Annotated in this window: 93 protein-coding genes, 4 tRNA genes and 2 pseudogenes (2 of these 99 only partly in view); 55 read left to right on the forward strand and 44 right to left on the reverse strand. The window is 37.5% G+C overall.

What is annotated here, in order from left to right; genetic code table 11:
• The 13 genes and pseudogenes from CRO54_RS00785 to CRO54_RS00845 all read left to right on the forward strand — a co-directional run.
• Positions 1 to 3,368: the 3' portion of a SusC/RagA family TonB-linked outer membrane protein gene (locus tag CRO54_RS00785; protein WP_097127574.1), read on the forward strand. The gene continues 235 nt to the left of window position 1, outside the view; only the last 3,368 of its 3,603 coding nucleotides appear in the window; the start codon falls outside the window, past its left edge; the stop codon is at positions 3,366 to 3,368.
• Between the two features lie 11 nt (positions 3,369 to 3,379).
• A complete protein-coding gene (locus CRO54_RS00790; RefSeq protein WP_097127577.1) occupies positions 3,380 to 4,777 on the forward strand; it encodes a RagB/SusD family nutrient uptake outer membrane protein in 1,398 nt (465 codons plus the stop codon).
• Between the two features lie 18 nt (positions 4,778 to 4,795).
• Entirely contained in the window at positions 4,796 to 6,718 is a 1,923-nt protein-coding gene (locus CRO54_RS00795; RefSeq protein WP_097127579.1) for a TlpA family protein disulfide reductase, read from the forward strand.
• Positions 6,718 to 7,794, forward strand: coding sequence for an alpha/beta hydrolase (locus tag CRO54_RS00800; RefSeq protein ID WP_097127582.1), 1,077 nt, complete (start codon positions 6,718 to 6,720; stop codon positions 7,792 to 7,794). Before CRO54_RS00795 ends, CRO54_RS00800 begins: the two co-directional genes overlap by 1 nt.
• A 141-nt stretch (positions 7,795 to 7,935) precedes the next feature.
• Positions 7,936 to 8,388 (forward strand): VOC family protein, encoded by a 453-nt coding sequence (locus CRO54_RS00805; RefSeq protein WP_097129810.1) that lies wholly within the window; start codon positions 7,936 to 7,938, stop codon positions 8,386 to 8,388.
• Positions 8,389 to 8,512: 124 nt separating this feature from the next.
• The gene (locus CRO54_RS00810; RefSeq protein ID WP_097127584.1) at positions 8,513 to 9,046 is read left to right on the forward strand and encodes an NADPH-dependent FMN reductase; all 534 of its coding nucleotides are present in this window, start codon (positions 8,513 to 8,515) and stop codon (positions 9,044 to 9,046) included.
• Between the two features lie 153 nt (positions 9,047 to 9,199).
• Entirely contained in the window at positions 9,200 to 13,288 is a 4,089-nt protein-coding gene (locus tag CRO54_RS00815) for a hybrid sensor histidine kinase/response regulator transcription factor (RefSeq protein WP_097127587.1), read from the forward strand.
• A gap of 115 nt (positions 13,289 to 13,403) precedes the next feature.
• Complete coding sequence (locus tag CRO54_RS00820; protein WP_097127589.1) at positions 13,404 to 15,500, forward strand: polysaccharide lyase 8 family protein; 2,097 nt, start codon at positions 13,404 to 13,406, stop codon at positions 15,498 to 15,500.
• A gap of 104 nt (positions 15,501 to 15,604) precedes the next feature.
• Positions 15,605 to 15,949: pseudogene (locus CRO54_RS00825) on the forward strand (T6SS effector amidase Tae4 family protein); the annotation flags it as partial.
• A 7-nt stretch (positions 15,950 to 15,956) separates the two neighbouring features.
• Positions 15,957 to 16,364 (forward strand): hypothetical protein, encoded by a 408-nt coding sequence (locus CRO54_RS00830; RefSeq protein WP_097127594.1) that lies wholly within the window; start codon positions 15,957 to 15,959, stop codon positions 16,362 to 16,364.
• Between the two features lie 201 nt (positions 16,365 to 16,565).
• Entirely contained in the window at positions 16,566 to 17,084 is a 519-nt protein-coding gene (locus CRO54_RS00835) for a hypothetical protein (protein WP_097127597.1), read from the forward strand.
• 364 nt (positions 17,085 to 17,448) lie between these two features.
• Positions 17,449 to 18,864: a T9SS type A sorting domain-containing protein gene (locus CRO54_RS00840; RefSeq protein WP_097127599.1), complete on the forward strand. Its 1,416-nt coding sequence runs from the start codon at positions 17,449 to 17,451 to the stop codon at positions 18,862 to 18,864.
• A gap of 224 nt (positions 18,865 to 19,088) precedes the next feature.
• Positions 19,089 to 20,576: a T9SS type A sorting domain-containing protein gene (locus CRO54_RS00845; RefSeq protein ID WP_097127601.1), complete on the forward strand. Its 1,488-nt coding sequence runs from the start codon at positions 19,089 to 19,091 to the stop codon at positions 20,574 to 20,576.
• Positions 20,577 to 20,654: 78 nt separating this feature from the next.
• Here the strand turns inward: CRO54_RS00845 and CRO54_RS00850 are convergent, their stop codons facing one another.
• A complete protein-coding gene (locus CRO54_RS00850; RefSeq protein WP_097127603.1) occupies positions 20,655 to 21,857 on the reverse strand; it encodes a right-handed parallel beta-helix repeat-containing protein in 1,203 nt (400 codons plus the stop codon).
• Positions 21,858 to 22,203: 346 nt separating this feature from the next.
• Here CRO54_RS00850 and CRO54_RS00855 point away from each other — a divergent pair, with 346 nt between their 5' ends.
• From CRO54_RS00855 to CRO54_RS00880, 6 genes are all read left to right on the forward strand, one after another.
• Positions 22,204 to 25,338: a SusC/RagA family TonB-linked outer membrane protein gene (locus CRO54_RS00855; protein ID WP_097127605.1), complete on the forward strand. Its 3,135-nt coding sequence runs from the start codon at positions 22,204 to 22,206 to the stop codon at positions 25,336 to 25,338.
• A 10-nt stretch (positions 25,339 to 25,348) separates the two neighbouring features.
• Positions 25,349 to 26,977, forward strand: a complete 1,629-nt coding sequence (locus tag CRO54_RS00860) for a RagB/SusD family nutrient uptake outer membrane protein (protein WP_097127608.1) — start codon at positions 25,349 to 25,351, stop codon at positions 26,975 to 26,977.
• 14 nt (positions 26,978 to 26,991) lie between these two features.
• Positions 26,992 to 27,918: a DUF5017 domain-containing protein gene (locus CRO54_RS00865; RefSeq protein WP_097129812.1), complete on the forward strand. Its 927-nt coding sequence runs from the start codon at positions 26,992 to 26,994 to the stop codon at positions 27,916 to 27,918.
• A gap of 106 nt (positions 27,919 to 28,024) precedes the next feature.
• Positions 28,025 to 29,290: a glycoside hydrolase family 88 protein gene (locus CRO54_RS00870; protein WP_240774981.1), complete on the forward strand. Its 1,266-nt coding sequence runs from the start codon at positions 28,025 to 28,027 to the stop codon at positions 29,288 to 29,290.
• 14 nt (positions 29,291 to 29,304) lie between these two features.
• A complete protein-coding gene (locus CRO54_RS00875) occupies positions 29,305 to 31,686 on the forward strand; it encodes a glycoside hydrolase family 3 N-terminal domain-containing protein (RefSeq protein ID WP_097127611.1) in 2,382 nt (793 codons plus the stop codon).
• A 61-nt stretch (positions 31,687 to 31,747) separates the two neighbouring features.
• Entirely contained in the window at positions 31,748 to 33,391 is a 1,644-nt protein-coding gene (locus CRO54_RS00880) for a beta-N-acetylhexosaminidase (RefSeq protein ID WP_097127614.1), read from the forward strand.
• Between the two features lie 200 nt (positions 33,392 to 33,591).
• On the opposite strand, the gene CRO54_RS00885 is transcribed toward CRO54_RS00880, so the two are convergent.
• Entirely contained in the window at positions 33,592 to 34,377 is a 786-nt protein-coding gene (locus tag CRO54_RS00885) for an HAD-IIA family hydrolase (protein ID WP_097127616.1), read from the reverse strand.
• A 40-nt stretch (positions 34,378 to 34,417) separates the two neighbouring features.
• Entirely contained in the window at positions 34,418 to 34,714 is a 297-nt protein-coding gene (locus tag CRO54_RS00890) for a Dabb family protein (RefSeq protein WP_097127619.1), read from the reverse strand.
• A gap of 204 nt (positions 34,715 to 34,918) precedes the next feature.
• Between CRO54_RS00890 and CRO54_RS00895 the strand changes: the two genes are divergently transcribed.
• The 8 genes from CRO54_RS00895 to CRO54_RS00930 all read left to right on the forward strand — a co-directional run bounded on the left by CRO54_RS00895 (position 34,919) and on the right by CRO54_RS00930 (position 44,311).
• On the forward strand, positions 34,919 to 35,317 hold the full coding sequence (locus tag CRO54_RS00895; protein ID WP_097127621.1) for an HYC_CC_PP family protein: 399 nt from the start codon (positions 34,919 to 34,921) through the stop codon (positions 35,315 to 35,317).
• A 236-nt stretch (positions 35,318 to 35,553) separates the two neighbouring features.
• Entirely contained in the window at positions 35,554 to 35,904 is a 351-nt protein-coding gene (locus CRO54_RS00900) for a heavy-metal-associated domain-containing protein (protein ID WP_097127624.1), read from the forward strand.
• A gap of 130 nt (positions 35,905 to 36,034) precedes the next feature.
• Entirely contained in the window at positions 36,035 to 37,327 is a 1,293-nt protein-coding gene (locus CRO54_RS00905; RefSeq protein ID WP_097127626.1) for an efflux RND transporter permease subunit, read from the forward strand.
• 239 nt (positions 37,328 to 37,566) lie between these two features.
• On the forward strand, positions 37,567 to 39,504 hold the full coding sequence (locus CRO54_RS00910) for an efflux RND transporter permease subunit (protein WP_097127628.1): 1,938 nt from the start codon (positions 37,567 to 37,569) through the stop codon (positions 39,502 to 39,504).
• A 247-nt stretch (positions 39,505 to 39,751) separates the two neighbouring features.
• A complete protein-coding gene (locus tag CRO54_RS00915; RefSeq protein WP_244904277.1) occupies positions 39,752 to 40,990 on the forward strand; it encodes a TolC family protein in 1,239 nt (412 codons plus the stop codon).
• Entirely contained in the window at positions 40,968 to 42,335 is a 1,368-nt protein-coding gene (locus CRO54_RS00920; protein ID WP_240774983.1) for an efflux RND transporter periplasmic adaptor subunit, read from the forward strand. Before CRO54_RS00915 ends, CRO54_RS00920 begins: the two co-directional genes overlap by 23 nt.
• Positions 42,336 to 42,426: 91 nt before the next feature.
• Complete coding sequence (locus CRO54_RS00925) at positions 42,427 to 43,647, forward strand: efflux RND transporter periplasmic adaptor subunit (protein ID WP_097127633.1); 1,221 nt, start codon at positions 42,427 to 42,429, stop codon at positions 43,645 to 43,647.
• A 130-nt stretch (positions 43,648 to 43,777) separates the two neighbouring features.
• Complete coding sequence (locus tag CRO54_RS00930) at positions 43,778 to 44,311, forward strand: DUF3347 domain-containing protein (RefSeq protein ID WP_097127636.1); 534 nt, start codon at positions 43,778 to 43,780, stop codon at positions 44,309 to 44,311.
• A 123-nt stretch (positions 44,312 to 44,434) separates the two neighbouring features.
• Here the strand turns inward: CRO54_RS00930 and CRO54_RS00935 are convergent, their stop codons facing one another.
• Positions 44,435 to 45,262, reverse strand: coding sequence for a carboxylesterase family protein (locus CRO54_RS00935; protein WP_097127640.1), 828 nt, complete (start codon positions 45,260 to 45,262; stop codon positions 44,435 to 44,437).
• Positions 45,263 to 45,338: 76 nt separating this feature from the next.
• Between CRO54_RS00935 and CRO54_RS00940 the strand changes: the two genes are divergently transcribed.
• Both CRO54_RS00940 and CRO54_RS00945 read left to right on the forward strand, forming a co-directional pair.
• Positions 45,339 to 45,629 (forward strand): hypothetical protein, encoded by a 291-nt coding sequence (locus tag CRO54_RS00940; protein WP_097127643.1) that lies wholly within the window; start codon positions 45,339 to 45,341, stop codon positions 45,627 to 45,629.
• A 13-nt stretch (positions 45,630 to 45,642) separates the two neighbouring features.
• Positions 45,643 to 46,404: a DUF2931 family protein gene (locus CRO54_RS00945; RefSeq protein ID WP_097127646.1), complete on the forward strand. Its 762-nt coding sequence runs from the start codon at positions 45,643 to 45,645 to the stop codon at positions 46,402 to 46,404.
• A 69-nt stretch (positions 46,405 to 46,473) separates the two neighbouring features.
• Here the strand turns inward: CRO54_RS00945 and CRO54_RS00950 are convergent, their stop codons facing one another.
• Positions 46,474 to 47,442: a GlxA family transcriptional regulator gene (locus CRO54_RS00950; RefSeq protein WP_097127649.1), complete on the reverse strand. Its 969-nt coding sequence runs from the start codon at positions 47,440 to 47,442 to the stop codon at positions 46,474 to 46,476.
• A gap of 198 nt (positions 47,443 to 47,640) precedes the next feature.
• On the opposite strand from CRO54_RS00950, the gene CRO54_RS00955 reads away from it, so the two are divergent.
• The 13 genes from CRO54_RS00955 to CRO54_RS01010 all read left to right on the forward strand — a co-directional run bounded on the left by CRO54_RS00955 (position 47,641) and on the right by CRO54_RS01010 (position 57,352).
• Positions 47,641 to 48,141 (forward strand): DinB family protein, encoded by a 501-nt coding sequence (locus tag CRO54_RS00955; protein WP_097127651.1) that lies wholly within the window; start codon positions 47,641 to 47,643, stop codon positions 48,139 to 48,141.
• Between the two features lie 167 nt (positions 48,142 to 48,308).
• Positions 48,309 to 48,809 (forward strand): VOC family protein, encoded by a 501-nt coding sequence (locus tag CRO54_RS00960; RefSeq protein WP_244904278.1) that lies wholly within the window; start codon positions 48,309 to 48,311, stop codon positions 48,807 to 48,809.
• Positions 48,790 to 49,179, forward strand: coding sequence for a DoxX family protein (locus tag CRO54_RS00965; RefSeq protein ID WP_097127657.1), 390 nt, complete (start codon positions 48,790 to 48,792; stop codon positions 49,177 to 49,179). The genes CRO54_RS00960 and CRO54_RS00965 overlap by 20 nt, the downstream gene beginning before the upstream one ends.
• A 2-nt stretch (positions 49,180 to 49,181) precedes the next feature.
• Positions 49,182 to 49,586, forward strand: coding sequence for a VOC family protein (locus tag CRO54_RS00970; protein WP_097127660.1), 405 nt, complete (start codon positions 49,182 to 49,184; stop codon positions 49,584 to 49,586).
• A gap of 10 nt (positions 49,587 to 49,596) precedes the next feature.
• Positions 49,597 to 50,301 (forward strand): hypothetical protein, encoded by a 705-nt coding sequence (locus tag CRO54_RS00975; RefSeq protein ID WP_097127663.1) that lies wholly within the window; start codon positions 49,597 to 49,599, stop codon positions 50,299 to 50,301.
• Positions 50,302 to 50,322: 21 nt separating this feature from the next.
• Positions 50,323 to 50,625 carry a hypothetical protein gene (locus CRO54_RS00980; RefSeq protein WP_097127666.1) on the forward strand — a complete coding sequence of 101 codons (303 nt, stop codon included), beginning with the start codon at positions 50,323 to 50,325 and terminating at the stop codon, positions 50,623 to 50,625.
• A 73-nt stretch (positions 50,626 to 50,698) separates the two neighbouring features.
• Positions 50,699 to 51,133 (forward strand): DUF2147 domain-containing protein, encoded by a 435-nt coding sequence (locus CRO54_RS00985; RefSeq protein ID WP_097127668.1) that lies wholly within the window; start codon positions 50,699 to 50,701, stop codon positions 51,131 to 51,133.
• Positions 51,133 to 52,029 carry a WD40/YVTN/BNR-like repeat-containing protein gene (locus CRO54_RS00990; RefSeq protein WP_240774984.1) on the forward strand — a complete coding sequence of 299 codons (897 nt, stop codon included), beginning with the start codon at positions 51,133 to 51,135 and terminating at the stop codon, positions 52,027 to 52,029. The genes CRO54_RS00985 and CRO54_RS00990 overlap by 1 nt, the downstream gene beginning before the upstream one ends.
• A complete protein-coding gene (locus tag CRO54_RS21565; RefSeq protein WP_276329154.1) occupies positions 52,022 to 52,153 on the forward strand; it encodes a beta propeller repeat protein in 132 nt (43 codons plus the stop codon). The genes CRO54_RS00990 and CRO54_RS21565 overlap by 8 nt, the downstream gene beginning before the upstream one ends.
• A 160-nt stretch (positions 52,154 to 52,313) precedes the next feature.
• Positions 52,314 to 52,688, forward strand: a complete 375-nt coding sequence (locus CRO54_RS00995) for a response regulator transcription factor (RefSeq protein ID WP_097127671.1) — start codon at positions 52,314 to 52,316, stop codon at positions 52,686 to 52,688.
• Between the two features lie 17 nt (positions 52,689 to 52,705).
• Positions 52,706 to 53,851: a HEAT repeat domain-containing protein gene (locus CRO54_RS01000; protein WP_097127673.1), complete on the forward strand. Its 1,146-nt coding sequence runs from the start codon at positions 52,706 to 52,708 to the stop codon at positions 53,849 to 53,851.
• On the forward strand, positions 53,851 to 55,305 hold the full coding sequence (locus CRO54_RS01005) for a glycosyltransferase family 2 protein (protein WP_097127675.1): 1,455 nt from the start codon (positions 53,851 to 53,853) through the stop codon (positions 55,303 to 55,305). Before CRO54_RS01000 ends, CRO54_RS01005 begins: the two co-directional genes overlap by 1 nt.
• A 4-nt stretch (positions 55,306 to 55,309) precedes the next feature.
• Positions 55,310 to 57,352, forward strand: coding sequence for an LTA synthase family protein (locus tag CRO54_RS01010; protein WP_097127678.1), 2,043 nt, complete (start codon positions 55,310 to 55,312; stop codon positions 57,350 to 57,352).
• A 343-nt stretch (positions 57,353 to 57,695) separates the two neighbouring features.
• Here the strand turns inward: CRO54_RS01010 and CRO54_RS01015 are convergent, their stop codons facing one another.
• Complete coding sequence (locus CRO54_RS01015; RefSeq protein WP_097127681.1) at positions 57,696 to 58,868, reverse strand: hypothetical protein; 1,173 nt, start codon at positions 58,866 to 58,868, stop codon at positions 57,696 to 57,698.
• A 1-nt stretch (position 58,869) separates the two neighbouring features.
• Complete coding sequence (locus tag CRO54_RS01020) at positions 58,870 to 60,153, reverse strand: YaiO family outer membrane beta-barrel protein (protein ID WP_097127684.1); 1,284 nt, start codon at positions 60,151 to 60,153, stop codon at positions 58,870 to 58,872.
• Positions 60,154 to 60,381: 228 nt separating this feature from the next.
• Between CRO54_RS01020 and CRO54_RS01025 the strand changes: the two genes are divergently transcribed.
• On the forward strand, positions 60,382 to 61,053 hold the full coding sequence (locus CRO54_RS01025) for a helix-turn-helix domain-containing protein (protein ID WP_205943928.1): 672 nt from the start codon (positions 60,382 to 60,384) through the stop codon (positions 61,051 to 61,053).
• Here the strand turns inward: CRO54_RS01025 and CRO54_RS01030 are convergent.
• The 14 genes from CRO54_RS01030 to CRO54_RS01095 form a co-directional block, all read right to left on the reverse strand.
• On the reverse strand, positions 61,050 to 62,177 hold the full coding sequence (locus CRO54_RS01030; protein ID WP_097127686.1) for a serine hydrolase domain-containing protein: 1,128 nt from the start codon (positions 62,175 to 62,177) through the stop codon (positions 61,050 to 61,052). The genes CRO54_RS01025 and CRO54_RS01030 overlap by 4 nt on opposite strands.
• A gap of 15 nt (positions 62,178 to 62,192) precedes the next feature.
• Positions 62,193 to 62,783 carry a Crp/Fnr family transcriptional regulator gene (locus CRO54_RS01035; protein ID WP_097127688.1) on the reverse strand — a complete coding sequence of 197 codons (591 nt, stop codon included), beginning with the start codon at positions 62,781 to 62,783 and terminating at the stop codon, positions 62,193 to 62,195.
• 177 nt (positions 62,784 to 62,960) lie between these two features.
• A complete protein-coding gene (locus CRO54_RS01040) occupies positions 62,961 to 63,716 on the reverse strand; it encodes a type 1 glutamine amidotransferase domain-containing protein (protein WP_097127690.1) in 756 nt (251 codons plus the stop codon).
• Entirely contained in the window at positions 63,713 to 64,339 is a 627-nt protein-coding gene (locus tag CRO54_RS01045; protein WP_097127692.1) for an NAD(P)H-dependent oxidoreductase, read from the reverse strand. Before CRO54_RS01045 ends, CRO54_RS01040 begins: the two co-directional genes overlap by 4 nt.
• Positions 64,340 to 64,542: 203 nt before the next feature.
• A complete protein-coding gene (locus CRO54_RS01050; RefSeq protein ID WP_338065613.1) occupies positions 64,543 to 67,710 on the reverse strand; it encodes an error-prone DNA polymerase in 3,168 nt (1,055 codons plus the stop codon).
• 387 nt (positions 67,711 to 68,097) lie between these two features.
• Positions 68,098 to 69,591, reverse strand: coding sequence for a Y-family DNA polymerase (locus CRO54_RS01055; RefSeq protein WP_097127694.1), 1,494 nt, complete (start codon positions 69,589 to 69,591; stop codon positions 68,098 to 68,100).
• A complete protein-coding gene (locus CRO54_RS01060) occupies positions 69,588 to 70,322 on the reverse strand; it encodes an ImuA family protein (protein WP_097127697.1) in 735 nt (244 codons plus the stop codon). The genes CRO54_RS01055 and CRO54_RS01060 overlap by 4 nt, the downstream gene beginning before the upstream one ends.
• A gap of 634 nt (positions 70,323 to 70,956) precedes the next feature.
• On the reverse strand, positions 70,957 to 72,678 hold the full coding sequence (locus CRO54_RS01065; RefSeq protein WP_097127700.1) for a DUF4091 domain-containing protein: 1,722 nt from the start codon (positions 72,676 to 72,678) through the stop codon (positions 70,957 to 70,959).
• A gap of 8 nt (positions 72,679 to 72,686) precedes the next feature.
• On the reverse strand, positions 72,687 to 73,652 hold the full coding sequence (locus CRO54_RS01070) for a cadherin repeat domain-containing protein (protein ID WP_097127703.1): 966 nt from the start codon (positions 73,650 to 73,652) through the stop codon (positions 72,687 to 72,689).
• Between the two features lie 48 nt (positions 73,653 to 73,700).
• Positions 73,701 to 75,161: a RagB/SusD family nutrient uptake outer membrane protein gene (locus CRO54_RS01075; RefSeq protein ID WP_097127706.1), complete on the reverse strand. Its 1,461-nt coding sequence runs from the start codon at positions 75,159 to 75,161 to the stop codon at positions 73,701 to 73,703.
• Between the two features lies 1 nt (position 75,162).
• Positions 75,163 to 78,138 (reverse strand): SusC/RagA family TonB-linked outer membrane protein, encoded by a 2,976-nt coding sequence (locus tag CRO54_RS01080; protein WP_171047795.1) that lies wholly within the window; start codon positions 78,136 to 78,138, stop codon positions 75,163 to 75,165.
• Between the two features lie 539 nt (positions 78,139 to 78,677).
• Positions 78,678 to 80,426: a DUF4091 domain-containing protein gene (locus tag CRO54_RS01085; RefSeq protein ID WP_097127712.1), complete on the reverse strand. Its 1,749-nt coding sequence runs from the start codon at positions 80,424 to 80,426 to the stop codon at positions 78,678 to 78,680.
• 129 nt (positions 80,427 to 80,555) lie between these two features.
• Positions 80,556 to 81,200 (reverse strand): carbohydrate-binding family 9-like protein, encoded by a 645-nt coding sequence (locus CRO54_RS01090; RefSeq protein WP_097127714.1) that lies wholly within the window; start codon positions 81,198 to 81,200, stop codon positions 80,556 to 80,558.
• A 6-nt stretch (positions 81,201 to 81,206) separates the two neighbouring features.
• Complete coding sequence (locus tag CRO54_RS01095) at positions 81,207 to 82,337, reverse strand: phosphotransferase enzyme family protein (RefSeq protein WP_097127717.1); 1,131 nt, start codon at positions 82,335 to 82,337, stop codon at positions 81,207 to 81,209.
• A 228-nt stretch (positions 82,338 to 82,565) separates the two neighbouring features.
• Between CRO54_RS01095 and CRO54_RS01100 the strand changes: the two genes are divergently transcribed.
• Positions 82,566 to 83,630, forward strand: coding sequence for a substrate-binding domain-containing protein (locus CRO54_RS01100; RefSeq protein ID WP_097127719.1), 1,065 nt, complete (start codon positions 82,566 to 82,568; stop codon positions 83,628 to 83,630).
• 23 nt (positions 83,631 to 83,653) lie between these two features.
• Here the strand turns inward: CRO54_RS01100 and CRO54_RS01105 are convergent, their stop codons facing one another.
• From CRO54_RS01105 to CRO54_RS01160, 12 genes are all read right to left on the reverse strand, one after another.
• Positions 83,654 to 84,307 (reverse strand): Imm19 family immunity protein, encoded by a 654-nt coding sequence (locus CRO54_RS01105; RefSeq protein ID WP_097127721.1) that lies wholly within the window; start codon positions 84,305 to 84,307, stop codon positions 83,654 to 83,656.
• Between the two features lie 4 nt (positions 84,308 to 84,311).
• Positions 84,312 to 84,803, reverse strand: coding sequence for a DUF6985 domain-containing protein (locus CRO54_RS01110; RefSeq protein ID WP_097127723.1), 492 nt, complete (start codon positions 84,801 to 84,803; stop codon positions 84,312 to 84,314).
• Positions 84,804 to 84,810: 7 nt separating this feature from the next.
• Complete coding sequence (locus CRO54_RS01115; protein ID WP_097127726.1) at positions 84,811 to 85,455, reverse strand: suppressor of fused domain protein; 645 nt, start codon at positions 85,453 to 85,455, stop codon at positions 84,811 to 84,813.
• 15 nt (positions 85,456 to 85,470) lie between these two features.
• The gene (locus CRO54_RS01120; protein WP_097127728.1) at positions 85,471 to 86,067 is read right to left on the reverse strand and encodes a hypothetical protein; all 597 of its coding nucleotides are present in this window, start codon (positions 86,065 to 86,067) and stop codon (positions 85,471 to 85,473) included.
• Positions 86,068 to 86,205: 138 nt separating this feature from the next.
• Complete coding sequence (locus tag CRO54_RS01125) at positions 86,206 to 86,931, reverse strand: AAA family ATPase (protein ID WP_097127730.1); 726 nt, start codon at positions 86,929 to 86,931, stop codon at positions 86,206 to 86,208.
• Between the two features lie 5 nt (positions 86,932 to 86,936).
• Positions 86,937 to 87,470, reverse strand: a complete 534-nt coding sequence (locus CRO54_RS01130) for a GNAT family N-acetyltransferase (RefSeq protein WP_097127732.1) — start codon at positions 87,468 to 87,470, stop codon at positions 86,937 to 86,939.
• Positions 87,471 to 87,794: 324 nt separating this feature from the next.
• Positions 87,795 to 87,867: transfer RNA gene (locus CRO54_RS01135), tRNA-Gly, on the reverse strand.
• A gap of 169 nt (positions 87,868 to 88,036) precedes the next feature.
• Positions 88,037 to 88,291: a GIY-YIG nuclease family protein gene (locus CRO54_RS01140; protein WP_097127734.1), complete on the reverse strand. Its 255-nt coding sequence runs from the start codon at positions 88,289 to 88,291 to the stop codon at positions 88,037 to 88,039.
• Between the two features lie 91 nt (positions 88,292 to 88,382).
• A tRNA-Gly gene (locus CRO54_RS01145) sits at positions 88,383 to 88,455 on the reverse strand.
• Positions 88,456 to 88,559: 104 nt separating this feature from the next.
• A tRNA-Leu gene (locus tag CRO54_RS01150) sits at positions 88,560 to 88,644 on the reverse strand.
• A gap of 47 nt (positions 88,645 to 88,691) precedes the next feature.
• A tRNA-Gly gene (locus tag CRO54_RS01155) sits at positions 88,692 to 88,764 on the reverse strand.
• Positions 88,765 to 88,984: 220 nt separating this feature from the next.
• Positions 88,985 to 89,464, reverse strand: coding sequence for a regulatory protein RecX (locus tag CRO54_RS01160; protein ID WP_097129822.1), 480 nt, complete (start codon positions 89,462 to 89,464; stop codon positions 88,985 to 88,987).
• A gap of 172 nt (positions 89,465 to 89,636) precedes the next feature.
• Between CRO54_RS01160 and CRO54_RS01165 the strand changes: the two genes are divergently transcribed.
• Positions 89,637 to 92,087, forward strand: coding sequence for a bifunctional UDP-N-acetylmuramoyl-tripeptide:D-alanyl-D-alanine ligase/alanine racemase (locus tag CRO54_RS01165; RefSeq protein WP_097127736.1), 2,451 nt, complete (start codon positions 89,637 to 89,639; stop codon positions 92,085 to 92,087).
• A 109-nt stretch (positions 92,088 to 92,196) separates the two neighbouring features.
• Positions 92,197 to 92,787 (forward strand): DUF502 domain-containing protein, encoded by a 591-nt coding sequence (locus CRO54_RS01170; RefSeq protein ID WP_097127738.1) that lies wholly within the window; start codon positions 92,197 to 92,199, stop codon positions 92,785 to 92,787.
• On the opposite strand, the gene CRO54_RS01175 is transcribed toward CRO54_RS01170, so the two are convergent.
• The 3 genes from CRO54_RS01175 to CRO54_RS01185 form a co-directional block, all read right to left on the reverse strand.
• Positions 92,784 to 93,278: a hypothetical protein gene (locus CRO54_RS01175; protein ID WP_097127741.1), complete on the reverse strand. Its 495-nt coding sequence runs from the start codon at positions 93,276 to 93,278 to the stop codon at positions 92,784 to 92,786. The genes CRO54_RS01170 and CRO54_RS01175 overlap by 4 nt on opposite strands.
• Positions 93,279 to 93,530: 252 nt before the next feature.
• A complete protein-coding gene (locus CRO54_RS01180) occupies positions 93,531 to 94,238 on the reverse strand; it encodes an LOG family protein (protein ID WP_097127744.1) in 708 nt (235 codons plus the stop codon).
• 15 nt (positions 94,239 to 94,253) lie between these two features.
• Entirely contained in the window at positions 94,254 to 95,762 is a 1,509-nt protein-coding gene (locus CRO54_RS01185; protein ID WP_097127746.1) for a sodium:solute symporter, read from the reverse strand.
• Between the two features lie 209 nt (positions 95,763 to 95,971).
• On the opposite strand from CRO54_RS01185, the gene recR reads away from it, so the two are divergent.
• The 7 genes from recR (at position 95,972) to trpA (ending at position 103,408) form a co-directional block, all read left to right on the forward strand.
• Positions 95,972 to 96,589, forward strand: coding sequence for a recombination mediator RecR (gene recR, locus CRO54_RS01190; protein ID WP_097127749.1), 618 nt, complete (start codon positions 95,972 to 95,974; stop codon positions 96,587 to 96,589).
• Between the two features lie 3 nt (positions 96,590 to 96,592).
• On the forward strand, positions 96,593 to 97,408 hold the full coding sequence (locus tag CRO54_RS01195; RefSeq protein ID WP_097127752.1) for an SDR family oxidoreductase: 816 nt from the start codon (positions 96,593 to 96,595) through the stop codon (positions 97,406 to 97,408).
• Positions 97,408 to 99,390, forward strand: a complete 1,983-nt coding sequence (locus tag CRO54_RS01200) for a tetratricopeptide repeat-containing sensor histidine kinase (RefSeq protein ID WP_097127754.1) — start codon at positions 97,408 to 97,410, stop codon at positions 99,388 to 99,390. Before CRO54_RS01195 ends, CRO54_RS01200 begins: the two co-directional genes overlap by 1 nt.
• A 243-nt stretch (positions 99,391 to 99,633) precedes the next feature.
• A complete protein-coding gene (gene trpD / locus CRO54_RS01205) occupies positions 99,634 to 100,623 on the forward strand; it encodes an anthranilate phosphoribosyltransferase (protein WP_097127756.1) in 990 nt (329 codons plus the stop codon).
• A gap of 86 nt (positions 100,624 to 100,709) precedes the next feature.
• Positions 100,710 to 101,348: a phosphoribosylanthranilate isomerase gene (locus CRO54_RS01210; protein WP_205943929.1), complete on the forward strand. Its 639-nt coding sequence runs from the start codon at positions 100,710 to 100,712 to the stop codon at positions 101,346 to 101,348.
• Between the two features lie 23 nt (positions 101,349 to 101,371).
• Entirely contained in the window at positions 101,372 to 102,553 is a 1,182-nt protein-coding gene (trpB, locus tag CRO54_RS01215) for a tryptophan synthase subunit beta (protein WP_097127759.1), read from the forward strand.
• A gap of 84 nt (positions 102,554 to 102,637) precedes the next feature.
• Positions 102,638 to 103,408, forward strand: coding sequence for a tryptophan synthase subunit alpha (gene trpA / locus CRO54_RS01220; protein WP_097127762.1), 771 nt, complete (start codon positions 102,638 to 102,640; stop codon positions 103,406 to 103,408).
• Between the two features lie 265 nt (positions 103,409 to 103,673).
• On the opposite strand, the gene CRO54_RS21400 is transcribed toward trpA, so the two are convergent.
• The 7 genes and pseudogenes from CRO54_RS21400 to CRO54_RS01250 form a co-directional block, all read right to left on the reverse strand.
• Entirely contained in the window at positions 103,674 to 104,090 is a 417-nt protein-coding gene (locus tag CRO54_RS21400) for a HEAT repeat domain-containing protein (protein ID WP_240774985.1), read from the reverse strand.
• Positions 104,091 to 104,138: 48 nt separating this feature from the next.
• The gene (locus CRO54_RS21405; RefSeq protein WP_240774986.1) at positions 104,139 to 104,387 is read right to left on the reverse strand and encodes a hypothetical protein; all 249 of its coding nucleotides are present in this window, start codon (positions 104,385 to 104,387) and stop codon (positions 104,139 to 104,141) included.
• Positions 104,388 to 104,397: 10 nt separating this feature from the next.
• Positions 104,398 to 104,925, reverse strand: a complete 528-nt coding sequence (locus tag CRO54_RS01230) for a hypothetical protein (protein ID WP_138765722.1) — start codon at positions 104,923 to 104,925, stop codon at positions 104,398 to 104,400.
• A gap of 10 nt (positions 104,926 to 104,935) precedes the next feature.
• On the reverse strand, positions 104,936 to 105,481 hold the full coding sequence (locus CRO54_RS01235; RefSeq protein ID WP_097127766.1) for a GNAT family N-acetyltransferase: 546 nt from the start codon (positions 105,479 to 105,481) through the stop codon (positions 104,936 to 104,938).
• Positions 105,482 to 105,556: 75 nt separating this feature from the next.
• Positions 105,557 to 106,740: pseudogene (gene nhaA / locus CRO54_RS01240) on the reverse strand (Na+/H+ antiporter NhaA).
• Positions 106,741 to 106,819: 79 nt separating this feature from the next.
• Positions 106,820 to 110,140 (reverse strand): T9SS type A sorting domain-containing protein, encoded by a 3,321-nt coding sequence (locus CRO54_RS01245; RefSeq protein ID WP_097127768.1) that lies wholly within the window; start codon positions 110,138 to 110,140, stop codon positions 106,820 to 106,822.
• A gap of 97 nt (positions 110,141 to 110,237) precedes the next feature.
• On the reverse strand, positions 110,238 to 110,858 hold the full coding sequence (locus CRO54_RS01250) for an L-threonylcarbamoyladenylate synthase (RefSeq protein WP_097127771.1): 621 nt from the start codon (positions 110,856 to 110,858) through the stop codon (positions 110,238 to 110,240).
• 156 nt (positions 110,859 to 111,014) lie between these two features.
• On the opposite strand from CRO54_RS01250, the gene CRO54_RS01255 reads away from it, so the two are divergent.
• On the forward strand, positions 111,015 to 112,655 hold the full coding sequence (locus tag CRO54_RS01255) for an FMN-binding glutamate synthase family protein (protein ID WP_097127773.1): 1,641 nt from the start codon (positions 111,015 to 111,017) through the stop codon (positions 112,653 to 112,655).
• 124 nt (positions 112,656 to 112,779) lie between these two features.
• On the opposite strand, the gene asnS is transcribed toward CRO54_RS01255, so the two are convergent.
• Positions 112,780 to 114,216 carry an asparagine--tRNA ligase gene (asnS, locus tag CRO54_RS01260; RefSeq protein WP_097127775.1) on the reverse strand — a complete coding sequence of 479 codons (1,437 nt, stop codon included), beginning with the start codon at positions 114,214 to 114,216 and terminating at the stop codon, positions 112,780 to 112,782.
• Between the two features lie 415 nt (positions 114,217 to 114,631).
• Between asnS and CRO54_RS01265 the strand changes: the two genes are divergently transcribed.
• Positions 114,632 to 115,343, forward strand: partial view of a sensor histidine kinase gene (locus tag CRO54_RS01265; RefSeq protein WP_144371934.1) — the 5' portion only. It continues 359 nt past the right edge of the window; 712 of the gene's 1,071 nt are visible here — the first part of the coding sequence; its start codon is at positions 114,632 to 114,634; its stop codon lies beyond the right edge, outside the window.

Raw genomic sequence — 115,343 nt, forward strand, 5'->3', positions numbered from 1 at the left:
TACTTTATCCAAATAATTTACTGTTTTTATATGTAAGTGAGCGAAACTACACTATTGTTACGAGAGATACTAAAACCGATGTAACGGTTACTATTGAACGCGGTGTCACTCCAGCAGATGACAGAGCAAATGAAACATTTATTACGGGTAAAGTGGTAGATGAAAGTGGTGGCCCGATGCCTGGTGCTACGATAAAAACCAATTCATCTAACCAAACTTACATTACCAATTCAAATGGTGATTTCTCAATGTTTGTAACTCCAAATACCACTGAAGTAAGTGTTTTTTATATTGGTTACGAGCCATCGTTTCAAAAAATAAATCCTAATACCAAAAACTTGAGAATGGTGTTGAAGCCATCATCAAATCAATTGGAAGAGGTAAGTGTGGTCTCTACAGGTTATCAGAAAATTTCTAAAGAAAGAGCCACAGGTTCGGCAACGGTAGTTACCGCGAAAGAGATTGAAAAAGTGCCAGTTCCGAATTTGCTTTATCGTTTGGAAACTATGGTTCCGGGAGTTAAAATCACCTTAAACTCTGGCGATAACAGCTTCGTATATGGCAATACGATGTCTTCTATCAATGGAGGAACACGTACTAGGGGTACCAGTGATTATAATATGTCTATCCGTGGCAGGAGTTCATTACCAGGTCCGCAGTCGGCAGAAAGTTTTCCTTTGATCGTAATTGATGGAGCTATCTCTGAAAATGATATTTCTACCATCAATCCGGACGACGTTGAAAGTGTAACCTTTCTAAAAGATGCTGCTGCAGCTTCTATTTGGGGTGTGCGTGCAGGAAATGGGGTAATGGTAATCAATACCAAAAGAGGAAAGAACAATCAAGTGCCAGCAATTAATTTTTCGATGAATGCAGCTGTTTCTAATCATCCTAATTTAAAAGATTTACCATTGATGAATGCTGCACAAACTATTGCTTTTGAGCAGGAAATTGTAAATAAAAACTTAATTACTGCACCAAGTAATGCTACACCTCTAGGACAACCAGTTGCAGCTGTCACCGATTTGACTTTTAAATTAAGGGCGGGTACCATTACGCAGAGCGATTACAATGCTGCAATTGCACGTTATTCTACGATGGACAACCGTGCACAGGTAGAAGATTATTTGTTGCAACGTTCCAATAATCAGGTGTATAACTTTTCGATAAGTGGCGGTAACAACTATTCAAATTATTTCTATTCGGCTTCTTATGCTAACGAAAAACCTTATGCTGTTGGAAACAGTGGTAAAAGATTAACTGTTACCTTAAACAATACCTTTAAATTATTTAAGGTTGCAACCTTATCAACCAATGTTAAAGGGGCATTCCTGAACTACAAGAATAATGGGATGGCACTAAACGCTTTGTATGCGCCGTCAGCTACAACTTTTATGCCTTATGATCAATTGGTGGATGATAACGGAAACCGAGTTTCTTACTCAAGAAGATACTATTCGGGTTGGTTAAATACGTTGTATCCGAAAGGATTTTTAAATTGGGGTTATAATGCGTTGGATGAAATTGAAAATGCGGATAATACCCAGAAAGACAATAATTACAGTGTAAACCTCAACTTAAGCGTACCCATTTTTAAGGGATTAACCGCTAATGCTTATTATGCCAATGAATTTGGTTTTAGTAATGCTCGCAGGTATTATAACGAACAAAGCTTTTTCTATCGTGATTTTGTAAATGGTTATACGCCAAATCCTACAACTGGCACCGCAGTGAATAGTATCGGCTTATCAAAAGGTGCGGGTATTTTAAACACACAGAATACGACATCAAATAATTATACCGTTAGAGGACAATTAAATTACGACAATACATTTGGTACAGATCATCAGGTAACTGCTATTGCCGGTAGCGAAATTAGAGAGACCAACGCCGGACAATCTACTGGAACCTTATATGGCTATAATATGGGTACTGGTGGATCAAGGCCAGTAGATTTTTTCACACCTTATGCAACTGTTACGGGTTTTTCATCTTCTTTAGGTGGATCTTATCCTACCTTGCAAAATAAAAAAAGAAGGTTTTTGTCTTATTATAGCAATGCAGCTTATACCTATAAATCGAAATATACACTTTCTGGAAGTGTAAGATATGATGATTATAATAACTTCGGTTTAGATCGTAGTTTTAGAGCCACACCATTGTACTCTTTCGGAGCTAAATGGGATGCGCACAAAGAAAGTTTCTTGAAGAATATCTCATGGATATCGAATTTGAGCTTACGTGCTACTTATGGTGTAAATGGAAATATCTCAACTCAATTGTTTCCATTTACTTGGATATCGGTATCACCTGCAGATCTTATTACGGGCTTGCCGAATGCAAGTATTATTGCACCAGCTAATCCTGAGTTAAGGTGGGAAAAAACATATGTACGAAACTTGGCATTAGATTTTGGATTTCTAAATAACAGAATATCAGGATCTGTGGATGTATATCACAAAGATGGAAAAGACCTTTATTATAACTTTCCTATTAACGGAACTTATGGTGTAACCACTTTAACTAGAAACTCTACCACTATGACTGGAAAAGGAGTTGATTTAGCATTAAGCGGCGTGCTTTATACAACCAAAGACTGGGAAGTAAGCTCAAGGATAAATTACGCTTACAATACAAATAATGTGAATGATACACGTTTTATAGTTACTTCTGGTTTTTATGCCAACCCAGCTTATGGTTCGGTGCTTGCTGGTTATCCAAGCGACAAAATGTTTGTTTATCGTAACGCAGGTTTAGATGCTGCAGGCTTAACATTGGTGTATGACGAGAAGGGAAATAAAGTATCCGCTAACCAAAATGTAACCAATATAGCCGCTTTAAAATATGCTGGACGAAGTGCGCCAAGTCATTTTGGAAGTTTTGTACAAAGTGTGAGGTATAAAGATTTCACTTTTACCGCTATAGCGAGCTACCAGTTTGGAAGTGTTTTCTTGAAACCTACAGCAAGCAGCTATTCTAGTTCTAGGTTAGGTGTAAGGTACGATTTGCATGAAGATGTAGCCAAAAGATGGCAAAAGGCTGGCGATGAAGCCACGACTAATGTACCAGGAATGGCTGGCACTTTCGCACCTACCAGTTTACTGCGGTACCAACAATCAGATATCAATGTTTTAAAAGGTGATTATGTACGTTTAAGAGAGCTTTCTTTAAGCTATAGAATTCCAACGCAGAAAATTACAGATAAAATAAAAGGCGCAACTTTTGGGTTTAATGTACGCAACCTAGGTTTAATTTGGACTGCAAACAAAGAGGGCTTAGATCCTGATGTGTTGCCAAATCTTTCGAGTAATACGCTAGGCTTACCAGCAACTGTGTCCTATAATTTTTCGCTTAACCTAAACTTTTAAAATCAAAAATCATGAAAATCAACTATAAAGCTATCGTTTTTGCAGCAGCTGCATTGGTTTTTGCAGGTTGCCAAAAATTTGTAGACATCAAGACACAAGGTAATTTGGTGCCCAATCAAACCATCAACTATCGTTATCTATTGAACAATACTTCAGGTTTCGAAACCAATCCAGGTCTTTTTGATATGGCTTCGGATGATATTAACCTTACCGATGCAACACAGACGACTTCTCTGTCTGGTAATGCATTTTATTATTGGTATGCGGCAAGTTATACTTGGCAACCTGTTTTTTACGTTGCTGGAAGCACTAATGAGAATGATTTGAATTGGAATGCTTCTTATAATGTAATTCTAAATTGTAATACCATCATTAACGAATTGCCAGGTAGCGACGGTACAGCACAAGAAAAAGCGGCACTGATAGCAGAAGCAAAAGTACACCGTGCAGATGCTTATTTAACTTTGGTAAATGCTTACGCAAAACCTTACCATATGGCAACTGCCAGTACCGATTTGGGCTTGCCCTTGTTAACTGCGCAAACCGTGAGTCAGAGTTTAAAACGTGCTTCTGTTCAGCAGATTTATAATCAGATTATTGACGATTTGACATCTTCTATTGCCGCTCTGCCGAATACGCAGCAGTACAATACATTGCCGAGTAAAGCATCAGCCTATGCTGAGTTAGCACGTTGTTACTTGTATATGAATAATTATGCTGAGGCTAATAGATATGCGGATTTAGCCCTTTCTTTAAGAAACACCTTGAACGATTTGGGAGCCATTACCGCGATCACCTCTACCAATTATCCTCGCCGCATCGTAGATCCTGAAGTGATCTTGTCAAAATTACCTAACGGAGGCACTTTGGCTTGGGCACCAACCGCCTTTAAGTTAAGCGATGAGTTATTGGCTTTATTGGGGACTGTTGATCAGCGTTATAATTTGTTTACAGTTCCTGGGGCTACCATAGGAACTGGTTATACTGGTAGATTTTTTTATAAAGAGCGTTCAATAGGCGAAACTAGAAATGTTGGCCCATCGGTACCAGAAATGATGTTGATTAAAGCCGAATATTATGCTAGGAATAATGATGTTACTAATGCCATGCTATGGATAAACCGTTTACGTGAAAAACGTTTCAAGCCTACAGACTATGTGCCTATGACCGCCTCTTCGCCTGCCGATGCATTAGCGAAAGTGATCGAAGAGAGACGCAGGGAGTTTTTTGGCAGAATGTTGCGTTGGTGGGACATGCGCCGCCTTAAGAGTGAGCCTGCTTTCCAAAGGACTTATACCAGAACATTTAATGGAACTACTTATACTTTAGCACCAAACAGCGATCGTTATGTGTTTCCAATTGCGCAGTCGCTAATTAATTTTAATCCAGAGTTAGAACCGAATCCTTAAAATAACACACACACACAAATGAAAAAGTTAATGATCATTGCAAGTGCCATTTCGGTACTTGCAATACATACAGGCCGAGCACAGGAAGTTTTTTCGATAAACCCCAAAGCGGCAGTTCCTGGAACTACAGTCAAGGTGGCTTACAATCCTACGAAGACTGTTCTGGCGAAAGAGAAAAATGTAAATGCAGAAGTTTATCAATTCCGTAATTATAAATGGAAAAAGGAAGAAGTTAAGCTGGTAAAAAAAGATAGTTTGTGGACCGTCGACTATCTGCTGCCTGCTGATGCAGCATTTGTAGCTTTCAAGTTTAAAAGCGGTAAGCTCACTGATATAGGTAACGCATACGGATGGATACTATCCGATAAAGACGGCAAGAACATTCCTGGTGGCTATGCTGGATGGGCTTTTTTAAGGAATGGCACGGTACCTGAGTTTTTTCCAGACTATACCGATAATAAAGCCATGATTGGCGATGAAGTGGTGGATTATTGGATGAAGCAACAAGTAAAACAATATCCTTCCACTAGAAGATACATTGTTTATCCATGGTTGAAGGTGTTGAATAACATGGGTTCAGAAGATGCTCAGGAGCAAGCGCAGAAAAGTATCCAGTATTTAAAAAATCTACAGGATTTTACCGAAGCTGATTTGGTTAATATCAAAAGAATATATAGCGAAATATTGAATGATAAAGCAGCAGCTGATTCAATGTCGCGAGTAATTTCTTCGATAGATTCTGCTGCTATTAAAAAGGCAAATCCAGAAAAGTTAGCTGCATATAAGGCTTTATCAACTGAAAGAGATTATAAAAAAGTACTTGCTCGAAATATTGAATTTCTGGAACGTTATCCTTCCGAGAAAGCTGATAGAGCTTTTGATAAACAAAATTGGATAGAATATTCGAGAATTTATAGTTCCATAACCATTATTGCTTCTATTGAAAAAGATACGGTAACCTATAAAAAGTATGTGGCTAAAGCACCTTTTTCTACTTTATCTACCATCTTTTACAAATGTGTGGACGTGCCTTATGTTTCTCAAAAATCTATGAATGCTGAACAGGTGTATGTATATGCTCGTCCAGTAGTAGATCGTTTTTTTCAATTTAATGATGAAAAACCAGAAGGCTTTATGGATGTGTATTTTGGCTTTACGCCAGTTTACGCAGATATTTTAATGCGTTTAGGTAAATATGAAACCGCATTGAACCTAGCCGTTTCCGCTCAACAAAAATACCAGTTTGAAAAAGCCACATTAAATGAGCTACAAGTGCTTTTACTAGAGAAATTAGGTAAAACCGAAGAGTTACAAAAGGCATTGGAAAATAGTATGCGTAAAAATCAGATGAGTCCAATTATGTTGGAGATGCTGAAAAAGAACTATGTAGCTCGCACTAAATTGGATCAGGGCTACGACGCTTATTTGGCTACTTTAAAAGACGTAAAACTTGATGCTGCTTTAGAGGCTAAAGTAAAGAAATCGATGATTAAAAAGTCTGTTCCAGATTTTAAAGTGAAAAGCAATAGAGATGGTAGAATGGTATCACTAAGTGATTTAAAGGGAAAAGTGGTCGTGTTCGATTTTTGGGCATCTTGGTGTGCGCCTTGTAAAGCTGCATTTCCAGGAATGAATATGGCGGTAGAAAAGTACAAAAATGATAAAGATGTAGTTTTCTATTTCGTAGATACACAAGAAAAGATGAAGGATTACGAAGCTTACGTAATCAAATATCTGAAAGATAATAAATACGATTTTAATGTGCTTTTTGATGCCGATGCTAAATTCTCAAAGAGTTATGGCGTGGGGGCTATCCCTCATAAAATGGTATTGGATAAAAATGGCATGCTACGCTTTTCTGAAGTGGGTTACATGGGTAGTCCATCAGAATTGGTAGATGAAATTAGCATGATGGTTGAACTGGCACGTAAGGGAGATTAATGAAAAAGCTTTTATCTAGTGTATTTAGTCTAGTGCTTTTATCAGCATTTGCTTTTGCGCAACAAACTTTTAAGGTAGATAGCACTATCATCATCAAAAATGATAGTCTGCAAATAGGTGCATCATTGTATATGCCAGTTAAAAGCGGCAAAGTTACAGCAATGGTCATGGTTTCTGGCACTAATCCTCAAGATCGAAATGGTATGATGGCAGGTTATCCATTCTTTAAACAGATTGCCACTTTTTTAGCAACCAAAGGTTACGCCGTTTTATTAATGGACGACAGGGGAGTTGGAAAATCTACAGGTAATTACCCATATGCAACCACCGAAGATTTTGCCAATGATGCCTTGGTTGCCATTAAATATTTAAGAACACAGTTTCAAATTAATCAGGACAAAATAGGTTTAATTGGTCATAGCGAAGGTGGCGCTGCAAGTGCCATCGCGGCAGCCAAGTCTAGCGATGTAAAGTTTATCATTAGTCTTGCTGGCTTGGCCACCAATGGTTTTGAATCGCTCATCCAGCAGAATGAAGATCTCGTCAATCATTCCCAACTTTCTCAAGCGGATAAAAACAGGTCTAACCAAATTAATAGGTTAATGTTTGAGACCGCATTAAAATATGCAGATTCTGTAAATATGAGAGCGAAGCTGGATGAAACCTATCTTGAATGGAAAAAAGTAGACGATTCATTATTTAAGCTTTCTGGCGTACAGTGGGATCATTTTCGGTTTCCAATCTATAGCTATGTAAACCATGCTGTTGGTAAATGGTATCGTTATTTCGTAAAGTACGATGCGCAAGTTGTAATGAAGCAAATCAAAGTTCCAGTTTTGGCCATCAACGGTGATAAGGATCTGATGGTAGCAGGTGTGCCAAATTTAGCCAACTGGAAAAATTACATAGCTGTTGGCGGAAATAAAAAGGTAACCACGAAGTTGATACCCAGTGTGAACCATTTATTGCAAAAATGTGAAAGCTGTAAGCCAGATGAATATGCGAAGATCAAGACCGGAGTAGATGGGGAAGTTTTAACTACCATGGCTAGCTGGCTAATCACCGTTATTAAATAGTTTAATTTTTAGGTAAAGTTAATGATAGAAGTGGGTACGACGGATGTCGCCCACTTTTTTTAGTTATGTGGTAAAAATGCTGCAAAACTTTAGCGGCGCAGATTGTACCTTAGTATGCTAAACTTAATTAAATATCTAATTATGTCGAATAATCAACTATTGGGAATGGATAATGTAGGGATTGTTGTGGAGTCTCTAGATGATGCAATTTCCTTCTTTTCTGAGATAGGATTAACGTTGCAAGGTAGGGGAATGGTAGCGGGGGCATGGGCTGGATGTGTAACAGGGCTAGGAGAACAAAGTGTAGAAATTGCCATGATGGTTACACCCGATGGGCATAGTAAGATTGAACTTTCAAAGTTTCTTAACCCTACACCAATATCCGACCATCGCACATCCCCTGTAAATAGTCTTGGTTATTTAAGGGTGATGTTCACTGTTAAAGATATTGACGAATTGGTGGCTAGACTTTGTAAGCGAGGCGCTGAACTGGTAGGCGATATCGTTCAATACCAAGATTCTTATCGGTTATGCTATATCCGAGGTGTTGAAGGTATTTTGGTAGGGCTTGCAGAGGAATTGGATAGTAAATAAAAGTAGATTTCTTAACCTACATCAACGCAAACAAGATTTTGTAAACATACATTTGCATACACTTTCAAGTTAGCATATCGGATATCGGAAGCTTTTAGAAAGTTTCAAATAATAAAAATAAATAATGAAAATATTAGCTTTTGGTGCATCATATAGCAGCACTTCAATTAACAAAACATTTGCCGAATATGCTACTGGATTTTTTCCAGCTGCGGAAATAGAAATTCTAGATTTAAGATCTTTTCCACTGCCTTTGTTTACCACAGATTTAGAAAAAGAGATTGGCAAACCACAGGCGGCTATAGAATTTGTGGAAAAGCTAGCAACAGCCGACCTACTGATTATTTCCTTAGCTGAGCATAATGGGAGCTATACTACCGCTTTCAAAAACTTATTTGATTGGGCTTCGCGTTTAAAGGTGAAAATGTTTGAAAACAAAAAAATGTTATTGCTTTCTGCTGCGCCAGGTCCAAGGGGAGGCATTTCAGCGTTGCAATCAGCAATTACACGTTTTCCAATTCACGGTGCAGAGGTATTGGGCAGTTTCAGTCTACCTAAGTTTGGAGATAATTTTGCATTTGGAGAGGGCATTACAGACGAAAGTTTAAAAGTAGAGTTTATGCAGGTAATAGATAATGCTAAACAGCTGTTAGCATAGTTGCTTTAAAGGGAGCTTGTTCCCTAATTGCAATTATCAATAAAGCCTGTGTAAGCAGATTTTTTAGAGCTTATAGGTTTAAACGTATTGGTATAAAGCCACGTTTTCTTATTATTGTATTCAAATATAAATTTAAGATTGGGGTTAATACAAATGCGGAAAAGTTGCATTCTGTTTTTCTTGTTATTGATAGGTAGTGTCGGCGCATTTTCCCAATTGTCGTTCGACCACCTTTCTGTATCCAATGGTTTGTCACAAAGTACCGTTCTTTCCATTAACAAAGATGACCGAGGGTACATGTGGTTTGGTACTAGAGATGGTATCAATCGCTATGACGGCCGCACCATAAAAATCTACCGACACGACGATAAAAAAAGTACTTCCATTAGTGCTGACGATTATATTCATGTAATTACTAAGAGTAAAAATGGCAGCCTTTGGATAGGGACACAAAATGGGCTCAACCTTTACCAGCCAGAACAAGATGGCTTTAAACAGTTTTATCATAATGATAAAGACGCATCAACTATTAGTAGTAATGCAGTAATAGCCATTTGCGAAGCTAGAGATGGGAAGGTTTGGTTTGGCACCAATAAAGGTTTAAGCATGCTAGCCAATGCGAGTTCGCATCGTTTCCGTAATTTTTACATGAAAGACGGTCTAGCAGGAAATGAGATTTACAGTATTTTTGAGGACAGTAGAAAAAATATTTGGGTAGGCACCGCCACAGGCTTATCTTGCCTAAAACCTATTGGAAATGGTAATTATAAATTCACTAACTTTTTTAATAAACCAGCGGAAAATGGTTTAAGTGGCAATTCTATCAAATCCATTGTAGAAGATAAGCAAGGTCGTATCTGGATTGGCACCGAACATGACGGAATCAGTATTTACAATCCTACGTTAAATACGTTTTCTCATCTCAAACAAATAGCAAAAGGACTTAGCAATAACTTTATCCGAAAAATCATCATCAGTAAAGATGGGCGATTTTGGATTGCTACCATGAATGGCTTAAATATCTATGATCCAAAAACGAACACCTTCACTGTTTATAAGCACGACGCCGATAACCGTAAAAGTATTAGCGATAATTCCATTAAAGACATCTATGAAGATGAACAGGGCTCTATTTGGATTGGAACTAATTTTGGCGGTATCAATGTAGCTCACAAGAATACAGTTCCGTTTCAGGTTTACAAGCACAGTAAATACAGAAATAGCATTAGTAACAACATTATTAGTGTAGTTGCAGGCTTAGATCAAACACATGTGCTAAGTGGTACAGAAGGTTCTGGACTCGATTTTATAGCTACGAAAACAGGCTTTGTCCGTAATTTTTCACATAGTGCTTCTAACCCATCCAGTATTGGGTCTAACAACGTAAAAGCTATTTTTAGAGATCATAAAAAGAATTTGTGGATTGGTTTATATGAAGGTGGTTTAGAGCTGTTTGACCTTCAAAGTGGTACCTTTAAACATTTCAAACCTAACCCAAACGATAGTACAAGTGTAAGTCACGGTTACGTTAGCAGCATTGCTCAAGATCAACAAGGTCGTTTGTGGGTTGGTACTTCCTCAAAAGGAATTAACCTCTATAATTACGATAAGCAAAATTTTACTAGGGTAAACACAACTTCAAAGGGACTAAAGATAAGTAATGACTATATCAGGACCATGCTGGGCGATTCGAAAGGAAATTTGTGGGTAGGAACAGCTGTTGGTTTAAGCATATTACGGAAAGGCAGCAAACAATTTGAGCAATTTCGTAAGCATACAGATGGTTTAATTTCAGATTATATCAACTGTATTGTGGAAGACCGCTTGGGAAATATTTGGGTTGGTTCGCATAGGGGAGGCTTCGCTAAATATAATGTGAAGACAAAGAAATTTTTAACCTATACGGCTAAAGATGGATTAACAAGCGACAACGTAATGGGGATGGCCCAAGATGATGAGGGTAATCTTTGGATCAGTACAGATAGGGGCTTGTCTAAATTTGACACTCATCAGCGTAATTTCAAAAATTATTATGTGAGCGATGGTTTGCCAACCAACGAGTTCAGTTATAATGCAGCTTATACCGCAGCTGATGGAACATTATATTTTGGAAGTTACAATGGCTTAGTGTCGTTTAAACCCAAGTCTATTTCTGTCAATAAAACTGCGCCAACCATTTTATTTACTGCTTTACGCTTATTCAATAAAGAAGTGTCTGTGGGTGGCCCCGACGAGCTTTTGGAAAAAGATATTTCTTTCGCTCCAGCCATCACTTTTAGTGCTAATCAAAATATTTTTACAGTAGATTTTGTTGCTTCAAATTATATTAAGCCCGAACGCAACAAATATGCTTATAAACTAGAAGGATTTGAGGATAACTGGAATGAGGTTTCTATTCCGTCTGCAACTTATACCAATCTGCCTGCTGGAACTTATCATTTATTAGTGAAAGGAAGTAATAATGATGGTTTTTGGGGAGAAACTCCAGCTAAGTTAGAGATAAAAATATTACCTCCGTTATGGAAAACTTGGTGGGCATATACTTTGTACGCCATCGTTATTGCACTGGCTTGGTACTATATCAATAAGTTTTTAAGGAGGCAAGAAAGGTTAGAAACTGAACTGTATTACGAACATCTCAATTCGCAGCAGCAACAAGAGTTTCATCAGAATAAATTGGAGTTTTTTACACGGATTTCCCATGAAATTCGCACGCCATTAACCTTAATATCGGCACCGATAGAGAAACTAATCCATTTAACTAAAGATAATAAGGCTATTCATGCGCCGCTAAATGGCATTAAAAATAATACCGACAGGTTACTTCGACTAATTAAGGAACTCTTAGATTTTAGAAAAATAGAAACAGGAAATCTGGAATTAAAAGTTGTGGAGGTGGATTTGGTGGCATTTTGCGAATCTATTTTCGAGGTATTCAAAAATCAGGAAACTAACGAGCATTTAAATTTTGAATTTGAATATCCCCAAGAGAAATTGAATGCTTTTATAGATCCAGCTCAAATGGAGAAGGTGCTATTTAATCTGTTTTCCAATGCGTTGAAACATACGCCTGCAAATGGTACTATCAAATTAAGTATAGAAGAATATGCCAATGAAATTCAGATAAGGGTTTATGATACGGGAAAAGGTATTTCACCAGAGCATTTATCGCATATTTTTTCTAATTTTTACCAAATAAAGGGACAAGATGCTCAGCAAACTGGATGGGGGATAGGCTTGGCATTAGTGAAACATATTTTAGATCTCCATAAGGCGCAAATTACCGTTCAAAGTAAATTAGCTACCGATGGACAAAATGGTTATAGCGAGTTCTGTATTTTACTATTAAAAGGAAATACACATTTTACAGCACAAGAGCTTACAGTTGATACAGAAAATGTAACACCTAGTCTAGTTTTTACTGATTTACCATTAACGAAAGAAAATGTGGATGAACCGGTATCGGACGAGCATCAACATGGTTTGCAGCATATTTTAGTCATTGAAGACAATGATGAACTGAGAGAGTTTATTATTCAGTCGCTACAACATCATTACAAAATAACTGGTTGTGTAAACGGTTTAGAAGGTTGGGAATATGCCATAGAAAACCTGCCTGATTTGATTATAAGTGATGTAACCATGCCAATTATGGATGGAAACGAGCTTTGTAGACGGATTAAGGGCGAAGAAAAAACCAATCATATTCCTGTGGTAATGCTAACAGCAATGGCTTCTCACCATCATCAGGTAGAAGGATTGGAAGCTGGCGCAGACGTTTATATCACTAAACCTTTTAGTATACAGGTGTTAGAATTAAACATTAGAAATCTGCTGCTTTCGAAAGAAGTTTTAAGAGCAAAATATCATAAACAGTTGTTGCTAACGCCAACTAAAGTAGAAGGTCAAACCCCAGAGGAGAAGTTTTTAGCAAAACTGATGCACATTGTTGAAGATAAAATGGAAGATCCTGAATTCAATGTGTCGGCCTTGATTACCGAAATTGGCATGAGTCAAACGGTATTATACAAAAAAATCAAAGCAATTACTGATCTTTCCATAGCCGATTTTATTAAAACCGTTAGGTTAAAAAGGGCGGCGCAACTTTTAAAAGATGGACACACGACCATCGCCGAAGTAGCTTATGCCGTAGGTTTTAACGATAGGAAATATTTCAGTAAGGAATTTAAGAAACAGTTTGGTGTGGTGCCATCAGATTATGCAGATACATCAAAAGAGTAACAAATAACTAAAATTTACTCCTTTTTAGATTGATTTGCCCTCCTAAGTTCTAGAGGTTTTTTGGAATATTTGAAATTAGAAACGAACATCTTCCTCGGAGATTTATAAACCGTACATGAGAAAATCAATATATCTAGTTGCCTATTGTCTTTTTTTGTTCCCAATATTGGCCAATGCACAAGCAACTTACCCTTTTGGCACGATCCTTAAAAAGTTATATGCTGATCAGGGTAAAAATGCCAATAACGTAGTTAAACCCGCTCAATCGGTTTTAGAAACTATCCAGCCGGATGGAACTTGGGTAGATATTAATTACGAGGATAAATCTACAACGAATTGGCTACCAATTACACACATTAGTAGGGTAACAGATTTAGTATTTGCTTACACTACCGAGGGTAGTGCTTATCGTAAAAATGACAAAGTTTACAACGCTATTGTAAATGCTTTAAAAGTTTGGTATGAAAAAGATCCTAAAAGTACCAATTGGTGGCATAATGAAATAAGTGTACCCCAAAAGTTAGGCTTGTTATTGGTGATCATGACCGCTGCGGAAAAGCAATTGCCAGACGAGTTGCAAGATCAATTGATAGAGCGTATGAAGCGTGGTAACATGGTAGAAAAAACTGGTGCCAACAAAACCGATATCGCCATGCATTATTTTTATAGGTCTTTATTAACAGAAGACAGTAAGTTATTGGGAGAGTCGTTGGCTGAAATTTTTAGACCTGTGAGTTTGGTAGATGGGGAAGAAGGCTTGCAGTATGATTTTTCTTATTTGCAACATGGGCCGCAGTTGTACATTGGAGGTTATGGAAATGTATTTTTAGGCGGAGTTATTAAAATAGCGGGTTATGTGCCTGGCACTCCTTATGCGCTCAGTAAAGAAAAATTAGCTTTGTTATCCGAGTTCTATCAAAACACTTATTTGAAGACGTTTAGATCTAGATATGTAGATTTTAATGTAGAAGGTCGGGGAGTTTCCAGACCTAAAAATTTAAGAAAGCCTTCGGAGAAATACCGCTTAAACGCGATGAAGGAAATTGACGCAAGTAATGCTGATCAATGGGAAAACGAGCGTTTGAGGGTAGATAGTTTAACCGGATTTACTATAGCTCCGTACCATAAACACTTTTGGAAGGGAGATTATACGGTACATATACGTCCAGAATACAACTTTAATGTACGGATTGCCAGTAAGCGCACCAAAAGAGCAGAAGCTGGTAACAATGAGAATTTGTATGGTAGATACTTATCAGACGGAGCCACTAACCTACAGTTGAGCGGGCCTGAGTATTATAACATTATGCCAGTTTGGGAATGGGATAAAATTCCTGGGGTTACCGCTGCGGATCGTGCAGAAGATTTAAAGATGAACGTCAATTGGGGCGAAACAGGTCATAATGAATTTGCTGGTGGCGTTTCTGATGGTATGTATGGCGCAACTGCCTATCAACTCGATTATGATGGCGTTAGTGCAAAAAAAGCTTGGTTTTTCTTCGATAAGGAGGTTGTGGCAATGGGTACCGACATCCGGACAGATAGTGTGCTGTCTATTGCTACTACGGTAAATCAGTCGTGGTTGGAAGGGAGCGTAATTAGCTCTTTTGGGACCATCAAAAAAGGCGATGTAGTGAAACAAAATGCTGCACCATCAAGTTGGGTACAGCATAATGGTGTGGCTTACTATTTCCCTAAACAAACTAACTTAGTGGTTAGCACGCAAACACAAAATGGCAACTGGAACAAAATCAACCAAACTTATGGTAAAGAAAATATTGCTGGAGATGTATTTAAACTGTGGATAGATCATGGTACAAAACCGGACACGGCCAGCTATCAATACATTGTGCTACCAGCTATAAAAAACATCAAAAGCTTCGATCCTAAAACCATTGAGCTGATCAGCAATACGCCACAAAATCAATCGATTTATCACCAACAGTTAAAGATATTACAGGCCGTTTTCTACAGTCCTTCGTCAATTACATCCAGCAGTTACGAAATTTCAGTGGATAAACCTTGCGTACTGATGCTAAAAGAAGGAAAGGGAAATGAGCGGTTACTTTATATCGCTGATCCCTTGCAGCAGGAAAGTACAATTAGTATAAAACTTAAAAATGTAAAGACAGGGAAGTCTGTTGATTTAGCAGTAAAACTACCTGAAGGACCATATAGGGGATCTTCAAAAAAGTTGATTGAGAAGCTTTAAGGATTGACTTACCCCACTTTGAGCAATTCGATATTCATACATTGAAGCTAGGATAGACCTTATGTTTATCAACTACTCACTATAAATCACTTTTTAGCTCTTCTGGACTAGAAATCCCAGAGTTAGTGTACGATAATCGTAAAAAAACAGAAAAGGGAGGGGATGGTAAAAATTATATTCTATCTGCTACAACATTTAATAGATATATGAGGGATAAATTTGGGCCTCCTACATATACACTAACTAACCAAGAAATTGGAAACGATAAGACTAAAATAGCGCAATTTCTTAAAGGTAAAACAGGCATATATACTGTTATAAATCAATATCCGGGAACAGCGGGCTATTCAGGACATATTGACTTCATAATAAATGGGGCTTGTATAAATGGAAGTAATGCTTTTCCTAAAGGAGGCGTTGAAAAAATAGAAATTTGGGAACTTAATTAAAAATATGATGAAACATTATTTATATCTTTTGCTCTTATTATCGTCTCTTACTGCATGTAATATTCAACAACAGCAGATTCGTAAAGATTGGATTATATTATATAAGGAATATGCAACATATAAAAGTGTTTGCGAAATAACTGATAACAATCTTGAAAAAATATTATGGACGAAAAAAGATATTTCTTTTAGCATTCATAGAGAAATACTTGGAAGTTATGCTGATGAAGCAGATTCGATTGGCAGGAAATATGCAAGGAATATTAAGCCATTGGATGTAGAAACTGAACATGATTTGTATGGAATGAAGCCATTATTTTCAGAATGCTTGAAATTATATACAAGTAATTATTTAGATAGTCTAGCAAACTCAGCCTATAAGGATTACAAATATTTAAATAAAAAAATCAAATGATATTGTTCTTTCTATAATGCTTTTAATAGCATTGTGTTATTGAGTTTTAGCTTTGGGTAGTTATGCCCAAAGCTAATTTATCTAAGGAAAATGAAGTTAATTTTATATTTAGCAACGGGTAGTATGCCCTCAATTGGCTTAGGTGTTCGCGTTGCCATCACTTAAGTCTAAATGTTCTCTTTTTAATAATAGCCTTAGTTGATGAAACACATTAGTTGTTTGGTTTTCCTTATTCTTATTTTGATAAGCTGTAATCGAAATGAAGAGAAGAAATATCAAGCATTTAAAGATTTTTTGAAATACTACCAAGCTAATGTGCTTAAGAAAGGGAAAAGTTTAGTCATCTTGAAAGAGCCTACAGAGAGAAGGAAGTACGATGAAATATGGAATACAATTACCATCGACAGTTTACTGCCCAAACAGTTTGCTCCCTTAGCCATCAAAGAGTGGGATAGCAGCTATTTTAAAGATTCAAGGTTTGTCTCTTCTGAAGAGACCACTCGGTTTCGTTATGATTTAAACCTCCAAAGAAAATTTTATGATGAGCATCAAGGTTTTTATACACTCTCTCAACCTTACGTTAGTAAAGCAGGCGATTACATTTTAATTGCGATGTATTACATCTGTGGAGATAGATGTGGTTATGGTAAATTGCAGCTGTTTAAAGCACATCAAAAAACTTGGGTTTTGGTTAAAACATATTCAACAAGTATATCATGACATTAATAGTTTAACCAATTTCTATCCCTGTTTTAGTTGATTTATATCTTTCTCGACTGCTTTGCAACTATTTTGTTACCCTAATAAAACTATTTTTTATCCCTCAGAGGATAGCATTAATTTTCAACTTTGTATCAGTTCTTTAAAATATAAAACGCATAAAAATATTAATTGCATTTCATCTACCTAATGAAAACAATAGCATTCGGCTATATCGATGCAAGAGAAAATACCTATTAATATAGGGCCTAGTACCTGGTAAGATATAGTCGATGCTAATATTTCTAAAGATTAGATTCGATAAAACTTTAAAGCATTTCAATGAAAAGAAAAAAATAAACTATAAACATTTATCCTACAAATTATGAAAAAACATCTACTCTTGATTTTACTAGTAACATTTGCTGGTCTAGTGAAAGCCCAAACTCCAACTAGTACAGTTCCTGTTAAATTAGATTCTACTGGAATTTTCAACTATGCTTATGGTACGCTCGAATCGGATACTCGATTTAGGGAATCTGGTAAAACAACTCCTGCAACATACTTTCCTTTTACCAACGGTAAATATGTAGCACGTGCTTTATTTTCGGCACCTGCTACCCCAACCGGCTTGTTTACCTTAGAAGCAGGTAAGGTAAAGATGTCTAATCCAGCGGCGGGTATAACAAAATCAGCTTTCTTTAATATCGTTGGCGCTAGACCAATAGTAAGAATTAGCTTCGATTTAGACTTAACATCATATACAGCTTTGGCTCCGTTTATCATTGCTTTTGGTAACGATGACGGAGGAACTGCTGGTGCTTCCAAAATGATTAATGCAGAATCTGCTTTTCAAAATCAAGCGGGAGATGTTTTTGGTTCTTTAAGGTTGGCAAATACTGGAGGTTTATTTATTACGCAGTATCGTAATGCAGATGGTACTACATTTTCTTCATTGCCCGAAAGTCAATCTCTGATAAGACCAAACGTATCACAACATATAGATATTTTTATCAATTCTAGTTCTTCTAATAATGTACCTTACACCTTAAATGCTACCCAGCGGTTAATGGCAGCAAATACTTACGAAGTATTTGTAAATGGTGTAAAGTATGGGAATTCTTTTCCTAAAAACGGAACCCTATATAACTTTACTAATTTAGATGCCCTTTGTTTTGAATTTGCAGATAATGCTACGCAACAACAAGTTGGCGTTTCTAACCTAGAAGTTTCATTCTTTAATGTTACCGTTTTGCCAGTGAATTTAATTGATTTTACAGGTAAAAAAGCAACTAATGGTATTGAGTTAAATTGGGCTACGGCATCTGAGCAAAATAATGATTACTTCGAAATTTTACGTTCTGCGAATGGACAACCTTACCAATCTATAGGGACTTTTAAAGGAAAAGAACAATCTGGTGTTGCTAGCCTATACCAATTTCTAGATAGAAACCCAGTTTCTGGAACCAATTACTACCAACTGAAACAAGTAGATAAAGACGGAACGCCAACCTTGTTTACTGAAAAAATGGTTGCCGTTACTTACGATTTAATCAATAAAGGCTTATCAGTGTACAAAAGTCAAGATGTAGTTAAAGTTGATGCTTATGCAACTCAATCGCAAGCTGGAAAACTAGTACTTATTGATTTGCAAGGAAGAAAATTGGCAGAAAGAAAAGTGCAGTTGAACGATGGGAAAAACTTTTTATCTATTGATGCACCATCATTAGCCTCTGGCTTATATATCGTTAAACTAGAAGCTGGCAGAGACAGTCAATCTGCTAAGTTTATAGTGAGATAATCGCATTTATCTATCTGCGCATGCTCATATTTGGTTTAAAGCCATAGCGTAAATGCTATGGCTTTTTTATGTAGTTATGGTTGGAAATAACTGATTTATAACCTCTCTAAGGTGGTGAATTAATTTGTGAAAACGATTATGTATTCCTTTTTAGGTTGATTTTTACCCCTTGTTTAGGTCCTTAAATTATCATTTTTGATTTATTATTCACCAAATAAAATCATATGAAAAGAAAACTACTATTATGTTTAGGTTTAGTGTTGAGCGCTGGACTTTTAAAAGCGCAATGGCGCAATCAGGGTGCCAGCTGGATTTATAATTTTAGCAGCGGCACCAATAATACCGTATCTGCTACTGCGAGCAATTCGACTTACCTTTCTACCGATCCTTCTCCGGTTTTACCTGCGCCACCTTCTGGAACCAGCATGATTTTTTTTAGCGGAGGAACTGCTGCATCTGCAACTATTGACGCTACAGGTAATAAGTTAGATTTTGTACCTTCTGTTACAGGCAACATAGGCAAGTTCGGAGTATACAGCATTGCCGATGCTACAGCAATAGCTTATTCAAAATTTACTTTAACTTTCGGACGTGTAGCCGCAACGGCACCAGCAACAAATACAACCTACGTTTGGTCTATAGGAAATAGGGGCGCTACTTCTAATCTATACAGTAACCCAACTGCAGTTTATCAGGCATCGGGTTCTGCTCAATCTTTATTTACTGCTTTAAGATGGTTATATAATTCATCGGGTAGTAACACTTACGTGATGAGCTATAGAGTTGGAAGTACAGGCACTTCACAAAATTATGTTACGCTATCAGGTGGTACTTTTTTAGAAAGCACACCTTATGATTTTGAGGTTTATACCAATAATACTTCTAACGAGCAATTGTATACCAGAAACGCAACTACCTATACGGTACAACCTAGAAGCTTTCATGTATGGGCTACTAATACATTAACAAATACAACCACTAGGCCATATATTGGTAGTTCTGTTTACGATTTGCCTAGAGCTGTAGAAACAGTAACTGCTACTGGAGATCAGTCAATTACAGATGATAAGACACTTAATTCATTTTTAATTCAAGGTACAGCTAACACTGGAGGTAACGCCAAATTGAATATTTCTGGATTGGAACAGGCTTATACACTATCTGCGCTACCTGTAAACTTCATCTCTTTTACAGGTAAAAAAAGCAATAACGGAATTACCTTAAGTTGGGCAACTGCTTCCGAACAAAATAATAGTCATTTTGATATTCTACGTTCGTCTGATGGGATATCTTATAAGAGCATTGGTACAATTAAAGGAAATGGAAATAGCAGTGAGAAAAGTCAGTATACGTTAACAGATACTCGCCCAGTTGCTGGAATGAACTACTATATTTTGAAACAGGTAGATTTTGATGGAACTTCTGCAGTATTTAATGAGAAAGTTGCTGTAAATTATAAATTGGATCTGCAAAATAGTTTCTCCGTAAATGCTAAAGAGAATGTGCTGAATGTTTCTGTTGGTGTAGAAAATGCTACGGTAGCCGATTTTTATATTTACGATACCAATGGAAGAAAATTGACTGCAACAAAATTGAAGCTGAATTCTGGTAGTCACACCTACGCTATAGATGCAACTAACTTAGCTAAGGGGGTTCTGATCGCTAAAATAATTACTAATGACGGAACTCAAAGCGTTAAATTTTTAAGGTAGTTATCGCGATTAAATAAGAAAGGTTGCTAGAAGATCAATTTTCTAGCAACCTTTTTTTGTTTATAATAGTTAGTATTATTAAAAATTTCCAGATTGGTTAATACCCGTTTTAAGGTTGATGATTCCGTAATCATTATTGTAAACACCTCCATTAGCAGCATTAAAATCATTGATATTTAAATTTGTACCATTAAAACTGATGGTGCCATTTGGAACGATATTTCCTTCAATCCTAATAGAATATTCGGTATGTGTTGTATTATCGCGATAATAGCCAATGCCGTGGTAGATATCATTTACAGGCGAAGCAACATTGATTTTATTATTCAACACCTTCACATAATCTAAATAGGGGAAAGCTGGAGTGTTGCTGTATTCGTAAAGTAAAATCCCCGAATCATTCAACGTATTATTAGAAATAATTAGGTTTTGACCGTTACGGGCTTTAATGGCACCACCATCGGCATTTGGTGGCCATCCGATAATGGTGTTCTTGTTGATCGTTATCCCGTTGAAACTATGTGCGTAGATGCCGTGGTCGGTTTGTAGAAGGTCTGAGTTAAGGACGATGTTACGATTGATTGTATTACCTTCAATAAGGGAGTTGGTTTGGCTGTTGTCGTTAATTGCCGTTACAAAATAGCCAGTGGCAGCGCCGTCGCCAAAAGTGCAATTAATGATTTTACTGTTAGAGGTACCGCTTTTGATCCAAATTCCTCTGCCACTATGGTTTACCCTCCTAGAAAATACGCAATTGGTAATTAATGGCAAATCTGTATCAGTAAGCTGTATGTAGGCATCAGAGTAATCACTTTCATCGGTTCCTGCTTTTCTCACGCCGTAATCAAAAATACAGTCCTTAAATGTTGTTTTGGAAGAACCATTAATAACGAACCTTAAATTCCAAAAAGTAATACCAGAAAAAGTGCTGTTGCTGATATCGCTTGCATAGCTAAGTGATAGGAGCTGCGCTGTGCTACTGGTGGCGTCAAATATTGGATTGGCAGTGGTTTTTTTAATCATGGTCACACCAGTTTTAATATTAATTTTACCAGTAATACTATAAGTGCCGGCTTCTACCCATACCGTATCTCCGGCAGTTGCCGAAGCTAATACTTGATTAATTTGTACCAAAGTCATACCGCTGCTTACGGTAAAATTAGAAGCGGTACGAGTTTGGCTCGATTTTTTTTCGTTTGTGATTTTTTCGGTAGACGAATTTTTCTTGCAGCTTACTAGAGCTAGGCTCATCATAGCTACCATTAATATTTTCTTGCTCATTTTTCAGTTTAAAGGTTAGAATTTAAGAAATAGCTTGTCGGTTTAAATTTATGGATGAAGAGGAATCGAGGAGGGGTATAAATTAGCTTTAAAAGGGTGTGTTTTTCACTTGCCAGAAAGCGGAAGCTGTTTTTGTTTAGCAAGTTAAGATTTCGAAAATATTGTACATTATATACCGAAATAGTTTACCTCATAATCAATATAAATTAATTATTACCCTTATTTTAACTGATGGTTACCCCTCTTTTGTGCTTGGCTTATTCCTAAATTTGAGAAGATTATTTGAGCGGAATAGTATGAATGCTCGAATCATTAATCTAACCAAATAACATAAACTAAAAACAATATGAGGAAGATTTTAATTTTTCTTTTGTCGATGCTGACCAGTATTCAAATTTTTGCACAGTCTACCAAACAAGTAACAGGTACTGTAAAAGATTTTGAAACCGGAGAAACGCTGATTGGAGCAAGCGTGACTGTAAAGGGAAAAACATTAGGAGCCGTAACCGATGTCAACGGAAAATTCACCATTAAAATAACTGACAGTGATGAGGTGCTGATATTTAAGTATATCAGTTACACTTCGCAGGAAGTATCTATCAAAGGTAAGTCGAGCGTAGAGGTAAGGCTTAGACCTGATAACGTTTCTTTGAATGAAATTGTAGTGGTTGGCTACGGCGAAGTTCAGCGTAAGGATTTAACAGGTGCTGTTGGCTCTGTGAAAATAGAAGACTTACAAAAAGCTCCTGTAGGTTCTGCGGTAGAAGCCTTAGCAGGTAGGGTAGCAGGTGTACAGGTATCCTCAGAAAGTGGCAAGCCTGGCGCTGGAGTAAATATTGTAGTGCGTGGCGCAAATTCTATTACCCAAGATAACTCTCCTTTATATGTAATTGATGGTTTCCCAATGGAGGATGCTAATGCTAGTATTTTAAATCCGGCAGAAATTGAATCTATAGAAGTGTTGAAAGATGCGTCTTCAACGGCTATCTATGGTGCTAGGGGTGCAAATGGAGTAATCATGATTACTACTAAAAGAGGGAAAGAAGGTGCGCCAACAATTAATTACAATGCTTATGCTGGCGTACAAAAAATCATCAATAAAATAGGATTGATGGATGCTTACGAGTACGTTAAATTGCATGCAGAAAGAGATCCCGTTGGTATTTTAACCAATTACTTAAGAGACGGTAGAACGCTTGATTATTATCGTGATGTAGAGCAAATAGATTGGCAAGATAGGCTTTTCCAATCTGCACCTATGCAAAACCATTCTATTTCTGTGATGGGTGGTAGCAAGAATACAAAATATTCAGTTTCAGGGAACCTTTTTGATCAAGATGGGATATTGATCAATTCTGGATTTAACCGCAAACAGTTCAAATTTACCTTAGATCAAACCTTTAATGATAAATTTAAAGTAGGTACATCTGTAATTTATACTGGGTCGAAATTATACGGTGCTAATCCTGCAACTCCTGATCAATCTTATTCTGCGATGAATTACTTGATGTACAGTGTTTGGGGATACAGGCCAACTTCATTTAGTGGAGTAGAATTAGAGGATTTATTAACCGATCCCGATTTGAGTGCCGATGATGGTAGAAATGATTTCCGGATTAACCCTATTCTTTCTGCAAAGAATGAGCTGCGTCAAACTTTCGAAAATCGCTTGGTAGCAAATGGTTTTGCTGAGTACTCATTTTCTAAAAGCCTAAAATTTAAAGTTACAGGAGGAATCAATAACGGAGCTTACAGGCAGGAAACTTTTAATAATTCGCAAACAAGATATGGATATTTTGCCAGCACCGATAAGGTAAATGGGGCAATTATGTATACCAACAGTAATACTTGGCAAAACGAAAATTTATTAACCTACACCAAAAAGTTTGGTAAACATAACTTAAACGCCGTTGGTGGATTGATTTTTCAGGAGAATAACTATAAGAGATATGGCTTACGAGCTACTCAAATGCCAAATGAAGTGCTTGGTTTAGCAGGTTTAAGTCAAGGAATATCGCAACCGGTAACTTCATTGAATAGCGAATGGTCTTTAATGTCGTACTTAGGGCGTGTTAACTATAATTATAAGTACAAATATTACATTACCGCTTCTTTTAGAGCAGATGGGTCTTCTAAATTTAGAGACGGCAACAGATGGGGGTACTTTCCTTCTACAGCACTTTCTTGGAGAATCATCAATGAAGATTTCATGAAGAAATATAAGTTCATCTCTGATGCTAAATTAAGAGCTGGGTACGGTGTAACTGGTAACAACAGGGTTTCTGATTTTGCTACCTATACCCAAATGAATTTCGATAACACTGGCCCTACCTACAACGGTTATTATTCTTTCAACAACAGTTTAACCCAAGGTGTATTTTTAAGTTCGTTGGCTAATCCAGATTTGAAATGGGAAACTACAGGACAAACCAATATAGGCTTAGATCTAGGTTTCTTCAAACAACGCATAAGTCTTACGGCAGATTACTATAAAAAGATAACTACTAACTTGTTGCTAAATGCACAATTGCCTTATTCTACGGGATATGCTAATGCATTTAAAAACATTGGAAAAACCTCTAACGAAGGATTTGAGTTAAGTATCACTACGGAAAATATCAAAACGGACAAATTCAACTGGACTAGTTCATTTAATATCGCTTTCAACAAAAACAAAGTATTGGAATTAACCGAAAATCAGGAAAGCTTGATTAGCACGGTGCCATGGGATCAAAATTATAGAGAATTGCCTGGCTATATCGTTAAAAAAGGCCAGCCATTAGGACAGATTTACGGTTTTATTTGGGATGGTGTTTATCAATACGCTGATTTTGACCAATTGCCAAGCGGTGCTTATCAGCTTAAAAGTGGAATAACTACTAACGGTAATACTAGGACCTTAATTCAGCCAGGAGATATTAAATACAGAGATTTGAATGGCGACGGTGTAGTGAATGATTTGGATCGTACCGTAATTGGTAGAAGTTATCCAATTCATCAGGGTGGTTTTAGTAACAGTTTTAGATACAAAAACTTCGATCTAAGTGTCTTCCTTCAATGGTCTTACGGTAATGATGTGCTAAATGCGAATCGCCTACTGTTTGAGGCAGGCAACAAACCATATTTAAATCAGTATGCTACTTTCTCAGACAGATGGACACCTACGAATACCAATACCGATATGTTTAGGGTAAATGGGCAGGGACCTACAGCTTATTCGAGCAGAATCGTAGAAGATGGTTCGTATCTAAGATTAAAAACAGTTGATTTTGGTTACAGATTGCCTTCTGAATTATTGAAGCGCATCAAGTTGAAATCTGCTAGGGTTTATGTTTCGGCGCAGAACTTATTTACCATTACCAACTACTCGGGCTATGATCCAGAAGTCGCGGTGTATTATTCGCCTTTAACACCAGGATTTGATTATTCATCTTATCCTCGTCCTAAAACATTTGTGTTTGGTTTAAACGTATCATTATAAGAGGGCAGTCATGAAAAAATATATAAATACAATTCAAACTATAAAAAAAGCCAATCTTTCTCCTAAGGGATGGAAGAAGAACATGGTATTTGTGGCTACTTGCATCATAATCATTGCAGCAAGCGGATGCAAGAAATTCTTAGATAAATCACCAACTTTTATTGTAAAGGAAAACTATTATAATAACGAAAATGATGTGAATAATGGTTTAGCAGGAGTTTACGATGTGCTTGGTAAAGAAGAGATTTACGGAGGTAATTACCAGTTGCTACTTTCTGTCGCAGACGATGGTTTCTACTCTAGGAGTGCTTACACATTTGGTCCGGCAGTCTATAATTTCGATGCTGCAGATGCTACCGTAGCTAATTTTTGGAGATACTTGTATGAAGGCATTGAGCGTGCAAATGTATTCTTAGCAAGCGTGGATAAAGTAAATATGCCGCAAGCTGCGAAGGATGCGGCTAAGGGAGAGGTGAAATTTTTAAGAGCTTACTATTATTTTCTTTTGGTAGATAATTTTGGAAATGTGCCTTTGAAAACCACGCCAACAGCTTCGGTGAATGACGTGAATATCAAAGCTGCACCACAAAGGGAGATTTATAATTTCATCACGAAAGAAATGGAAGAAGCGGAAGGTTTGGTTAAAACAGCAACATCCATAGGTTTTGGTGGTAAAGTATCTAAGTCTACAGTTAGAGGTATTTTAGCCAGAGTTTATTTGAAAATGGCTGGTGCGCCATTGAAAGACCAAAGCAAATTTGCCGACGTATTAAAATGGACAAGGAAGATTATTTATCCAGATGCTGGAGCAAATGAACACCGATTGCTGCCAAGCTATCAACAGATTTTTACCAATTATGCCGGAGATAAGTACGATATAGGGGAGAGCATTTGGGAAGTGGAATTATATGGCAACAGAGGTGGAGATTTCGAATCGGGACGTATAGGCAATACCATCGGTTTGCAATGCAATGATGATGCTTATGGTTACAGCTATGGCTTAGTGAACACAACCAAAAAATTATTTGATAGCTACGAAAATCAAGATGTTAGGAAAAATTGGGCCATAGCGCCATATCAATATACCTACAGCACGGTAAATACTTTAATTACGGTTACCGATTCTCTGAATTGGACTTCTGCACAGATTTATAACAGAAACGTAGGGAAATTTCGTAGAGCTTACGAAAAGTTAAAGCCTAAAAATAGAAACTACACACCGCAAAACTTCCCCTTATTACGCTATGCAGATGTTTTATTGATGTTTGCCGAAGCAGAAAATGAAGTAAATGGGCCAAGTTCTCTGGCAAAGCAAGCATTAAAAGAAGTGAGATTGAGGGCGAATGCTACAGATATCACTGCTTCAATTTCGTCTTATGACGATTTAAAAACCGCAGTGAGGAGGGAACGTTTCCTAGAACTTTCTTTCGAGAGTTTAAGGAAATTCGATTTAGTAAGGTGGGACATTTTTGTATCAGAAATGAACCAATTAGGAACCGCAATACAGGCCGATGCAGGTGCTACTTGGAGTTTCGGTGCATTGGCAGGTAAAAGCGTAACTAGCAGGAATAATTTGTTGCCAATTCCTGTACTGGAGCTTTCATTAAATAAAGGATTATCTCAAAATACAGGATGGTAAATATAAATAACATGATGAAGAAAATATCTCTACTTTCATTACTGCTCATTGGTTTATTTGGCTGTAACAAAAAAGAAGTAATTGTGCTAGATTTTGACGTGAAACCTGAAAAATCGAGCTACAAAGTTGGTGAAGCAGTAAATTTTATAATTACTGGTAATCCAGATCAAGTCTTATTCTTTTCTGGAGCAGAAGGTCATAAATATGCTTATAAAGATAGAACACAGGCACAAAGTGACCAAATTACATTAGAATTTGCGACCAACAGACGCTACGGTTTAGATGCACAACAACCTCAATCATTTAGGATTTTGGCTTCGCAAACCTTTGGTGGTACCTACACTTCTGCTGGGGTAAATCCTGCCGACTGGATAGATATTACTTCGGCATTTACCTTGTCTGGTACACAATCTACTGATGTAGCTTATGTATCTTCTGGTGTAGTAAACCTCACTTCTTTAACCAGTTTGGGCTTAACGCTAGATAAAGCGAAGCCGATTTATTTTGCTTTTAAGTACACTGGCGTAACAGGAACTACTCAGCCGCGTTGGTGGGTTAACAAATTTGATATTAAAACCATCACTACAGATGCTCAGGTATTGCCAGTGGCAAGCATTGCAACAGCTGGTTGGACATCAGTGAAAGTACTCGCTACTTCGCCAGTAAGTTGGATTTTCGGTACCGATAACATTTTGAAGTTTCAAGGTGGTGGAGCTACAGTTGGGAGCAATCAGGTATGGGCTATTTCTGCAGGGCTTTCGCTTACCAAAGTGCAGCCAGATACAGGTGTAGCGTTGAAAAATATGAGTACTAGGATGGATGCTTATCAGCATACTTACACTATAGCTGGTACATATACGGCAACTTTTATCGCCTCAAACGTGAATATTTATGGAGAAAGCAAAACAATGAAAGAAGTTCAAGTAAATATTGTGCCTTAGTCAACCTATTGGATTGCTAATGTAAATCCTAACCAATTTTTTATTACTGATTACAAGATTTGGTAGTTTCTGAAGCTGCCGAAAGGAGACCTTTTTATCCTAAAAAATGAATAAACAAATGAATTCGAGCTTTAAAAAAACAAATCTCACTGTCCTTGCAAGCCTGTTTTTTGCTACTTCTGTTGCAAATGCGCAGATGATTAAGAAAGATTTTGAAGTGGCAGATCAGCAGTATAAAATTATGTTGGAAACACAACATGATTTAACTAGCTTTCCTAGAAGTACAGACGAAAATGGTAAGGTGAAAGGGGTGGGTGTATTCGATTGGACCGGAGGTTTCTTTCCAGGGGTAATGTGGTATATCTACGAATACACTAAAAATCCAGCTTGGCTAGCCTCAGCTACAAAATGGACTACAGCCTTGGAAAAAGGGAAGGATTTGAACCAACATCATGACATCGGATTTGTGATGTACTGTTCTTATGGCAATGCAGTAAGGTTAGAAAAAGATCCAAAAAAACGGGAAGAGTACAATAACATATTGATTCATTCTGCTAAAACGGCACTAACTCGTTTCGATCCTAAAGTTGGGCTAATCAAATCATGGAATACAAAAGCTTCTTGGGATGGAAAAACCACATGGCAATATCCGGTAATTATTGATAACATGATGAATTTGGAAATGTTATGCTATGTGTCAAAAATCACGGGAGATCCTATTTATAAAAATGTTGCCATCAGCCATGCTTTAAAAACGATGGAAAACCATTTCAGAAAAGATTTTAGCACTTACCATGTCGTAGATTATGATCCGAAAACTGGAAAGGTTTTACATCAGCAAACTAATCAAGGCTATTCGGATGATTCTACTTGGTCTAGAGGGCAAGGCTGGGCAATTTATGCCTACACGATGATGTATCGTGAAACGGGCGACAAACGTTTTTTAGCAACTGCAAAAAAAGCAGCTGACTTTTACCTAAAACACCCTAACTTACCCAAAGATAAAATCCCTTATTGGGACTTTAACGTGGGGCAAAAAGGTTACCAAGCAGATTGGAAAACAGAAGGTAGAATCAATTTAAAAGCTATTCCTAGAGATGCTTCTGCTGGTGCATTGGTGGCTTCTGGCTTGTTAGAACTAAGTAATTACGTAGGTAAAAAGCAAAAGCAGTTTTATTTCAAGAATGCAGAAACTATGCTTAAATCATTATCTAGTGAAAAATATTTGGCTAAGGTTGGTACCAACGCAGGCTTTATCTTAAAAGAATCTGTAGGTAGTTTTCCTCACAATTTTGAAGTAGGTACGCCATTGGTATATGCCGATTATTATTTCTTGGAAGCATTATTAAGATATCAGAAAGCAGTAAATTAGATCATTAAGTTTTTATGAATTACAGAAAAATAGCAGTATTACTAGCAACCATATTTATTGGTTCATCGTGTTTAGCCCAGCATAAGAAAATTTATAAAAAAGACTGGATCGACCTAAACAAGAATGGCAAAAAAGATGTGTACGAAGATCCGTCACGTAGCACAAAGGAGCGTGTAGACGATTTATTGTCGCAGATGAACCTGAATGAAAAGACAGCTCAAATGGCGACTTTATATGGTTGGAAACGGATTTTGAAAGATTCACTACCTATGCCATCGTGGAAAAATGAAGTATGGAAAGATGGAATCGCTAATATCGACGAGCATTTGAATGGCTTCATCAACTGGGGTATAGTAGAGAACAAACTTGATTTAGTAACCGATGTGAAACGCCACGTTTGGGCGATGAATGAGACCCAACGTTTTTTCATCGAACAAACTCGCTTGGGTATTCCTGTAGATTTTTCTAACGAAGGGATTAGAGGCATCGAAGCTTATCAAGCAACTGGTTTTCCAACGCAGTTAAATATGGGCATGACTTGGAACCGTTCGTTGGTACGTGCCATGGGTCAAATTACCGGAAAGGAAGCTAGAGCACTAGGATATACTAACGTTTATGCGCCAATTTTGGATGTTGCCCGCGATCAACGTTGGGGAAGATTGGAAGAAGTATACGGTGAAGATCCATATTTGACCGCTCGCTTGGGCGTAGAAATGGCCAAAGGAATTCAGGAAATGGGAGCAGCTTCTACACCTAAACATTTTGCAGTTTACAGTGCAAATAAAGGAGCTAGAGAAGGTTTGGCCCGTACCGACCCGCAGGTTTCGCCACGTGAGGTAGAAGATGTACTGCTTTATCCTTTTAAAAAGGTAATTAAAGAAGCTGATATCATGGGCATCATGAGTTCATATAACGATTACAATGGTATTCCGGTTACGGGAAGTAGCTATTGGTTAATTGACCGCTTACGTACAGAAATGGGTTTTAAAGGTTATGTGGTAAGTGATAGCGATGCCTTAGAATATCTTTACAACAAGCATCACGTAGCTGCAAATTTGAAAGAAGCAGTTTACCAAGCTTTTACTGCTGGTTTAAATGTGAGAACTACGTTTAGAAGACCAGATAGCATCATTTACTACTTAAGAGATTTGGTGAACGAAAAAAGAATTCCGATAGAAACGATTAACAGTAGAGTGGCAGATGTACTTAGCGTTAAATTCAGGTTGGGTTTGTTTGATAGTCCGTATGTGAAAGACGCCGAAGCAAGTAAGCAATTGGTGAACAGTGCAGCCAACCAACAAGTTGCTTTACAGGCTTCCCAAGAAAGTATTGTTTTATTGAAGAACGTTAAAAATGCACTTCCATTAGCTAAAAGCGGACTTAAAGTAGCGGTTGTTGGGCCAAATGCTACCGATGCAGATTACGCACATTCTCACTACGGCCCGTTAATGTCGCCAAGTGTAAATGTACTAGAAGGTATTAAACAGAAAATAGGTGCTCAAAATGTTACTTATGCTAAAGGCTCAGAATTGATAGATAAAAACTGGCCAAATAGTGAAATCTTCCCAGAAGAACCTAACGCAGAAGAAATAGCTTTAATTAATGAAGCGGTAGAAACTGCAAAGAAAGCCGATGTAGTTGTATTGGCCATAGGCGGAAATACGAAAACAGCTGGCGAAAATAAAAGTCGTACATCATTAGATTTACCTGGACATCAATTAGCTTTAGTTAAAGCTATCCATCAAACTGGCAAACCTTATGTGGTGGTGTTAATTGGTTCACAGCCTGTATCTATCAACTATGTTGATTTGCATGCACCAGCAATTATTTACGCAGGTTATCCTGGCGTAAAAGGAGGTTTGGCGGTGGCCGATGTGCTTTTTGGAGATTATAATCCAGGCGGTAAATTGACTTTGACTTTTCCTAAATCTGTTGGGCAATTGCCACTAAATTTTCCAACTAAACCTAACGCACAAACGGATGAAGGCGAAACGGCTAGAGTTAAAGGTTTGCTATATCCTTTTGGTCATGGTTTAAGCTATACTACCTTCAGTTACGAAAACTTGGTGGTGAATAATAAGCTTAATGAAAATGGACAAGTGGAGGTTTCTTTGGATGTTAAAAATACAGGAACTAAAGATGGTGACGAAGTGGTACAGTTATACATCCGTGATGTGTTGAGTTCGGTAACTACTTACGAAAAATTACTTAAAGGATTTGAGCGTGTTAAATTGAAAGCGGGCGAAACTAAGAAAGTAAACTTTACGCTTGTACCAGATGATTTAATGCTTTGGAACAGAGAAATGAAGCAAGTGGTAGAGCCTGGAGATTTTAAAGTGATGCTGGGTTCGTCATCAGAAGATATTAGACAAACGGCCATTTTTACAGTGAAGTAACCTTTTCGTCATTGCGAGCCTGCGAAGCAATCTTTGGTTCAATTGGCGATAAAACATAAATATGAAAACTATCATACTAATATTTACAATTCTATTTGCTGGTTTAACTACTAGGGCGCAAGACATCGCCATTATTCCCAAGCCACTGAAAGCGGTTAAAAACTCATCTGCATTTGCACTTAATCAGCAAACACAGATAGTCGCTAATAAAGAAGCGTTGAAAATTGCAGAATATCTGCAAACTGAGCTACTGAAATATCAGGGAATCGCTTTGCGCAGCGCTGATAAAGCGACAGCTAATTATATCGACCTGCAAATTAAACCGAATGCTAAACAAGCTTTGGAGGCTTATCAGTTATCGATTGGAGAGAAGAAGATAGAAATCAAGGCTGCAAATCCACAAGGTTTGTTTGCTGGAGTAACATCGTTACTGCAGCTCATTAGGCAACAGCCGTCAGTAAATCATCAAATTGCTATCCCATCTTGGAATATTGAAGATCAGCCGAGATATGCTTGGCGAGGAGTGATGTTAGACGAATCGAGACATTTTTTCGGGAAGGAGAAAGTGAAGCAGATTTTGGATTGGATGGCATTTTACAAGCTCAATAAGTTCCATTGGCATTTAACAGATCAGCCCGGATGGCGTATCGAAATCAAAAAATATCCTAAACTAACTGTAATTGGGGGCGTAGGAAGTTTTACTGATTCTTTGGCAAAGGCACAATATTATACACAAGAAGAGATTAAAGAAATTGTTCGTTATGCCGCAGAGCGATTTATAGACGTAATTCCGGAAATTGATATGCCTGGTCATGCTACTGCAGCGAATAAAGCCTATCCCGAGTTTAGCGGCGGTGGCTCTCCAAAATATCCAGAGTTTACTTTTAATCCTGGCAAAGAAGGTACCTATCAATATCTCACTGATATTCTTCGAGAAGTTGATGCGCTTTTTCCATCACAGATGATCCATATTGGCGCTGATGAGGTACATTTTGGAAACCAACATTGGAATAAAGATGAGGCTGTACAAGCTTTGATGAAGAAAAATAACTTTAAGGATTTGCCGGCAGTTGAAGCTTATTTCGTAAAACGAATAGCAGACAGTATCAAAGCTTTAAATAACGAAGTTTTAGCTTGGGATGAAATCGTAAGTGGTAATTTGTCGTCTGATCAAACCACTGTTTTTTGGTGGCGACACGATAAACCGGAAATTCTTAAACAAGCTTTGGAGAAGGGATTTAAAGTAGTTTTATGCCCTCGTTCGCCGCTATATTTTGATTTTGTGCAAGATTCTGCTCACGTTGTAGGACGTAAATGGGCAGGTAAATTCGTTCCGTTAAAAAGCGTTTATGATTTTCCTTCGAAAGAAATTACTGATTTGCCTAATGCTAATTCTTTGATTAGAGGAATACAAGCCAACATTTGGACAGAGGTTATTGTAGATGAACAGCAATTGGATTTTAAATTGTTTCCTCGTATAGCAGCTTTAGCAGAAGCAGCATGGACAAACACGGAAACTAAGAATGTAAGTGAATTCAATAACAGGTTGAAAAAACACTTTGAATTTTATACCGCCGACGGGCTTTATTTCTTCAATCCGTTTAACACTAAAGCGTCGCCAGAGTTGCTTACACCGGCTCAAAGAAAAGGTTTGCTGCCAGATAACGAAGCTCAAACTGCACAAGAAAAAGGAACGATTAAGTGATATTAAGATACAGTTCGAAATTATAAACTAAATTAGCACGGTGGCGGGGACGCCACCGTGAGCATTGTCCCTTATTGGCGTCCCGCCAATAAGAGTGCAATAAAAAGTCCCCGATAAGTGTCCAGCTTTTTGCGGGCACTGCACATTTTATTGGGGGCTTTTCATTTTAATTGGTCTTTTAAATCAATAAAGCCATTTGTTTATTTTTTTGTATTCCACCAAGTTAAAGGGAATTTGATTTCGTCTACCGAACTTGTTATCATATCTGGTTTAAAAGCATAATGTCCTAGCGTTTCCTTTTTGGCAATTCCAGATAACACCAAAATGGTTTTATATCCCATCTGTACACCACCTTGAATGTCAGTTTCCATAGTGTCTCCAATCACGGTGGTTTCGCTGGTTTCTAATCCCAAAAATTTACGTGCAGATCTCATCATTACGGGACTCGGTTTACCAGTAACAAAGGCTTTTATTCCAGTAGCTTCTTCAATCATGGCTGTTGTTGCCGCAATTCCAAGGTTATTCCAGCCAGGTTTTTTTGGAGAAGGATCTCTATTGGTGGTGATAAATTTAGCTCCTGCCAAAATCATGTCTACCGCCCTTTGTACCATTTCTAGTGTAAAATTTCTACCTTCTCCAAGTACCACATATTCTGGATCGGTATTTACCAAGGTAATGCCATGCTCATGTAGACTGCTAAGTAAGCCTCCTTCTCCAAGTACATAGGCCGTTCCATTAGGACTTTGGTCTGAAAGAAATTTTGCAGTGGCCATCGCACTAGTATAAACATGACTTTTATCTACTTTTATGCCTAATCCTTTTAGTTTTCTTATTACCTCCAAACTTGTTCGCTGACTGTTGTTGGTCATAAACGTAAAGGGAATACCATCGTCGGTCAGCTTTTTGATAAACTTATCAGCGCCAAATATCAATTCCTCACCGCTATAGATTACGCCATCCATATCAATTAAAAGTCCTTGTCTCATGTTGTTTCTTTACTTAAAGTATTAATATGGTTAATTGATTTTATTGTGCATCATAAATCACCACCTTTTCAAAGAATACTCTAAATTCTTCTAAAAAGGCTTTATGAATTGCATGAACTTGGTACACATCGTGTGCTGCCAAATCTTCAAAAAATAAGATTAAGCTGAAAGTATAAGTCGTATCAACCACTGCACGCTCAATTGGTGCTGGTGTACCTACGTGAAAGCTTTTTACAACTTCAATGTTTTCTAAACTTTTTAATCCTCCTAAGAAAGCTTCTTTTTGAGCTTCAGTGGTATCGGCTTTTAACCAAAATAATACGTGGTGTGCAATCATTGTTTTTTTTTAAGCGAAGATATGCAATTTGGTTAATTGTTTAAACCGGTTATTTGGTTAACTGAAACTTTGTATGTCGGTATAATACTGAACAATTAACCAATTTAAACAAATAATCGATTAACCAAAATTTGTCAATTCTATAACAAACTCAAAAAATTATATAAAACACATTTCAAATTTTTTCTTCATCTTTGTGTCGCAATGAAGAAATTCTTTTTAACACTTATGGCATTTTTCTATCTGGCAGTAGCCAGTGGGGCTGGAGTGAATCTTCATTACTGCATGGGCGAACTCGTAGATTGGAGTTTAACCGATAGCGAAAAGCATGCTTGCGATTTCTGCGGCATGGAAAAAAAGAAATCTTCCGAAAAATCTTGCTGTAAAGATGTACAACATCAAGCTAAGGTAGACCAAGCTCAAAAGGCAAATGCACAGATTTACAAGTTCGAGCAGTCGGCTTTTGTAATTCCTCAGGTAAAGCCTTTAGAAAGCTATTTGTTGCCAGTTACCAAGATTATTTCACAAGAGGCCAGAAGCAATGCGCCTCCTTTAGGGCAACGAACCCCTATTTTTATCAAAAACTGTACTTACAGAATATAATACCCTTTTTCTTTCGAAAACGTAATGCCTTTCATTATGTCGTCATTCCCGCGTAGGCGGGAAACTTAAAGCGTACGCATTAGGATTCCCAATCGAGTTGGGAATGACGATAAAACAACGTTTCGAACAAATTCAACAGGCTTTTTAGCCAAAAAATCCAAATCTTATTTATTTAATCCGTTGCTAGCTAAGCCCGCCTTTGTGTGAGCTCTTGCTATCAACAAAACTTAGAAATTATGAACTCATTAAAAATGATTGCTGTTGTGGTATTCACTATGTTAGGTACTGCTGCTTTTGCGCAAACAAAAACCGACAAAATTAAAGTATTAGGTAACTGTGGTATGTGTAAAAAACGTATCGAAACTGGTTTGAAAGATGCCGCAATTACTAGCGCAACATGGGATAAAGACAATAAGTTTTTAACCGTAAGTTATGATAGTACAAAAATCAGCAACGAAAAAATTCAACAAAAAATAGCTGCTTTAGGTCATGATACTGATAAAGCAAAAGCTAAAAATGAGGTTTACGATAAGTTGCCAGGTTGTTGCAAATACGACCGTACAGGTAAAACGGTAAAGGCGCATTAACCCCTCTCTGCCTTCGGCATCTCTCCCCTAAAAGGGAGAGAATTGAATGGTGCTGTCCCCCTCTTGGAGGGGGTAGGGGGAGGATTTTAATTATAACAAGCCATAAAAGAAAGAGGGTAATAATTTTCAAATGGTACATCAAATTATTGACTGGTCTATGCGCAACCGATTTATCGTGTTGGTGCTGGCCATTGGGATATTTGTTTGGGGCATCTTTGCGGTAAAGAAAAATCCGATAGATGCTATTCCAGACTTGTCCGAAAACCAAGTAATTGTGTTCACAGAGTGGATGGGACGTTCGCCTCAATTGATAGAAGATCAGATTACCTATCCGTTGGTGACCAATTTACAGGGTATTCCTAAAATTAAATATGTGCGTGGTTCTTCCATGTTCGGGATGAGCTTTATCTATGTCATTTTTGAGGATGACGTAGATGTATACTGGGCTAGGGAACGAGTATTAGAACGTATCAGTACAATTTCAAAAACATTACCAGATGGTGCTGCGCCACAGCTTGGTCCCGATGGAACAGGTGTGGGTCACGTATTGTGGTACACTTTAGATGCGCCAGATGTAGATTTGGGTGAGCAGCGAGCCATACAAGATTGGTATGTGAAATTTGCTTTGCAGACTGTGCCAGGTGTAAGTGAAATTGCTTCGTTTGGTGGTTTCCAAAAGCAGTATCAAATTGCAATAGACCCGAATAAGTTGTTGTTCTACAAATTGACGGTGCCACAGGTGATTTCGGCGGTGAGAAGTAACAACAACGAAGCCGGTGGACGGAAGTTCGAAATGAGTGACATTGGTTACATCATCAAAACTTCGGGTTACCTAAAATCGATAGACGAAATCGCTAACATTCCTATTAAAAACCAAAATGGTACACCTATTCGAATTGCAGATGTGGCTACGGTACAAATGACTGGCGAAACTCGTTTAGGAATTTTTGACCAAGATGGTGAAGGCGAACGTGTAGGTGGAATTGTAGTGATGCGCTATGGTGAAAATGCTGCAGAGGTGATTGATAAGGTAAAAGCCAAAATGACTGAAGTATCGAAAGGCTTACCCAAAGGAGTGAAGTTCGATATTGTTTACGACCGTGGCGAATTGATTAAGGAATCGGTAGATTCTATTAAGCATACTTTGATTGAGGAGATGATTGTGGTATCGCTCATCGTGATTATTTTCTTGTTCCACTGGCGCAGTGCAGTAAGTATCATTATCCAAATTCCAATTACCATTGCGGCAAGTTTTATTCTGTTAAATGCTTTTGGAATTAGTTCTAATATCATGTCGTTAACGGGTATTGCTTTAGCTATTGGCGTAATTGTCGATAATGGAATTATCATGAGCGAGAATGCTTATAAACATTTGTCGGAGCGGTATGAGCAGGTAGTTGGGAATAAAGAGAAGCCACAGTAGAGACGCAAAATTTTGCGTCTCTACTGCGGCGAGGATTTTGGGAATTTTCCGAAGTAAATTGGAATAAAGTGAAATAAACCCGATAGCAGTGAATCCCGATTTTTCATCGGGAGTAACGGATAGTGGGGCTGCAGCAAGCGATGAAATGCAAGAATTGCTTTTCAAAAAAAAGTTGGAAGTATTAAGGTAGGCGTTTGGATTTCACTCGTAACTCACAACATATAACTAATAAAACCTAAATGAAAAATTGGTTAAGAAATAAATTTCGCAAAGAGCCTGAATGGATCAGCGAAGAAGAACGACTGGCGATTATCACGAAGTCGAGCAAGCAAGTATCTAGAGGGGTGTTTTTTGCTACGGTAATCATTATCACGTCGTTTTTGCCAGTGTTTATGTTAACTGGTCAGGAAGGAAAACTGTTCCATCCGTTGGCGTACACCAAAACATTCATCATGATTGTGGATGCCTTGTTGGTGATCACTTTGGCTCCGGTGCTGATTTCCTTTTTTATGAAAGGAAAATTTAAGCCAGATAGTGCCAATCCGGTGAACAGATTTTTGGAAAAAGTATACGAGCCTATCATTAGGAAAGTGCTAAAATGGCGTAAGACAACTATCGCTATTAACGTGGTGGCGTTATTGATTACCATTCCCTTATTAAAAAATTTAGGGACGGAGTTTATTCCTCCATTGGATGAACAGAGTATTTTGTTTATGCCCGTAACCTTGCCAGACGTTTCTAATGCAGAGGCGAAAAGAATTTTACAGGTACAGGATAAAATCATCAAATCAGTACCAGAGGTTGATAAGGTGTTAGGTAAAGCCGGTAGGGCAAATACAGCAACGGATAATTCGCCTATTAGTATGATAGAAACCATCATCACGCTGAAACCAAAAAGAGAATGGCGTGAGGGGATTACTAAAAAGGATATCATTACCGAACTAGATGCAAAGTTGCAAATTCCAGGGGTAGTGAACGGTTGGACACAACCCATCATCAACCGAATTAATATGTTGGCTACGGGTATTCGTACCGATGTAGGCATTAAAGTTTTCGGACAAAACTTGGATACCATTGCTGCGGTTTCGGAGAAAGTGAAAGCGGCTTTGGAAGGCACTGCTGGGGTGAGCGATTTATTTGTAGAGCCTATTACAGGTGGAAAATATTTGGCTGTAAACATCAAAAGAGAAGAATTATCTCGCTACGGTTTAAATATTGATGATGTAAACCAAGTGGTAGAAACGGCGCTAGGTGGTGCCAGCATTGGCAATACCATTGAAGGTCGTCAGCGTTTTTCTATCAGTGTGCGTTTGGCGCAAGAATATCGTAATAGTGTGGAGCAAATCCAGCGTATTCCATTGCAATCGCCAAGTTTTGGAGAAATTCCTTTATCTAGCGTAGCTGACGTAAAGTTTGAGGATGGTCCGCCGATGATCAGTTCTGACAATGCGATTTTACGTGGGGCAGTGATGTTCAACGTCCGTGACAGAGATTTGGGCAGTACGGTAAAAGAGGCGATGGAGCAACTGAACAAGGAAGATGGCATTTTACCAGAGGGATATTTCTTGGAGTGGAGCGGTCAGTACGAGAATTTAATTAGAGGTCAGCAAACGTTGATGTGGATTGCTCCAGTGGTTTTGGTGATTATTTTCTTCTCACTTTATTTCGCTTTTCATTCGATTAGAGAAGCTTTTCTAAGTTTAATTACAGTGCCATTTGCTTTAATTGGTGGTGCTTACATGATTTACTTCTGGGGCGTAAACCTTTCGGTTGGCGTGGCTGTGGGTTTTATTGCTTTGTTTGGTATTGCGGTAGAAACAGGCATTGTGATGGTGATTTACTTGAACGATGCGATGCAACAATTGATTAAGCTCAAAGGAAATTCTAGGGAAACAATTACTCGAGATGATTTAAGAGAATATGTGATTTATGGAGCAGCAAAACGTTTACGCCCAAAACTGATGACGGTTTGTGTGTCCTTGTTTGGTTTGGTACCTGTGTTGTGGGCTACTGGTGTAGGAGTTGATGTAATGCAGCCTATCGTGTTACCTATGATAGGTGGTGTCTTGACTTCTTCTACACATATTTTATTGGTGACACCACTCATCTTTTTAATGTCTAAAGAATACGAATTGAAAAAATACGGAAAATTGGAGGTGCACGATGTACAACATTAATTCACACGCTGTTCTCGCCCCTTTGGGGAGAGATGTCCGAAGGGCAGAGAGGTATAGTAACATTGAAAGTAATTCCTCCCTCTTTAATTCTCCCTCCAAAGGGAGATACATGACGCTTATCGGCGATTGCATATCACCCTCTTTGAGGGGGCAGGGGGAGGAAATGGGCACTCCGTCATTGCGAGAGTTTACTCCGACAAATCGGAGAGGAACGACGAAGCAATCTATTATTTCTAATAAGATGTTTATGATAATCTTCGCTTTCTCTACAGTTCTATTGCCTTTTTTTGCTGTAGCCCAAACGCCAGTTCTTTCTCTCGATACCATCCTAAATCGTATTGACCAAAACAACCTACAGCTTAAATCTTATGGGTTAAAAGCGGAGAGTTATCAATACAACGCCAAAGCGGCTACTGCTTGGATGGCGCCAATGGTTGGTGTAGGAACCTTCATGACACCTTATCCTGGGCAAATGATTATGGACGGTAGAGATAAAGGTTCGTTGATGTTTCAGGTGGAACAGGATATTCCTAATTACGGAAAACTGAATGCACAAAAGAAGTTCATTGAATCTAAAGCGAAGGTAGAACGGGCAACTAGAGAAGTGACGTTGAACGATTTTAAAACACAGGCGAAAAAGCTTTATTACAGTTGGCTAGTTGCCCAGCAGAAATTGAAAGTGCTTGAGAAAAGCACCCAAATTATGCAAACCATGAAGAAGATTGAGGAAATCAGATATCCGTTTAATCAATCGAAATTGGGGAGTGTTTATCAAACTTCAGCAAAGCTGGAAGAAACAGAAAACATGAAGCGTATGCAGGAGGGAGAAATTGGTAGAGCAAAGGCTTGGTTAAACAGCATGATGAACCGACAAGGCAATACCGAGTTTAAAATCGATAGTAATTACGTTCCCCAATTTGTAGCGGCGACGGCTTTAGATACAGCTAGTTTGGCAGTGGCTCGAAAAGATATTGCCAAGATGGATTATAATATCCAATCGATGCAACTGAACGTTGAGGCTATGAAAAAACAAAGCCGACCAGATTTTAGAGTTCGTTTCGACCATATGTCGCCTTTGGGCAGCGGAATGCCAAAAGCCTTTAGCGTAATGGGAATGGTCAGTATCCCGATTGCACCGTGGGCATCAAAAATGTATAAATCTGAAGTGAAGGGAATGCAATATGAAGTAGAAGCGATGCAGATGGAGAAAGCTGCGATGTTGCAAGAAACGCAAGGAATGTTATACGGAATGCAGTATCAGATTAAAACGATGCAACAACAAATAGCGGCAATGGAACAAAAAATCATTCCAACTTTACAGAAAACATTGGACGTGAACGTGTTGGGTTATCGTGAAAATAAAATGCAGCTGCCAGAGGTAATTGCTTCGTGGGAAGCGTTGAATATGATGCAGAACAATGTGCTGGATGAAAAATTGAAACTTTACTTAATGATCGCAGATTATGAAAAGGAATTGTATAGGTAAAGCCCCTCTCTGCCCGTTGGGCATCTCTCCCCAAGGGGGAGAGAAAAGCAGCCGCCGTCATTTCGACTGGAACGCAGTGGAATGGAGAAATCTTTTAGATAGGGTTTCAAAGTTCAAAGATTTCTCGGCTACGCTCGAAATGACGAAGGTGGGAATGGGGCTGCAAAGTGTGCTGTTGTTATTAATCGTGCTAATCCTCGCATCCTGCCAAACCAAACCAAAACAAGATCATCATGATATTGGAAAGGTAGAAGTAGATGCTAGTTTGAAAGCTTTGATTGCGCCGTCTAACGAACAGGTAGTGGCCAAAGCAACAGTAGTTAAAGCGAGTTACGAAACTAAAATCTTTACTGCCGAAGTGCAGGGGATGGTGAACTATGATACTCGTAGTGAGACAAGCATAGCTAGCAGAGTCGGTGGACGTTTGGAAAAGCTTTACATCAAATACAATTATCAGCCTGTAAAAAAAGGGCAGTTGTTGTTTGAAATCTACGCTCCAGATTTGGCTGCGGCACAACAAGAACTGATTTATCTTTCGCAGAGTGCTGGTGACGAACGTTTGTTAGAACAAGCTAAACAACGTTTGCTGTTGTTGGGAATGAGTCATCAGACCATCCAACAGGTGTTGCAAACTAAAAAAGTGAATTACCGTATTCCGGTTTACAGTCCTGCAGATGGTTATATTTTGGAGAAACAGTTAGCCAATAACAATGCTGCTGCTGCGAGTGCACCAAGTAGTGAGAGTGGAAGTGATGGGATGTCGGGAATGAGTGGTGGAGGTGGTACAGCTTCAAGTGCAGCGCCAACACCACAAGTTGAAAATTCGCCAGTGATGCTGAGAGAAGGCCAATATGTAAATGTGGGACAAAGTATCTTCACGATTTATAGAGCCGACCAATTACTGGCAGAGTTCGCACTCAAACCCACTTTAGGGACTTTAATTAAGAAAGGTAGTAAACTGGCATTTTATAAAACGACCGATAAGGAAAATACTTTTCAGACGTCGAGTGTAGGTTTAATACAACCAATGATTAAAGCAGAGGAGAATTTTACAGTGGCGAGAATTTACCTTAACAAGGGGAGTTTCAAAGCAGGTGAAATTCTAACGGCAAAGATTCCAATGTTGGTACCTCAAAGTTACTGGTTGCCCGAATCGGCAGTCTTGAGCATAGGCGCACAAAGCACGGCTTTCAAAAAAGAGAATGGTGTGTTTGTGAGTGTAAACTTAATTACTGGCTTGCGTATGAACGGATTGATACAGGTAAAAGAAAATATCCATAATATGGAATTTGCTAAAAATGCAGCGTATTTAGTAGATAGTGAGAGTTTTATAAAAGCGAAATAAAAACATTAAGGAATTAAGAAACATTAGGTTCTTCTTAACTAATCTTAATTCCTTAATGTTAAAACTTGTATTCAAGCATAAATAAATACAAATGAAAGGAATTAAATATATCATCTCCATCTTTATTCTCTTCAGCTTAATTGTTGGAGTTGTAGCATGTAGTGGAGAGAAAAAAACTGAGGAAAAATCGGCTGAAGCGAAACAGCAAACCTTCACATGTCCCATGCATCCTCAGGTAATTAAACATGAAATGGGAACCTGTCCAATTTGTGCCATGGATTTGGTGCCTTTTGAGAAAAACAGTGACGATAAAAGTATCAAGTTGGATGCGCAACGACAATTGCTTGCCAACATCAAAACCATTCGCATTGGCGATGGAGAAAACGGAGATATTTCAAACCAAAGTGTCCTAAATGGTAGATTGGTGATAGACCCGCAACAAAGCAATTACATCTCGGCAAAAGTAGCTGGCAGGATAGAAGAATTATTTGTAAGAGAAACTGGCGTTGTGATTAGCAAAGGTCAGCCATTATACAAATTGTACTCAGAACAACTGGCCACCTTACAACAAGAATATTTGATGGCCTTAGCGCAACAGAAACAATTTGCGGGTGATAAATTGGAGCAACAATTGGTTTCGTCTGCTAAACAAAAGCTATTGTTATACGGACAAACCGAAGCCCAATTACAGAAGTTGAACAAAACTCAACAGAAAAATCCTTACGTAACCGTATTTGCTACACAAGGAGGCACGGTTGCTGAGTTAAGTATAACTCAAGGCCAGTATGTTGCGGAAGGTAGCCCCATTATGCGATTGGAAGGTTACGGAAAATTATGGGTAGAGGTAGATGTTTATCCAAATGAAATGCAGCAAATTAAGCAAGGTCAAGCTTTAAAAGTGGTGGTGGACGGTTGGGAAGACCAAGCGCAAACAATGAAAGTAGATTTCATTAATCCATCGTTACAAGCCGGTACGCAACTCACACAAATCAGAGGGAGCATTGCTAATCCTAATGGACAATGGCAAGCCGGTTTGCAAGTGAAGGTAATGTTGACTTCGCAGGCAGTTAGCGGCGAAATGAATTTACCTATAGATGCGGTAATTCGTGATGGCAAAGGTCAGCATGTGTGGATTAAAACTGGAAAGGACAGTTTTGAACCCATGTCGGTAAGTACTGGAAAAGCAAATGGAAATAGTATCAATATAACTTCAGGTATTGCCACGGGCGATGAGGTAGTGGTAACTGGAGCTTATTTGCTTTATAGTGAGTACGTGTTAAAAAGGGGCAAGCATCCTTTGGATAAATCATAATTAACTTTTAGACTTACGAAGTTTTCGAAACTTCGTAAGTCTTAGCATTTATTGTCACATTGAGCTTGTCGAAATGTTTAAGGGCTTCGACGAGCTCAGCCTGACAAGACCATTTAGATTTTAAAAAACAATGAAAAAAAACATCATATTATTAGCTGCATTGGCAATGTTACTCGTTGCTTGCAGCAATCAAAAAACTGAAGAAAAAAAGGACACAACAGTTGCCAAAGAGCAGACGAAGGTGACGGCTGTAAATCCAGTTTCTCTTAAAAATGATCAATTAAACGCTGTCTATCAACAGTATCTTTTGTTGAGCAGCGCCTTAATTAATTCTGATTTAGCTACAGCTAAAGAGGCGAGTATGGCATTAGAACTAGGTGCAAAAGCCTTAGCTGGCGGAGAAAAACTAGCTGGTTTTGCAGCGAAGATTACTGCCGCATCAGATATTGAAGTGCAAAGAGCGCTATTCTCTAGCTTAAGTAATGAGATGATTGCCAAAGTAAAAGCTACCGGTTTACAATCAGGAGAAGTTTATGTAGAATACTGTCCAATGGCGATGAACGATAAAGGTGCTTCGTGGTTAAGTAACCAAAAGGAAGTTAGAAATCCTTATTATGGAGAAAGCATGTTGGATTGTGGGGAGATTAAGGAGACTTTGAAATAAGGCGTTCGTCATTTCGAAGAAGGAACGACTGAGAAATCTAGCTCATATTATTTAATTAGATGCTAGATTTCTCCTATCGTCGAAATGACGAGAAGTTTTGAGACCATAGGTTTTAGACAATATCTACCTTCTCCATTTAAACAGCCACTTTGCCAATTCATCTGTACCCAACAAAGGGAAATTAATGGTATTGTGATCTAGGTTTTCGTAAATAGTAAATCGAGCTTTTTTGTTCCCTTTTAGCTGTGCAAAAAGCTTATTACTGCCATTAAATGGATTTTCATCATCTTTTCTGCCGTGAATTAACCAAATAGGTTTATTCTTGATATTTGGTAGATTCGAAACATCTGGAACTCCTGCAACAGAAATCGTTGCAGCAAACCAATCGGGCTTTTGGCTAAGTAAATGCTGCGCTGTCGAGCCACCCATCGAGTAACCAATCAAATAAATTCGCTCTTTATCAATTTGAGGATTTTTCATCAAGGTTTCCACCAATAAAATTAAAACTTTTAGATTTTGTTGAGGTGTAGCGGTAACTGCACCGAAAGCTTCGTTTGTGGCATATTGTGTTGGTCTGTCTTCAAATTGAGGAGCCAAAACAAACGAAGGGAATTTTGTTCTAAATTCGTCTTGCAGCCAAGTTCTGGTTAAGGGTTCTAATTGCTTTTCATTATCATTGCCTAACCTTGTTGAGTTGTGTAAGGCGATAACCAGCGGATATTTAGCACCAGTTTTAATTTTCTTTGGAGATAACAATCTGTAAGGAAGTTTAAGGCTATTTACTTCATAATTCAGCTTTGCAAATGAACTAACATCAATTTTATTTAGTTCATTTCTTTTCGCTAAAAATGCTGTACTATCGAAAGAAATGGTTTTAATTTCAGGAAGTTGCGCTTGTAAATTGTTGACTTCAATCCATAATATGCAGAAAACAAAGAGGTGTTTTTTCATGAAGCGAATATCGCTGCTAAAATTTAAATGAACAAAACAGCGTTTATATTTGTATAATTAGTTAAAGCTCTTAACCATGCAACAAGAAGAACTTAAAGAAAAAAACAGTAACCTCTCGGTACTGTTAATCGTCGTTAATGTTATTTTAATAATGATTTTCTTCAATCTCACGCCAAGTTCAGGAGATGAGTCTATGATGGGAATATATTTTGCTGGAGTCGCTTTTGTCGTTCTGCTAGGTATTTACGCTTTCAGTTATGGCTACCGTGCGGCCAAATGGTTTTTTGGAATTTCATTTATGATTTTGTTAATCTTCACCGGTCTTCTCTGGTACGCATTTCAGTTAGGTAAGGCTTTTCAACATTAATTTAACGCAAAAAATGAAACTCAATCTAGTTAATAAGATTTACATCGGCATTGCCATAGTTTTGGTATTAGGTATAGCTTGGCGGGTTCTAAGTTATAAAGCTTGGGATCGTCATTATTTTTTTGCTAGCGTAAGTGCGCCTTATACTCATCCTATTTATTTGAGGGATATTTATTTCATTTATCCTGATGAGGATGAGTTTGGCGACGGTTTTTATTATACGAGAGATGAAGTGAATAGTTTCAATAGTAGCTGGGGAACAGAGTATTATTCGCCAAGAGTAAACAACCCCATGCAGTTTCCTAAGCAACTGGCCTTGCAATATGTTTCTTATAGAGATAAGAAATTTTATAAAGATACCTTAGACTTACCCCGACAGACAATTGAAAATATTTTTAAGGAAGCGAAGGCTAAAAATCAATTGCTTCAAATTTCTACCAACACGGGGATGCAGGAAAGACAAGGTTTAAAATTTGTAGTGGGTATTGCAAATGATGGAGATTTGATAGTTTGGTTACGTGGAATGTTTTTCGAAAAAGTACTGTTAAAAACTAAGCTAAAACCGAAACAGCTTTCTCCAGAGGATTTATATCATGGCAAGAAGATGGGCAAAGAGGAGTATTATCGAACAGTTTTCGAATATATGCCTGATACGATCAAAAACTTAATCAATAGTGGTGTTGATGCAAACGCTAAATACATTGATAGCCCAACCCATTATATCGAAAAGAATAAGGAGTATTGGGAGCAACAGCTGAAAGACTCAAAAAGATAGTCGTTATTCTTTGCACCTTATTCTTTCGGTCTTTACCAACGTTCTGATTTTATTGTCTTTCGGACTGTTTTACCTCACCTGAAACTTCTCTCTATACTGAGTAGGTGTCATACCCACACTCTTCTTAAATACCTTTCTAAAAGCTTTCGGGTCATTGTAGCCAGAGCTGTAAATAATTTCGTTCATCTGTTGATTGGTTTTTTCCAACAGCTTTTTGGCAGCTTCAATTCTGGTTTGTTGTAGATATTCGATGGGAGTGATACCGGTAATCTGCTTAAACCTACGTACGATATTTCTGCGGCTAGATGGAATATCTTTAATCAGTTCTTCGATGGTAGCCGCATCGTGGTAATTAGCTTCAATCTTGCTCTGCGCAATCGCTACCAATTCATCAGTGTGGTCTTTAGAAGGTTGAAAAGTGCTGAAATAAGATTGGTTTTCTCGATCCATATCAATGGCAAAAACCTTCGCAATGCGAATAGCCATCTCTCTACCGCAATACTCGTGAACCAAGTGCAATAATAAATGGAAAGATGAAGTCGCACCGCCGCTAGTGTATAAACGGTCGTCTTGCGTTACCGTTTTATCTACCTTTAATTTCACCTGCGGAAAAGCATTTGCAAAGCCATTACTGGCGTCTACATGCGTGGTAGCAATTTTTCCATTCAACAAACCACTTGCCCCCAGTAAAAAAGCACCTGTACAAAAACTACCCAAGCAAGTGCCCTTTTGATATTGCGCTACCAAGTACGGAATGCAGTTCATGTTAGCCATCAATGTTGCCTGCATATCTTCTGATGTAAATGCCGGAATAAGGATAATCTGCATGGAAGAGGCGTCCTTTAACGAAGTAAGTTGATAGCCTAAAGCTTCTTTGCTTTGAGCAATAGCCTCTTCGCTAGCTAATAAAACAATTTCAAAGGGCTTTGGCTGCTTTTCTGCTATCGCAAATTTGTTCACTGTTTCAAATACTTCAAGCGCCGCAGCAACACTTAGTAACTTATAATCTTTGCTTAAGAACAATCCTATTTTTTTCATGTTTATATCTTGGGTTGATTAAAAGTAGTAAATGTCTCGAATGCCCCCAAATTTTGACCGTAATGATAATTGGAAAATTTACAATACTCAGGTAATTTAGGATAATAAAAATTGAATGCTACCGAGCTCTCATGATTAATAATTGTATTAGGCGAAAGCTAATGATGACGACCAATCACCCTTTAAAAAAATTAAACGATGGAAATTAAACCTGTAAGTGACAGAATGTATGGTTTTTTGGTGTTGTATGATATGCATACCAAATTTTACCACAACGTACTCGAAGGCATTAGCGACGAGGACGCAAACAAACGTTTAGATACCAAAGCTAATCATATTGCTTGGTTAGCTGGTAGTTTGTTGCAAGAACGTTTTGAACTGGCTAATTTATTAGGTGTAGATCTAAAGGCTGGTGCCGATGAGCTATTTAAGCACCATCAAGGAATTAAGGAAGACGTAAAATATCCGACCATTAGTACTTACGAAGACCAATGGAATACCATTTCGCCTATTTTGAGAGAAAAATTAGCCAACGTTACCGATGATGAATTGGATAAAATACTAAGTTTTCCGGTAGAACAAATGACGTTTCCTTTATTTGAGATGGTGAGTTTCAATACTTATCGCGAAGCAAATTGCATTGGTCAAATTGCACTTTGGCGTAGGTTGTTAGGATACGATGGTATGAAGTACATGTAAGATTGTTGGTCAATCTAGTCTACACCCCAGTCGTTGGTCATGCTCTACGAGAGAGATAGCCGATGACTGGGGTATTTTTTTATCCAAAGTTATTCATCGTATTTAATCAACTTGTCCTAAACCACCCTAAAAGTTGACCTGTTCGGCAATCTCAAAAACTAAAGTTGATGCCTAAATTTGACTTAATCAATCAAAACAATAAGACTATGGTAATCAATCCTTATTTAAACTTTAACGGTAATACCGAAGAAGTTTTCAATTTCTACAAATCTATTTTTGGTGGAGATTTTCCGTTTGTAATGCGCTTTAACGAAATACCTCAAGATGCCGCAGACAGCGAAGGTTGTGCAGGTGATGGTGTGCCAGAAAATGAAGGTAACGGTATCGCTCATATTGCACTTCCAATAGGTAACACCATGTTAATGGGTACAGATGTTCCTTCGAATATGCCGCCAATAACCGCAGGAACTAATGTCTCGCTTTGTATCAGTGTAGATAGTCGTGCAGATGCAGATAGAATTTTTGCAGCGCTAAGCGAAGGCGGAACGGTACAAATGCCAATGCAAGATATGTTTTGGGGAGATTATTATGGAATGTTGGTAGACAAGTTTCAAATTCAATGGATGGTAAGTTACAACGAAGCACAGGATGGAAAAGCCGCTCAATAATCAGCCTAAAAAATCCATTAAGGTAGCTTACTGGGTTTCAACCGGACTACTTGCCTTGTTTATCTTGCCTGGTGTATTTTTTATGGATAGTCCAGAAGCGAAACAAGGTACCGAACATTTGGACATTCCCCAATGGCTGGCAATAGAAATAGGTATCGGTCACTTTATTGGCGGACTAATCATAGTTCTGCCATTTATTGGAAAACGCCTCAAAGAATGGGCTTATGTTGGCTGCGGTATCAAGTATATTTCGGCAATAATTGGCCATTTGGCAGTAGATGGTTTGGTGCCGATGTCATTCTCGCCGCTGGTAGTATTCACCTTGTTGTTAATTTCTTATATCACGTATCATCATTTACAAAAAAAATAAAAATGGCTAAGCAAATATTCGTAAATATCCCAGTTAAGGACTTAAATGTAGCGATAAAATTTTATACGCATTTAGGTTTCACTTTTAACCAACAATTTACAGATGAAAATGCAACCTGCATGATTATTTCAGAAAATATTATGGTGATGTTGCTAAGGGAAGAGTTTTTTAAGAAATTCACTCCTAAACCAATTGCTAATGCGAAGGAAAGTACAGAAGTGCTGATCTGTATTTCTGCCGATAGTAGGGAAGAAGTTGACCAGTATGTGAACTTAGCAATAGAAGCAGGCGGAAAAGCATTGATGCCAAAACAAGACCACGGCTGGATGTATGGTCACGGTTTCGAAGATTTGGATGGCCACATGTGGGAAATAAGTTTCATGGATATGAGCGCCTTGCCTCAGTAAGCTTTAACAGATGCCAAAAGAATTGCTTGACCCAGCTGCTGTCTTATTTATTATGATAACGATAGTACTACTGCTCTTCTTGGTGTTCGCTGTAAAAAGGAATAGACCGACAACAGTGATGATCGCTATTGTCGGTTCCTTATTTTGGTTGTTCCTCCAATCTTTTCTTAGCATTACAGGTGTTTATCGTAATGATACTGATGCTATCCCTCCCAAAATAGTGAGTTTTGGCATTTTTCCGATGCTGTTTTTAATTGTAATTCTATTTATTTCAAAGAAAGGTAGGTGGTGGATAGACGCTCTTCCGTTAAAAGCATTAACCTATTTGCATGTAATCAGAATTCCTGTGGAAGTTGGTTTGTATCTGTTGTACTTAAATAAATTAGTACCGCAGTTAATGACTTTCGAAGGAAGAAATTTTGATATTTTGGCGGGAGTTACTGCACCCATTGTTGCCCATTTCTTTGTCGCTAGAAAATCTAATCCTAAAATAATTTTAGTTTGGAATTTCGTTTGTCTGGCTTTGCTATTGAATGTGGTGATTATCGCATTTTTATCAGCTCCTTCTCCACTTCAAAAATTAGCATTTGAGCAGCCAAACGTAGCTATATTGCATTTTCCATTTGTATGGCTGCCCACATTTATTGTTCCAGTTGTTTTGTTTGCACATTTAGTGACTCTAAGAAAGTTATTAGTGCGAAAATTAGTATATTGAATAAATGTTTCTTTGGTCAATATGATTGAAGTTTTTAGAACAGATGTAACTTGTCCAATTAAAGCATCGGAGATTGTAGATGTTATAAGTAGTCACGTAGCCGCCATCGAAGTCAACTTTGATTTGGAAGATTGCGACCATATATTTCGTATTAGCACAAAAGGTAATGATGCTGATTTAGCATTGTTGGTCATTAAGCAGTTTGAAATGATGGGACATTTTGCTGCCCTTTTAGACGATAAACCTTTGCAAACTATTTCTTCAAAAGTCTTTGCGCCAATTCACCAAAAACGAGGAATAAATGTATTTCTAAGCTTTATTTAGACTGTTAATTTTATTTTCCTAAAACTTTTCTCTCTTAAAATACTTAACTTTATATAGATAAAATTATAAGGTTATGTTAAAGAAAGCTTCATTATTTATAGTGCTTTTTGTACTCTCTGTACAAGTGTTTGCGCAAAAGAAAGACGATATTTTAGGTAAATGGCTTAATCCTTCAGGCGAAGGCCAAATAGAAATATATAAGCGTGGCGACAAGTTTTTTGGCAAATTAGCTTGGATAAAAGAGCCAAACGATGCAAATGGAAAGCCTAAAACAGACGAAAAAAATCCAACGGAGAGTTTAAGAAATAGACCGGTTCTAGGTCTCGAAATTCTTAAAAATTTCATTTTTGATGATGGTAAATGGATTGACGGAACTATTTATGACCCAAAATCTGGGAAAACATATAGCTGTAAATTAACCTTAAAAGAAGCCAATCAATTAAGTGTTCGTGGTTTTATTGGCGTTTCTTTAATTGGCAGAACCGAAGTGTTTAAACGGGTTAAGTAATGAACCTCGCAGCTAAAATGCAGCTTTCTTTAATGTTACTGCCATTTCTAACTATGGCGCAAACTTACGAGCTAAAGCCTTTGGTGACCGATGCTAAAACGAGTATGCGTGGCCTTTCGGTAGTTAATAAAGAAGTGATTTGGGTAAGTGGTAGCAAAGGTTACGTAGGGAAATCTGTTAACGGCGGTAAAACTTGGGAATGGATACAGCCCAAAGGTTTCGAAACCCTCGATTTTAGAGATATCCATGCTTTTGATGCAAAAAAGGCAATCATCGTAAATGCCGGTTCTCCAGCGTACATCCTATCTACGGTAGACGGCGGTAAAACTTGGCGAGAAAACTATAAAAACACCGATAGTGCCATTTTTTTAGATGGGATGGATTTTTGGGACAAAGAAAATGGAATGATTTTCGGTGACCCCATCCATCAAAAAATGCAATTGCTTAAAACCGATGACGGCGGTTTAACTTGGCAAAATATAACTGATAATTTAACCAAAGAACTTAAAGTAGGCGAAGCTGGCTTTGCGGCCAGTGGCACTACCATTAAAACCTCCAGCAATGGAAAAGTTTGGATTGCCACCGGCGGTTCTGTGTCTAACATTTATTTCTCGCCAAATTATGGCAAAACATGGAAGATTTATCCATGTCCAATTGTACAAGGCGAAAGCAGTACTGGCGTTTTTTCTTTAGATTTTTATGATGCCAACAACGGAATTGTGGTTGGTGGCAATTATTTGAAGGATAAAGACAATGGTAACAATGTATTGTACACAAAAAATGGAGGTAAAAGCTGGAGAAAAGCTGAGAAGCCAGTTTTTGGTTACCGTTCTGGTGTTACTTACGTTACCAATGATATTTGTGTTGCTACGGGTACTTCTGGTACCGATGTCTAAAGATGGGGGCAAAACTTGGCAAAATGTTTCTTCATTAAGCTTTAATGCTGTAAAATCGGTTGGTAATACAGCTATTCTCGTAGGTGGCAACGGACAAATCTATCAACTAGCAATTGCCCATTAAATTAATTTCTACACTGTGGGGAAAAAAATACTCCTAAAAGGAGTGTTTAAGATTATATTTGTATAATCAAATCACTATTTCTGCGCTCTGACAACAACTTTCGGTTGTATTCTTATAAGTGGTAAGAAAATTGTAATAGTATTAATCTAATAGGAGAAAGATGTCAAAAATATTAATTGCCGAAGACGAAGTATTAATGCTTAAAGCTTTAGAGTTTAAGCTTAAAAAAGATGGTTATCAGGTAGATGTTGCATCTGATGGTAGACAAGCGATGGATAAGGTGAAGAGTGAAACCTATGATTTGATATTGACGGATATTATGATGCCTTTTGTTGGTGGAATGGAAATTCTCAGTTACATCAAGAACGACCCACTTAAAAAGAGTACGCCTGTTTTATTAATATCTGCCGTTGGCTTGGAGAATGTTGTGCTAGAGGGATTTAGTTTAGGTGCAGATGATTTTATTTACAAGCCATTTAACTTAAATGAACTTTCTGTTCGCATAAAAAGATACATTAAACAGAACGTTTTTTAGTAGAAGGATTCTAAAGAATGAACTTTTTCGAAACTATTTTTAAATACATCGGGGATACCTATACCGACAGGCTATCTTATTTTCCCACGAATATCAGGGTTTCTTTGCTGATTATACTTTTCTGCATTGTGGCTATGGTAGAGCTTTATATCTATATCCTTTTTAAGCGAGCCAGCAAAAACAGAGAAGAAAAGCAAATTAAATATTGGAAGGAACATATTGATAATATGTTGGCTAATGTGGTAATCTACGATGAAAGTGATGATACGGATGAGATTATCGCTCATTTCTATCCGAAGATAAAGAAGATGCCACTTCGAAATCCAATCGTTAACAATATTTTAACTACCGAAATTTTAACCTATCATAAAAACTTTACGGGTAAAGTTCCTGAAGTGCTTGCTGTACTTTTTCATAAACTAGATTTAGATAAAAAATCTCGAAAAAAAATCAATAATAAAAACTGGGAAACCAAGATTGAGGGTATAAGAGAGGCCAACGAAATGGAAATTACGGATATGGCCGAGGAAATCGTGAAATATACGGATGACGAAAATGGACTTCTACGTATGGAAGCTCAGGCAGCCTATATCAAACTTTCGCCAAGTAACCCTTTTCACTTTTTAGATAGGGCACAAGAACGTATTTTGGATTGGCACCAGGTAGTTTTATTCGAAATCATCACCAAAAATAAAAAACTAGCCATTCCTTCTTTCTCTAAGTGGTTGCGTTCTCCGAATGATACGGTTGTAATGCTCTGTTTGAAACTGATAGACCATTTTATGCAGTTTGACGCAGCAGAAGAAGTGCAAAGGTTGTTAAAGCATCACAATCCTAAAATCGTTAAAAAGTCAATCAATATTATTGGTAAACTGGAATTGGAAGATGCTGAAAAACATATGTTCGGCGTTTATTTTGACCACCCCGACGAGATAAAACTGGAAATATTAAATTCCATTGGTAAAATTTCATCGGGCAATTATGCAGAATTTCTATCATCAAGAATTTACTCTGCAGATACGAAAATCAAAATGGAAGCGATGTATGCAATTAAAAACGATCCTGATGATGGCGAAAATAAGTTGAAAGAAATTTTCAAGCAAACTACAGCAGAGAACCGAACATTAATTAAACACGTATTAGATAATCGTATTAAACCATAATGAAAGAGTTTTTAGCAACCTTCGAGATCCTTTTCAATAACGCGATTTTTTATTACGCTATGGTGGTAATGGCGTCTTACGTAATGCTTACCCTACTTTCTGCCATTGAAATGAATGGCTACATGAAAAAAAATAGCTATCTGAATTATCGCGAAATATTGGTTTCGCCTTTGGCCCCGTCGGTATCTGTTTTGGCCCCGGCCTACAATGAAGAAGCTACTATTATAGATAACATTAGATCTTTGTTATCGCTACATTACGGTAATTACGAGGTAATCATTATTAACGATGGCAGTACAGATAGTACCTTCCGACGTATGTTTGATTATTATCAGCTAGAGAAAGTAGATTTTGCGGTTGATTATCAGATTGGTTGTAATGACGTAAGGGGTGTTTATAAATCGAAACTACCATCTTTTTCTAAATTAACCGTGGTTGATAAATTGAACGGCGGTAAATCTGATGCGTTAAATGCTGGTATTAATGTTGCTGCAAAAGATTTGCTACTATGTATAGATGTGGATTGCATTGTACAGGAAGACGCTATTTTGAAGCTTGCAAAACCTTACCTCGAAGAAAAATATCAAGTTATTGCAACTGGTGGCGTAGTACGTATTGCTAACTCTTGTAAAGTAGAAGATGGAAAGTTGGTGGAGGTGAACATGCCTAAAAATCTTTGGCCCCGTTTTCAAGTTTTGGAATATATACGTGCTTTTTTAATGGGACGTATGGCCTGGAGTAGGTTGAATGGCCTTTTAATTATTTCTGGGGCAATGGGTTTGTTCGATAAGAGCGTGGTAATTAAAGTAGGAGGATATGATCACAACACCGTTGGCGAAGACATGGAGCTGGTAGTGAGAATGAGGCGCTATATGTATGAGCAAGACCGCAGGTTTAAAGTGGTTTACATTCCAGATCCATTGTGTTGGACAGAAGCGCCTGCAGATTTATCTATTTTAGGTCGCCAACGTAACCGATGGACAAGAGGAAACTTAGAGACTTTATGGGCGCACAAAGATTTATTTTTTAATCCTAGATATGGCATATTGGGTATGCTGAGCTATCCTTATTGGTTGTTTTTTGAATGGTTGGCACCGATAATGGAGTTTTTAGGTCTTAGCGTTTTCATCATCCTTGTGATCATGGGTAACGTTAATTTGGAGTTCTCGCTTATCTTAATGTCAATGGTTTACTTCTTTTCGGTAACATTATCTACAGTGGCCATTCTTTTCGAAGAAATGTCTTACCAGCAATATACAAAAGGTACCGATTTGATAAAGCTACTATTAGCTGCTTTCCTAGAGCCAATTTTGTACCACCCACTAACCATATTTTGGGCAGTACAGGGAAATATTCAAAAACTTTTGGGTAAAAATTCTTGGGGAGCTATGACTCGTAAGGGTTTTAAAGAAAATAAAATTCCAATCAAAACCGAACAAACTACAACTACATAATATAATGGAGAATACTTTTTTTGAGGCACCAGAATATCCTGTTTTAGATAGATTTAAGAATAGTGTAATCATGTTTATGAAATACGCTATTGCTTTGCTGGCTACCGTTCTTTTTATCAAAATATTAGAATATACTTATGTTGCTGTAAAAGGGCAAATGCCGAGCGATTTGGCAAATGTATTTTTAAAATCGTTATTGTTTGATATCGTTTTTGTGCTTAAATGTTTGCCAATACTGTATTTGCCTTTTGTACTTTTCTTTTTTTCGTTGAAGGTAAAGAAACATATTTATGTGGCAACAGGTATTATTTTTAGCATCTACATCCTCATTTATTTGCTATTGCTAAAGTATTTCTTTACCGCTTTAGTTCCATTAGGTTCTGATTTATATGGCTATTCGTTTGCCGATATTAAACAGACGGTTTCGGCGGGTTTAAGTATAGATTTTTTAAGCGTAGTTATTTTTATACTGCCTTTTGTTTTTCTTTGGTTTGGACTTTTGCTTGTACAGAAAATAAAATATTTTACCTACAGAATAGGTCTCCTTGTATTTGCAGGTTCTCTTTTGTTGATTTGGCTTAATGTTTCTTCATTGCCATCGCAAGCAGATTTTAGTAAAGATTACGATTATAATGTTGCCGTTAATAAACAAGCTTATTTCTTCGAAAATAGTTATACTTATTTCTTTGATGATGAGCCTCTTGTAGATATCTATGCTTCTAACTATTTTGAGGAAGGCATGGATGGCGATAATGCATTGAGGCCACAAATGAAGTATGTAGATAACGATTATCCGTTTTTAAGAGAAGACAATACTGCTGATGTTTTGGGTAATTTCTTTAATGTAAATAGTGCGCAACGCCCCAATATTGTGTTTGTTCAGGTAGAGGGTTTGGGTAGGGCTTTTAGTGGTCCAAATGCTTATTTAGGTAGCTTTACACCATTTTTGGATGAGCTAAGAGGGAAAAGCTTGTATTTCGAAAATTTCTTGGCATCACAAGGAAGAACTTTTGCTTCGTTACCTTCTATTTTAGGTTCATTGCCATTTTTCAATAGAGGATACAATGATTTGGGGGCTAATATGCCTAAGGCATTTACTACGTTTAGTTTGTTAAAAAGAAATGGCTATCAATCATCGTTTATTATGAGTACTGACCCTAGTTTCGACAATGAAAATCTATTCATTAAGGAGCAAGGTGTAGATCAGTTAATTTCAAAAGCTAATTTCAAAGAATTTCCAGCACCTCATAACTCTTATTGGGGATATCCAGACTTGGATTTGATGAAAAAAGCGATCGGTTTTTATGCCAAACAACCAACTAACAAGCCTTTTATAAGCTATATACAAACTATTTCTATGCACACGCCTTACAAAGTGCCAGAAATGGACAAGTATTATGCGCTAGTAGAAGAGCAGATGAAGAAACTCGGTTTTAATGACGCTCAAAAGGAAGAACATAGAACTTACAAAGATCAATATGCTACTATTTTATACACTGATGATGCCATCAAGCATTTAATTCAGGAGTTTCAAAAACTGCCTTCGTACAGCAATACTATTTTTGTAATTACTGGCGATCACAGGTTGCCGGAAATACCAATGTCTACCAAAATAGATAGATATCATGTGCCTTTGATCATTTATTCGCCAATGTTAAAACGTAGTGCTAGTATCCGTTCTATTTCTAGTCATTTGGATATTGCTCCTTCTATGGTTAAGTTTCTGCAAGTAAATTACAAGTTAAATGCTCCTAGTTTGGTAACCTGGGTAGGTTCAGGCTTGGATACGGTTAGGCAGTTTAGAAATATCCACCGTTACCCATTAAAACAAACTGTTAGCGATTTAACAGACTATATTTCTGGAGAATATTTCTTAAATGGACAGACACTTTTTAGTGTTGGCGATAATTTTGCACTGGAAGCTGTTCAAGAAGATACGAAGAGAAGTCAGTTGATGGGAGAATTTAATCAATACAAATCTCAAAACAACCAGGTGTCAAAGAGTTTGAAATTAATACCTGATAGCTTGTACAGGAAATTTAAGTAGTAAGCTGAGTTCGAATAATTAATTTATTGATTTTCAGAAATAAATATGGCATTCAGTATGAGACTGATCCTGAAATAAATTTACAAGTAGCTTTCCGCTTCGCTACAGGTCAGCATCAGTTTTTAAGGCTTTTTACAGGTATTTGGCTGTCAATCAATTGAATGTTTATTAAACTGTGTAGGGATTATAGAACAACTCTATTTATGATTAATTAGCTGTTCCATCATTGCATGGAATCATAACAGCGACTCAGCATTGATAAAAAATAGAAAAGCAGTTCATTATTAGATGAACTGCTTTTTCGTATAACTAAGTTTTGGAGTCGATTTATTACTATAATCAGTTATTTTTTATCTTCCTTTTTCATATCTTCATAATACTCATGAAGAATGCTGTTGACCATTGGTCTGTAGAATTCCCAGAAGAAACTCACTCGTTCTGCAGCAATATCATCATTGTAAAATAAGCTTCTGAAATAACTGATGCCTTTAAAATAAGAACCACCTTGTGAAATAGGGTTATCGGCAAAGTCACCACAGAAATAGTAGAACTTATAATCTTTTCTGTAATGCTCTATAATTGCCGGAAATTGGGAAGGAATGTGGTTTTTAGCTAATACTTTGGAGCCTTCGCTATTCACTTTTAAATCATAAAAGGAAACGATTTTATTTGACCTCGACGTTTGTATAATATCAAACCAAAAGGGATATTTCATGCTCTTAGGAATATTATACTTCTCTCTTTCCTCTTTTTTGGTGAGGATATAAGGCACCTCAGCATTTAAGTGAGTTACGTATTCTAGTACTACAATCTTATCACTTTTGTGTACAAATGCAATCCCAGATTTTTTAAATGGCCATTTATTATTGTTTTGAGCCATGTAGTTTTCTACTAGCCATTTAGGAAGCTCTTTGTTTTGTACTGTATCGAACGAATCGAAATATTTGCCTACCCAGCCAGTCCATTTCAGATTAAAAGTTTGTTCAAACTCCCTTGCTATGGGCTCTGGAGTGGGGGTTGCAAAGGTATTAAATTCAGTAACGATTAATTTTTTCTTCTGCTTCATCTTTTTTAGAAACAGCATGTCTTGGGTAGATAAGCCTCCGTACAATAAACGTTGCCTTTCGGTAATATTTCTTCCCAAATACCACTCTTTAGAATAAATTCCGTAAGTATCGGTTACATAAACCATATCAGAGTTTCTACTTAGCTTTTCTAAGTTTTCATTAGAAACTTTCTCAAGGCCCTTTAAATCATATTTTTTGTTCTTATTAGGGAAAAAACCAAAATAATCTCTGCCAACCTTGTAAAGGTCTGTAGAAGTTTTTGAATATTTGTTGTTGCGCAATACCCAAGTTAGGGATGCGTGTTCTTGCCCTGATTTAAATAGAACGGTTTTATCTATAATAGCAATAACATACTTTGTTTTTGGCCAAATTAGCCAGGCTAAGAACATCCAAAGCGGTAAGGCAATTACAAAATAAAATAGTATGGTACTTAAAATTCCTCTCCTCATCTTAAAACCTTCTGATTAAAGAAATACCCAATCCAATTTGATTTCCCCACTCGTTAGTACGATATTCTTCATAAAACCATAAACCAGTTGCAGCAACAGTGAAATTGCTAAATAAATCTCTGGAGTAGTTTAGACCAAACTTATAGCTGTTTAAATTTCCTTCACCTATAATGTTTCTAGCTCTATCATCTGGAGAAATTCCTGCACCTATTTGAGCGCCAATAAAGTTAAATCTATCTGAAAAATAATATCTAGCGCTAAAGGTATAGGAATGAGAAAATACATCTACATCTGGAGATATATAGGTTTTTAGGTTGAAATACCAATTACCAGTATATTTTCCTAAGGCTAACACATAAATGTAAGTTTTGCTCGGATTGAAATCTAAATATCTAAAACCTGTCTCGGCATCGAAGCTTTTTGGTAAACTGTAATATAATGATACTCCGCCTCTAAATCTTGGAAAAATACTCGACCTCGAATAAGCAGCACCTACGTAAGCGTAGATTCCTTTGGTGATAGAAGGGTAGGCTTCAACTTCTCCCTGTAAACCATCAGTTCTAAAACGATTGCTGTAAATCAACCTCCCCGTAACCGAACCCAAACTAGTATTTCTGGTATAATCTATTGAAGTGTAATGCCAAGGGTCATCAAAGCGTTTGTCGAAATGAACGTACTCGTAACTTAAATCTATAAGATTTTTGGTGTTTTGCTTTCTCAATAAATCGTAATAGCTTTTAACTGTATCTTGGTCTTGCGTAGGATTCTCCTTGTTGTAGTCTTTCAAAACAGCTAAAGCTTGTTTGTTATCTTTTAAAGCGTTTAATGCCTTGGCTTTTTTTATCAGTAATTCAGAAGAATTTGGGTCTTGTAATAAACCTTGATTTGCATGGTCTAATGCTCTGGAGTAATTTCCATTCCAATATTCTGTATCGAAAATCGCCGAATAAGCTTCCATATTTTTCGGCTCTTTGGCAATTACTTGGTTAAACTGAAATCTAGCGCTATCCAAATTGTCATTCCAGGTATAAACCCTGCCTAAAAACAAACGTATGTCTGCATAATCGGGACTTTTGTCTAATGCAAGCTTTAAAGTGCTAATAATTTTCGGATAGTTAGCTTTCTCTTTCGGTATATTCCTGGCTTGTGTAAAAAGTTCGTCGGATGTTAAATTGGTTAGGTCTTGTGCCAAAACATACCCGGTAAATAAAATTTGCAAACTTAAAGTGATTGATAAAAATCTAATCATGGCCTTTTTCATATCACTAGTTAATTCAATTAGCATACCAACAGATTAAAACACGTGAATTGTTTAGAAAAATAAGTTGTAATCACGTGTGAATGTATTCTTGAAAGCTCTAAATTAAAAAGAGTATTGGTATCAACAAAATGCGAATTTGAGCTTTAGGAAAAAAAATCCACAATTTGGGATGATATATGCCAATAATTATATTTACAAGCTTTTGTTTTTGAAATGCTTAATAGTATAATCACAAACGCTAATTTTACATCTATGGAAAATTTAACGCCTTCAAAACTAGAAGAGAAACTCAAATCCCTGAGGCTTTCTGCCGATGATTTGCCAATTCCCATCATTGTGCACCACGTACCCGATTTCAGTGTGGTTTATATGAATAAAGTAGGATTGGATATTTTGGGTGTAGACTTGACGGAGTTACAGACTATAGACCCGAAAGAATACGTAGCTCGTTACTTTAATGAAGAGGATGATGCAGAATCCTCAGCGAAGATTCATCGTAGGGTTACGGATGTAGCTTCAAGTCCGTCTTCATATTTTCAGCAAGTAAAATCAAAGGATGGCGAATGGAGCCTTTATGCGAGTAACACCAAGGTGTTTTTGAAAGATGAACAAGGAAATGCTACACATGTGATAACGACGGCTAGTCCTTTGGCGCCAGAGCATCATATTACCATTAAAATTAATAGATTGATGGATGATGTACGGTTTTTAAGAAAAAATGCGATGGTGTTTGGCAAGCTTTCGGTGAGAGAGGTAGAAGTATTGAAATTGATGGCGCTAGGTTTAAGCTCCTTAGAAATTGCGGATAAGCTTTTTATTGCAATGGCAACCGTAGATACACACAGAAGGAATATCAGGCAAAAGTTAGCACTCAAAAATAATTACGATGCGGTGAAATTTGCGCATGCCTTTAATTTGGTTTAATTTTTAATCAAGTTTTGGTATAGAATATTTAAGGTTTCTCTTGTAATTACTCTAAAATCTTTTTCCATTTTGCCATTTGCTCCATTGGTAATCATTACAAAGCCAAATTTCTTTTTCGGGTCGAAAAACATAGCGCTATATAAACCATAAGCCGAACCGGTATGTCCCGTTAATTCCACGCTATCAATCATATTGTTGGTGTTCAATAAAGCTAGCCCATAATTTTCATCAGCACTAAGAGCTGTTTGCATTTGCTTGGCGCTTTTTTTTGAAATGATCTTTACCCCACCAACTTTTCCATAGTTCATGTGCATCATCATATATTTTGCTAAATCTGTAGCCGAGATTTTCATTCCGCCAGTTGGCGATAGAATTGGAGTGCTGCAGCCTAATTTGTAAGTGCTTAATTCTTCTCTGCGAGGTGCATAAGCGGCAGTAGCTAATTTGAAACTCTGATTTTCATATTCGTATAAAGGAACAAAACGCTGATTGTCGAGCGAGTCGATGCAATAACCACCATATAAGTTGAGCGGGGAAAGGACGTGCTGTTTTACATAGCTATCGTAGCGTTGTCCGGTGATTCGTTCTATCACTGCGCCAATCATATTAAAATTGAGGTTGCAGTATAAATAACCTGTACTCGGCTTCTTGTCGGTATAACATTTAGCCCAATTTTCATTTTTTGCGGGATTGATCACATCCAAGTTGAAATATCCTTCACTATCGTTAATGCTAGAGGTATGCGAAAGTACCATTCTCAGCGTAATTACTGTTTCTGGGTATTTGGGATTTCTGATTTTAAAGCCTACTAAATCACCAAAATCATCGTCTAAAGAAAGTTTTTTAGCGTCTACCAATTGCATGATAGAGGTAGCTGCAAAAGATTTTGAGATAGAGGCAATCCTAAAAATATCTGTATTGCTCAATGAGGTATTGTTCTCTATACTTTTCTTTCCAAAAGAATGGTTATAAATCAGTTGATTGTTCTTAACTACGGCAACAGCTAGTCCTACTGCATCCAGCTTTTTCATTATTTCGGTTATTTCAACTTCTGTTTTTTCAAACTGAGCGAAACTATTAAAGAAGAAAAATAAACCAAGGAAAGTAAGTATTAGTTTTTTCATGACAACAGAGTTGATTTACTCTAAATATAAAAAATATCTTTTGTGTAATCTGCTTAAGGTCTCTCTAGATACGCCCAAATAGTGTGCAATCATGGTTTTTGAAGCTCTTTGGAATAGCTGTGGATATTGGTTAAGCAACAGTTCGTACTTTTCTTTCGAGGAATTTTTCATCATAGAAAGCACTCGCTTTTGTAAAGATACGTAGCCACCAAAAGATTTTTGCCCATAAAAACGGTACATTTTAGGTAGTGTTTCACAAAGTTGGATTTTGTCTTTCAGGCTTAACTCAAGCACGATGCAATTTTCTAAAGCCTGCACACACATCTCCCCGCTGTTTTGTTGCGCATAAGCTGGATAATCAGAAATCCACCAATTCTCCATCGCAAATTGAATAATGTGCTCTTTCCCTTTTTCATCAAACAGAAACGTTTTCAAAAGTCCTTCAATTACTAAAAATTCTGAAGTAACTTTCTGACCAGCTTTGATGAGATACTCTTTTTTTGCTACTTCCTTTGGTTTAAAATAGCTAAGTACTAATTCAAATTCATCATCGCTAAGCGTAACAATTTGCTCAATATGTTGACGTAAAAAAGAAGCATATTCCATTTGGTAAAAATACGAAATGAAATATGCTTTTTAACTCTTTTGGTTTTCGTCATTGTAAGCTCGACTGGCAATCGTAATGCTTTAAAAGTTAAATAGGTATGTTGTGGTGCTTTACGATTCCCGTTTTCACGGGAATGACGTGAGATGAAAGAATTTGTATAAGGGAGGAAAGGTCTCCTATTGTGTCAATACTTTCTTAATCGCTTCGCCAACTGCTTTTGCCGATTGTGGATTTTGGCCAGTAATTAACCTACCATCTACAGTAACATGGTTTTGCCAAGGGGCAGATTTTTCATAAACGCCACCACGGTCTTTCATTTGGTTTTCCAATAGAAAAGGTACTACCTGCGTTAGTTTCACGAGTTCTTCTTCCTCGTTAGAAAATCCATTCACTTTCTTATCAGCAATCAAATATTTTCCATCACTTAATTTGATGTTAAGTAAACCCGCTGGACCGTGGCAAACTGCCGACACGATTCCGTTATTTTCATATATTTTAGTTGCGATGTTCGCTAGTTCTGTGTTGTTAGGCAAATCCCACATGGCACCATGTCCGCCAGCGTAAAAAATGGCAACATAATCCTGAGGTTTAACTTCGTTAGGTGTTAAGCTATTGGTTATCTTTTGGTGGTAATGCTTGTCTTCCCAGAATTTCTTGTTAATTGGGTCGCTTAAATCAAATCCATCTACTGGCGGGTTGCCTCCTTTTGGACTTACAAAGTCGATTTCATAGTCAGCCTCTACTAAAACTTCCCAAGGATGGGATACTTCGCCTAAAAAGTAGCCAGTTTTTTCACCAGAGTCGCCTTTCTTGTCGTGGCTAGTTACCACAAATAATATTTTCTTTTTCATTTTCTTGCTTTGTTGTGCATTTGCTGAATTAAAACCAGTAATTGCAATTAATAATATCAAATTGGATAAGATTGTTTTCATGATGCTTGTGTGCTTGCTAATGTTTCGTTAAAAACTTGTTCTAAATGATTTTTATAGTTTTTTTCATAGTTTTCGATACGCTCGGGTGTCGCATTCTTTTCTAAATCGTGGAAGTGAAAACCATCTAATTTCTTCATTCCGGTAAATGCATTCATTCTATGGAAACCAAACATCACACCATCATCTACACTGGTTTCATTGAAAAACTCATTTGGTAAAGTAAAAGCTGTTTCTGGCGCATTCCAAGTGGTAGTGAGCATGTAGTTTCTGCCGTGTAAAGAGCCTCCCGTGCCGTAGTTAATTGCTGGAGTTTCCAGTTTGCGACCATCACTATAATAAACTCCTTTTCTATGTCCAGCAGTAAAAACGGTATCTAAATACTGCTTAAATTTATAAGGTAGCCCAAACCACCAAACAGGAGTGTGATAAACCACTACATCAGCCCAAACAAACTTTTCCACTTCCTCGTTTAGGTCGTAATCTTCGTTGATGTCTGTATATTTTAATTCAAATCCGTTGTCGATGGTGAAAAACTCCTTGTCCCAATTGCTGATGGTTTTGTTGAATTTACCTCCAGAATGGGCAAAATGTTGTCCGCCGTTAATTACAAATATCTTTTTCATTGTCAATAATCTTTCTACAAAATTCCGAAACAATGAGAGATTACACCTGTGATTTGGGTCACAAAAACCTACGTAAATATCTTGCTTACTTTCGTAGCTCGTCATTCCAGATTTATTCTGGAATCGTAAAATGATTAGTATAGGCTATTTCTTTAGGATCCTCGTCTACACGAGGATGACGTTCTTAGTAAAGTATTGTGGGGCTATTTAAAATTCCTTCCATCATGAAAAGCTTTTTCACCCATGGTAGGAGGGATGTTCCTAGTTTTGGCACCGTGAAGTTGTTGCAATAATCCATTGTAGTTATAACAACGTTGCATCACGATGTGTACCACTTGTCCTTCACGCTGCACCTTGCCTTCCACCATCAATAATTTAGAGCCTAAAATCTCCTTTCGGAAAGTATTGAAAAGCTTTTGATAAACTACCAAATTGGAAACTCCAGTTTCATCTTCAATGGTGATGAAACAAATTCCGCTAGCAGTTCCTGGTCGTTGCCTTACTAAAATCAGTCCTGCTACTTTTACGCTTGCACCATCACTTAATTCATTGGCTGTTTTGGTGCTGGCAATGTGCATCAAGCTTAACTCATGACGAATAAAACTCACGGGGTGTGCTTTAAGGGAAAGTCCAGTATGGGCATAATCGTGTATTACGTGCTCTGATTTTGGCATTAGAGGTAGTGTAATCTGCGTCTCGTGCTGACTGTTATCAGCTTTGCCTTCAAATAAAGCTATGGGTCTATCGTGCAATGCACTGATTTGCCAAAGTGCAGCTCTTCTATCCATGTTCATGCTTCTGAAAGCATCGGCATCGGCTAATTTTTCTAGTGTGCTTTGGGCAATGCCAATATCTCGTAAACTGCTTAGGCTGTTATAACCTGATTGGCGATGCTTAACGATGATGTTCATCTCTTCTTCGGATAAACCTTTTGCTTGTCTAAAACCTAATCTAACCGCAAAGAAATCACCAACTTTATTTTCTAAAGTGTTGTCCCATTCGGAGTGGTTGATGTCTACAGGTAAAACGGTTACACCATGATTTTGCGCATCAATCACAATTTGTGCAGGCTGGTAAAATCCCATAGGCAGGCTATTAAGCAATGCAACTGCAAAAACATCAGGATAAAAACATTTGATATAACTAGAAATATAAACCAATAAAGCAAAGCTAGCGGCATGACTTTCGGGGAATCCATAACCACCAAAACCTTCTATTTGTTTAAAAAGGCGGAGGGCAAACTCTGGTTCATAGCCTTTTTTAGCCATGCCTTCCAGTAGCTTTTTTTTGAAATCGGTAACTTTTCCAACAGCTTTAAAAGTGGCCATGCTTCTTCGTAGTTCATCAGCTTCTGTAGGGGTAAATCCGGCCGCAACAATGGCAACTTCCATGGCTTGTTCTTGGAAAAGCGGTACGCCAAAGGTTTTTTTTAGTATTCCTTTGAGTTCCTCAGATGCATAATCTACTTCTTCTTCTTCATTTCTTCTTTTTAAATAAGGATGAACCATGTTTCCTTGTATCGGTCCAGGGCGAACAATGGCTACTTCAATGACTAAATCGTAAAAAGTTTTAGGTTTAAGACGAGGTAACATTGACATTTGAGCTCGGCTTTCAATCTGGAAAACGCCCAAAGTATCAGCCCTGCTAATCATTTCGTATACCTTTGGGTCTTCTTGTGGTACATTGGCTAAAGTATAATCTTTATGGTAATGATTTTTTGCTAACGTAAAAGCTTTACGAATGCAGGTCAACATTCCTAAGGCTAGTACATCCACTTTTAAAAAGCCTAAAGCTTCAATATCATCTTTGTTCCATTCAATGCAAGTACGGTTTTCCATACGAGCATTTAGGGTAGGGCATAAGTCGGTGAGTTTGTCTTGGGTAATGATAAACCCACCAGTGTGTTGTCCCAATTGGCGAGGAAAACCAACCATTTGGGCGGTGAGTTCTAAAGTTTTTTTAAGCAAAGGTTCATCGGGGTTCAGTCCGTGGGCAATTAATCGTTCACGGTCGAAACCATCTTCATAATGGCTGCTTATCGTTGCCGATAAAATATTAAGTGTATCTACTGATAAGCCCATTGCCTTGCCGACATCTCTAATGGCTCCCTTGCTGTGCAGTTGCGTAACCGTGGCTACAATAGCGGCTCGGTCTCTGCCATATTTTTCATAGATGTACTGCATGACTTCCTCGCGGCGTTCGTGCTCAAAATCTACGTCAATATCTGGTGGTTCGTTGCGGGCATCAGACATGAAACGTGCAAAAAGTAAATCAATTTCCATAGGGTCTACCGAAGTAATGCCCAAGCAATAACAAATTACAGAATTGGCTGCCGAGCCTCTGCCTTGACAAAGAATATTACGGCTGCGGGCAAAATGAACGAAGTCGTAAACCGTTAAAAAGTAAGAAGCATAGTTTTTGCGTCCTACAAAATCCAATTCATAGTGAATAGAATTGATTACCTTTTCGGGGATACCATCGGGAAATTTTTCTTTGGCACCTTTCCAAGCTAAATAAGTTAATTCCTCTTGCGGTGTTCTGCCTTCGCTGGTCAGTTCTTCAGGATAAACATACTTCAGTTCATCCAAAGAAAATTGGCATTTCTCCGCAATATGGATGGTATTTTCAATAGCTTTGGGATATTGCCTGAACAAACGGTGCATTTCTTCAACTGGCTTCAGGTGCCGTTCGGCATTTTCATGTAGCTTATATCCTGCGCTGTGAATGGTGCATTTCTCTCTCACACAAGTCAATATGTCTTGCAATTGCCTGCGTTCTTTATCATGGTAATGCACATCATTGGTGGCGGCCAAAGGGATGTTTAATTGTTCGCTCAATTGTGCTAAACGGAACATTCGTTTTTGGTCTAACCCCGTATAAGTTCGGTTAATGGATAAGTAAACATGGTTGCCTAAAACCTTTTTGTATTGCTGTAGATGTGTTTTGAAATCGGCTTCAAAATCAAAATTTTCATTTAAGGAGATAGGCGCAATAGCGATGAATAGGATATCGGTCTTGTACGCCCAAACATCTGTTTGATACAAATGGCATTGTCCTTTTTCAGCACGGCTATTACCTAGGCTTAGCAGAGCTGATAAATTGCCATAGCCGTTTTTGTTGATCGGGTAAGCTAACAATGATGGGCCATCCAATAAATCTAACCTACAAGCGGGTATCAATTTGATGTCGTGCTTCCTCGTAACCACATGTGCACGAACAATGCCTGCCAAGCTATTCCTATCGGTAATGGCAATTTTTGGGTAGCCTAGTTCAACTGCTTTTGCAACGAGTTCTTCTGGATGCGATGCACCTCGTAAAAAGCTGAAATTGCTGGTTGTTTGGAGTTCTATGTAGGTCATAAGCTTTTTCATTCTGAATTGATTTTCTCCCCCTACCCCCTCCAAAGGGGGATACATAGCGCTTTAAGCATTTTGCATATCCCTCCTTCGAGAGGTAGGGGGAGGCGAGTTCTCTTGATGGTTTCTGTTTCTAATCCTATTTAAAAACGCATTTCAAATCCTTAGATATTGCTTCGGGATTGCAAATCTCGAAGAGCGAAATAATTTCACCACTTCGTAGTTTATCATTATCTCAACTCATGTTTCTATAAAAATATCAGTCCTTCAGACTTTTCGATAAACTTGATTCGAACACTCCTAATTGCAAATCCCGGAGAACGAAAAAGAGCGAAAACACAAGCGGTTTTAGGGAGGTAACTATCTAAGCCATAACCATCAACCATGAGCTACCATCCTAATTCAAGCAAAAAAACCATGAATAAACCATTGTGCAGCAACCTTAATATCATAATGTCCTGACCTAAACAACCAATAACGCTGCCCTTTTTCATCTTCCACATAGTAGTAATCTCGGTGTTTGCCTTCACTTAGCCACCATTCCTGCTCAATTCGCTCAGGTCCATCGGCTTTCGCAATACGATGCACTTCATTTTTATAAGTAAAAGTCATTGGCGGATAATCTGGAATAGGTGCACTCACTTGTATCGGTTCGGGCTGGTTAAGTAGCACCGTGGGGCGAGGTTTTTGTGTTTGCCATTCCGTTTCGGGTTGCTCTTTGAGGTCGGTTACTGCTTTGATACTGTTCTCTGGCCAATGGTGTTCTTGTGGCAAATACCGTCTGATGGCATTTTTACCTGCTTTAATACTAATTCTATCCAATAATTCCGCAATTTCTCCCAAATCAGTTTGGTTCTGTACCTGCCAAAAAGTTTCCTGTTGCTTGGGCAACTCTTCCACTTTGGTAATTCCCATGATAAAAAGTTCGATGCCTAAATCGGGTTCAATTTGTTTGATTTTGAGCTCGAACAGTTTAAAAAGATGCTTGATATGGATGGAAGGTTGGTTGGTGCCGATACTAATCTGTTGTAGTTTGCCATCTAGGCGGAAAGCACTTAGCGTTGCATTTCTAACGCCCACATCATCCTTTTGCAGCCTATTACATAAATTCTCCAATAAACTTTCAATCGCAATTTCAATTCCCTTGGCGGTTTGAATGGGTTCTATACAATGCAGTCTTTCCTCGTAAGGATTGGGTTCGGTAATCGCTTCGAAAGCTTCTGGTTTGTGACCCAAAGCCTGCCCAATCTTTAAATTAATCTTCTCCCCAAAGCGCCTGCGAAGGGTAGAAGGAGCAATGTGTATAAAACTATCAATGCTATGAAAACCCAATTTAGCCAAACGTTGTAAGGTGGCTTCTTCCAACCGTAAAGCTTTTGCAGGTAAATTCAACAAATGCTGTAGTTGTTCATTAGGTTTCGCAATTTGCCCTTTGGTGTAATGTGCTATGGCCCAAGCCGCACCTAAAGTATCGGCTATGCCTAGTTTGATATGGTATTTTCCTGTAAAATGAGATTTGATTTCTTCTATATGTTGCTCTTCGCTTTTCCATGCCGTACAGCCTGTAATGTCTAAAAATAACCCATCTGGGGGATTAAGTGCTACCTGTGGGGTAAAGCGAATAAACCATTCTGCCATTGCATTTAGTAGCTTTTGCTCTTTTTGGGGTTGAAATTTGAAAGTCTGTAAAGAAGGAAGTGTGATTCTCGCATCAGCCAAAGGCATATTGGCACGTAAACCTTGTTTGTTGGCTTCGCTGCTCACATTTACAATCATTTGCTTGTTGCGTTCTTGTGCAATTAAAGCATACGCTGTTCCTAATAATTCTTCTTGCTTAACGGCCATTTGGTCTGTAAGCAAATAAGGAAACCATATTGCTAGATACCTTTTGCTCATGAGCCAATAGCTTGATGGGTGAACGGATAGGTGTTTTCGGTTTCAACAATAGCTAATTGCCCATGATGATAGGTGATGATACAGCTTGTCGTGTTGCCATTACGTACTTTCAATAAATCTACCTGCCATTTAGAAAATCCCACTCCAGGTAAATTATTTTCATTTTCACTAGCCAAAGGTTTAATTTTCCATCTTGCAGCACAGGCAGTTGCATGAATACGTTCGCTTTGAGTACGCAGGATAAAACCAGTAACCTTACTTTTTTCTACGGTGAGCTGTAAACGCTGCGATTGGGCAAAAGTAATATCTTCCAACTCGCTAATGACACCACTTAAACTTTTGCACTTTAAAGCTTCTTCTGTTGCCCAAAGTATATCTTTTGGTTTAACAAGGTTGATGAAAATAATTTGATGAGGTTGGATGCCGAATTTTTTTAGCCCGACTGGAAATAATTGCTTTTGTTTACCAATCCATATATAGATGCCGTTTTGGTCATTCAATTTGGTGAGCACTCCGCTAATGAATGCACTTGTACAGGCCGTATGTTCTGGCTTTTCGCTTACAAACTCGTGGATAGTGCCAGTAGGAAAGGTTTGGTTTGGGAAATTATCTTCCAAAGTTCTTAAACCTAATTTGGTTTTGGTGTAATGAACCTTTGTTTTGAAACCCTCTAAATCGAGAATTTCACGTTGAAGGCGTTCGATAATGATTTTTTGAAGGGGCTTTTGCATTTCTTTTTACTAAAATATTTAGTAAAAATAATAAAAATATTAGCAATGTTGTTTTGTGTTGATAAAAATATTAGCTTTTTATTTATAACATGTCATCTTTTTTAGATTTTGAATTTACCTTTTCTGTAAGCTAAATAGATGATGTAAATCCTCAAAGAAAAAATAATATTTTTAATATCACTATTTAGTGACTTTGTGTATCTTTGTCGGAATAGCTTTTAATACAATGTTTTAAAAGAAAAATGTAAAACAAACTGAGGTAAGTAGGGCAACTCTTGTTGTGTGCTTTAAATCAGGTTCCCTACATCTCTTTGAAAAAGGTAACAACTACCTGTTGAATAGTTATACCTTCTAAAAATAGTATTTGTAAGTTAACGTCAATCTCATGCCCACTTCCTTATGTAGTGGGCTTTTTTCGTTTGCTGCTTGGGAGGAATGGTTTCGTTGATGTGTAAACTGATATGAAAATTCATTATCATCAAATAAATTTCAGCTTTATATGTCACCTTCCAAAAAAAACGGCAATCTTCAGAATTGAAAATTGCCGCTTCATTTAATTTTATTAAAATTTAGATGAGCTTTTGAGTAACTCTCTTTCCTTAATAAATTGAGATAGTTGAATTTAGTACAAAGGCTATGGAAATGCTGATGTTTTTTTGATTAGTGATTGTCCGGTATTCACCAATTTTGAAGCGTTTGCTCCAGAACTACTGTTGAAATATTTAAGGTGTTGAATTATTGATGTGGCTGCCCCGCTATTATTTAATATCCTGATCTTTTCAAAATCTTGTATGCCTTCGCGTAGTAGCTCTAAACGAATGCTCGATAGGGGTTGGTTTGGATAAGTATTGCCACTTCTGTAAATTAAACTAAAATCGCCAGCGGTATTGCCTCCGTCCGTTATATTCATCGGATTTGATAAGGTCCAATAATCATAAGCCCATCTCAAATATCCATCTAATTCGTTATTTGATGCATACCAAGCCATCCAAGTCATTTCGGCTGGATTGTTTTGTGGGGTTACATAGTTATTGGGAATTAATTGTGTACAGCTGGTATAAAAAGTAGCAGTTTTATCGGCACCAAAATTGGTGTTGCTATGAGTTCCTAAAATAGTTGAGTATTCGTATAATGCACTTTCGTTGGTGCTACTCACATGACTTCCTGCAAGTCCAATTTTCCAGTTAGGGTCATTTTCTTTTATCGTATTGATTACAGCAGCCAGATTTTCCTCCCTGATTTCATCTAAGTATAAAACGGTTTTGCCGAACCAAGCTTTAGCTCGTAAATGTGTTTTAAAATCATTTAAGAAATCATTCCAAATGGTTTTGTATGCCACTGATCCTATTTCGACATTGAGGTTGGCCGAGTTTCCAGTAGCCGCGTCAAAATAACCGATGTAGTTCATGTCCCAGCCAGCCAGCGAGAAACAGTTGATCTGCTTGTTAATTCCCCAACTCATCAAGGTTTCTACATATTTATCGAAATTATCGTAATTGTAGCTCCAAGTATTGTCGGTGTTTTTAGTCCACTTGATCATGGTTTCGCCTTTAAGAAATGCACCATCTTTAATATACGCGGTGATGGATTTTTGTCCAGCATCAGCTAATAGTTTATAGAATGGTTCAAGTTGCTTGAAATAGGTGTCTGAAAATGGTTCAATACGGGAGTTTCCTGGTTGCGCATTATTAAATTTCATCAACTGGAAAGGGAATTGCCATAAATCTAGGTGAAACTTCCAATCTGCAACTTTAGGCAAGGTTCTATTTACAACAAGTACATCTATATTGAAGGTTTGCTGTGTGGTGCCACCTGTTTTAACATGGATTTTACTAGTGTATTTCCCTTCTGCTATAGCTTCGGGGACGTCAATAGTGATCCAGATTTTAAGCGGGTCGTACTGGTTGATCTTGTTTACGGGAGTAAGAGATAGTGCATCTGCTATTTCAACAGATGCACGATTCGTTTGTTCACCACATCCCGTGGGCACTTGGTCGCCAATTACGTATTGACCAAAACGTAATTTAATGTTCGAAGCCGATATCACATTGTTACCGTTCTTCAGGTTTTCCACTTCATAGGAAAGATCATCGATGTTTTTATCAGTCCATAAAATGAGCTGTTTATGTATACGATCATTTTTCCAGGCAGTGTCGGTCCATGTTTTTAACTCCTTTCCTGTAAATGCTTCACCTCTCGTATATCTATTGAATTTGCTTTCGAATGAGCCATTTAACGATTCTTTTGCTTCGCTGCCTGGCTCGGTGCTATCAATGGGCTTCGGATCTGCATTTTTACATGCAATATGTAGGAAAAAAATAAATGGAGCTATGAAGTACTTCGGATATCGTTTCATATTAAAAATTACTGCTTAACAATCGTGTAGGCGTAGTAAGGTGGCTTGCTCAAGCTTAATGTAATGGTGTAGGTTCCTGCGGTAGCTATGTTTATCGGATTTCCCCCAGAAGTTAATGTGCCACTATTGGTGCCTGATACGGTGTCTCCATAAACAATGGCTGGTGTGTTTAAACTGTTGAATTTAAAGGTGCCAGCAGCAAGGGTAGCGGTTAAAAACCATGTTTTAGTAGCTGGTGCATAGGTCATATTCTTAACCTCATTTCCCGTGGCAGATCCTGAAAGCGCCCAGTCTGTTTTCAATAAGGTTAATTCTCTCGTATCGGCATTGTAATTAAACTTCCAGTATCCATTAGTGCCCCAATCGCCCCAAGGTGCAGCAGATGTAGTTACTTGAAGTGTATGTGTGGTGCCGCTATCGAAGCCTGCATTGATGCCATATCTTACTGCGGGAGTAGCATTGGTCACCAAGTAAAATCCTGCCCAGCTTGCTTTAAATTCAATATAGCCTTCAAACTTGGTGTCGTAATTTCCAGAAGCTATGGTTTGCGTTGTTGCAGGTCTCACCGTATAGCTTTCGTTACTTAGAGGTACATACATTATTGGTGGCGGCGTGAAAATCATCTTTAAGAAATGCTTTTTTACAGCGCCTTGAGCGTTAGTGATGTTGATAGCTGCTACATTGTTTGTAAATAAAAGGCTTGCACCACTTTCAATATCAGCTTTTGAGTTGTTGGTTAATGAAATTCTTTTAACCACCGCCGTAGCGCTGGGCCTTTGAACATTAAGTTTTAAAGTATCGGCCAAAGCGCCATCTTTTAAAAAAGGCGTCGCCGTATAGTCGATGCCGTTAACATTTAAAACAAGGGCATTGATTGGCGATACAATTGTTGGGTTTTCTGGCAGTTCTCGTTTTTCGCAAGCCGTTGCCAAAAGTAGTCCTATAGCCATTAAATAGTTGTGTATCTTTTTCATAATCTTGATTTTAATAATAATCAATTGTTTTATTAATGAATTTTCGGTTTAGTAGCCAGGGTTTTGACGTAAGCCTTTCATCAGTTGTAAAGCTGTAATTGGTTTAGGCAGTAAATAGTTGTTGTTGGTGATGTTAGTTTGAGGATACCAAGTGCCTAAGGCATCTTTTACCAATTGTCTTCTGCAAAGGTCAAACCATCTGTTGTGCTCAAATGCCAATTCCCAATTTCTCTCAGCCAGTACCGCTTTGTCGAAGTCGTCTTTAGATAAGCCTGTTGGCAATTTCGCTAAGCCTGCTCTAACCCTTACTTTATCAATGGCGTCATAAGCTGCGGTAGAAGGTGAACCTTCAGCTTGATTTGCAGCTTCTGCATAGATCAATAGCACATCTGCATATCGTAAAATAGGAGAGTAGCCGTCTGCTTTGTCGCTTGCCGGAGGACCTGTGAAAAAATTACTTCTCGGGCCTGCATTTCTATATTTGGCGACAAATGGGTTGGCAAAATTGGTATTGATAAAGTTGGTTCCATCTATCATCGTGGTATAAAAACTCGCATCCTTACGAGGTCCATTCGGAAATTGATCATAGAAACGCTTGTCTGTTCCCCAGTCTCCCCAGCCTTGCTCACTGTTTGTGCCAGGTCGACTAACCATGTGCAATTGGCTTCCGCCACCTGATTGGCTATTGGCATAAAGTGTAAAGATGAGTTCGCGATTGGTTAGCCTATTGTTCCAGTTCCAAAGATCACTGAAGTTGGTGTTCAGGCTATAGATACCCATGTTCATTACTTTTGTAGCTTGATCTTTTGCCAAAGCATATTTTGCAGTTTGGTTTAATGGGAAGCCTGCCATGGTAAGGTATACCTTTGCTAGTAATGCCGAAGCAGCACCTTTGGTTGGTTTGTTGGCATTGGTTTGGATAGCAGGTAAAAAGCCCTCTGCTGCAATTAGATCGGCTACAATAAAGTTATAAATATCTGCAACAGAAGATTGGGGTAGGGAAGTAGCTTCTATCGTATTTTTCTCAGTTAATAATGGTACTTCACCAAACCATCTCACCATGAAGAAGTAATTTAACGCCCGTAGAAATCTAGCTTCACCTACTACAGGGTTTAGTAAAGTTTTATCAATGCTTGAGGTATCGGCCAAACCTACTAGTGTATTTGAGATACTGATACTGCTGTAGGCGCCATTCCACAGTGGACGAACTATTTCATCTGGGTTAGAAACTTGTTTGACATTCAATTCTTCAAATCCACGCCAGCGACCAATGCGATGATAGATATCTTCAGCTCCCGCTTCAGCTATAAAGGCATAATCGCCCTCGAAGGTGAAATTATCTTGAAATAAAGGTGCATAAGCTCCAGATATATAGGATTGGAAATCCTCGATATTGTGAAAGAATTTGTCGGACGTAGGTTGGCCCGTTAAATCTTCCTTAACTTTAACACAGCCCGCAAATGCGATACAAATGAAAAGCGGTAGTATTGTTCTAGTTATATTTTTCATCTTATTTAAATTTAATGTTAAGGCCAAAGGTGAAAGACTTTTGTGAAGGATAAACATTTAGGTCAACGCCTCCATTGGTATCCACTCCTGTAGATGATTCAGGATCGTAGCCGCTATAATTGGTGAAGGTGATTAGGTTGGTGGTGCTGAAGAATATTTTAGCAGAAGACAATACTTTGCTTTTTGCTAGTATGCTCGATGGCAGTGTATAGCCTAGGGTTATATTTTTCAATCTTAAATACGAACCATCTTCTACCCAATAAGAAGAGTTTGAAAAAGATCTTCCGGTAACAGATGGAATATCAGTGTCCTCATCTCCCTCTCTCCACTGGGTAAGTAATTGTGTGCCAGTAGCTCCTGTGCCTTTTTGTGTTAAGTTATAGATCTGGTTGCCAAAAACTCCTTGAAAGAAAATGTTAAGGTCAATGTTTTTGTATCTAAAGGTATTGGTCCATCCGTAGTTAAACTTAGGTTGGGCACTTCCGATGATTTTGATGTCTTCCTTGTCAATAATACCGTCGTTATTTACATCTACATACTTGGCGTCTCCTGGTTTAGCACCATATAAGGCTGCGGTAGAAGCTTCGTTTGATTTCCATAATCCAGCAAATTCGTAACCTAAAAAGCTACTGATGGGTTGCCCAGCGATTAAGGCGAAAGATCCTGTTACGCCAGGAAAGTCATTGAACGAATTGTATACGGTGTCTGTACCTGCCAATGCAAGAATTTTGTTTTTATTTAAGTTAAATGTTACAGTAGACTCCCATTTGAAGTTTTTCTTACTGATAGGGGTGCCGCCAACTGAAAAGTCAAAACCTCTATTGGAAACCGATCCGATATTGCTAAGAATTGAGCTTACACCCAGCCCTGTTGGAACGGCTTTGAATAAAAGCAGGTCTGTGGTCTTTTTATCATAATATTCTGCCGTAAATTGAAGGCGGTTATTTAGGAAGCTTCCGTCTATTGCCAAGTTTTTCTCTGTAGTGCGCTCCCATTTTAAGTTCGGATTTGCCAATTGTCTTATGGTAAGCGTTGGATTTCCATTGGCATCTAATCCTGGGAAAAACGTTTGTTGCGAAGCATAGGCAGGAACTGCCGCATTTCCTACAGCACCATAACTCGCACGTATTTTCAGGTCTTGTATCGTATTTTTAAATTTTTTCATGAAATTTTCATTCATGATATTCCAAGCTATTGCAACTGCACCGAAATTTTCGAATTTATGACCATCAGCTAATTGGCTTGCTCCATCATAGCGATCGGAGATAGTAATCAAATAACGATCTTTATAGCTGTAGTTTATTCTGCCCATCAAAGAGCGGGTAGCTGTGTTAACTATTTCATTTCGTGGCTGGGGGTAAGGGGTTGTAGTCGCATAACTTAGTCCATTGTAGCCTAAGTTAATTGGTATGCCTTGAGCTGATTGGTCTGAGCCTCTATATTGATCTTGTAAGGTTTCGTATACCGCGGTTATATTAATGCTATGGTCAGATATTTTCTTGTCATAAGTAAGGATGTTGGAATTCTGTAAGCTCGAATACTGCGACATCGACGTAGATCCGGAGATTGCACTTGCAGGACCAGCGTTCACTACTTGGTTGTTGAAATAACCGCTAAAACGATCAATCACTTTATAAGCTACTATGCTTTTGAATTTTAAGCTTGGAATGATCTGGTATTCTGCAGATGGAGCAAATGTGAACGATTTATTGTAGCGATCATCTACAATTTCTTTAGCCATACCCACTGGGTTGTAAACTCCGTTCGGTCCTACACCACCGCCAGGTTGTGAATATTTTCCATTGCTTTCATAAACTGGTTTGGTTGGCGACCAAGATAGAGCAGATCTTACGGCACCTTGTGGATCACCAGAGTGATTGATGTCGTAAGAAGCGAATGTGTTTAAACCAAAGGTTAATTTTGAGGTAGCTTTGATATTTAGATTAGAACGTAAGGTGTATTGTTTGTATGCTGAGTTGATGATGACTCCGGTTCTGTCTAATACATTGCCTGAAACATAATAGGATATCTTGTCACTAAATCCGCTGATGCTTAGGTTGTGGCTTTGCGTAACTCCAGTCTGAAATATTTCATTCTGCCAGTCCGTTCCTTTGCCAAGAGCATCTACTTCGCTTTGTGTAAAGATAGGATTGTAGCCATTTGCGGTCTGAGATTCGTTAAGCAAGGTTGCGTAGGTTTTTGCATCTAGTAAGCCAAGCTTTTTTCTTACACGATCTGATGACACAAAAGAGTCGTAAGCTACGGTAAAAGGAGAGTCCTTGCCATTTTTAGTCGTAATTAAAATTACACCATTAGTTCCTCTAGCTCCGTAAATTGATAGTGCGGCCGCATCTTTAAGTACGTCTATAGATTTGATATCATTAGGGTTGATGGTTGCAATACTTGCATTTTGAATACCGTCTACGATGATAAGTGGGTCGTTTCCGTAGGTTAATGAGTTGGCGCCTCTGATACGGATAGAAACTCCTCCCTCTGGCCCGCCACTATTATTTTGAACTACAACCCCCGCTACTCTTCCTTGTAGCGCTTGGTCTGTTCTCACATTAGGTTGGTCTTCCAGGTCTTTGCCTTTTAATGAAGCTACGGAACCAGTAAGATCTGCTCGTTTTACAGTTCCATACCCAACTAAAACCACTTCATCTAATGAATTTTCACTTTTTTCTAACTTGATGTCAAGTGTGGTGGTGCCATTGAAGGTTACTTCTATAGTCTTGTAGCCCATGTAACTAAATGTCAGTACGCTGTTTTCTGGTACATTTAGTGAGAATTCACCATGTGCATTTGTTACCGTGCCATTGTTGGTGCCCTTAACTCTAACAGAAACACCTGCTAGTGTTTCGCCAGTTGACTGGTCGCTCACTTTTCCTTTTGCCAAGGCATTTGTGGGCTTCATAATGTTTTTGAGGCTGGTGATTTCGAAACTGGCCGCTTTAGCGTTAAATATTGAGGAGGCCATTAAAATTAAAAATGTTAGGAATGGTGTCCTAAGCATAACTACCCGAGATGGATAGTGGTAGGGTAGATGTAAAAATCCATTCATTTTTTTAGGTGTTTAAATTTGGTATAATTTTAAAGTTTACGAATTTATGTGTTCGTACACACAAATATATTGATATAATGATTAAATCAAGTGTTGGTGTTACTTTATTATGTTTGTATTTTTTTATCTAATTAATTGATAATTAGATTATTGTATTTTATTTTTAAATATAGAACCCCAGGGTTCTATGTGGTTTTGGTTCGTTTTGGGTGGTGATTTGTGTTGCGTGTTCGATTACTTTTGTTTGATAGTTAAATTGAACTAAAGGGTGAGGGCTATGGGAAGAAACTCAATTAAATAGCAAACTTGAAATAAGTTTCTTGCTTAATATTCTGTTAACACAAAAGGGCTAAAGTTTTAACTTTAGCCCTTTTGTGTTATTTGTTTTTTATCTTAAAATATTAGGCGTACTCTTTTTGGTGTAAAAAGTTCTTTTGAGTACAACTGGTGTAAGCTTAAAATGAATTTAACTGCTTCTTCGCATCAGACAGCATTTTTGATGCCTCAATAGTCTTAAGATTTTGAATTAAAAATGGTTGAGTTATTGTTTTTAGTCTTTCCGTACTTAAGCCTTTTTTTGATAATTCATTGCTCAAAATTTTAATTTTCTCATAATCCTGAATTCCGCTTATTAATTTTTCGAACCTTATGGATGTTCTGGCTCCTGGGTATATAAAAAAAGCATCTCCTGCAGACCAGTTTCCAAATCTGCTATCTTGCAATGGGTTAGCATTCCAGCAATTATAGGCCCATCTCAAATATCCATCATAATTATTGTTGAGGGCAAACCAAGGTAACCATGCACTTTCTGCTGGTGGTGAAAAGGTGAAAATATTTGGAGAACCCTCGGTGCAGCTGGTGTAAACTGTCGTGTTAAATCCTTCCGCTTTTCTTCTTTTAAATACTTCTGGTTCGATCACCTGATTAGATGCAACGCAATAATCGAAAATATCTTTTTCAATTTCTGGATGATACCTGCCTGCTAGAGCTATTTTGAAATCTTTATCTACTGATTTAATCACTGCAATAGCTTTTTCCATGTCTTCCACTGGGCGTTCATCCATAGCAATACAGGTGATGTTGAACCAGCCTTTTGATTTAAGATGAGTTGCAAATGCCTTTAACATCGGAGTCCAGTGCGAGGTATATTCCGGACTTCCTGGTTTCGCAACTAACGCGGTATCTTTTCCTGTTGCTTCATCATAATAAGCAAATTTTAAATCCCAAGGAATCATGCTGTAACAATTGATTTGTTTCTTGATTCCAAGAGACATTGCGAAAGAAACCCATTGATCAAATATGCTGAAATCGTATTGCCAAGATCCATTGTTTTTTTTCGTCCATTTAATCATCGAACCATATTTGTCATAAGTCTGACTATTCCAAGGGTCGTGAATAAGCGTTGTAGTAATGGTTTTCTGACCAGCATTAGCAAGCATATTCATGTAAGGGGTCATAGCTCTAAAATGTTCCGCAGACCATTGTTTGGTGTTTGAAACACGTGAGATCGCATATGGGTTTTGCCAAAGATCTAAATGAAACTTCCATTGGTTTGGTGATGGAAGTACACGATTGATAACCTTAACTGTGTAATTTAGTTTGTACTTTGAGTTTTTATTGTTCTCTTTTAGATAAATAGATCCTGAATATAAACCTGGTTTTGTATCTGTAGGGATTGTGACGGTGAGCCATATTGGTTGAACAGTATTTTTTGGAACCGTTAATTCGTTTGCGTTGTCAATTACGTCTTCAACGAGTGAAGAGTCTAGCTTTGGGGTTATCTCACAGCCTCCTCCCTTGGCATTCAGCCCATCGGTCATCACGTATCTAACAAAATTTGCTTTAATATTACTTGCGTCGATGGTGTTGCCATTTTTATTGGTAAGTTTCGACAAAGCAAAGCTCACTTTATTTAGATTTCTTTTGGTGCACACTAAAATTTTGGTATGTATTTTTTCGCCACGCCAACCAGTGCCTTCCCATTTTATTTTTAAAGTGCCGTTAGAAGGAGCAACATGTTTTTGATATCTGACGTCAGCCGAAGCAAATTTAAAAGCGGTTTGTTCAGTTATATTTTTCCAAGAAATCATATCAACTCCCTTTGGGTCGGGCAACTCTTGGTAGGCTACTTGGCTAAATAGATTGCCCGAGCAGACTATTAATGTCAGGAGACATTTGAATTTGAGGTGTAATTTGGTTAACATAAATTGTTTTTTAGGTAAATGATTTAGTTGTTTTTTAATACTCGTTATGGCATAGTGTATGATAGATAAGTAAATAAGGTGTATTGATTAGGTTTTATGATTACGCTATTTTGTACTACTTCTTGTAGTTTACTCGAATATCAATGTGCCGAAGCTCTCTGGTTGATGAAAATCAGGTTTGGGTGTGTCAATTGGATTCCAAGATAGATAGTGTCTCTTGTCAGTTTTGTCTCCACATTTATAAAAATTAGCTTTAGCCGTTTGGTTTTTTAGCGATTCAAAAAAGTCGAAGCAGAATACATTAAGTGGCACAACTATAGTTAATTGCCATGTAATTAACTTGCCTATCATGCGGTATTCTGGCTTTATTAATGTTTCTGTTTTTATATTTCTTATAATTTGTGGCGAAACTAATTGCCTGTTTTCTTTGGAATCGCCGTAGCCTATTAGGCAAGTTCCAAAGCAGTTGAATTCAAAATTGTAATATTTATCACTGTTTTTAAATGCAATAAAAAGCTCAACACAGCTATCTTCATATACTGGGTCGTTGGTGTTTTTATATACCGCCCTGATATCATCTTCGGTGACATAAAACTTTAAAAATAGCGCATCATTATATCCAATGGAGAAATAGGCTTCGGGTTTGTGTTGAAAATCTTCCCATGAGATGATTTGAATAGGCGTTTTCTCACATTGGCTTAAGCTTTTGTTGATGTTTTCAAATGAGCTGTGCTTGTTAATGTTCGAAAGAAAGTTGACATTAATTTTTTTCATAGTGTATTATGGTTTACTCCTTAACGTTTTAACAACTTCTTGGACAATGCTTTTCAGTGTGTCAAATTCTTTGTCCATCCTCGAAAATAGTTTGAGCTGCGCTTTAGCTCTTTGTAGATTGTGCCCTTCAAATTCGGTTTTGTAATAATGGTCTCCCTCAATAAAGTCGGTTAAAAACCTAACGGCCTGCATATAAGGGAAAAGAATTGCGCCTTCTGCTAAAGATTTAATTTCTTCTTCTTCAAGGAAATTAATGGTTTCCGTTAAATATCCAGTTGTAAATGCACTATACAACGAAAGATTGATGTTGATTTTGCTCAAATCCTTTTCGTCTTCACTTGCTGTATTGATGATGGTTCTTATCGCATCGCCAAAATCATAGGCTACATAACCTGGCATCACGGTATCCAGGTCTATAACGCATTGGGCTTGGTCGGCTTGATTAAGTAGTACATTATTGAATTTGGTATCATTATGTATAACCCGAAGAGGTAGCTTGCCTTCACTGCCCTTTCTAAGCACATATTCCATTTCGTTTGCCCGAGAGTTAATTAAGTTGATTTCAGGAAGGACTTTGTTTACTCTATTAAATGAATCTGCTTTTATTGCAGACTGGAGGTTGATTAATCTGTTCTGTATATTGTGAAAATCGACAATTGTCTCCTTTACTTCGGAAGTTGGTAAATCAACAAGGAATGCTTGAAATTCACCAAAAGCTTTGCCGCCTTCAAAAGCTTGATTTTCTGTTGTGACAATGTCGTAGCTTTTGGTGTTGTCGAGATAGTTAAAAACACGCCAGTAACTGCCATTTGTGTCTTGGTAGTAGTATTTTTCGTCATTTGATTTTACTGCTACCATAGATCTTTCATCACTATCGTCATGGTATTTTTCAATAACCTTTTTACGGATATGTGTAGTTACTTTGGTAATGTTATCCATCAAAATATCTACATTTTTAAAAACGTGATGATTAATGCGTTGTAGAAGAAACTTAAGGTCCGAATCAGAATATTCAATTAGATAGGTATCATTGATATGGCCAGATCCGAAAGGTTTAACCTTAACGAAATTGCTGTCGAAATTAAATTTTGATAGAATTTCGGTAATATTGGTGGCCTTGATAGTTTCTGTAGTCATAGTTTTTCTAGTAGTTTAATTGGTATGGTTCGAACACGTGAAATTTGTATTTGTGTTCTCCCATTTGTTTTCTAGTTGGTTAGTTTGTTTGTGTGTTCGGACACGCAAATATATTAACTTTTCTAACTTTGTCAAGTATTATCGAAAGGAGTTTGTTATAGTTTGATGATTAAAAAGATTTAATATTGTTTAGTTTTGTTGGTACGACAAGACCTGTCGTATTTTTTTATGGGGAAAAAGGTAATAAGAATAAAAGATATTGCTGAGAAAGCACAGGTTTCTACAGGAACGGTTGATCGGGTAATACACAATAGGGGAAGGGTAGCTGAGGATGTTAAAGAAAGAGTTAACAGTATTATCAAGCAATTAAACTACGAACCAAATTTGATGGCTCGTGTTTTAAGTTCCAGAAAGACTTTTAACATTGCAGCGCTGATACCCGATCATAAAATAGATGCTTATTGGTCTGCTCCAAAATCAGGTATAAAAAAGGCGGAGAGCGAGTTTAGGGCGTACGGAACGAAAATAGAATATTATACCTTTAACCCCTATAAAGTCGAATCGTTCGTAAAAAAAGCTGATGAACTTACTAAGGAAAAGCCTGATGCCATCATCTTATCTCCGATTTTTTATAAGGAAACTTTGCCATTTTTCGAAAAATGGAAAAGCCAGAATATTCCATTTGTACTGTTTAATACAGAAATTCATGAGTATGACCCACTGTCTTACATAGGGCAAGATTCTTATCAAAGCGGTTTAATTGCTGCTAAACTGATTCATTATGGAAATCCCGATCCTAGTACTTTTTTAGTTGCACACATTGATGAAGGAACGGCTAATGCTGCACATTTAGAAAAAAAGGAGCAGGGATTTAGAGATTATTTTGAACAAAACAGCCTTTCAGATTATCAGATTATTCGTGCTGAGTTAAATACAGCTCAACTTTCTTCATTTTTGAATGCATTTGATACTATCCTACGTGAAAATCCTGAATTAAAAGGGATCTATGTGACAACTTCCAAAGCACACGAAATAGCTAATTTATTGCAGCAAAAACATATTCGTACGCTTAAAATAGTAGGTTACGATTTGGTTTCTAAAAACATAAAATTGCTCAATAATGGAATGATTAGTTTTTTGATTAATCAACATCCTAAAGGTCAAGGTTATTGGAGTGTTAGCCATTTAGTAGACCATTTGATATTTAAGAAAGAAGTACCTATGCTTAAATATTTACCTCTTGATATTGTTACCAAAGAAAATTTAAACTACTATCTTGATAGCGACGAATGATTTTATAATTCGTAATCTTATCGTTAGTGTTTTATAAACTTGTTTAACTCTATATTAAGTTTCTTAACATCGTCACTATATCGGGGGTATTTTTCTACATTACGTGCACTATGGTTTTGTATGTTTATCGTGCCTATCTCATTGTGATTTAAGAAACCATCATCCATAATCAGTCCGTTTAAAATGCAATAAGTTATGTATGCAGCTTCTTTTTCAAATTTTGGAATAATTTTCAGGTGTTTGGCTATTAGTGCTTTTGCATCTTCAATTTGATGTTGTTCAATGCCAGTCATAGGTAAAAGCAGCATAAAAAGTAGGGGATGTTTTTCGAAAGCCAAAAGCTCCTGCCAAGTTAAAAACCAAGCTTCAAAATGGCCTCCTAAGTTGCCAATGTAAGTTTCATTGAGAAAAAACACAATTTCATATTCCTGAAATTCGATACGGAATGACATTTCATCGTTCAATTTTCCAGCAATAAGCTTTACATTTTCATCGCTTATTTCTGCAAAGAAATCTTCTTCCCATTGCTGCACTTGGTTTTGGTCGATGTCAATAGCTTCCATTGCTTCATCGAGATTGAGTTCGTTTTTATCATCAAATCCCCTAAACCATTTGATGTACATATACCAAAAATAAGGGTTGCCTTTTATCTCCTCAAATGTAATTTGCTTACTCATTTTTTTAGGTCTCTGCAATTCCACCAACAGCAGCTATTGCTCCATTTTCAAATCGAAACTCAAGACCATGTTCTGTGTCAATTTGGTAGCGGATGGAAAGTTTAATGGTATCATCTTCTAATATCCTCAGGTACATGATTTCTTTGATGTACTCGTTATGCTTTTCAATATCATTGATTTGCAGGGCAGGTTCTCCAGATTTCTCCGGATTTTCATAATAATGCGCATACAATTTCTGGTATCGTTCAAATGCTTTGATTTGTATGTTTTGGAGATGGACTTCGAAATGATTTAGAAAACTTTGATAGCTCGTAGCAAAAGCATTTAACCGACTTCCATCTGGTGCTTCTTCAATTTCCTCACCATCTTCGTCGTATTCTTCACCTAAAAAAATCTCAACGCTCTGGTCTCCAAAAAATGGATGTGCAAATGTAAGTTCTGCAGAAAATCCATCCCAATCTTCTTCTACAGCTCCCCAGTATGAATGTGTTGTCATACAAGTTCTATTTTCTGTTCAAATCAGTAATTAAAAGTGGGTTGTTTTCCCTTAGTTTTTCAATTAGCCTTTCTGTTTCTGTAGTTTTAGGATTTTGCTTTAGCTGCTCATACTCACTCGTTGTTAGTCCAACCATTTGTAAAAAGGAAACTTCTCCATGCGGTGTCTCTATTTTTCCGAGTTCAGGGTCTAATACAAATGCCAAAGCGGTAATATCCGTATTAGACTCCAATTTAATGGGCCCATTTGCCGGAATAAAATGAAATTCTTCGAACCAATTGCCAGACTTAAAAACGTATTTAGCCAAGTTCTGCATCAAGTTCATCGCCCAATGAAACTCGTCGTTGTTTTCTTTCTTCAACCTAAAAGTTAGCTCGAAACCGAATTTACTAAATTCTCCGCCAGCTTTTTCTTCATCATAATAAAGCTCAGAAAAACCATAGCTTACAAAGTGATGATGTGGTTCCTGTGCATTGCTATCGTAAACACTGATGCCATCTAGCGGATCTTCGCCACCAAGCATATATTTAATCAGGGTGCCAAAATGTTGTGGTTCTTGTGCGGGGTAAAATTTATCAACTTGGGCATCAATGCTAAGCCATCCAACAGCGTCGTCTTCGGTGAATTGCTTTTTATAATCTTCTTTGTTCATGTTTTAGTTTTATATTTATTCGCTTGTTTCGATCTTAAAAAAATAACTAATATCTGCAGTATATTTAGGCTTGATAGGGCTCGGTGTAATGATGAATTCAAAAGTTGGCTCAAGATATTGATACTTGGCAATCTGACCATCTTTGTCTGTGAGCTCCATCTCTTGGATAGTTTCTCCACCTAGTACCTCTACACTGTACCAACCATTTTCTAATGAAATTGTGGCTGTACGGTTTCTCTTTAAAGTTTCTACTTTGTCGGCCGTAAATTGCCTAAGGTAAGGCATAGTAAACAGGTAAATTTGGTTGTTTTCTACTTTTAAGCAATATCCATCTTGCCTAACTTGTAGTTTGTTACCTTCTTTAAGTAATTCGGGTGTGTGGTTAGATAAGTTAAAATAAATAATGTAAGGGTAATTTTCTACACCAGCCAGCGGAACCATTATACCGTCTTCTACCACTTGGTCGCCAGTTGCTTTCGTGGTAAATTCAGTTAATAGATCTTCTGGTAAATTATGGTCCCGTTGATAATTTAATAAGTAATCAGGATCGCCCAGAATGAAATAGTCCATTAAATCATTCAGTACTTCATCAAATTTGTAAACTTTGCTCATGTAAGACGGCTTGGAAAAACGTTAATAAGAAAAATTTCATTTTCTATTTTTTTAACCAATTTCCGTGCCTGTTTTTAGAGCGAAAACGTTTGCAGCATTTTAACTTTTAGAATCTAGGTGTTGATTAGGTTGTCACTTTTATTCTATGCCACTGAGTATTTTCTTTTCTTCTAGCGTATTAATCAACCTCGATTTAACAAGCGTTAGGGCGTAATCTTTAGCCTCTGCAAATGAGATGTCATACTTTCGCTCAATCAACTGGAACTCTTTCGGAAATCGAGACAAGATGTGCTCGTAATAACTATCTAAAGTTTGCTGATTAGGCATTTCAAAGTCGATTTTCAACTGAAAGCGTCTAATTAAAGCTGTATCAATAATTTCTGGATGATTGGTGGCGCAGATTAATAACGCTTTTTCAGAAAAATAATCCATTAGCTGTATCAGTGTATTTACCAATCTTCTCATTTCTCCAACATCTTTCTCATCACTTCCTCTTGCTTTTCCTATCTGGTCAAATTCATCTAAAAACAAGACCGCTTTGTCTTTAGCTACTTTATCAAAAACCTGCTTCAGATGTTGTGAGGTTTCTCCAATTCGGGCGCTGATTACACTACTTAAATCGAGGATAAAAAGGTTTTTTCCTAGTGCTTTTGCGATGGCTTTGGCAGTCATTGTTTTTCCACAGCCAGAGCTGCCGTGGAGCAAAATTTTGTTGTTTAAGGGCAGTCCGTATTTTGTTAGTTCGTCAGTATAGTAATGCTCTTTTAGCAGTTGTGCCAACTTTAATCTGTTCGCTTGATTTAGGAATACATCCTCAAGTAAAACCTGTTCCTTGTCATTAATTAAAAGCTCGGTTACGTTCATACTACTTAGTTTTTAGACCACGTTTCTTTGTCAATTTCATACACGAAGTTTAATCTTGGAGCTTCGTTATAGTAGCTGACTTCTTGCTCTGCAATTTTTTTGGCTCCAATTCTACCAATCGCAATTTGCGAGCGAATGTTACTCGCTCCAATATGGAAATGTACTTTAGAAACAAATTGGAAAATGTAATCTAGCATAATGTTTTTAACCAAGGGGTTGATGCCCTTGCCCCAGTAGGATGTACTGTAAAAAGTGTAACCGATAAAAATACTATCTCCCTGCTTATTGTAGTCGTAAAATCGGGTAGTTCCTATAGTGCTTCCTGTACGTTTATCGACAATCTTAAAAGCACCTTTACTTTTAATCGCTCCCTCAAAAAATCCCTTAAATACTTCTTTTTTCCAGCGGTCGGGATTTGGGTGCTGTTCCCAAATTTTAGGATCTGATGCAGCAGTATATAAATCATCTAAATCTTCTTCTGCTAATGGCGTAAGTAATACTTTTTCGTCTTGTAGTACAGGTTGTATGTTGAAATTCATTTAACTATGATGTTGATGGTCGTCGCTGAGATTTGCTCGTTTATCTTAAGGAAGATTTAAGAGGTAAAGATAGGGAAAAGCCATCATTTCTGATAGCTACGGTTGCTGTACTGAAGGAAGAACCTAAGACTTACTCTTGTTGATGGGATCCCGATTGCTGCTATCTTGTGGAAACAACTTTTGCATTGTCTTATATCCTGGTTAACGTTTTAAGATTCCCGCCTACGTGGGAATGAAGGCAGGTGAACGGATTTGTGTCTGCACGATTGCTCAGCACGATCCTATCTAATGCAAAAAAAAGCCTCCCGTTAGGAAGGCTTTTAGAGCGAAAGACGAGATTCGAACTCGCGACCCCGACCTTGGCAAGGTCGTGCTCTACCAACTGAGCTACTTTCGCATGTTTAACATCGTCCGATGTTTTTAGTGATTTTATTATCTTAATTCAAGTGACTATCACCATAACTTGAAAAAAAAACCTTCTTTAGTGAAAAAGAAGGTTTGTACTGAAGGCGGGAATCGAACCCGCACGCCTGTTGAGGGCATCCCGACTTTGAGGTCGGGACGTGTCAGTCCTTTCTACTGCGAGCAATCAGTGCTTCAATATACTTTCTGCTCTTTTTAGATTTGATTTCCAATTCACGTTTATTAGCTTCGATTTTTGTCGCGAATTCTTCAAGGTAAACAATCTTCCAAGGGCCTTTGTTCCTAGTTGAGGTCACAGCACCTTGGTTGTGTCTGTTGAGTCTGGCAATCATATCTTCGGTATGGCCAACGTAAAACGTTCCGCTTTTCTCTGATTGAAGGATGTAGGTGTAAAACATAAGGCGGGGTATGATGTAGCTAAAAATCCCGATTGCTCGGGACGATCCTATCTAATGCAAAAAAAAAGCCTCCCGTTAGGAAGGCTTTTAGAGCGAAAGACGAGATTCGAACTCGCGACCCCGACCTTGGCAAGGTCGTGCTCTACCAACTGAGCTACTTTCGCATGTTTAACATCGTCCGATGTTTTTAGTGATTTTATTATCTTAATTCAAGTGACTATCACCATAACTTGAAAAAAAAACCTTCTTTAGTGAAAAAGAAGGTTTGTACTGAAGGCGGGAATCGAACCCGCACGCCTGTTGAGGGCACAGGATTTTAAGTCCTGCGTGTCTACCAGTTCCACCACTTCAGCAAAGCTTAGCGCTTTTAATAAACACCCCCTGGTAGGAAGGTATTTAGAGCGAAAGACGAGATTCGAACTCGCGACCCCGACCTTGGCAAGGTCGTGCTCTACCAACTGAGCTACTTTCGCATTGTTAATATCATCCGATATTTTCAAAACTTTTGACATTTTTAAGATGCCGTTTCGTTTTGGTGATGCAAATATACGCAGATTTATGTTTCTGCCAAGAAATATTTAATAAAAAATTAACCTTTTAGGCTAACTTATTGTTTTTCATATTTATATATTTTCGTTTTGGTGAAAACAATAATGTGGTCAAGTGTTTTCCTTTTATTGTACGATATAAAAATCATAACGATTTTAGCAAAGTAAAGATTAAATCCTTTTCGTAACCCTTACCATAAAGATAGTTCACTAAATTAAATTGACGTTTGATTGCATTTTTTTCTTTCTCTGCTTGCTGTTTTTTTTCCAGTAAACTGCTTAAAGTCTCTAAATATTCATCTCCGTCGATACTATTTAAAGCTTTTTTAATGATAGGTTCGGGTACTCTTTTTAATTTAAGTCCCTGCTTAATTTTAATTTTTCCCCATTTTTTGATTTTGAACTTGCCAGAAACATAGGAGAAAGCAAATCTTTCTTCGTTTAAAAAGTTTTCTGAAATAAGCGTAGAAATAATTTCTTCTACCTCTAATGGCTTCATTTGCCATTCGTACAATTTATCTCTTACTTCCTGCTGCGACCTTTCCTGATAAGCGCACCAATTGGCAGCCTTTTGCAAAGCGGTTTTTTTATCGTAATTGTATTTCTTTTCTTGCTCTAATTTCATCTGCTCATTATACATTTTTACTTGCCAGATGCCTGCCTACAGTAGGCGGTTCCTTATCATGATGAAATAATAACTCATTTTTTAACTAATTATCATTTAATCATGGACGGTTCATAAATATTTGTTGAAATTCGTAAAAAAATCTCATTAACCCTATTATTCAATCATTGCCATGTCTAAAGCGGATACTTATACCATTGAACAAATTTCCGAAATTGTAGGAGGGAAAGTTGTCTTATTTGATAAAGAGGTAATGATAAAAAACTTGGTTATTGACAGCCGTACGCTGATTAATGCTCCGAATGCTTTGTTTTTTGCCATCAAAGCGCAGCGAAATGGTCATCAATTCATTGCTAATGCCTATCAAAATGGTATTCGTAATTTCGTGGTTTCTGAAGATATCAATTATGAAAAATATCCAGAAACAAATTGGATTAAGGTAGGTGATGTATTATCTGCCTTGCAGCGATTAGCGACTTATCATCGCTCAGCTCACCAATTGGAAGTGATAGGGATTACTGGTAGCAACGGAAAAACCATCGTGAAAGAATGGTTGTATCAATTGTTGTCGGCAGATTATAATGTAGTACGCAGTCCAAAAAGCTATAACTCTCAGCTAGGTGTGCCGCTTTCGGTTTGGCAAATCAACGATAGCCATAATTTAGGGATTTTCGAAGCTGGTATTTCTACCACTGGAGAAATGAAACAATTGGCATCAATTATTCAGCCTAGTATCGGTATATTAACTAACATCCGAGAGGCTCACGATGAAGGTTTTACAAATAAAGTAGAGAAACTAAGAGAGAAGCTGCAACTTTTTGAGGGTGTACAAACCTTCATTTATTCGCCAGAATATATTCTTGCAGAAGTAGCCTTGCCTGGTAAACAAAAGTTTACATGGAGCTTTAGCCAACCAGCAGATTTGCAGATCTTGGAAGTGTCAAACGAAGGAACGAACACTGTTTTGAAGGCGGAATACGCTGAGGAACAGATTGGTATAATCATCCCTTTTACCGATGCTGCGGCAATTGAAAATACCGTGATTTGTTGGGCAACCTTGTTGGCAATGGGTTACGAAACAGAAGAAGCTGCCTTCCGACTATCAAAATTGGTTAAAGTAGGCATGCGTTTGCAATTGATTAACGGCATTGATCATTGTTCGTTAATTGATGACAGTTACAGCGCAGATATTTCTTCGCTAAGTATTGCTTTAGATTTTTTAAATCAACAGAACCAGCACGCCAAACGTACGCTAATCCTTTCTGATTTACACGAAACAGGAAAATCTGCAGATGAACTGTATCAAGAAATTTCGATTCTGTTGAAGCAGAAAAAAATCAATCGTTTGGTTGGGATAGGGGAGCAGATTACAGCTCATCAACATTTGTTTGAGATAGAAAAGAGTTTTTTTAACGATACTTCAGATTTCTTAGCTCAAGTTGGTCAACATAATTTTAATAACGAAACCATTTTGATAAAAGGCGCTCGTAAATTCGGTTTCGAACAAGTGGTTAAACGTTTAGCTCAAAAGGTACACGATACGGTTTTAGAAGTGAATTTGAATGCTTTGTTAGCTAATCTTCAGTTTTATAAGGCTAAGTTAGCTCCTGGTGTGAAAACCATGGCTATGGTTAAGGCCTTTTCTTATGGCAGTGGTAGTTTCGAAATCGCTAATTTATTGCAATATCACAAAGTGGATTATTTGGCAGTGGCCTATGTAGATGAGGGCATCGCTTTGCGTAAAGCAGGAATTAGCTTGCCAATTATGGTGATGAGCCCAGAACCATCTGCGTTTGATGCGATGCTGCGATATCAATTAGAACCAGAAATTTACAGTTTAGAAGTGCTGCAAAGCTTTCTTCATTTTTTACCAGAGCAGGTTTCGCATTTTCCAATCCATATTAAACTGGATACGGGAATGCATCGTTTGGGTTTCGAACTACAACAGATTAAAGAATTAGCCTCACTATTAAAAACTGAAAAACTAAAAGTGGTTTCTATATTTACACATTTGGTGGCTACAGATGATGAACAGCATGATGAGTTTACCAAATTGCAGGTAAGTAAATACGAGGAGATGTACGGAGTTTTGACCTCGTCACTTGCTTACCAGCCCATTAAACATGTGTTGAATACGTCTGGTATTAGTCGCTGGCCAAACTATCAATTTGATATGGTAAGGGTAGGTATTGGTCTGTATGGTTTCGATGCTGCATTGGCTAAGGGAGAATTACAAACTGTAGCTGCTTTAAAAACCACTGTCTCGCAAATTAAGCAATTACAGCCTAACGAAACAGTGGGCTACGGAAGAAGAGGTAGCTTGCCTAATGGTGGACAAATCGCTACCGTAAAAATAGGTTATGCTGATGGTTATAGCCGTGCTTTTGGTAATGGCGTTGGAAAGATGTTGGTAGATGGGGAATTGGTGCCGACGGTCGGTTCCATTTGCATGGACATGTGTATGCTTGATGTTACTGGTTTAGATGTAGCAGTGGGAGATGAGGTAATTGTTTTCAACGAAGAACATAGTATCGTTGATTTGGCAAAGGAAATCCACACCATTCCTTACGAGATTTTAACTAATGTTTCTCAAAGGGTAAAGCGAGTTTATTATTACGAATAGCGTAGCTGTTTAGGTGTTTGGTTTGTTGGATATTTGGATGGCATATGCTTAAAAACTAAAGAACCAACAAACCAAACAACCAATAAACTAAAAATATTAATTTTGCAGCATGAATAGGATTGGAAAAGCTTTGTTGAATTACTTGATTAAGGGCCTGTTGATTGTAATGCCCATTGCCCTTAGTATTTTCATTGTAGTTTGGGCGGTGAGTACGGTAGATAGCTGGTTAAATATCAATAACATTCTAGGTGTAGACCCCAACACTGGCGAAAGTCGTAACATTCCAGGTTTAGGTTTGGTGTTGGTTTTAGCCATTATCCTTGCGGCAGGTATTTTCGTTACTTATTTCGTTACCGAGCCAATGTATAGTTGGTTTAGGCGCTGGTTAAATAAATTGCCGCTTTTCAATTTCATTTATACCTCTATTAAAGACCTTACGGAAGCTTTTGTTGGGGATGAAAAGAAGTTTAATCATCCAGTTATAGTAGAAACTGAGGGTGAGATGAAACGTATAGGTTTTTTAACGCAAAATGATTTGAGCAAACTAGGTATGATGGATGAGGCGATCGTCTATTTTCCATTTTCCTATTCGTTCGCAGGGCAAATCTATATCGTAAAGAAAGATAAAATTAAACCACTCAATATGAGTGCTGCTGATGCAATGAAATTGGTGGTGAGTGGTGGTGTTACCCACATTTAAATACCTCTCACTGCAACCATTATCGCAACGAAGGCAATAAATGCTACCAATATACGAGAAAAGAATTCTTTGATGTAGAGACCAGCAATTAATGCTAACTCATTTTCTAAGTTTTCGCCGCTAATTGTACCCGAACCAGAAGATGCCCTAAAGTGCATTTGTGTGTCTTTGTGATTACTTAAATTCCAGCTGCTCAACCAGCTATTGCTATAATTCCATGTAAAAGGAATTTGGTCTTTTAAGGCTATAATTGCTCTAAATTGCCAAAGATGAAAGGTAATCACCCCTAGTTCTACATTGTTGTCACCGTAAATTGTGGTCGTAATATCAGAAAAACCTTTACATCTGAAATGATAGTTTTTTTGCGACATGATACCAAATGCGTGATTATTCCAAGTGTCGAAAATAAGGTTGCCACAAACTTGTCCGTTACAAAATATCATGTAAGAACTATCAAATACTCCCTTTGTCCATGTAACTACCTTTTCCATGATGTAGGCTTTTCTGTTTAGATGAATTAAAGTCTCGTACGTTACATTAAAAAAATCTATAACCCTTACTTGACTTTGATATTACAGAACGTAGCATCTCTAAGGTTGTTTGGATTTCTATATATGTAATCAAATTTTTAGAAAAGCAATGCAATTACTACTGTGATTTGCAAGTCCCGTTTTTTGCTACATCAAACAAAAAAAGGAGTGCAAGAATAAACTCACACTCCCTCTTATTAAAAGTTAATTTCCTTAGAAATTCGGTTTTAGTACATATTTGTCGTAGAACCTAAAGATATGTTCAGCAGCTTCTTCTGCGGTATCTACCAATCTAAATAGGTTCAAATCTTCTGCATGGATGTTGTGTTCTTTCTCCAACATCGTGTTTTTGATCCAATCTACTAATCCTCCCCAATAATCGGAACCTACCAATACAATTGGGAAACGGGCAATTTTGCCAGTTTGGATTAACGTTAAAGCTTCAAATAACTCATCCATGGTTCCCATACCGCCAGGCAATACAATAAAACCTTGCGAATACTTCATGAACATTACCTTGCGTATAAAGAAATAATCGAAGGTTAACAAACGACTAGGTTCAATATACTTATTGTGGAATTGCTCAAAAGGCAAATCAATATTTAAACCAACGGATTTACCACCATTTAGGTGAGCCCCTTTGTTACCAGCTTCCATAATACCTGGACCACCGCCTGTAATTACGCCATACCCACGTTCGGTTAATAATTGTCCGCACTGTACAGCCAATTGATAATAAGGATTGGTTTCTGCTGTTCTAGCCGAACCAAAAATACTCACACAAGGACCAATTTTCGATAATTTTTCGAAACCATCCACAAATTCGGCCATGATTTTAAAAATCTGCCAGCTATCGGTTACTTTAATTTCTTGCCAATCCTTGTTGGCAAAGGCACTTCTTATCTTCTCTTCACTGTTCATAGACTAATATTAGGATTAAAATCTAGTTTGCTGGTCCGTTTTTTTCGAAATCAGCAATAATCCCATAAATGTAATGAATCCGTTTATTAAAATCAGTTCTACGCTAAAAACATATCCTCCTAAAAGCTCTTTTGAATTACTAGCAAAGAAATAACATATAATAGGAGATACGATGCAAACAATAGGAACAAGTTTATCATGTAAGCCACGAGATTTTACAAATAAACCGAACGAGTAAAGTCCTAATAATGGACCATAAGTGTAGGATGCGATTAAGAAAATTAAACTCACTACCGATGAACTATTCAGTGCGTTGATCACCAAGATTACGAAGAACATGATTAGCGAAAAAGCAACGTGAACTAGGTGTCTTTTCTTAACGGCGTCTGGTTTATTGGCATTTTCTTTTTTGCCCATACCTAAGAAATCCACACAGAAAGAAGTAGTTAAAGCAGTTAAAGCACTATCTGTAGTAGCAAAAGTTGCCGCGGTTAAACCCAACATAAATACAATTGCCGGAATGGTGGTTAAATGATTTAACGCGATTTCTGGGAATAAAAGGTCGGTTCGAGGATTACCCGTAACGTGGTCTAAAGGAATTTGTATGCCATTTTTTGTAGCGAAAATGTACAACAAAGCACCTACGCTTAAGAAGAAAATATTTAGCACTACAAATATCCCTGTAAAGGTAAACATGTTCTTTTGTGCTTCACCAATGGTTTTCATGCTCAGGTTTTTTTGCATCAAATCTTGGTCTAGCCCAGTCATAGCGATGGTTACGAAAATACCGCCGATAAATTGCTTACTGAAGTAAAACTTACTAGACAGGAAATCCTCAAAAAAGAATACTTTAGAATAGCTACTGCTTTTAATGGTTTCAAATGCTTGGGGAATGCTTAGGTTTAAGCTGTCGCAAATGAAATAAATGGTTAGAAACACAGAAAGCACTAAGAAAAACGTTTGAAGTGTATCGGTAATGATGATTGTTTTTAACCCTCCTTTAAAGGTGTACGACCAAATTAAACCTAAAGAAATCAATACCGTTACCCAAAATGGAATGTTATAACTATCGAAAATAAAACGTTGCAATACAATTACTACCAAATACAATCTAGTGGCCGAGCCTAAAGTTCTACTAATTAGGAAGATAAATGCTGCTGTTTTATAGCTGTAAAAGCCTAAACGTTGTTCAATATAACTATATATTGAGGTGAGGTTCATTCTATAATACAGTGGTAGCAGTACTGTGGCAATAATGATAAAACCAACTGCATTACCCAGTACAAACTGAAAATACTGGAATTGATTACCGCCAGGAGCACCAACTTCACCTGGAACTGATATGAAAGTAACACCAGATAAGGCAGTGCCGATCATGCCAAAAGCAACTAAATACCATTTTGAGTTCTTGTTTGCCAAGAAAAATGTCGAATTGTCGGATGAATTTTTTGAGGTCGCAAATGCGATGGTAATTAGAAGACCAAAGTAGCCCACTAAAAAGCATAATAGTAATGTAGAACTCATATATAATTTGATTAGTTGCTAAAAGTAGCAAAAACTTGCTAAAACTTGCAACTTGGTTTTTAAAAACAGCAAAAGTTAGTAAAAATAAATGGAGTTGAGTTTTAGCTTTGCCATAAACCTGCTCCGAGTCTAGCAATTAATTTGTAATTAATATGATAAGACCAGAAATAATCTGTGCATCTGTGGCAAATAACTAATAAATTTGTACCATGAATTTTTCTTCCAAGCTGCTAGAGGATGCGGTGAATGAGTTTGGTAAGTTACCTGGAATTGGTCAGAAGACGGCCTTACGCTTAGTATTGCATCTTTTGAACAAAGACCAAAGCGAAGTAGCGCAATTTGGAAACACCTTGATTAAACTAAAAAGCGAAATCAAAAATTGCGTGGTTTGCCATAATATTTCTGATTTTGATACCTGCAGTATTTGTGCGGCTGTCAAGAGAGAAAAAGAGATAATTTGCGTGGTAGAAGATACCCGCGATGTAATGGCTATCGAAAATACAAATCAATATTTTGGGGTTTACCATGTTTTGGGAGGATTAATTTCTCCAATGGATGGTGTTGGACCATCAGATTTAAATATTGAAACCTTGGTGGAACGAGTAAAAGAGGCTGACGTTAAAGAAATTATATTAGCTTTGAGTGCTAATATGGAAGGTGATACTACCTTATTCTATCTCCATAAAAAACTGAAAGATTTTAACATCCCTATTACCACTATTGCTAGAGGAATTGCCTTTGGCGGAGAATTGGAATATGCCGACGAAGTGACTTTAGGTAGGTCTATTGTTACCCGCGTACCTTATGAAAATACCTTAATGAAGTAAATTATGAGTTTGAAAGATAAAGTTGTTGTAATTACAGGGGCGTCTTCTGGCATTGGTAAAGCGTTGGCTGAAGAAATGGCCAAGCGTGGAGCCAACTTGGTATTGGGCGCTCGTCAATATGTAACGTTGTGCGAAATTACTGCAGAATTGCAGCAAAAATATAGTGTTAAGGCATTAGCTATCCAAGCTGATGTAACTAAAAAAGAAGATTGCAAATCATTAATTGACCAAGCTACGTTAACTTTTGGGAAGATAGATATCCTGATTAATAACGCTGGTTTATCTATGCGTGCCTTATTTAATGATGTAGATTTAGCAGTACTTAAAAACCTGATGGATGTGAATTTTTGGGGAACAGTATATTGCACTAAATATGCTTTGCCAGAAATTTTAAAAACTGGTGGAAGTGTGGTAGCAGTTTCTTCTATTGCAGGCTATCGTGGTTTGCCGGGGCGCACAGGCTATTCGTCTTCTAAATTTGCCATGAACGGATTTATGGAGTGTCTACGTACTGAACTGCTAAGAACTGGCGTTCATGTAATGGTGGCTTGCCCAGGTTTTACCACATCAAACATCCGAGTTGCAGCATTGTCTCAAGACGGTAACGCACACGGAGAGACCAGTATGGAAGAGGGTAAGATGATGAGTGCCGAAGAAGTGGCACAACGTATTTGCGACGGCATTGAACAGCGAAAAAGAACGTTGGTAATGACTCGTCAGGGCAAATTAGCAGTTTGGGTAAATAAATTATTTCCGGCATTTGCCGATAAAAAGGTATTCGAACTTTTTACGAAAGAAAAGAATCCACTGATAAAATAATGAAGATAAAAAAGTACAAGACATCCATTTTTGCTTTGCTTGGAGTTTTGTTCCTAAATCAGTTTTTCTTGCTTCAAGCTTTTGGTCAGCAGTTACCCAAAACGTTGAATAACAGTAAGGATTACATCAATATCATTAAATACTATCGATACCTCAATCCCGATTCGGCTTTGTTTTACGTGAATGAAGGATTAAAACGAGCGCAAGAAGAGGGAGATGAACTGGGGAAAGCAGCTTTGCTAAACCAATTTGGGATGATTGAAGATAATGCGACGAGATATAGGGAATCGAGGGAAAAGTATTTGCAAGCAGAGGCAATTTATCGCGAGCAGGGAGATGACATAGGTTTGGCTGCCACTATCGTAAGGTTAGGAGTGGTAGAAAAACGTAAGGGAAACTATGATAAGGCACTTGCTTATTTCATGGATGCATTGAGTATTAGTGAAAAAAACAAGCACAAATTAGGAATGCTTGAGGGGCGTGTAGTGTTTGCCGAAACCTATTACAATTTGGGAGAGTACGAAAATGCACTCAGTAACCTTCGTATTGCGGAAGAAATAGACAAGCAAATTCCGTTATCCAATCTGTCTCTAAATATGTATATCAATTTCGGTTATGTGTACACGCAAAAAGGTGAGTATGCAAAAGCCATTGAATATGTCGAAAAAGGATTATCAAAAAGTAATAAGGTTGAGTATAATGGCTTAAAAATAAGTTTGTTGTTGCAATTAGGTACTGTTTATTTTAGAAGTGGTAAGCAAGAGCAATCTATCAAGATTTTTAAGGAAGCTTTGGCTTTTACTCGAAAAATAAAAAATGTACTTCGTGAGCAGTTTACACTCGTAGAACTTTCACAAGTGTATGTGAAGAAGCAACCAGATAGTGCGCTATTTTATCTTTCACAGGCCTTAAAAATTGCTGAAGAGCATAAAATGTATCGGCAACAAATTGCTGCTTTAGATAAGATTGGAGATTTATATAAGGCCAAAGGTAATTTAGCAAAAGCACTTTCTTCTAGGGAAAAACGCAATGAAATTGCCGAACAATTTTTTTATAAAGATATGGCTAAGCAGGTTGCTAGCCTAGAAAGTGCTTATGAATTAGAGAAATCAAAGGCTCAACTTAACGAGCTGACGGTAGAGAGTAAAGAGCAACAGATTGTTTCTTACATCATTTTATCTGTTGCTGTGGGTACTTTTTTAGTGCTCATTATTACACTGGTTTACTATTTTCGTTCTAAACATCTCAATAAATTATTAAGAAAAGCAAATCTCGAATTAGAAGAAAGTAACGATATTAAGGACAAGTTTTTTTCTATCATTGCTCACGACATTCGTTCTCCGCTGGTTTCTACTATCAGTATTTTGGGCTTGATAAATGATAAGGAATTAGATGAACGTACCCAGCACGAGCTTGTGAATAAGTTAATGTTGCACTGCGATAGTAGTTTAGAAATTTTGGATAAGCTGCTGAAATGGGGACAGATGCAAATCAAAGGGGTACGATTAAATACTTCAGAGTTTAATCCAATGCCGAATATTATTAGAAATTTGGCCTTATTACAGGAAGCTGCTGAGCAAAAGAATATTGCTATAGATGTTGATATTCCAGAAGATATTACCCTTTACGCCGATGCCGACCATTTTGATTTTGTAATTAGAAATTTAACTGCCAATGCTATAAAATTTACAAAGGAAAATGGCGAAGTAAAGTTAAAAGCAGAAGCTTTAGGAAAAAATAAAATCAAGTTTGAAGTGAAGGATAATGGCGTGGGTATTAGTCAAGCGAGAATTGAAAAGCTGTTTGAACTGTCTGCAACGGGAACTAAAGGTACTAAAGCAGAGGAAGGAACAAGCTTGGGGCTTATTATTTGTAGAGAGTTCGTAATCGCCAATGAAGGCGAGTTAAATGTAGAAAGTGTAGTAGGAAAGGGGGCAACGTTTTCTTTTACTATGAAAGGTTTTATAAAAAAGATTGCATAAAAAATAACATCGGTGTTGCATTTAAAGAAAAACAATCACATATTTGCTTACAGAATGAGACAAGTAAACGTAAATACAATTTGGTGGTGGCATAACGCAATAGCGTGATGTAACCTTTTGTACGTTTATTTTTTAATAAGAATATTTTGAAAGGTTGCTGATGAGGCAACCTTTTTTTGTTATACAACGATGAAGCCGAATCAACTTGTTTGAGAAGCTCTCATCAACCGTAAAGAATAATAGATGAAAAAAATACTTAACCATTTATTTGAAAATAAAACTTTTAGTAGAGCTGAAGCCCAAAAAATATTAACTTCAATTGCTTTGGGAGAGTTTAACCATTCGCAGATAGCTGCTTTTATTACGGCTTATGGCATGAGAAATATCACCGTTGAGGAACTCCAAGGTTTTCGCGATGCGATGTTGGATTTATGCCTAAAGGTGGATTTCTCAGACTTTGAATTGATAGATCTTTGCGGAACTGGTGGCGATGGAAAAGATACCTTCAATATTTCTACTTTGGCCTCATTTGTAGTGGCCGGTGCCGGACATCAAGTGGCGAAACACGGTAATTATGGGGTATCTTCTGGCTGTGGTTCTAGTAACGTAATGGAGTATTTGGGCTATTCGTTCACTAACCAAGAAAATGAACTGAAACGCAGTTTAGATAAAGCGGGAATTTGCTTCATCCATGCACCTTTGTTCAATCCGGCGATGAAAACCGTAGCACCCATCCGAAGGGAATTGGGCGTAAAAACTTTCTTCAACATGTTGGGGCCAATGTGTAATCCGGCGAAGCCGAAAAACCAAATGGTAGGTGTGTTTAGTTTAGAATTGGCTCGTATTTATGCTTACTTATATCAACAAACAGATAAAAACTATAGTATTGTTCACGCAGTAGATGGTTTTGATGAAGTTTCGTTAACCTGTGATTTTAAAACCTTCACTAAAAAAGGAGAAGCTTTATTGAAAGTGGCTGACTTAGGTTTCGAGCAATTGGAAGAGAAACAAATTCAAGGGGGAGATACCATTGAATCGTCTGCCAAAATATTTATGGATGTTTTAGAAGGAAATGCTACTGATGCACAGACAAATGTTGTGCTATGCAACGCAGCATTGGCAATTCAAACTATTAAGCAAGATAAAGCTTTTGCAGATTGTTATTATGAAGCGGAAGAATCGTTGTTAAGTAAAAAGGCATTGGGAAGCTTTAGGAAATTAGTTAACGGATAAATTAATTACCACCTTAGAAACCTAAGTACATCTTAGTTACTAAGCGCTTAAGTGACCTGAGATGTCTAAGGTGGTTAAAAATTGATATGAAACCAAAAATCAAAGTTTGTGGAATGAAATATGCGGCTAACATTGCTGCCGTAGCCGATTTACAGCCCAATTATTTGGGGTTTATCTTCTATGAGAAATCGCCGAGATACATTAGTGAAGTTTCTGCCGAACTGATTAAATACGTACCGCAAGAAATTAAAACTGTTGGTGTTTTTGTAGATGAAGATTTGGAAACTGTAAAAGCTTTAGTTACTAAACACAATCTAAAAGCGGTGCAGCTGCATGGAAAAGAAGATGTATCCTATTGTAAAGAAATGAAGCAAATAGGCGTGGAGGTGATCAAAGCTTTTGGCATCCATCCAGATTTTGATTTTAGTGCGTTGGAAGATTACGGATCTGAGGTAGATTATTTTCTGTTCGATACACAAACGCCAGCGCATGGCGGCTCAGGTAAAGTTTTCGATTGGACATTGCTTAATAACTATCAACTGAGCAAACCTTACTTTTTGAGTGGTGGAATAGATTTAGGGCATGTTGAACAAATTAAAGCGATTAAAGACGAACGATTATACGCTATAGATATCAATAGCAAATTTGAGCAAGAGCCTGGATTGAAAGATATAGCTAGATTGAAGGAATTTTTTAAAGAATTGAATTCATTACCGTTGGTTTAAACCAACGGCAAAAAAAATAAAACATGAATTATTTTGTAGACAAAAGAGGTTATTATGGTGATTTTGGAGGTGCTTACATCCCCGAAATGCTGTACCCAAACGTAGAAGAACTGCGCCAAAAATATCAATCGGTAATTGATGACGAACAATTCCAGCAAGAGTTTAAAGCTTTATTAAAGGATTATGTTGGAAGACCTTCGCCATTGTATTTGGCTAAAAGATTGTCGGAAAAGTACGGTGCAAATATTTTCTTAAAAAGAGAAGACTTAAACCATACTGGAGCGCATAAAATTAACAACACTATTGGTCAGATTTTATTGGCAGAAAAGTTAGGCAAAAAACGTATCATCGCGGAAACTGGTGCTGGGCAACATGGTGTAGCAACGGCTACAGTTTGTGCTTTGCGTGGTTTAGAATGTGTGGTTTATATGGGCGAAGTAGATATCAAACGTCAAGCCCCGAATGTGGCCCGCATGAAAATGTTGGGTGCCAAGGTAGTCCCAGCTACTTCAGGTAGTAAAACTTTGAAAGATGCAACTAATGAAGCCATGAGAGATTGGATTGCGAATCCTGTAGATACACATTACATCATTGGTTCTGTAGTTGGTCCACATCCTTATCCGGATATGGTGGCTCAATTTCAATCTATTATCTCTTTCGAAACTAAAAAGCAACTGCAAGAACAAACTGGTAGCGAACTGGCTGATTATGTATTGGCTTGTGTAGGCGGTGGTAGCAATGCCATGGGCATGTTCTATCATTTTATTGATGATGAAAGTGTAAAATTGATTGCTGTGGAAGCTGCAGGTAAAGGTGTAGATAGCGGATTTTCTGCAGCGACGACTACCTTAGGCAAAGAAGGGGTGTTGCATGGTAGCAGAAGTATTTTGATGCAAACCGAAGATGGACAGGTGGTGGAACCACATTCGGTTTCAGCTGGATTGGATTACCCTGGAATCGGTCCACAACATGCCCATTTATTTAAAACTGGCAGAGGATTGTACGCTTCTATCACAGATGACGAAGCTTTGCAGGCAGGTTTGCTTTTAACGCAGTACGAGGGAATTATTCCGGCAATTGAAAGTGCACACGCTTTAGCTTACCTTGAAAAAATGGAATTTAAAGGCGGAGAGAATGTAGTGGTTTGTCTTTCGGGCAGGGGCGATAAGGATATGGAAACGTATATGAAATATTTTAATTTATAAAGCAATATCGTCATTGCGAGGCACGAAGCAATCTCTATCGCTTCAAGATTGCTTCGTGCCTCGCAATGACGGCAAAGAAATGTCATGAACAGACTTCAACAATTATTTGAAAAAGAACAGAAAGGTTTGCTTTCTATCTATTATACAGCGGGGTATCCAAACTTAGGTGATACCTTAAAAATTGCAGAAACATTAGAACAATCTGGTGCTGACTTTCTGGAAATTGGTTTTCCCTATTCGGACCCCGTAGCTGACGGACCAGTAATACAAGCTAGCAGTAAAAAAGCTTTAGATAGCGGGATGACTTTGCCAATTTTATTTGAGAAGCTCAAAGATTTACGCCAAAAAGTAAGTATTCCAATTTTATTAATGGGCTACGTAAATGTGGTGCTGCAATATGGTGTAGAAGAATTTTGTAAAAGATGCCAAGAAGTAGGCATAGATGGTTGTATCATTCCGGATTTACCGATGTACGAATATGAGGAAATGTACCAAACTAGCTTTAAAAAGTACGGCATAAGTAATATCTTTTTGGTGACACCTCAAACTTCAGAAGAGCGTATCCGTAAGATTGACGGATTGAGTAATGCTTTTATTTATTTGGTATCTTCTGCGGCAACAACTGGTGGTAATCTATCAGTTTCTGAGAGCTCTGCAGCGTATTTCAAACGCATAGCGGATATGAAATTGAAAAACCCATTTGTGATAGGGTTTGGTATTTCGAATAGAGAAACATTTGACGCCGCTAATGAATACGCAAGTGGTGCTATTATTGGTAGTGCTTTCGTTAAAAATATCGATAGAAATAATTTAGAGGGAAGTATTAAGACTTTTATGAAGCAATTTAGATCCTAATACTTTATTAGACCTATAAGGTTTTTGAAACCTTATAGGTTTGATGTAATCTTTATTTCTTTCGACTCGATACTACGAAGCAATCCTTTTTACAATGTCTACTGTCATTCCGAGGAACGAGAAATCTATTTAACTATGATTTATAACCGACTCCTAGTACCTCGGAATGACAAAGTTGTGTAATGCTGCTAGTCGGCAATGCAAATCCAGAGCAGATGTTAGCAAGGTCAATTTTCATTGATATAATCTACCGCTTCTTGCTGAGTTAGCACAGCAAAATCCTTGTATCTTTCATGAACATCAATAATTTCAGCATGGCTTTTTCGACTAGATCTTTATTTTTACAAGTTTTAAGGTGAGCAATTACCGTAGCCAAACATCCTTTTTTATAAGCGATTTTACCTATGACATGAACTAAAGTGCTACTTACTCGTTTAGTAGGGTCGTTTTCTAATTGTTGTAACAAAGGCAAGATCTCCTGAGGATATTTTCTGCCACGCAACTCAATACCGTGACAAATTTCTCTTCTAATTTCTTTATCTGGATGATGTAAATAAGTTGCTACCCAGGTCAATACCGGTGTTGGATTTACTGCTCCCATCTTTTTAACTGAACCAATCACTGCATTTCTTGCCGAGTGATGAGCATCCAGTAAACCGTTATCGAAGAAATGTTGGACCACTTCAAAGTTCTTTTTGCCAATTTCTCCGGCGGCATTGATTACCGTTTGTTATACTGTAAAATCATCATGTTTCCATAGCTTTTCTATTAAAGAAATAATAGCTGCCAATAAATTCTGATTTGATTGAAAAATTTTTCCAATAGCTATGTAGGTCGTTTTTCTGATGTAAGTGTCTTCATCTGAAAAATAGGAAAGTAGGAGGGTAGTCTTTCCATTGGTTAATTCTTCTAGGATGATTCTGTTAATATCAGCAACGAGTTGATTCCTTTCATCTTTAGGTAGATCGTAGAATGCCATTTCAGTTGAATTAGTATTCCCTAGCTCTAATTTCTTTCAGTTTAGTATCAACGCTGTCCACATAGAGCTCCATTTTAGCGTAGTACTTTTCCGTCTTTTCGTCTAGTGCTTTATAGATGAGTTCATAATATTTTTTGTTAAGGACGCAGTATTCTTGACAGAGATTTATGGTGGTTTTCATTTCTATTGTAAGCTCCATGTTTTTTTTGCTCTCTTCTAATACTTCCCAGCTTCTGTTCCAGTAATAAATTCCAATATCCTTAAGATCTGATAAGGATTTTTGCTTGCCAGCTTCGGTAGTGTCTAATGGGAAAATACCCTGTGCCATGTTAGACATGGAAGAGAAGTCGATCATCATAGCTTCATAAGCTTTGGACTGTGGAGTGTTGGCTGCTAGAGTTTTAGCTACAACAGTATCCTTTGCTTTTTTAAACTTGTGGTAATATTTACTAATTACCAAAGATGAGGCAATAACGATAATACAAACAGGTATGGCGATGGCAATTATTACCGTCGTAGATTTAGATTTTAGAGGCATAAAAAGATGGTTAGTTGTTTTGTTTTTCCCATTCCTCTTTAAAGACACGAAGCCAATAGTGAGGGGTTTTATCATAGTTAAAGGTTTCTATTACTTGCAGACCACATTTTTGTAATATGTTTTTTGAAGCAATGTTGTCTACATCACAAATACCATAAACTACTTCTAATTTTAGTGTTTCGAAAGCATATTTTAAACAAGCCTTTGCGGTTTCTGTCGCTACGCCCTTTCCCCAATATTTTTCTATTAATCGATAACCTAAATCGTGATAATTAACATGATTATTGGTTAATTCCGTAATCAACTTAAAGCCGGTCCATCCCACAAAATTACCAGTCGACTTTTCGATGATTGCCCATCGGCCAATGCATAAATCCTCGTATTGTTTTTGAATTAGTCGAATTGTATTTTCAGCTTCCGCAAAGGTTTTTATGGGATGGTTTCCTAAATAAGTATGCACGTTGGTGTTGCTATCCAATTCGAATATTCCCGCTGCATCTTCAGCTACTAAAGGTCTAATGTAAAAGCGTTCGGTTTCAATAATAATCTGAGCCATATGAAGAGCTATGTATTTCTTTAAAAATAATTAAAACCACAAATACACGTCGTTGTAGTTGCATTATCTATGTTTCTATGTGGTGCCAATTTTAACTTTATTGTTTACTGATTTTAAAAAGAAAAATCCAGCCAATCCCGAAAATACAGAGGTGCAAAGAATGGCAAATTTTGCGGTAACAATATGTTTAGGATTAGAAAATGAAAGTATAGAAATGAAAATGGACATGGTAAATCCAATCCCAGCTAGCATACCTACTCCAATGACATGTTTCCAGTTTGCTGCGGTAGGTAGCTTAGCCAATTTTAGTTTTACGGCGATGAAAGAAAGCAAGCTCACACCGATAGTTTTTCCTGCAAAAAGTCCTAAGATAATACCTAAAGCCAAAGGCGAAATTAAACCTGAAATCATTCCTTTTTCAAAAGTGATATTGGTATTTGCTAATGCGAAAAGTGGCATGATGAAGAAGTTGACAGGTTTAGTTAAAGCATGTTCTAGATTCTCTAATGGAGATACTTTGCCATTTTCTCCAATAGGGATAGTAAAAGCTAATAGCACACCTGCAATAGTAGCGTGAATACCCGAATGATGCATGAAATACCAAAGGAAAACTCCAGGTACTAAATAAAGCCAAAGTGATTTGATTTTGAAATAATTCAAAGTGAAAAGTGCAGCTACACTGGCCGCTGCTATATATAATTCTTGCCAATGTATTTGTTCACTATAAAACACGGCAATCACCAAAATAGCTCCTAAATCATCAGCGATGGCTAGAGCAGCTAAAAATATTTTTAAGGATGATGGGACGTTTTTACCTAGCATTGCAATAATAGCCAGTGCAAAGGCAATATCTGTTGCCATGGGAATTCCCAAGCCTCCTGCTGTATCGGTTCCTTTGTTAATGATAAAATAAATCCCGGCTGGAACAAGCATGCCACCTACAGCTGCCAAAACGGGTAAACTAGCTTTTTGTATGCTTGAAAGTTCTCCACCAATTAATTCTCTCTTGATTTCAAGCCCTACCAAAAGAAAAATACAGCCATTAAGCCGTCGTTTATCCATAAAGAAATGCTGTAATTAATCCATGTGCTGCCTATATTAAAACCAATGTTGTAATTCAGTAACTGCTCAAATGGTTTTGCCGCATTAGAATTTGCAATAACTAAAGAAATGATCACACAAATCATCAATAGAATTCCGCCTGTTTTTTCAGAGTTAAAGAAGTTCTTGAATATAGTGGAATTGATTTTCTGAGCCATATCGCTAAATTAAATAATTATTCAACAAAAAAGGCTTTTGGTTAGTTCCAAAAGCCTTTTTAATCAATTGTTAAATTACTTATTGTTTAATGAATTTGGCTTTGTGTTGCTGTCCGTCAACTGTTAATTGTAGGATATAAACGCCGGTAGTAAGTTGGTTTATTTTGCTGTTCAGTTTTTGATTTAACGAACTAATAGAACCAGTTTCTCTTAAAATTACTTTGCCATCTATTGCACTAACCAACATCTGCACAGCGGCACTTTCTGTTGCCAAGCTGAATGCCGTTTTGTTGATAACTGGGTTAGGGTAAATTTTAAGGACATTTTCTTTCAAGTTGGCAAACTTTACAGATTTAATTTCCGAATAAGAATATTTACCATTGAAATCTGTTTGTTTCAATCTGTAGTAATTTGTTCCATTAATCGGATTTTCATCAACTACGTTGTAATTTCTAACTTCTTCACTGTTGCCAGCACCTTTTACAGTTTTAATCGTTATGAAGTTTACACCATCTGTCGAGCGTCCAACCGTAAAGTAATCATTGTTGGTTTCGGTAAGCGTGGTCCATTTAATATTAGTAACGTTACCATTTGCTGTAGCGTCAAAGTTTTCTAATTTTATTGGAAGTGTACCTACTGGAAAACTAAACCTCGAATACACTGCTAAGTGGTCGGAAGTGTTAGAACTATAACCAGAGATATAATCTCTTGCATCTTCTATTGCTGTAGAATTAGCAGCATAAAATGCATTCAGTTCATTTGAAACAATAATATTATCAATCATGCTTGGGTTGGTACTGCCAACATAAGTTCCTTTGCTTGCTTGCAGAAGTGGTAAGGTTAAGGCAGTATAGCCATTACTTGTGAACACTCCAAATGGAGAAGTTTGTCCAGAAGCGATAGACCCTAATACTAAGTCGTTGTAATCGCCAACAATTGCGTTGTTTTCTCCAGGATATTGTGCTGCTAAAGAATCTCTAAGCACTTGTACGTCAAATTTCCTTCTATTATAATCAGCGGGTGTGCTACCAGATTTTGCATGGATAACCACCACGTTTACTTTTTTCTTTAAGCCATCTAAAGTAGTTACGTTAAATGTTCCTATAAAAGGTAAACGTCCAGATGACCAGAAACTATCGCTAATTGTGTTTGTATTACCAGCTACTGCATCTTTGTATAAACCTACAAACATTGCTCTAAAACCAACGGTATCAACTGTTGCAGAGTTGTAAATGAAACCAATTTTTTGGGCAGGGAAAGGGTCTGTACTATTATTCGGTTTAATTGAATAAGAATAAACCTGAGATATTTTCTTTTTGTAGGTGTTTGGTAAAGTCGCTAACAATTCGTCAACTGCATTTTCATCAGAAATCTCCTGAATTCCAATTACATCTGGTAACATCTTTGCGTAAACAATAGATGCATTGCTGATTTGCTGGGTTCTATTGGCAGGTCCATAATTTGGAATTGTAGTTCCATTTCCGAAAAATTCCATATTCCAGGTAGCCAAATCAAATGTGTTTGCTTTTAAAAGTGAGCTTCCCTTTAATTGTGGTCCGTTTGCATTAAGTCCGGTACCCGAGAAAGTTAAAGTGGTGGTAATTTGAGCTGCTGCGCTCGATGGTTTAAATCTAGCATAAACAGTTTTTGCACTTACGGCATCTGCTTGTGGTACAACAATACTAGCTTGAAAAGTATTGTCATCTAACGAAAGCTCAAAATCACCTGTAGCGTTAATGGTAATGTCGCCATAGCCGGAAGAAGTAAAAGTAAATGATTCGCTTGGCGATAATGCTCCAATATTAGTTTCTGCGAAGCTGATGGTGTTTGTAGGTATGCTTGAAGTAGCCGTTTGATTAGTTAATGAAAAATCATCAATTCTCCACTCTGCTGCGTTTGAATTACTTGCAGTTTCTGTAACGTATCTAAAAGCGATATAAGTAGCTGCGGTTTTATAAGCAGATAAATCTAGGTTGTTTGATTTTGTCCAAGTACCCGTAGTGGTAGGTAGTCCTGGAGAAGTAATCTCTGTCCAATCAGCTAAGTTGATAGTTCCAGAACCATTGTAAGTAGTTGATACATATACTTTGATATCTGGTCCAGTAAACCATTTTCTAGTCCAGAAATTAACAATAGGAAAGTTGGCGAATGAAGTTAAGTTCATTTTTGGACTGATTAACCAGTCATCACTTGGTTGGTTACCATCTCCATCAGTTTCAGTTTCGCTATACCCATTCATGTAAGCTGCACCGACCGAACGTGCGTTAGAAGTAGTGTGTTCCCATGTTTTTACTGAGCCTTTTACACTTACTGGTTTCCAATAAGAAGTATTCAAGTAATTTGCATCGTCAAAATTTTGAGTATAATCTGCAGTGATTTGAAAATTAGGATCTAAGCCAACACCAGTTAAGGCAACATTGGTTGCGGTTGACGTGCCACCTCCAGTGATGGCGATGATGCCATTTGTTGTAACAACCGTTGTTGGACTATACTTTACATAAATAGTAGTGTTGCTCGAATTTAAATCAGCTTGGGTATAGCTTAAAGATTGCTCAAAGGTGCCTCCGCTTGTTTTCGAAATGCTGAAAGGAGCAGAAGTAACAACAGATGTGTTTACATTGGTAAGATTTGAATAGTTTAAAACAAAGCTTCTTTCTGAAGAAACTGTGTTAATGTTTTGCCCTCCAAATGAGATAGAAGTGGGATCTGCCGAAAATTCTGGATCAGTAGGGTTAGGAGTTATGCTAAAATTATCAATTCCCATACCGTCATCGGCACCAGTAGCATCAAAATCTGAAAATCTAATCCAAAAAGTTGCATCAGCAGGAATATTTAATCCAGTTATGGTATAAGATATATTTGAACTATGTATCACAGATCCGTTAGCCGTAGCGGTTTGAGCAGTGTTTTCATAGTCAAGCTGGCTAACTGCAGTATAAGTTCCTGCATTTAAAGCTGTAGCATTTGTACTATAAGCAAATTCAATTTTATCACTTCTGTTAGCATTTCCTACTCTCCACGTTTTACCGATGTAAGAAATTTTAAGTTTGGTAATTGCTGTTCCAGTTTCATTTTTAAATGAAGCACCAATGGTAGTTGTTAATGTACCGCTTCTTAGCATGCCAAAAGTTCGCTCCGAAGAACCAGTAGCGCCAAAACTATAAGTATCAGCAGTATTACTACTACCAGTTCCAGCAGTATAAATAGAATTTAAATTTGCGCTCGTACCAGTTTCTAAAAACGTCCACCCGGTAGGTAACGCTGTACCAGTACCACTTAAAGCTAATGTATTAAAATCTTCTACCTTTGCTGTCCCTGCTGTAGATAGTATTACTTGGCAATTCCCATCTAAATATGCGAAGCCAATAAGTAGTAAAATAGAGAGTAAAAGTTTCTTCATATCTTTCTTTTTAAACAAATAAGTTGTAAAGCTACGAAGAGAATTTTTGCGTTTATGTTAAATTAATATTAACAAATAATCTAATTTTCAACAATTACTATAAATAGTCCTCAATATCTCCTTTTCCCTCGCGAATCACCTCGAAATCACCACTGGTACAGTCAATAACAGTAGAGGCTTCATTATCGCCATAACCACCATCAATCACTAAATCTACCAAGTCTTCGTATTTTTCGTGTATTAATTCTGGGTCGGTAGAATACTCAATTACTTCATCATCATCCTTAATAGAAGTAGAGATAATTGGATTGCCCAAAGCTGCTACAATTTGACGAGCGACATTATTGTCGGGCACACGAATACCAACCGTTTTTTTATTAGAACTTAGCAGTTTTGGAACATTATTATTCGCATTAAAAATAAACGTGAAAGGCCCAGGTAAAGCTTTTTTGAGTACTCTAAAAACAGTAGTGTCTATAGGTTTGATGTAATCGGAGATATGTCTTAAATCAGAACAGATAAAAGAAAAATTAGCTTTTTCAGGTTTAATGCCCCTAATTTTACAGATTTTCTCGATAGCCTTATGGTTGGTAATATCACAACCTAAACCATATACCGTATCTGTAGGGTAAATGATAAGTCCACCTTTTTTAAGTACTTCCACGGCTTGTTCTATCGCCTTGGGATTTGGGTTTTCCGGATATATTCTGATAAGCATTTGTAAAAATAACAAAATGATGCGGTACTTGTTTCGGTATCGACCTTTATATTGTTACTTTAGCAAAAAACGAACAAAATAGCCATCTTAAATAACTTGTTTTACTTAAAATGAGAGTAAAAGTTATAAAAATGGCAAAACATTAATTTAATTGAGATGAGAAAAGCATTTGTTGCAATTGCAGCCTTTTTGGTAGCATTTACGGTAATGTTGGGACTTTACCATCCATTTTTATGGTGGACATTTTTATTTACCGGTCCGATAGTGTTGTTGGGTATTTATGACATGGTTCAGCCTAAGCGAAGCATTGTGCGTAATTATCCAGTAGTTGGTCGTCTGCGCTACTTTATGGAGCACATGAGACCAAAAGTTTACCAATATTTTGTAGAAAGTGATACTAATGGAACGCCTTATAATAGGCTAAATCGTTCATTGATTTATCAACGAGCGAAAAAAGAATTAGATACTATTCCATTTGGTACGCAATTAAATGTTTACGAAAATGGATATGAGTGGTTAAGTCATAGCATCATGGCAATAAGCCATCACGACTTAAATTTGAAGCCTAGAATTTTAGTGGGTGGTCCAGATTGTAAACAGCCTTATTCATCTAGTGTGTACAATATTTCTGCGATGAGTTTTGGCTCTTTAAGTCAAAATGCCGTGTTGGCACTTAACGGTGGAGCAAAATTGGGAGAATTTGCACACAACACAGGGGAAGGCGGAATTAGCGATTATCACAGAGAATTGGGAGGCGATTTAATCTGGCAAATTGGTACAGGCTATTTCGGGTGTAGAAATCTGGATGGTACCTTTAATGGAGAGGCCTTTGGTGAGCGTGCTCAAACCGAACAGGTGAAAATGATTGAAATCAAGCTCTCTCAAGGAGCTAAACCAGGTCACGGTGGTATGTTGCCAGGAAAAAAAGTAACACCAGAAGTAGCTCGTATTCGTTTGGTGCCAGAAGGAAAAGACGTGCTATCGCCGCCAGCACATTCTGCTTTCTCCACGCCAATAGAATTAATGGGCTTTGTTAAGAAATTGAGAGATTTAGCTGGCGGAAAACCAGTAGGATTTAAGTTGTGTATTGGTCGTAAAAGTGAATTCTTTGCGATTTGCAAAGCGATGGTAGAAACTGGTATTTATCCTGATTTTATAACTGTGGATGGGGGAGAAGGTGGTACTGGTGCAGCACCTCAAGAGTTTTCTAACTCCGTAGGTATGCCGTTGAGAGATGGCGTGGCATTTGTTTACGATGTTTTGGTAGGGTTCGATTTGAAAAAGCACATTAAAATTATTGCTTCTGGAAAAGTGTCTACAGGTTTTGATATCGTAAAAAACATAGCTCTGGGAGCGGATATGTGCAGTGCTGCCAGAGGAATGATGTTTGCTTTGGGTTGTATCCAAGCTTTAGAATGTAATAGCAATACCTGTCCAACAGGTGTGGCAACACAAGACCAAAGCTTAATGAAAGGTTTAGTGGTTGAGGATAAGAAAGTAAGAGTGAAGAACTTCCACAATCAAACGGTGGCTAGTGCTGTGGAACTATTGGGTGCGGCTGGACTTAAAGAGTTTAGCCAGTTAACTAGGGCATATATTAATAGAAGGGTGAGCCCTAATGTGATACAAAATTACAGAGAAACCTATCCGTATCTTCCAACAGGTTCGTTATTGAAAACACCTTATCCGTCTCGTTTCGAATTGGGAATGGCTTTAAGTGCATCGGAAACTTTCTTACCTACAGATTATAAAGTAACTGAGGTTGACTATCAAATGGCTAATCCTTATCATGAGTAATTTTTTAGATAAGAAACTTCGTAAGTCTGTATTTAACGATAAAGAAAATAAAAAGCCACTTAAAATTTAAGTGGCTTTGTTATATAAAGGATCTTTTTCCTTAATCTTTTATCCTTGCTCCAAATTAAAATTCAGCGCTCTTAGGGAAACGAGGGAAAGCAATTACGTCGCGGATATTGGTCATGCCAGTTACGAACAACACTAAACGCTCAAAGCCTAAACCAAAACCTGCATGTGGCGCAGAACCGAAACGACGAGTATCTAAATACCACCATAATTCTTCCTGAGGTACACTCATTTCGTCCATACGTTGTTTCAATACATCCATACGTTCTTCACGTTGCGAACCGCCAATCATCTCGCCAATACCTGGAAACAAGATATCCATTGCGGCAACAGTTTTGCCATCGTCATTTAAACGCATGTAAAACGATTTGATGTCTTTCGGGTAATCTGTTAATATCACTGGTCGTTTGAAGTGTTTTTCTACCAAGTAACGTTCGTGTTCGCTTTGTAAATCAGCTCCCCAGCTGTCAATCAGATATTTGAACTGTTTTTTCTGATTCGGTTTTGATGATTTTAAAATATCAATGGCTTCTGTATAAGTCAAGCGTTGAAAATCGTTTGCTAAACAGAAATCTAATTTTTCTAATAAGGTAAATTCGCTACGTTCGTTTTGAGGTTTTTGTTTTTCTTCCTCAGCTAAACGGTTGTTTAAAAACTCTAATTCCTCTTTGCAGTTTTCTTTAGCGTAGCTGATGACGTATTTCATCATATCCTCTGCCAATTCCATATTATTTTCTAAATCTGCAAAAGCAACTTCAGGCTCAATCATCCAAAACTCTGCCAAGTGGCGAGTAGTGTTTGAGTTTTCTGCTCTAAAAGTAGGTCCAAATGTGTAGATATGTCCAAAAGCCATTGCCGCTAACTCGCCTTCTAGCTGACCAGAAACGGTTAGGTTAGTCGCACGACCGAAGAAATCTTCTGAGAAATCTACTTTACCATCTTCAGTACGAGGTGTATTTTCGAAATCTAACGTAGTTACTTTAAACATTTCACCAGCCCCTTCCGCATCACTAGCCGTAATTACGGGAGTATGCATATATACAAATCCTCTTTCGTTGTAAAACTGATGGATCGCAAAAGACAAAGCGTGACGTACTTTGAAAACTGCATTAAAAGTGTTTGTTCTGAAACGCAAGTGCGCAATTTCTCTTAAAAACTCTAAGCTATGTTTTTTAGGTTGTAGAGGGAATTTCTCAGGATCGCTATCACCCAAAATTTCAACCTTTGTAGCTTTAATTTCTACGGTTTGTCCTTTTCCTAAAGATTCGATTAAAGTTCCGGTAGCTTTAATTGCGGCTCCAGTGGTAATTCTCTTCAACAAATTCTCAGGCGTATTATTAAAATCAACTACCACTTGGATGTTGCCCATGCAAGATCCGTCGTTTAACGCAATAAACTGATTATTACGGAAGGTTCTTACCCATCCCATAACCGTTACTTCAGTGTTAAAATCTGTAGATTTTAATAAGTCCTTAATTTGTTGTCTCTTAATCATATTGAGTTTATTATAAAAGCTGCAAAAATAAAGATTTGTTGCTTAATTTTAGGTATTTATGTAGGTTAATTTTAAATGAATTTTACCTTTCTTTCATTGAATATGGTTATGTTTGCTTTAATCTTATTCTAAATACGTAGTGGCAAATTTACGTTCGTGGCTCAGTGCTAATCATATTATCGGTAATCCTAATAAGTTTTCACTCGAAGAAAGAATATTCAATAGCTTTTGCGTAATCGCTGCAATAGCCTTATTCCTAGAAATTTTCTTTAACTATTACATCGGATTAAAGATAGTTGCACTTATTTGCTTGTTTGGAGCTAGTTTTTCTGCTATTCTTTATTATTTGTCTCGATTTAGGAGAAATACTACAATAGCCATTAGTTGTCTTGGAGTAGTTGCTAATTTTACCTTTTTGCTAAATTACTTTTACAATTCGGGTATTTACGGTCCGAATATGTTGCTGTTCTGTTTGATACTGCTCATTACTATTGTTGTAGTTCCCAAAAAACAGTTGTTTTTGTGGATAGGCTTAAATATGTTTACGGTTTTTGGTGTGTTGATTTTTGAATATCTATATCCAGAACATATTCCTAATGTTTATGCAGATAATTTAACAAAAACAATAGATTTTGCTGTTACCTATGGAGTGGCGGCGTTATTGATTTGCTTAAGTATTAGTTTTATAAGGAATAATTATGATAGAGAGCGTATAGCTGTATCTCAAAAAAACTTAGAGATAGAAGAGCAGAGCTTTCAAATTATGGAGCAAAATAGTGCGCTAGAAAAATTGAATTCGGAAAAAGCTAAGCTGTTTTCTATTGTGGCACACGATATTAGGTCGCCTTTAAGTTCTATTTTAGGTTATTTGGAAATTTTGGCAGAGACTGATATGACCGAAAAAGAGGATGTACAGATTAAGCAACGTTTGCTGCATGTTACTAAAGATACTTCTGAGATGTTGACGAATGTGTTGTCTTGGTCGAAATCTCAGTTAGATGGAGCTAGGGTAGATATTGTGAAAGTGGATGTAGCTCTTGAATTAAAAAAAGGTTTAAGTCTTGAGAAAAATATAGCTTGTAAAAAAGATATAGACTTAGAGTTTGATTTGGACGATGGTGTTTTTG

It is taken from the genome of Pedobacter xixiisoli, from assembly GCF_900215335.1.
GTDB classification, from domain to species: domain Bacteria; phylum Bacteroidota; class Bacteroidia; order Sphingobacteriales; family Sphingobacteriaceae; genus Pedobacter; species Pedobacter xixiisoli.

Bases quoted from the DNA above. Each gene is read 5' to 3' on its own strand.
- CRO54_RS00790 (WP_097127577.1), top strand. From the start codon at position 3,380: ATGAAAATCAACTATAAAGCTATCGTTTTTGCAGCAGCTGCATTGGTT.
- CRO54_RS00795 (WP_097127579.1), top strand. From the start codon at position 4,796: ATGAAAAAGTTAATGATCATTGCAAGTGCCATTTCGGTACTTGCAATA.
- CRO54_RS00800 (WP_097127582.1), top strand. From the start codon at position 6,718: ATGAAAAAGCTTTTATCTAGTGTATTTAGTCTAGTGCTTTTATCAGCA.
- CRO54_RS00805 (WP_097129810.1), top strand. From the start codon at position 7,936: ATGTCGAATAATCAACTATTGGGAATGGATAATGTAGGGATTGTTGTG.
- CRO54_RS00810 (WP_097127584.1), top strand. From the start codon at position 8,513: ATGAAAATATTAGCTTTTGGTGCATCATATAGCAGCACTTCAATTAAC.
- CRO54_RS00815 (WP_097127587.1), top strand. From the start codon at position 9,200: ATGCGGAAAAGTTGCATTCTGTTTTTCTTGTTATTGATAGGTAGTGTC.
- CRO54_RS00820 (WP_097127589.1), top strand. From the start codon at position 13,404: ATGAGAAAATCAATATATCTAGTTGCCTATTGTCTTTTTTTGTTCCCA.
- CRO54_RS00830 (WP_097127594.1), top strand. From the start codon at position 15,957: ATGAAACATTATTTATATCTTTTGCTCTTATTATCGTCTCTTACTGCA.
- CRO54_RS00835 (WP_097127597.1), top strand. From the start codon at position 16,566: ATGAAACACATTAGTTGTTTGGTTTTCCTTATTCTTATTTTGATAAGC.
- CRO54_RS00840 (WP_097127599.1), top strand. From the start codon at position 17,449: ATGAAAAAACATCTACTCTTGATTTTACTAGTAACATTTGCTGGTCTA.
- CRO54_RS00845 (WP_097127601.1), top strand. From the start codon at position 19,089: ATGAAAAGAAAACTACTATTATGTTTAGGTTTAGTGTTGAGCGCTGGA.
- CRO54_RS00850 (WP_097127603.1), bottom strand. From the start codon at position 21,857: ATGAGCAAGAAAATATTAATGGTAGCTATGATGAGCCTAGCTCTAGTA.
- CRO54_RS00855 (WP_097127605.1), top strand. From the start codon at position 22,204: ATGAGGAAGATTTTAATTTTTCTTTTGTCGATGCTGACCAGTATTCAA.
- CRO54_RS00860 (WP_097127608.1), top strand. From the start codon at position 25,349: ATGAAAAAATATATAAATACAATTCAAACTATAAAAAAAGCCAATCTT.
- CRO54_RS00865 (WP_097129812.1), top strand. From the start codon at position 26,992: ATGAAGAAAATATCTCTACTTTCATTACTGCTCATTGGTTTATTTGGC.
- CRO54_RS00870 (WP_240774981.1), top strand. From the start codon at position 28,025: ATGAATAAACAAATGAATTCGAGCTTTAAAAAAACAAATCTCACTGTC.
- CRO54_RS00875 (WP_097127611.1), top strand. From the start codon at position 29,305: ATGAATTACAGAAAAATAGCAGTATTACTAGCAACCATATTTATTGGT.
- CRO54_RS00880 (WP_097127614.1), top strand. From the start codon at position 31,748: ATGAAAACTATCATACTAATATTTACAATTCTATTTGCTGGTTTAACT.
- CRO54_RS00885 (WP_097127616.1), bottom strand. From the start codon at position 34,377: ATGAGACAAGGACTTTTAATTGATATGGATGGCGTAATCTATAGCGGT.
- CRO54_RS00890 (WP_097127619.1), bottom strand. From the start codon at position 34,714: ATGATTGCACACCACGTATTATTTTGGTTAAAAGCCGATACCACTGAA.
- CRO54_RS00895 (WP_097127621.1), top strand. From the start codon at position 34,919: ATGAAGAAATTCTTTTTAACACTTATGGCATTTTTCTATCTGGCAGTA.
- CRO54_RS00900 (WP_097127624.1), top strand. From the start codon at position 35,554: ATGAACTCATTAAAAATGATTGCTGTTGTGGTATTCACTATGTTAGGT.
- CRO54_RS00905 (WP_097127626.1), top strand. From the start codon at position 36,035: ATGGTACATCAAATTATTGACTGGTCTATGCGCAACCGATTTATCGTG.
- CRO54_RS00910 (WP_097127628.1), top strand. From the start codon at position 37,567: ATGAAAAATTGGTTAAGAAATAAATTTCGCAAAGAGCCTGAATGGATC.
- CRO54_RS00915 (WP_244904277.1), top strand. From the start codon at position 39,752: ATGATAATCTTCGCTTTCTCTACAGTTCTATTGCCTTTTTTTGCTGTA.
- CRO54_RS00920 (WP_240774983.1), top strand. From the start codon at position 40,968: ATGAAAAGGAATTGTATAGGTAAAGCCCCTCTCTGCCCGTTGGGCATC.
- CRO54_RS00925 (WP_097127633.1), top strand. From the start codon at position 42,427: ATGAAAGGAATTAAATATATCATCTCCATCTTTATTCTCTTCAGCTTA.
- CRO54_RS00930 (WP_097127636.1), top strand. From the start codon at position 43,778: ATGAAAAAAAACATCATATTATTAGCTGCATTGGCAATGTTACTCGTT.
- CRO54_RS00935 (WP_097127640.1), bottom strand. From the start codon at position 45,262: ATGAAAAAACACCTCTTTGTTTTCTGCATATTATGGATTGAAGTCAAC.
- CRO54_RS00940 (WP_097127643.1), top strand. From the start codon at position 45,339: ATGCAACAAGAAGAACTTAAAGAAAAAAACAGTAACCTCTCGGTACTG.
- CRO54_RS00945 (WP_097127646.1), top strand. From the start codon at position 45,643: ATGAAACTCAATCTAGTTAATAAGATTTACATCGGCATTGCCATAGTT.
- CRO54_RS00950 (WP_097127649.1), bottom strand. From the start codon at position 47,442: ATGAAAAAAATAGGATTGTTCTTAAGCAAAGATTATAAGTTACTAAGT.
- CRO54_RS00955 (WP_097127651.1), top strand. From the start codon at position 47,641: ATGGAAATTAAACCTGTAAGTGACAGAATGTATGGTTTTTTGGTGTTG.
- CRO54_RS00960 (WP_244904278.1), top strand. From the start codon at position 48,309: ATGCCTAAATTTGACTTAATCAATCAAAACAATAAGACTATGGTAATC.
- CRO54_RS00965 (WP_097127657.1), top strand. From the start codon at position 48,790: ATGGAAAAGCCGCTCAATAATCAGCCTAAAAAATCCATTAAGGTAGCT.
- CRO54_RS00970 (WP_097127660.1), top strand. From the start codon at position 49,182: ATGGCTAAGCAAATATTCGTAAATATCCCAGTTAAGGACTTAAATGTA.
- CRO54_RS00975 (WP_097127663.1), top strand. From the start codon at position 49,597: ATGCCAAAAGAATTGCTTGACCCAGCTGCTGTCTTATTTATTATGATA.
- CRO54_RS00980 (WP_097127666.1), top strand. From the start codon at position 50,323: ATGATTGAAGTTTTTAGAACAGATGTAACTTGTCCAATTAAAGCATCG.
- CRO54_RS00985 (WP_097127668.1), top strand. From the start codon at position 50,699: ATGTTAAAGAAAGCTTCATTATTTATAGTGCTTTTTGTACTCTCTGTA.
- CRO54_RS00990 (WP_240774984.1), top strand. From the start codon at position 51,133: ATGAACCTCGCAGCTAAAATGCAGCTTTCTTTAATGTTACTGCCATTT.
- CRO54_RS21565 (WP_276329154.1), top strand. From the start codon at position 52,022: ATGTCTAAAGATGGGGGCAAAACTTGGCAAAATGTTTCTTCATTAAGC.
- CRO54_RS00995 (WP_097127671.1), top strand. From the start codon at position 52,314: ATGTCAAAAATATTAATTGCCGAAGACGAAGTATTAATGCTTAAAGCT.
- CRO54_RS01000 (WP_097127673.1), top strand. From the start codon at position 52,706: ATGAACTTTTTCGAAACTATTTTTAAATACATCGGGGATACCTATACC.
- CRO54_RS01005 (WP_097127675.1), top strand. From the start codon at position 53,851: ATGAAAGAGTTTTTAGCAACCTTCGAGATCCTTTTCAATAACGCGATT.
- CRO54_RS01010 (WP_097127678.1), top strand. From the start codon at position 55,310: ATGGAGAATACTTTTTTTGAGGCACCAGAATATCCTGTTTTAGATAGA.
- CRO54_RS01015 (WP_097127681.1), bottom strand. From the start codon at position 58,868: ATGAGGAGAGGAATTTTAAGTACCATACTATTTTATTTTGTAATTGCC.
- CRO54_RS01020 (WP_097127684.1), bottom strand. From the start codon at position 60,153: ATGCTAATTGAATTAACTAGTGATATGAAAAAGGCCATGATTAGATTT.
- CRO54_RS01025 (WP_205943928.1), top strand. From the start codon at position 60,382: ATGGAAAATTTAACGCCTTCAAAACTAGAAGAGAAACTCAAATCCCTG.
- CRO54_RS01030 (WP_097127686.1), bottom strand. From the start codon at position 62,177: ATGAAAAAACTAATACTTACTTTCCTTGGTTTATTTTTCTTCTTTAAT.
- CRO54_RS01035 (WP_097127688.1), bottom strand. From the start codon at position 62,783: ATGGAATATGCTTCTTTTTTACGTCAACATATTGAGCAAATTGTTACG.
- CRO54_RS01040 (WP_097127690.1), bottom strand. From the start codon at position 63,716: ATGAAAACAATCTTATCCAATTTGATATTATTAATTGCAATTACTGGT.
- CRO54_RS01045 (WP_097127692.1), bottom strand. From the start codon at position 64,339: ATGAAAAAGATATTTGTAATTAACGGCGGACAACATTTTGCCCATTCT.
- CRO54_RS01050 (WP_338065613.1), bottom strand. From the start codon at position 67,710: ATGAAAAAGCTTATGACCTACATAGAACTCCAAACAACCAGCAATTTC.
- CRO54_RS01055 (WP_097127694.1), bottom strand. From the start codon at position 69,591: ATGAGCAAAAGGTATCTAGCAATATGGTTTCCTTATTTGCTTACAGAC.
- CRO54_RS01060 (WP_097127697.1), bottom strand. From the start codon at position 70,322: ATGCAAAAGCCCCTTCAAAAAATCATTATCGAACGCCTTCAACGTGAA.
- CRO54_RS01065 (WP_097127700.1), bottom strand. From the start codon at position 72,678: ATGAAACGATATCCGAAGTACTTCATAGCTCCATTTATTTTTTTCCTA.
- CRO54_RS01070 (WP_097127703.1), bottom strand. From the start codon at position 73,652: ATGAAAAAGATACACAACTATTTAATGGCTATAGGACTACTTTTGGCA.
- CRO54_RS01075 (WP_097127706.1), bottom strand. From the start codon at position 75,161: ATGAAAAATATAACTAGAACAATACTACCGCTTTTCATTTGTATCGCA.
- CRO54_RS01080 (WP_171047795.1), bottom strand. From the start codon at position 78,138: ATGGCCTCCTCAATATTTAACGCTAAAGCGGCCAGTTTCGAAATCACC.
- CRO54_RS01085 (WP_097127712.1), bottom strand. From the start codon at position 80,426: ATGTTAACCAAATTACACCTCAAATTCAAATGTCTCCTGACATTAATA.
- CRO54_RS01090 (WP_097127714.1), bottom strand. From the start codon at position 81,200: ATGAAAAAAATTAATGTCAACTTTCTTTCGAACATTAACAAGCACAGC.
- CRO54_RS01095 (WP_097127717.1), bottom strand. From the start codon at position 82,337: ATGACTACAGAAACTATCAAGGCCACCAATATTACCGAAATTCTATCA.
- CRO54_RS01100 (WP_097127719.1), top strand. From the start codon at position 82,566: ATGGGGAAAAAGGTAATAAGAATAAAAGATATTGCTGAGAAAGCACAG.
- CRO54_RS01105 (WP_097127721.1), bottom strand. From the start codon at position 84,307: ATGAGTAAGCAAATTACATTTGAGGAGATAAAAGGCAACCCTTATTTT.
- CRO54_RS01110 (WP_097127723.1), bottom strand. From the start codon at position 84,803: ATGACAACACATTCATACTGGGGAGCTGTAGAAGAAGATTGGGATGGA.
- CRO54_RS01115 (WP_097127726.1), bottom strand. From the start codon at position 85,455: ATGAACAAAGAAGATTATAAAAAGCAATTCACCGAAGACGACGCTGTT.
- CRO54_RS01120 (WP_097127728.1), bottom strand. From the start codon at position 86,067: ATGAGCAAAGTTTACAAATTTGATGAAGTACTGAATGATTTAATGGAC.
- CRO54_RS01125 (WP_097127730.1), bottom strand. From the start codon at position 86,931: ATGAACGTAACCGAGCTTTTAATTAATGACAAGGAACAGGTTTTACTT.
- CRO54_RS01130 (WP_097127732.1), bottom strand. From the start codon at position 87,470: ATGAATTTCAACATACAACCTGTACTACAAGACGAAAAAGTATTACTT.
- CRO54_RS01140 (WP_097127734.1), bottom strand. From the start codon at position 88,291: ATGTTTTACACCTACATCCTTCAATCAGAGAAAAGCGGAACGTTTTAC.
- CRO54_RS01160 (WP_097129822.1), bottom strand. From the start codon at position 89,464: ATGAAATTAGAGCAAGAAAAGAAATACAATTACGATAAAAAAACCGCT.
- CRO54_RS01165 (WP_097127736.1), top strand. From the start codon at position 89,637: ATGTCTAAAGCGGATACTTATACCATTGAACAAATTTCCGAAATTGTA.
- CRO54_RS01170 (WP_097127738.1), top strand. From the start codon at position 92,197: ATGAATAGGATTGGAAAAGCTTTGTTGAATTACTTGATTAAGGGCCTG.
- CRO54_RS01175 (WP_097127741.1), bottom strand. From the start codon at position 93,278: ATGGAAAAGGTAGTTACATGGACAAAGGGAGTATTTGATAGTTCTTAC.
- CRO54_RS01180 (WP_097127744.1), bottom strand. From the start codon at position 94,238: ATGAACAGTGAAGAGAAGATAAGAAGTGCCTTTGCCAACAAGGATTGG.
- CRO54_RS01185 (WP_097127746.1), bottom strand. From the start codon at position 95,762: ATGAGTTCTACATTACTATTATGCTTTTTAGTGGGCTACTTTGGTCTT.
- recR (WP_097127749.1), top strand. From the start codon at position 95,972: ATGAATTTTTCTTCCAAGCTGCTAGAGGATGCGGTGAATGAGTTTGGT.
- CRO54_RS01195 (WP_097127752.1), top strand. From the start codon at position 96,593: ATGAGTTTGAAAGATAAAGTTGTTGTAATTACAGGGGCGTCTTCTGGC.
- CRO54_RS01200 (WP_097127754.1), top strand. From the start codon at position 97,408: ATGAAGATAAAAAAGTACAAGACATCCATTTTTGCTTTGCTTGGAGTT.
- trpD (WP_097127756.1), top strand. From the start codon at position 99,634: ATGAAAAAAATACTTAACCATTTATTTGAAAATAAAACTTTTAGTAGA.
- CRO54_RS01210 (WP_205943929.1), top strand. From the start codon at position 100,710: ATGAAACCAAAAATCAAAGTTTGTGGAATGAAATATGCGGCTAACATT.
- trpB (WP_097127759.1), top strand. From the start codon at position 101,372: ATGAATTATTTTGTAGACAAAAGAGGTTATTATGGTGATTTTGGAGGT.
- trpA (WP_097127762.1), top strand. From the start codon at position 102,638: ATGAACAGACTTCAACAATTATTTGAAAAAGAACAGAAAGGTTTGCTT.
- CRO54_RS21405 (WP_240774986.1), bottom strand. From the start codon at position 104,387: ATGGCATTCTACGATCTACCTAAAGATGAAAGGAATCAACTCGTTGCT.
- CRO54_RS01230 (WP_138765722.1), bottom strand. From the start codon at position 104,925: ATGCCTCTAAAATCTAAATCTACGACGGTAATAATTGCCATCGCCATA.
- CRO54_RS01235 (WP_097127766.1), bottom strand. From the start codon at position 105,481: ATGGCTCAGATTATTATTGAAACCGAACGCTTTTACATTAGACCTTTA.
- CRO54_RS01245 (WP_097127768.1), bottom strand. From the start codon at position 110,140: ATGAAGAAACTTTTACTCTCTATTTTACTACTTATTGGCTTCGCATAT.
- CRO54_RS01250 (WP_097127771.1), bottom strand. From the start codon at position 110,858: ATGCTTATCAGAATATATCCGGAAAACCCAAATCCCAAGGCGATAGAA.
- CRO54_RS01255 (WP_097127773.1), top strand. From the start codon at position 111,015: ATGAGAAAAGCATTTGTTGCAATTGCAGCCTTTTTGGTAGCATTTACG.
- asnS (WP_097127775.1), bottom strand. From the start codon at position 114,216: ATGATTAAGAGACAACAAATTAAGGACTTATTAAAATCTACAGATTTT.